The following is a 109,623-nucleotide window of genomic DNA, read 5'->3' on the forward strand; positions in this document are numbered from 1 at the left end:
GGGCGACGTCGTGTCGCTGGTCGAGCGCGCCGCCGCCAATATCGACGCCGAGAAGGCCGCGCGCACGGCCGAGCGCATGCGCAAGGGCCAGTTCGACCTCAACGACATGCGCGAGCAGCTGTTGCAGATGGCGAGCATGGGCGGCATCAGCGGTCTGATGGGCATGATGCCCGGCATCGCCAAGATGAAGAACCAGATCGCGGCCGCCGGCATCGACGACAAGATTCTGAAGCGCCAGGTCGCGGTGATCGATTCCATGACGCGCGACGAGCGCCGGCATCCCGATCTGCTCAAGGCCAGCCGCAAGAAGCGCATCGCGGCGGGAAGCGGCCAGAGCGTCGAGCAGGTCAACAAGCTGCTGAAGATGCACCGGAACATGGCCGATATGATGAAGGCCATGGGCTCTGGCAAGCGCGGTCCGCTCGCCGGCATCGCGCAAGCCATGGGCTTTGGCGGCGGCATGAAGCCGCCCTCGCCGGAAGAGATGAAGGCCTTGCAGGACAAGATGCAGGGTGGTGGCGGCCAGGGCCTGCCCAGCCTGCCGAAGGATCTGCCGCCTGGCCTGCGCCAGGGCCTCCCGAATGTGCCGGGGCTCACGGGCCTCAGCAACAAGCCGACCCTGCCCGGGCTCGGCGGCTTTCCCGGACTGGGGAAGAAGAAGTGAGGGCATTCTCGCCTCGTCATTCCGGGGCGCGCCGTCAGGCGCGAGCCCGGAATCCATTCCTTCGCGCGTATGCGGCGCGATGGATTCCGGGCTCGCGCTTCGCGCGCCCCGGAATGACGAACCAACCTTTGAATTAACAGCTACTCAGGAGAACCAGATGTCCGTCGTTATCCGCCTCGCCCGTGCAGGCACCAAGAAGCGCCCCGTCTATCACGTCGTCGTCGCCGATCTGCGCTTTCCGCGCGATGGCCGCTTCATCGAGCGTCTCGGCTATTTCAATCCGCTCCTGCCGAAGGACAACGAGACCCGGCTGAAGCTCGACATGGACAAGGTGAAAGCCTGGCTCGCCAAGGGCGCGCAGCCCTCGGACCGCGTGTCGCGCTTCCTCGATGCCGCCGGTGTCAAGAAGCGCGAAGCGCGCAACAACCCGGAAAAGGCCGTGCCGCGCAAGGAGCGCAAGGCGCAGGCCGAAGCCGCTGCGAAGGCCTGAGGCTAATCGATGCCGGCGCTGATCTGCGTCGCGCGGATCGGCGCCGCGCATGGCGTGCGCGGCGCGGTCAAATTGTGGACCTTCACCGAAGATCCCTTTGCCATCAGGCACTACGGTCCGCTTTCGACCAAGGACGGCAAGCGCCAGTTCGAGCTGGCGCAGGCCCGCGAAGCCAAGGATCATCTGGTCGCGACCTTCAAGGGCGTCACGACCCGCGATGAGGCCGAGCGCCTCAACGGCATCGAGCTCTACATCGCGCGTGAAAAACTGCCCGCGACCGACGAGGGCGAATATTATCACACCGATCTGATCGGGCTCACCGCTGTCACCACGGCGGGCGATGCGCTCGGCCGCGTGCTCGCGATCCACAATTTCGGCGCCGGCGACATCATCGAGATCGCGCCCCCCAAAGGCACGACGATGCTGCTGCCGTTCACCAATGCTGTGGTGCCGGAGGTTGATCTCGCCGGCGGCCGCGTCGTCATCGCGCTGCCGCAGGAGATCGAGGGTGACGAGCGGAACGACAATCCCTCCCCGGGTCGTCCCGGCGAAAGCCGGGACCCATAACCACAGGCCCTGGTTTTTGGCTAAACTGGTGGCTCCGATCATCGCAACACGAAGTGCGGTGTTTATGGGTCCCGGATCTGCGCTCCGCTTCGCTGCGCTTGTCCGGGACGACGAGACTAGGATGCTATGACCAACCCCCCACCCTGGCGCGCGACGGTGCTGACGCTGTTTCCGGAGATGTTTCCGGGGCCGCTTGGCGTCAGCCTGGCCGGACGGGCGCTGGCCTCCGGCCTCTGGGAGATCGAGGCGCGGGACATCCGGGCCTCCGCCACCGATCGCCACCGCAGCGTTGACGACACCCCGGCCGGCGGTGGCCCGGGCATGGTGCTGCGGGCCGACGTTCTGGCGGCGGCGATCGACGCAGCAGAGACCGGGTCCGACCGACCCCGCCTGCTGATGAGCCCGCGCGGTCGGCCATTGACCCAGGCACGCGTCACGGAGCTGGCCCAGGGCCCCGGCCCCCTGATCGTCTGCGGGCGGTTCGAGGGGATCGACCAGCGGGTGATCGATGCACGGCGCCTTGAGGAGGTCTCGATCGGCGATTACGTGCTGTCCGGCGGCGAAATCGCGGCGCTGGCGCTGATCGACGCCTGCGTCCGGCTGCTGCCGGGGGTGATGGGCAAGGAAGCCTCTGGAACCGAAGAGAGCTTCTCCGACGATCTCCTTGAATACCCCCAATATACCCGTCCGCAGCTGTTCGAGGGGGTTCCGATCCCGGAGATCCTGACCTCCGGCGACCATGCCAAGGTGGCAACCTGGCGGCGGGCGGAATCCGAGGCCCTGACGGCGGCCCGGCGGCCGGATTTGTGGGCGAAAGCCCCGAATCGGCCCGGACGTCAAAAAACGCCAAAAAACAAGACAGACGGGTGACAAACGGTCCAGCTTGCCTTATAGCAGCGCCAAATCCGCAAGAGCTGGATAAACGAATTTCGCGCAGCCCCCGTTTCCTAAGGCTGGGCGCGCCGATGGAGATTTACCCATGAACCTGATCCAACAGCTCGAAAAAGAGCAATTCGACAAGCTCTCCGCCGGCAAGGAGATCCCGGAGTTCGGTCCCGGCGATACCGTGATCGTCAACGTGAAGGTGGTCGAAGGCGACCGCACCCGCGTGCAGGCCTATGAAGGCGTCTGCATCGGCCGTTCCGGCGGTGGCCTCAACGAGAGCTTCACCGTGCGCAAGATTTCGTATGGCGAGGGCGTCGAGCGCGTGTTCCCGGTGATGTCACCGATGATCGACTCGATCAAGGTGGTGCGCCGCGGCAAGGTGCGTCGCGCCAAGCTCTATTATCTCCGCAACCTTCGCGGCAAGTCGGCCCGCATCGTCGAGAAGAAGCAGGACCGCCCCACCGCCGTCAACGAGTAAGCTCCGCTTACAGACGAGTTTCGAAAAGCGCGGGGCCAAAGCCCGCGCTTTTTTGTTTGGCCTCCACCGTCATTGCGAGCGCAGTGAAGCAATCCAGAATCGTTCGGCGGAGGGATTCTGGATTGCTTCCTCGCAAGAGCGCCTCGCGATGACGATCGTCGAAGCCTCTCGCGCTTTCACCGCTGCGTGCTATATAATCTCTAGAATGTTTCCAGATCTGACCAGCCTCTCCTCCGCCACGCGCATCGTCATCGACGATCGCTCGCGCTTGCCTGGCCGGTTCTTCGGACGCTTCGCGACTTCGGCAACGTCAGAGCTTAGTCCCGCAGCCTGAAGGCTGCGCTGAAGACAACCATGTTGCCCCGCGCCACCCGCGCTCATCGCTGACACACATTCCCGGAGCTGACGCTCATGTCCAAGCCCACCACACTTTATGACAAGATCTGGAACGACCATCTGGTCCACGAAGCCGAGGATGGCACCTGCCTGCTCTACATCGACCGCCACCTGGTCCACGAGGTGACCTCGCCGCAGGCCTTCGAAGGCCTGCGCGCCACCGGGCGCAAGGTCCACGCGCCGGAGAAGACGCTGGCCGTGGTCGATCACAACGTGCCGACTACCGACCGCAGCAAGCCGAACCCCGACCCTGAAAGCATCGAGCAGATCAAGACGCTGGCCGACAATGCCAAGGAGTTCGGCATCGAATATTACAACGAGTTCGACAAGCGCCAGGGCATCGTCCACGTCATCGGCCCCGAGCAGGGCTTCACGCTGCCGGGCACCACCATCGTCTGCGGTGACAGCCACACCTCGACGCATGGCGCGTTCGGCGCGCTCGCGCACGGCATCGGCACCTCCGAGGTCGAGCACGTGCTGGCGACGCAGACGCTGATCCAGAAAAAGGCCAAGAACATGCGGGTCACCGTCGACGGCAAATTGCCGGACGGCGTGACGGGCAAGGATATCATCCTCGCCATCATCGGCGAGATCGGCACCGCGGGCGGCACCGGCTACGTGCTGGAATACGCCGGTGACGCGATCCGTGCGCTGTCGATGGAAGGCCGCATGACCGTCTGCAACATGTCGATCGAAGGCGGCGCGCGCGCCGGCCTCGTCGCACCCGACCAGAAGGCGTACGACTTCCTGCGCGATCGTCCCAAGGCACCGAAGGGTGCGGACTGGGACGCGGCGATGCGCTACTGGGAAAAGCTGAGCTCGGACGAGGGCGCGCATTTCGACCACGAGCTGCGGCTCGACGCAGCCAAGCTGCCGCCGATCGTGACCTGGGGCACCAGCCCCGAGGACGTGATCTCGGTGACGGGCTTCGTGCCCGATCCCGACAAGATCGCGGACGAAGCCAAACGTCTCTCCAAGCATCGCGCCTTGAAGTACATGGGCCTGGCCGCGGGCACCAAGATCACCGACATCAAGCTCGACCGTATCTTCATCGGCTCCTGCACCAACGGCCGCATCGAAGATCTGCGCGCCGCCGCCAAGATCGCGGAGGGCAAGCAGGTCTCTGGCCATGTCAACGCCATGGTCGTGCCGGGCTCCGGCATAGTAAAGGAGCAGGCCGAGGCGGAAGGTCTGGACAAGATCTTCATCAAGGCCGGCTTCGAATGGCGCGAGCCGGGCTGCTCGATGTGCCTCGCCATGAACCCGGACAAGCTGAAGCCGGAAGAGCGCTGCGCCTCGACCTCGAACCGCAATTTCGAGGGACGCCAAGGCTTCAAGGGCCGCACCCATCTGGTCTCGCCGGCGATGGCGGCAGCGGCTGCGATCGCGGGCCACTTCGTCGACGTCAGGGAGTGGCGCTGAGCCACTCGCCTGCAATTTGAACGAAAGCGGCAAACCGCCGTTAAGGGGCGTCGCCCACATTGCATCCTCGCGACGGTTCGCGAGGATGCGCCATGGCCAACAAGCCTGAATATGTCGATCTGATCAGCGCGGCGACCCGCCAGCACCGGCGGCGTGCAGCGCCGTTGCGCGTCGTCGCCGAGCCTGAGATCGAAGAGACCTCGCGACTGAGCCGCTGGCCGCCGGCGATGTTCAAGCAGTGGAAGCTCGACAACCTGATGCGGTGGAAACCGGCGTCGTGGAAGCTGAGGGATTGGCTCTGAGCCGCGCGATGAACAAAGGGCGCCCAACGACGCCCTTTTCATTTCGCTTGCTATGCCTGCTCACCAATAGCGGTACGGATGATGCCAGCGGTGCCAATGGTGCCAGTGGCAAATGCGGCGCGGGCCGTAATAGGTCCAGATGATCCGGCAGCGGCGCGGATAGTGATAGTAGGGATAGTAGCCGCCGTAGAAGCGCCGATGGAAGTGGCGATGCCCGTAGAAGGAAGGGCGATAGCCGCCGTAACGGTGGAATCCGCCGTAGTGGCGGAATCCGCCATAGCGATAACCACCGCCGTGAAAGACCGGCGCGGCACGGAAGCCGCCGGCATGGAAGCTGCCGCCGTGGAAGCCGCCGAAATGTGCGCCACCACCGTGGAAGCCACCACCACCGTGGAAACCGCCCCCGCCATGGAAGCCTCCACCACCATGTCCGCCGCCGCCGCCGTAACGAACTTGCGTCGTCATGTCGTCGGGCGCGACCTTCGCGGCCGGCAGCGCCGACGGATTGATCGGCGTCATCGCTTCAGCGCGACGCGCAGTCCCGGCCGACAGCATCAGCGTGGCGATGGCCGCAAGGCCGAGCAAGCGCATCGGGCTTGTCACGGCACTCAAAGTCTTCAGCATGGAACTCTCCCTGAATCTGAACAGCGGAGTTGCGAGGCGCGTTTTATCTCGCGTCATCCCTGTTCATGCGCGGTCGCTCCCAAAGTGAAATAAAGACAGCGACGTGAATGCGTCATGAATGAACGACGCCCGCGCAGCGCGCGTCACGTCACCAAAACGGGCCGTAGCCGAACACGAACGGTGCGGGCACGCCGTAAGGATAGGGACGGTAATACACGGGCCGCGCGTAATAGTGCGGATCAGGACGCCGCGTGTATCGCGCGATGTCGTCGTATCGCGGATGTCGTCGTCCATCGAAAACCGCGCGCCCGGCGGAGGCGTCCGGCAGCTTCGTCACTCGCTGCACGGCGGACGCGTGCGGCAGGGCAGTCGCGAGCCCGGCAACGACGGCCAATGCGATCCATCTCGTCATCGCGACCTCCGCCCGCGCACTGATTCCGGATCAGCCCCGGCGCCAGTAGCAGCTCATACGCGGCACGATTACCGTGCCGCTCGGCCTGAATTCCTGCACATAGGTCGCGTTGCACTCGCGGACCGCATCGGGGCCGGGGTTGTAGCGGGGATAGACGCCGTCCGGGCTATAATAGGGGGTGACGCGCAGGCGGGTCCGGGACCGCGTGCGCGGGGTGTCCGGTGAGCCGGCCTGGGCCAACCGCATTTCAGGCGCGGCCGCCTGGGCTTCGGCGTAGCTTGGGGCGCCGACAAAAAAAGTCGAAAACAACCCCATGCACAGTAGCGTCAGCGCTGTTTTCGCTCGCATTTTACCGCCCACCTGAAACGTCCATCCGAGGCCCCACGCTCCCCGTTTTGGCGGCGCCCGTCAACCTCGCCGCGCTTATAATGGCGGATGCATCGCCGCGGAACCCGGGCTATGAGGAGCGCATGTGGACAGACCTGAAAGCGCCCCCGCTGGCCGAGATGGAAGCGACGGCGCACGACATCTTCGAGCGCCTGCCGGCGGAATTTCGCGGCCTCTGCGACGGCCTGATCATCCGCGTCGACGACTTCCCGACCGAGGAGGTCCTGGACGAGATGGACTGCGAGAGCGAGTTCGACCTGCTCGGCCTGTTCCAGGGCGTCGGCCTGCCCCAGCAGAGCCTTGGCGACGTGGCGCGGCTGCCCAACATGGTTTGGCTCTACCGGCGGCCGATTCTGGACTACTGGGCCGAGCACGACGAGAGCCTCGGCCATATCGTCCGGCACGTCCTGATCCACGAGATCGGCCACCATTTCGGCCTCTCGGATGACGATATGGCCGCGATCGAGGCGCAAGCGGAGTAGAGCGAAGGAGAGGGATTGTCGATCGAGCGGCGGGCTCGCTGCACCTCTCCCGCTTGCGGGAGAGGTCGGTGCGTCCGGGCGATGCGAAGCATCGTCCCGCGCGCCGGGTGAGGGCTTTCTCCTCTGGGGAGTCTCTCTGTGGAGGCAACCCTCTCCCCGACCCTCTCCCGCAAGCGGGAGAGGGGGCGCACCTCGTCCGCGACGTGTAGAGAAGCAGATGAGCCCTGCCGAATTCGGCCTAGGATTCGCTCCCCGTTCGCGATAAATACGCGGTCCCTAGACCACCCCGGGAAAGCGCAACCATGGACAAGTTCACCACGCTGGAAGGCGTCGCGGCGCCGCTGAAGATCATCAATGTCGACACCGACATGATCATTCCGAAGCAGTACCTCAAGACCATCAAGCGCACCGGCCTTGGCAAGGGGCTGTTCTCCGAGCAGCGCTACAAGGATGACGGCAGCGAGAACCCTGATTTCGTCCTCAACCAGCCCGCCTATCGCAATTCCAAGGTGCTGGTCGCCGGCGACAATTTCGGCTGCGGCTCGAGCCGTGAGCACGCGCCCTGGGCGCTGCTCGATTTCGGCATCCGCTGCGTGATCTCGACCTCGTTCGGCGACATCTTCTACAACAACTGCTTCAAAAACGGCATTCTGCCGATCCGCGTCTCGCAGGAAGACCTCGACAAGCTGTTCGACGACGCCGAACGCGGCGCCAACGCGACGTTGACGATCGACCTGCCGAACCAGGAAATCCGCGGTCCCGATGGCGGCACGGTCAAGTTCGAGATCGATCCGTTCCGCAAGCACTGCCTGATGAACGGCCTCGACGACATCGGCCTGACGATGGAGAAGAAGGCCTCGATCGACACCTATGAGGAGAAACTCAAGCGCGAGCGCGCCTGGGCCTGATCTCAAGTTTTTGTTTGAGCCCCGGTGCTGACAGCGCCGGGGCTTTTTCTTTGTCAGCGTTGTCCTCTATAGCTTGCGCCCATGCTGCCTGACATCGTCACCTTCTGGCACGGCCCGATGGACGCCCTGCGCCAGACCTGTCTGCGCTCGCAGCTGGCTGCCGGCCACAAGGTCACGGTCTACAGTTTCGACACCATTCCCGGCCTGCCCGCGGGCATCGGCAACGCGGACGCCGAGGCGATCCTGCCGCATGCGTTCTCCGAACGATTGCGACCGCCGCAGCCGGACGGCAGCTGGCGCGACTGGACCACGCTTCAGTTCAGCGACTTCTTCCGCATGAAGCTGATGGCGAAGGGCCTCGGTCTCTGGCTCGATGCCGACGTGCTGCTGCTCAAGCCCGTCGAGATCGATCCGGCAAAGCCCTATTTCGCGTGGGAGCGGCCGCGCCAGCTCGGCAATTCCGTGATCTACCTTCCGCCTGGGCATGGCATCGTTGCCGCCTTCGAAGAGCTGATGGAGCAGGAGGAGCTGACACCGAACTGGCTGTCGCTGCGCCATCGCGTCACGTTTGCGATGCGCCGCCTGCGCGGCGGCTCGAACCGCCTCTCCGACATCCGCGTCGCGATCTTCGGGCCGGCGGCACTCACCGCGCTCGCGCGCCGCACCGGCGAGCTGCACTGCGCATTGCCGAAGCAATCGTTCTACGCCGTGCATGCTGAGCCAAAACTGTTCTTCGATCCCTCGAGCTATCTCGGCCTCGTCACCGACCGCGACATCATCGGCCTGCACATCTCGCCCAAGGGCCGCGGCGGCGAGAAACCGATCCCGGGCAGCCTGTATGCGTGGGCGACGGAGCGGTTTGGGTAGCTCCGGCGCAAGGTGCGCCCCCTCGCCCGCTTGCGGGAGAGGGTTGGGGAGAGGGTGTCTCCACAACGGGACAATCCCGAGAGGCGAAAACCCTCACCCGGCGCGCGGGACGATGCTTCGCATCGCCCGGACGGCGCGACCTCTCCCGCAAGCGGGAGAGGTGCGGCGGAGGCCGCGGCGGCATTATCGCTATTTGATCCAGCGCAACGCGCTCCTGCATCATTGTGCCTAACCTTGCTCCAATACCGCGATCCGAATGGAGCTTCGCATGAGCACCGCAAGCAGGCCTTATCCTATCGTCCAAGGTCTCATCGAGTCCTTTGCCGGCTGGCTGAAGCATCGCCGCGAGCTCAACGAGATGCGGCAGCTCGACCGCACGGAATTCGACCGCATCGCGAATGACCTGCGGGTCTCGCCTGACGATCTCGAAGAGCTGGTCCGTCACGGCCACCACGCCGCCGACGAACTGCCGAAGATGCTGAAGCAGCTCGGCATCGGCGAAGAGCATCTCGGTCGTGTCCAGCCGCTGCTGCTGCGCGACATGGAGCGGGTCTGCGCGCTGTGCCAGCACAAGGCACAATGCGACCGCGACCTCGCCGACGGCACCGCCGCGGAGAACTACCACGGCTATTGCGGCAACGCCGCGACGCTGGAATCGCTCGATCAGACCGCGACGCACTGAAGGCGCAGCAAAATTCGATAGCCTCCCCAGCAGGGAGCGCTCAGTGTTGCAGGCGGCTGGCAAGCACGAACGCCGGCAATGATACGAGCTGCGCCGCCATCGCGAAGATGACGAGCGCCAGCACCGAGTGCTCATAGAGCAGGCCCGTTACGACGCTGCCGACCAGCCAGCCGACGCCGTAGCCCCCATAAAACAGGCCGAAGGCGAGACTGCGTTTGCCTTCCGGCATCACGGTCGCGACCAGCGCCTTGAGCAGCGTATCCTGCGTGGCATAGCCGATTCCCCACAATACGATGCCGAACAGCGCAGCGCTGAATCCGCCGAAAAACACGAATGGCGAGAACGCGGCGGACAGCAGGACAGCAACGAGCAGGATCGGCAAACCGAACCGGTCGAACAACTTCCCCATCGCGAGGCTGACGATGACACCACATCCGGTCGAGATCGCCAGGAACACCGGAATCCATTGCCCGGTCACGGTTCGCGCCTTGTCGAAATGATATGAAATCAGTTCGAAACTCATGAGCCCCGCAGCAAACAAAGCGCCCGCAACCATGTAACCCCAGAACGCCGGCGAGAAGTCACCGGCGAGCGCCGTCTCCCCCTGTTCGAGCTTCGATGGCACGGGAAATTCGATGCGGGCAGCGACGAGGGAGATGAGCGCTAACAGCGCCGGGACTGCGAGCAGCGCATAGCCGAACTGATAGCTGCCGCGCACCGCGAGCACCGCGGCGATCACGAGCGGCCCGATGGTCGCCCCGGTCTCGTCCAGCGCCGTATTGAGACCGTAGACCCATCCCCGGCCGAGTTCGCCCGTCGTGTACGATATCATCGCCTCGACCGTCGGCTTGCGAATCGCACGACCGACTCGCTCCGCAAGAATCAGCAGAGCTGCCATTTGCCAATTTCCCACCAGCGCCATTGCGGGCACCGCGATCAGATTGATCGCATAGCCGATGAAGGTGATGAACCAAAAGCGCCCGCTTTTGTCGGCGAGATATCCGGAAAATGGCCGCAGCGAGTAGCCGAGAAACTCGCCGCCGCCGGCGGTGATGCTGACCACCGCCGCGCTTGCACCAAGTGTCGCCATGAACGGACCATTGATGCTGCCGCCGCCTTCATACGTGACATCGCCGAACAGATTGACGATGCCCATCGTGAGCACGAACGCAAAGGCCGGAGAGCTTCCTTGCCGGATCTGCATGGGTTAAAGTCTCCGCAATCAGGCGCGCAGCGATCGTCCCAGCCGAACAAGAGCCGTCGTTCAACGGCCGATCGCGGCGATCGGTTCCTGGCGGCGGGCGCGGAGCGGCTCGGATGCGCGCAGCCGCTGCTGCCACGCGACATGGAGCGGGTCTGCTCGCTGTGCCATCACAAGGCACAATGCGACCGCGATCTCGCCGACGGCCGCGGAGAACTATCGCGGCTATTGCGGCAATGCCGCCACGCTGGAATCGCTCAATCACGCTGAGGCGTACGGCTCCCGAAACTCAGGCTTGCGTGTCTGGTGCCGCCATGGTGGACCTCGCCGGACCTGCGCATTCCCTAATGGGCGACAGCGCTGGATTTGCCTGCTATGAATGGCCCCAATCAGGGCACTCTGCGCATGGCCAAGAAGACGTCAGCCGCTCTACTCAGGTACGTCGTCAAATATGAGTTTGGCGACTCTCCGCATTACGGCGCAATTCAGATCAAGGATGGCGATCGGCTAAGTCTCGAAACCCCGCATGGATCGAAGACAGCCACTTTGAATCCAAGATCCGATCTCCACTCCCTCACGATGGTCCTGCTTTTAGAGCTAGGGGCAAAGCTCGTTTCGATCGATAGCCATTCGAGTTAGTCGTCGAGTCGTACGCCTCAGCCCTTCCCCATCGCAGCGATCGCGTCGGCGATCTCGATCGTGCGGCGCGCCATCTCGGCGTGCAGGCGCTCGACCATCGCGCCATCGAGCCGGATCGCGCCGCGCGAGACGTTCTCCGGCAATTCAAACGCCGCGATGATCTTTCGGGCGCGGGCGACGTCCTCTTCGGGCGGCGTGAAGATCGCGTTGCAGGCTTCGATCTGCGAGGGGTGGATCAATGTCTTGCCGTCGAAGCCGAGATCGCGCGCTTGCGCACATTCGGTGGCAAAGCCGTCGGCATTGTTGATGTCGCTGTAGGGCCCGTCGAGGATTTCGAGGCCGTGGGCGCGCGTCGCCAGGATGCAATGGGTGATCATCGGGATCATGGCCGAGCGGCCGGGCAGCATCTTGATCCGCGTCTCGCGCGAGATGTCGTTGGGGCCGAACACGAACCCTGACAGCCGCCGCGCCGGATCGCGGCCGGCGGCGGCCAGCTCCTCGGCGTGCAGCACCGCGCGCGCGGTCTCGATCATCGCCCAGACCTTGACGGTCGGCGCCGAGCCGAGCTCGGCGAGACGCCGGCCGATGCTGTCGAGATCCTCGACGCTGGAAACTTTTGGAACCAGGATGCCGTCCGGCGACGCCTTGGCGGCCATCGCGACGTCATCGCCCCACCATTGCGTGTCGAGGCCGTTGGTCCGGATCAGGACCTCGCGCCTGCCGAACCCCTTGGCGGCGATCGCGGCGGCGATCTGGTCGCGCGCCACCGCTTTGGCATCGGGCGCGACGGAATCCTCGAGGTCCAGGATCAGGCCGTCGGCGGCCAGATTACGCGCCTTTTCCAGCGCGCGGGGGTTGGAGCCGGGCATGAACAAATGGCTGCGGCGCGGGCGGGTCATGCGAGCACTCCTTCCGGTTTCGTCGTCGCACTTCTGACCGAAGCCGATAGCATCTGGCCTGCCTATTCGAAAGGCTTGTTCGCGCTACCGGTATATGATTAGGCATAGGCCATGATCACATTCCCAGAGCACTTGCTGGAAGGCTACAAGGCCTTCGCCACCCAGCGGCTGCCGACCGAGCAGAGCCGCTATCGCGAGCTGTCGGTGAAGGGGCAGTTCCCCGAAGTGATGGTGATCGGCTGCTGCGACAGCCGCGTCTCGCCCGAGGTGATCTTCGACGTCGGCCCGGGCGAGCTGTTCGTCGTCCGCAACATCGCCAATCTGGTGCCGGTGTATCAGCCCGACGCCAACGCGCACGGCGTCTCGGCGGCGCTGGAATATGCCGTGACGGTGCTCAAGGTGAAGCACATCGTGGTGCTCGGGCACGCGCAATGCGGCGGCATCCGCGCCTTCGTCGACAAGATCGAGCCGCTCACACCGGGCGACTTCATCGGCAAATGGATGCAGATGTTCATCAAGCCCGGCGAGGTGGTCGAGCAGCGCGAGCGCGAGACCATGGCGCAATTCATCGAGCGCATCGAAAAGGCCGCGGTGTTCCGCAGCCTGGAAAACCTCATGACCTTCCCGTTCGTGCGCAAGGCGGTCGATGCCGGCCAGATGCAGACGCACGGCGCCTATTTCGGCGTCGCGGAAGGATCGCTGTTCGTGCTGGACAAGGCCGCGAAGGAATTCAAGAGCGTGCGCGACGCGGCGTAAGCCTATCTCGGCTCGGCTGCGCCAAACGAGATCGTCGTCCCGGACAAGCGCAAGCGCAGATCCCGGACCCATCACCCCAGGCTTGTGTTGTCGCGCAAGCTGACAACCACGAATCTTCGCCAAACCACGTCCTGTGGTTATGGATCCCGGATCTACGCGCGCTTTTGGCGCGCTTGTCCGGGATGACGAGAGTGTTGGGATGGATTGCGTGCCCACCACTGCTATGGCGATCGTGGAGAGATGGTGGGCACGGCGCTTTGCGCCTTTGCCCACCCTACGGCAGCGGAGTTACGCCGCTTTCTTCTTCGCGGTGATCAGCTTGCGGTTGATCAGGACTTCCGCGATCTGGATCGCGTTCAGCGCGGCGCCCTTGCGCAGATTGTCGGACACGCACCACAGCACGAGGCCGTTCTCCACGGTCGCGTCCTCGCGGATGCGGCTGATGTAAGTTGCGTCCTCGCCGGCTGCTTCATAGGGCGTGGCGTAGCCGCCGGGCTCGTGCTTGTCGATGACGAGGCAGCCGGGCGCCTTGCGCAGGATGTCGCGCGCTTCGTCCGCGGTGATCGGATTTTCGAACTCGATGTTGACCGCCTCGGAATGTCCGACGAACACCGGCACGCGCACGCAGGTCGCGGAGAGCTTGATCCTGGGATCAAGAATCTTCTTGGTCTCCATCATCATCTTCCACTCTTCCTTCGTGTAGCCGTCCTCCATGAAGACATCGATATGGGGGATGACGTTGAAGGCGATGCGGGTGGGAAACTTCTTACTGACCAGCTCCTGGTTGGTGTAGACGGCCTTGGTCTGCGAGAACAATTCGTCCATCGCATCCTTGCCGGCGCCCGACACCGATTGATAGGTCGAGACCACGACACGCTTGATGGTGGCCTTGTCGTGCAGCGGCTTCAGCGCGACCACGAGCTGCGCGGTCGAGCAGTTCGGGTTGGCGATGATGTTCTTCTTCTTGAAGCCGACCGTGGCGTCCGCGTTCACTTCCGGCACGATCAACGGCACGTCCGGATCCATGCGCCAGGCCGAGGAATTGTCGATCACCACCGTGCCGGCAGCGCCGATCTTGGGCGACCATTCCTTCGACGCCTCGCCGCCCGCCGACATCAGGCAGATGTCGACATCGGAGAAATCATAGTGCTCGAGCGCTTTGACCTTCAGGGTACGGTCGCCATAGGAGACCTCGACGCCGACGCTGCGGCGTGACGCCAGGGCCACCACCTCGTCCGCGGGGAATTTGCGCTCATCGAGAATGTTGAGCATTTCCCGTCCGACATTGCCGGTCGCCCCGACGACTGCGACTTTGTAACCCATCGTTCACTCTCCGAGGAAAAAGCCCTTCCCTGAAGCTGACGCTTAAACAGGAAGAGCAGCGCTTCTATGCGAGAAACGGCCTCAAGACAACGTTGGACCCTGCCTGAAGGCCGTGGATACAGTCGCCTGAGGCCAGCACGGCCGCAACCCCCACCCAGATCCATCTTGCGCTCGCCAACTTCGCCGACGAGGTCGTCGGCACGCTGGCGCGCCTGTTTGCCTATGTGGGGGTCTTGGCGCTGTTTGCCATCCTCGGGCTCGCGGCGCTCGGTCAATTGCCGGACCTGCGTGTTCCGGCCCGGCGCCACGGCGAAGGGGACGCAAACGTGCCTGGGTTATCTCAAGCGCAACGAAGACCCGGCGCTCCAGATCTCCGGATTCTCCTGCCAGGGTGACACCCTGCCGGCGCAGCGCGCAGCGATCGCCTGCACGCTCAACCGGCTGACGCAGCTCGCCTCGGGCAACGAGCCGAAGCTGGCGGAATTGTTCGCTCATGCCGAGCTCAAGCGCCGGGCTTGTGACCCCGCAGCGTCGTCGGACTGGCTGCTGGGCGCCGCGAACGCACAATTGCGCGGGGCGCTCTGACCGGCATCAGGCCCAAATGGCGCCCCCTGCGAATGGCTCAAGTGACTGGTTCTCATGCAACTTTTGCCGGGGCGCGCGATTATTCCGCGCTGGTGTGACCCAATAGACCTAGTTGCAACGGCCTCGGCCGGGCTAGTATGGGGCGAAATCGATTGGCGGCTTGCCGCCTGAAGGGGACGTGATGAGCTCGAAATTCTCTGCCGCGAACAAATTGGCGATCTGGCTTGCGGCAGGCGCCGTCATTGCCATGTCCTCTGCCATGGGTTTCGCGACGCCGGCTTCGGCCGACGTCAAGACGAAGCGTTACGACGATCGCGGCCGACACTATTACGGGCCGAGCGGCCCCAACGCGGTGTATCAGCAGGGCCCGCGCACCCGCATCTACGTGAGCAAGCGCTCCTGGCTCGACGGCGGCACCGAGGTCAATCCGGGCGACCGCAAGTTCTCCGACTACGCGTTTCCGCCGGCCGTGGGTTATCCCTCGTTCGCGCGCGAAAACCTCAACCGCCCGATCGATCGTCAGCCGCTGCCGACGCCGGCCGATCTCGGCGGCTATCCGCAGAATTTCCCGCTGTACTGAAGCGGACGCAGGAGCTGAATCGAATGGCCGGGCTCACGCCCGGCCATTTTGTTTTGAAGGTGCTGTAGGGTGGGCAAAGGCGCGCTCTTCGCGCGCCGTGCCCACCATCCTTCGGCAATCGCGAGAGACGTGGTGGGCACGCTTTCGCTTTGCCCACCCTACGGCTGCGGTGTTTGCCGTTACGCGTGCAACTTCTGCAATTCCCTCAGAATCGCTTCGCCCATCTGCGTGGTCGAGGCGGCGATGGTGCCTTCCGACTTGATGTCGGCGGTGCGCAGGCCGCTGGCGAGCACCGCTGATATCGCGGCATCGATCTTGTCGGCGAGCGCGCCCATGTCGAAGGAATAGCGCAGCGCCATGCCGAAGGACGAGATCATCGCGATCGGATTGGCGAGACCTTGGCCTGCGATATCGGGCGCCGAACCGTGCACGGGCTCGTACAGCGCCTTGCGCTTCTTGCTCTTGACGTCGACCTCGCCGAGCGAGGCTGACGGCAGCATGCCGAGCGAGCCGGTCAGCATCGCCGCGATGTCGGACAGCATGTCGCCGAACAGATTGTCGGTGACGATGACGTCGAACTGCTTCGGCCACTTCACCAGCATCATGCCGCCGGAATCGGCGAGCTGGTGCTCGAGCGTGACGTCAGGATATTCGCGCTTGTGGACCTGGGTCACGACCTCGTTCCAGAGCACGCCCGACTTCATGACGTTGCGCTTCTCCATCGACGTCACCTTGTTCTTGCGTTTCTTGGCAAGCTCGAAGGCGACGCGGGCGATGCGCTCGATCTCATAGGTGTCGTAGACCTGGGTATCGATGGCGCGCTTCTGGCCATTGCCGAGATCGGTGATGGTCTTGGGCTCGCCGAAATAGACGCCGCCGGTGAGCTCGCGCACGATCATGATGTCGAGGCCTTCGACCGCCTCGCGCTTCAGGCTGGAAGCGTCCGCCAGCGCCGGGTAGCAGACCGCCGGGCGCAAATTGGCGAACAAAGCGAGATCCTTGCGCAGCCGGAGCAGGCCCGCTTCAGGCCGCACCTCGTAGGGGACGGCATCCCACTTCGGACCGCCGACTGCGCCGAAGATCACGGCGTCGGCATCCTTGGCCTTGGCCATATCGCCCTCGGAGATCGACACCTTGTGGGCGTCATAGGCGGAGCCGCCGACCAGACCCATATCGGTCTCGAATTTGGCGATGCCGGCTGAATTGAGCCAGTCGATCAGCCGCTTCACCTCGCCCATCACTTCCGGGCCGATACCGTCGCCGGGAAGCAGCAGCAGCTTGTGGGTCGCCATGACGTTCTTCCTCCGTTTCGTCATGCCCCGACACACGGCCGGGCATGACGGCGCTCTTGAATTTCGGCCGGAGTGCTAGAGCGGCGTTGCGTACTTGGCAAGACACCATTGCCGCTTCGGTTCTGTGCAAGGCGGGCAGGGCCTGCCACACTGCGCATGCCGGAGTACCCCTTTGCACGCACCTGACTGCCCCCCGCTCGCACACCCCGCGCGGCTGATCCTGACCCTATCGCTGGCTGCGACGGTCGGGCTCGGCATCGGCCGCTTTGCCTATGCCCTGGTGCTGCCGGACATGCGGGAAGACCTCGGCTGGTCCTATTCGGCGGCCGGTTTCATGAACACCATCAACGCCGTCGGCTACCTCGCAGGCGCGCTGGTGGCATCCCGCCTGATCCAGCGCGTCGGCTGGTCGGCCGCGATCCGCGGCGGAACCCTGGCCTGCGTCGCCGCGCTCGCGACTTGCGCGCTGACCGGGAATTTTGTCGCACTGAGCCTGGCGCGTCTCGTGCTGGGCGTTGGCGCCGCGGCCGGTTTCGTCGCCGGCGGCGCGCTGGCCGCTTCCATCGCGCAGTCGCGCCCGGAGCGGGCCAATTTCCTGCTCAGCCTGTTCTATGCCGGGCCCGGCATCGGCATTCTCGCCTCCGGGCTGATCGCCCCGTTCACGCTGCAATATTTCGGGCCGGGCTCGTGGTGGATAGTGTGGTGGGCGATGACCCTGCTGTCCGCCGTCATGACCGTGCCGCTGTTCCTGGTCCGCATCGAGAGCGGCGTGCGTTTCTCGCAAGGCGGCCACGGCGCCTTCGCGATTCTTCCCGTGCTGATCTATCTCGCCGGCTACTTCCTCTTTGGCGCGGGCTACATCGCCTACATGACCTTCATGATCGCCTATGTGCGCGACGGCGGCGGCGGGGCCGCGGCGCAGGCCGGGTTCTGGAGCCTGATTGGCTTGAGCGCGTTCGTCACGCCGTGGGCCTGGCGCGGCGTGCTCGCGCTCGATCGCGGCGGACTGGCCACCGCGATCATTCTCGGCACCAACGCGCTCGGCGCTGCCCTGCCGATGCTCGGGCATTCGCCGGCATGGCTCGCGGTCTCGGCGATTGTGTTCGGCGTCGCCTTCTTCGCCGTGGTCGGTTCGACCACCGCCTTCGTGCGCTTCAACTACCCACCCGAGGTGTGGCCGACCGCGATCGCGGCGATGACGATCTCGTTCGGCGTCGGACAGACGCTCGGCCCCATCGTGGTCGGCGCGATCACGGATGCGCTGGGGAGCTTGAGCTATGCGCTGAATGTGTCGGCCGCGCTGCTGGCGCTCGGGGCGGTGGCGGCGCTGTGTCAGCGCAAGGTGGGATCGGCCGCCTAGCATTGTCGTCCCGGCGAAGGCCGGGACCCATAACCACAGGGAGCAATTTGACGAAGACTGGTCGTTCGGGATTGGCATCTCGCGAAATCGATGGACCTCGCGGTATGGGTCCCGGCCTTCGCCGGGACGAAAACAATCAGCTCCCGCTGAACGAATTATAGCCCTGATCTTCCCAATAGCCGCCCTTGTAGTCGTTGGTGACTTCCATCGACACCACGTATTTCGGGTTCTTGAAGCCGAGCTTGGTCGGCACCCGGATCTTCATCGGGAAGCCGTAGGCGCGCGGCAGGGTCTCGCCGGCGTATTTGAACGTCATCTGGGTCTGCGGATGCAGCGCGGTGCGCATGTCGAGCGGCGAGTTGTAGCCGTCCTTGTCGGCGCACTGGAACCAGACATATTTGGCGCGGGTGTCGGCGCCGATCAGCTTGAGGAAATCGCGCAAGGGCGTGCCGGTCCAGCTGCCGATCGCGCTCCAGCCTTCGACGCAGATATGACGGGTAATCTGGGTGACTTGCGGGAGCTTGTACAACTCCGGAAGCGTCCACGATTTCTTGGTGTCGACGAGGCCGCGCACCTCGAGCTTCCAGGCGTCGCCATCGACCTCCGGCGCGTCATCGAGATCGTAATAGCCGTTGAACGGGAACGGCTTTGTGATCGCGCTTTCCGCGAAGGTCGGCGCCAGCGCGTCGGGATTGAAAATGAAATCCTGCACGGCGTCGTTGAATTTCGAGACCTTCGCCAGCAGCGCATCGGCCGACGACGAATCGACCACATCGCAGCCGGTGAGCAAGGTCAACGCGCCGAGGCTGGCGCCGCCCGCGATGAAGCGGCGGCGGGTGAGGTCCGGCATGGTCTTGATGGAATCCTTGATCAGCAGCCGCTTGTCGACGCCGGGGATCAGGAATGAACGTTTGGCCATTTCTCGGCTTCCTCTTTAGCGACCGACGATCATTGCGCGCAGGCTCTTCGGCACCAAGAGCGCGAGCGCGACATGAACCACCAGGAAGGCGCAGATCGCGGCCATGCAGAAGAAATGGACGTAGCGCGCGGTCGGGTAATCGCCGAACAGCATCACCAGCCAATGCAATTGCACCGGCTTCCAGATCGACAGGCCCGACAGCACGATCAGCACGCCGACCACGATGATGCCGGCATAAAGCGTGCGCTGCACGTAATTGTAGACGCTGAGATCATCATGGCCGAGCTTGAAGGTCAGCGCCGCCCTGACGTCATGGAGCACGCCGGAGGGCGTGATCGGCAGCAGCTTTTTCCGGAAGCGGCCGGTGGCCAGGCCGGTGACGAGATAGGCGAGGCCATTGACCATCAGCAGCCACATTGCCGCAAAGTGCCAGAGCAGGGCGCCGCCGAGCCAGCCGCCCAGCGTGATGTCATGCGAGAAACGGAAGTCGAACAACGGTGAGGCGTTGTAGATTTGCCAGCCCGACATGATCATCAGGATCATGGCCACCGCATTGGTCCAGTGCATCACGCGGACCCAGGCCGGCTGGATCACCTTGGTGGGCTTGGCGCTGACCTGCTCGTCGGTGACTGTGAGGCTCGACATGATGGTTCCGTCCTGGGATCGTGTGTCGCCGAATATACGCCGGTCGGTCCGCTTTCGTTACGCCCTACCCGCAATCAGAATCGATGCCGGCAGGCTATCATGGTCACAAAAAGCGAGCCGGGCACCCCGGCTCGCCGTGTCGCCGCATCCTGTCTCGGGGATGAAACGGGATCGCGCGGGGTTACGTCGCCGGCATCAGCACGGTATCGACCACATGGATCACGCCGTTCGACTGGTTGACGTTGGAGATCGTCACCATCGAGGTGCCGCCCTTGGCGTCGACGATCCAGACCTTGCCGTCCATCTTCTTGACCGTCAGTTCCTCGCCCTCGGCGGTCTTGAGCTTCTTGCCGTCGGTGAGGTCGGAGGCTTCGAGCTTGCCGGGCACGACGTGGTAGGTGAGGATCTTGGTCAGGGTCGCCTTGTTCTCGGGCTTGACCAGGGTGTCGACGGTGCCGGCCGGCAGCTTACCGAAGGCGGCATTGGTCGGCGCGAACACGGTGAACGGGCCCTTGCCTTCAAGCGTCGGCACCAGGCCGGCCGCCTTTACCGCCGCCACCAGCGTGGTGTGGTCCTTCGAATTGACGGCGTTCTGGACGATGTTCTTCGACGGGAACATCGCGGCGCCCCCGACCATGACAGTCTTTTCCTCGGCGCGAACCGGCGCGACGACGGTCGCGGCGATGGCCAGGGCGCTGAAGGCTGCGGCAGTGAGATAGGCAATGCGCTTCGACATGGAGAAACTCCCGATGATTGTGACCGGCGATTGCCGGAATTTGCGTTGGTCAACAACGGCGCCTGCGGCAGTTTGACGTGAAGCAGTCACGCGTCGTTGGTCCGAACTACGGGAGGTTCGGCGAAGCGGTTTCGAACAAAACTTCTTTGTGATGCGTGAAACTAAGCGCGGGGATGTTCGTGTGTGAGCGCCGCCGTCATTGCGAGGAGCGCTTGCGACGAAGCAATCCAGACTGCCGCCGCGGATACATTTGTGGATTGCTTCGCTTCGCTCGCAATGACGAATTCGTGGCTTCGACCGCCTCTCAATCCCTGTTGTGCGGCGTCTGGATGAATCCGCGATTATGCGTCGGGCTGATCAGGAGCTCGTTGATGCAGACGCGCGGCGGCATGCTTGCGATGAAGGCGATGGTGCGGCCGAGGTCTTCAGATTGCAGCATCCTCGCCTGCTCCTCGTCGCTCGGGACCACCGGGCGCTGCTTGAGGATGGGCGTGGCCACCTCGCCCGGCATCAGGCAGCAGGCGCGCAGGCCGTTGACGCATTCGTCCATGTTGAAGGAATGGGTCAATGCCAGCACCGCGTGCTTGGTGGTGGTGTAGGCCGGGCCCGGCATCTTCGAGACATGGCGGCCAGCCCACGACGAGACGTTGATGATCGAGCCGTCCTGCTGCTTGCGCATGGTCGGCAGCACCGCGCGCATGCAATAGAGCACGCCGTTGAGATTGACCTGGACCAGCCTGTCCCAGCCCTCCAGTTCCATGTCCTTCCAGCTCCGCTTCGGAACATTGATGCCGGCGTTGTTCACCAACAGGTCGATCCGGCCATGCTGGGCGACAATCTGGTCGGCCGCCTTCTGGGCCTCAGTGGCGACAGACACGTCCAGCGCGATGGCCTCGGCCGCTCCGCCCGCCTTGGCGATCTTCGCAACGACAGCATCCAGGGCGTCCTTGCGGCGGCCCGAGACCACCACCGTCCAGCCGTCGGCCGCGAGCGCCTCGGCGCCGGCTTCCCCGATCCCGCTCCCCCCGCCCGTCACCCAGGCCACGCGTTTCCCGTTTTTTGTCATGCCAACTGTCTCCGTTGCTTCATTGGGGCGGTTTTTGCTAATCCAGCCCTTGGTTTTGACCGGCCTTGCCAACAAGCCTTGTGGTCAAGCCTTGCGGTCGAGGAAATCTTGCATGAACCAAGCTGCCGACGCCAATTTGTTTTCCCGCCTGTTCGATGGTCTCGACGATCCAAAGCGCCTCGCGATCGAGACGCATGACGGGGCCCGCATCAGCTATGGCGACTTGATCGCGCGCGCGGGCCAGATGGCGAATGTGCTGGTCGCACGCGGCGTCAAGCCCGGCGACCGCGTCGCGGTGCAGGTGGAAAAATCCGTCGCCAACATCGTGCTGTATCTGGCGACGGTGCGGGCCGGCGCGGTCTACCTGCCGCTCAACACCGCCTATACGCTCAACGAGCTCGATTACTTCATCGGCGACGCCGAGCCGTCGCTGGTGGTCTGCGATCCCGCCAAGGCCGAAGGGCTCGCCCCGATCGCCGCCAAGGTGAAGGCCACGGTCGAGACGCTCGGGCCCGACGGCAAGGGCTCGCTGACCGACGCCGCCGCCAGGGCGAGCAGCGAATTCACCACCGTGCCGCGAGCGAAGGACGATCTCGCCGCGATCCTCTACACGTCCGGCACCACCGGGCGTTCCAAAGGCGCGATGCTGACCCACGACAATCTCGCGTCGAACTCGCTGAGCCTGGTCGGCTATTGGCGCTTCACCGACAAGGATGTGCTGATCCACGCGCTGCCGATCTACCACACGCATGGCCTGTTCGTGGCGACCAACGTGACGCTGTTTGCGCGGGCATCGATGATCTTCCTGCCGAAGCTCGATCCGGATCTGATCATCAAGCTGATGGCGCGCGCCACGGTGCTGATGGGCGTGCCGACCTTCTACACGCGGCTGCTGCAGAACCCGCGCTGTCGCGCGAGACCACGAAGCACATGCGGCTGTTCATCTCGGGCTCGGCGCCGCTGCTGGCCGAGACCCACCGCGAATGGGCGGCGCGCACCGGACACGCGGTGCTCGAGCGCTACGGCATGACCGAGACCAACATGAACACCTCGAATCCCTATGAGGGCGAGCGCGTGCCCGGCGCGGTCGGGTTTCCGCTGCCCGGTGTCTCCGTGCGCGTCACCGATCCCGAGACGGGCAAGGAATTGCCGCGCAACGAGATCGGCATGATCGAGGTCAAGGGCCCGAACGTGTTCAAGGGTTATTGGCGCATGCCGGAGAAGACCAAGGCCGAATTTCGTGACGACGGCTTCTTCATCACCGGGGATCTCGGCAAGATCGACGCCAAAGGCTACGTCCATATTTTGGGACGTGGCAAGGATCTCGTGATTTCCGGCGGCTTCAACGTCTACCCGAAGGAAATCGAGAGCGAGATCGACGCCATGCCGGGCGTGATCGAATCCGCCGTGATCGGCGTGCCGCATGCCGATTTCGGCGAAGGCGTCACCGCGGTCCTGGTCTGCAACAAGGGCGCCGAGATCAGCGAAGCCTCGGTGCTGAAGGCGCTCGACGGCCGCGTGGCAAAATTCAAGATGCCCAAGCGCGTCTTCGTCGTCGACGAACTGCCGCGTAACACCATGGGCAAGGTGCAGAAGAACGTGCTGCGGGATACGTACAAGGATATCTACGCGAAGAAGTAAGGGCCTGGCTCTCGCCTCGTCGTTGCGAGGAGCCCTTCGCGACGAAGCAATCCAGACTGCTCCGCGGAGAGATTCTGGATTGCTTCCGGCCTTCGCCAGAGGCTTCGGCGGACAAGTCGCTGCGCTCGCAATGACGGAGTCTGTGACGCCTACTGTCCGCCCAACAGGCTCAGCACGAACCTACTGCCGACGATAAACAGATAGCATCCGAACGCCATCTCCAGCGTCCGCTTCGACATCGCATGCGCGGCGCTGACGCCGAGCGGCGCTGTCACGAGGCTCATCGGCATCACCAGCACGGCGCCGATCAGCGAGACGTAGCCGAGCGCAAACGGGGCTTGCAGGGCGACAACGCCTGGATGGCTCGCAGCCGCCGGCCAGCCGGCATAGACGTAGCCGAGCGCGCCCGGAATCGAGATCAGCACCGCGAGCGCAGATGAGGTCGCCACCGCCTGATGGATCGGCCGGCTGTAGAAGGTCATCAGCAGATTCGAGAACAGCCCACCGCCGATGCCCATCAATGTCGAGAGGATGCCGACGCAGAAGCCGTAGACGCGCATCAACGCGCCCTTCGGCAAGTCATCTCCGAGCTTCCAGCTCTCGCGTGCGAAAATCAGCCGTATCGCGGCGGACCAGGCGACGCAGACGAAGACGATCTTGAACAGCCGCTCCGGCGCGTAGCGTGCGGCCACGCTGCCGGCGGCGACGCCGATCAGGATTGGCAGCCACCAGACGCGCAGGATCGCCATGTCGACGGCACCGCGCTTGTAGTGCGCCTGGAACGAGCGGATCGAGGTCGGGATGATCACCGCGAGCGAGGTGCCGACGCACAGCGGCATGCGCACCTCCAGCGGCACGCCGGCGATGCGGAAGCATTCGTAGAATACTGGCACGAGGATTGCGCCGCCGCCGATGCCGAACACGCCGGCTAAAAAGCCGGAGAGCGCGCCGGTTGCGATCAGCAGCAGCGCGAGCTCTGCGATGTCCTTGATATCAAGACCTGCGATCACCCCTGACCTGCCCGGCGACTGATCGCAACTTCGCCGTTACCGACCGCTCGGCGGGAAGCTGCGCTCGAAGCTGTAGGCGATCTGATTTGTGCAGTCGACGTGTCGCGCTGTCCGGCTGGGGTGGAATGCAGACGGCGCATATCCAGAACAGCGACAAAAGGATGGACCACGAGACGGCTCAGGCCGAGGTGGCCGAGCCCGCCAAAAGCGTTAGCGGCCGCTTTGGCCGGTTTGGACGAGACGGTCCGTTTAGAGGCGTTCCAACAGCGATTTCAACGCACCTGACAGGGCTTTAGTAAGAATGAATATATATTCGCTCTATGATCCGTCTCGGCGGCTCTGGTATACCAAGCCGCTGATTGGTCTAGCTTCATCAACGCTCTAGCGCTGAACTCCCGTTCGATTTATGGCGAATTGGTGATTGCGCAGGCGGAATCGACTCCGTAAATAGAGCCAACCTCTCGCGATCCCCCCGCGCGCCCGGTTGGGCCGCCCTAGAACATCAAAGCCCATGACCGCACGGATCGAACGACCGCTTTCCCCACACGTCCAAGTCTACCGCTGGACGCTGACGATGGCGCTCTCCATCGTCCATCGCGCCACCGGTATCGCCCTTTATGTCGGAACCCTGCTGCTGGTCTGGTGGCTGATCGCGGCGGCGTCCGGCCCTGCCGCCTATGGCCACGTCCAGGCCTTCACCGGCAGCCTCATCGGCCGGCTCATCGTGTTCGGCTACACCTGGGCGCTGATGCACCATATGCTGAGCGGCATCCGGCATTTCGTCTGGGACCTCGGCTACGGCTTCAAGGCCAATGAACGGGAAGCCCTGACCTGGGGCGCGCTGATCGGCGGCATCGTGCTGACGGTGCTGGTCTGGATCATCGCCTATGCGATCGGAGGCGGACGATGAGCTTTGACCGATCTCACGGCTCTCCCAAGGGCTCCTCGATGCGCACCCCTCTCGGCCGCGTCCGCAATCTCGGCGCGGCGCATTCCGGCACCGGTGATTTCTGGCGCCAGCGCATCACCGGCGTCGCCATGACGCTGCTGATGATCCCGGCGCTGGTGATCGTCATGATGCTGTTTGGCCGCAACCAGGTCTACGCTGCGCAGACTCTGAGCTCCATTCCCGTCGCAGTGATCCTGCTGCTCTTCATCATCGCCAGCACCTGGCACATGAAGATCGGCATGCAGGTCGTGATCGAGGACTACATCCATAACGAGAAGCTGAAGCTCGTCTCGATCATGCTCAACAACTTCTTCTCGGTCGCCGTGGCGCTCGCCTCGACCTACGCGATCCTGAAACTTTCGTCCGGAGTGTAACCATGGCCGCCACAACCAATGGCAAGGGCGACGGCGCTCCCGCCACCAACGGAAAAGCCTACCCGATCGAAGACCACACCTATGACGTGGTCGTGGTCGGCGCCGGCGGCGCGGGTCTGCGCGCCGTGGTCGGCTGCAGCGAGGCCGGCCTGCGCACCGCCTGCATCACCAAGGTGTTTCCAACCCGCTCGCATACGGTCGCAGCGCAAGGCGGCATCTCCGCCGCGCTCGGCAACATGCACAAGGACGACTGGCGCTGGCACATGTACGACACCGTCAAGGGGTCGGACTGGCTCGGCGACCAGGACGCGATCGAATACATGGTGCGCAACGCGCCCGAGGCGGTCTACGAGCTCGAACATTGGGGCGTGCCGTTCTCGCGCACCGAGGACGGCAAGATCTACCAGCGCCCATTCGGCGGCATGACCCTGGACTACGGCAAGGGCCAGGCGCAGCGCACCTGCGCCGCCGCCGACCGCACCGGTCACGCCATGCTGCACACGATGTACGGCCAGTCGCTGCGCCACGCGGCCGAGTTCTTCATCGAGTTCTTTGCGATCGACCTGATCATGGACGACCAGGGCACCTGCCGCGGCGTCATCGCGCTCAAGCTCGACGACGGCACGCTGCACCGCTTCCGGGCCCAGACGGTGATCCTGGCGACCGGCGGCTATGGCCGCGCCTATGCCTCCTGCACCTCGGCGCACACCTGCACCGGCGATGGCGGCGGCATGGTGCTGCGCGCCGGCCTGCCGATGCAGGACATGGAGTTCGTGCAGTTCCACCCGACCGGCATCTACGGCTCGGGCTGTCTCGTGACCGAAGGCGCACGCGGCGAAGGCGGCTACCTCGTCAACTCCGAGGGCGAGCGCTTCATGGAGCGCTACGCGCCCTCCGCCAAGGACCTCGCCTCGCGCGACGTCGTCTCGCGCGCGATGACCATCGAAATCCGCGAAGGCCGCGGCGTCGGCAAGAAGAAGGACCACATCTTCCTTCATCTCGACCATCTCGATCCCGCGGTGCTGGCCGAGCGGCTGCCGGGCATCTCGGAATCCGCAAAGATCTTCGCCAATGTCGACGTGACGCGCGAGCCGATCCCGATCGTGCCGACCGTGCACTACAACATGGGCGGCATCCCCACCAATTATCACGGCGAAGTCCTGACCAAGAGGGATGGCGACGACAACGCGATCATTCCGGGCCTGATGGCGCTGGGCGAAGCCGCCTGCGTCTCCGTGCACGGCGCCAACCGCCTCGGCTCCAACTCGCTGATCGATCTCGTGGTGTTCGGCCGCGCCGCGGCGCTGCGCCTCGCCGAGAAGCTCACGCCCAATGCCAAGCAGCCGGAGCTGCCGGCGAACTCGTCGGAGCTGGCGCTCGGCCGCCTCGACCATTATCGCTACGCCTCCGGCGGCACGCCCACCGCGAAACTGCGCGAGGGCATGCAGCATGTGATGCAGAACAATTGCGCGGTGTTCCGCACCGGCGACATCCTGAGCGAAGGCCAGAACCTGATCGCGAAGGTCCATAGCGGCATCAGCGACATCGCCGTGTCGGACCGTTCGCTGGTGTGGAACTCGGACCTGGTCGAGACGCTCGAGTTCGACAATCTGATCTCGCAGGCGGTGGTGACGATGAACTCGGCCGCCAACCGCACCGAGAGCCGCGGCGCCCATGCGCGCGAGGATTTTTCCGAGCGCGACGACAAGGACTGGATGAAGCACACGCTGGCCTGGCTCGACGATGCCGGCAAGGTCAAGATCGAGTACCGCCCGGTTCACAACTACACCATGACCAACGACGTGCAGTACATCCCGCCCAAAGCGCGCGTGTACTGAGGGGCAACGAGTGCTCGTCATTCCGGGATGGTCCGAACGACCAGACCCGGAATCTCGAGGTTCCGGGTTCGATGCTGCGCATCGCCCCGGAATGACGAAAGGTTAGAGCAATGGTTGAATTCGCACTTCCGAAGAACTCGAAGATATCAGGCGGCAAGACCTGGCCGAAGCCCGCGGGCGCGACTGAGGTTCGCGAATTCCGCGTCTATCGCTGGAATCCGGACGACGGCAAAAATCCGAGCGTCGACACCTATTACGTCGACACCCACGATTGCGGTCCGATGGTGCTGGACGGCCTGATCTGGATCAAGAACCACATCGACCCGTCGCTGACCTTCCGCCGCTCCTGCCGCGAAGGCGTCTGCGGCTCCTGCGCCATGAACATCGACGGGCAGAACACGCTGGCCTGCACCCGTTCGATGCACGACGTGAAGGACGGCGCGGTCAAGATCAATCCGCTGCCGCACCAGCCGGTGGTGAAGGATCTCGTCCCCGACCTCACCAATTTCTACGCGCAGTACGCCTCGATCGAGCCGTGGCTGAAGACGACCTCGCCGACGCCGCAGAAGGAATGGCGCCAGAGCCACGAGGACCGCGAGAAGCTCGACGGCTTGTATGAATGCATCCTGTGCGCCTGCTGCTCGACCTCGTGCCCGAGCTATTGGTGGAACAGCGAACGTTATCTCGGCCCTGCCGCGCTGCTCCAGGCCAACCGCTGGGTGTCCGATTCGCGGGATGAAGCGACCGGCGAGCGGCTCGACAATCTCGAGGATCCGTTCCGACTGTATCGCTGCCACACCATCATGAACTGCGCGAAGGCGTGCCCGAAGGGCCTCAACCCGGCCGAAGCCATTGCCGAGCTCAAGCTCAAGATGGTCGAACGCCAGATCTAGGCGACGTTTGTGCTGCAACCCCGGCCTGAGCGGCCGGGGCATTCCACGGCGGCCATCAATTTAAGTAGAATTTTCCCCTCACCTCCGTGGCGAGAGTGGGTCTGCTGAATTGCAACCAGAGGTCACAGCATAAGCAGCTTCCTTCTCAGCGGCATCTTCAGTTAAGCTCCCGTCAGGGACCGGAGCGACTGTGCAGGGCGCGCAACGCAATTCGCTGAGACTTTTGCAGTGGATGATGGCGGCATCCCTGGCGCTGCCGATTGCGCTGTTCGCGATCGCCTCCATGATCTCCTACACCTCGACCGCGGAGATCGCTGACCGCGAGATCGAGCGCACCCTCGATGTCGCGCATGAGCACGCGCTCAAGGTGTTCGAGACGATCGACCGCAGCCTCGCCGAGATCAACGAGGTCGTGCGTGGCGTTCCGGAAGACATCATCCGGGCGCGCGAACCCGCGCTGCATCGGCGCCTGAAGCAGCTCACCGATTCGCTGCCGCAGCTCAAATCGGCCTGGATCTTCGACGCGGATGGAAGGTCGCTGGTCAACAGCCTTGCCTCGCCGCCGCCGGAGCAGAGTTTTGCCGACCGCGACTATTTCTATGCCCATGTCGACCAGACCATCGGCACGTTCATTGGGATGCCCCTGACACCGCGGCAGCCCTACCAAGGTGCGCGCTTCTTCGGCGTCAGCCGCCGCCGCGATTCCGACGATGGCAGCTTCATCGGCGTGATCCAGGCTTCCGTCCTGCCGGAATATTTCGAGAGCTTTTACGCCAGGATCGGCTCCGATCCCGGCAGCTTCTTCGCGATGGGTCGCACCGACGGGGTGCTGCTGGCGCAGTATCCGCGGCCCGATCGCGACCTCCGGCTCGACCCGAGCGGGACGGTCGGCCAGAAGATCGCGGCTCACCCGGAGCACGGGCTCATGACTGTCGCTTGGCCCTCGGACGGGATCGAACGGCGCATCGGCTACCGGCGCATCGCCGAATATCCGATCTATGTCAGCGCGGGGCTGGAGACCTCGGCGATCCGCGCGCGCTGGCTCGCCACCATGAGCCAGCATCTGGTATTCGGGGTTCCCGCGACCGCGCTGCTGTTCATTCTGCTGGCCTTGGCATTCCGGCGCACGCAGCATCTGCAGACCGAGGCCGCAAAGCGGCGCGAGGCCGAGGACGCGCTCAAGCACAGCCAGCGGCTGGAAGCGCTGGGCCAGCTCACCGGCGGCGTCGCCCACGACTTCAACAACCTCCTCACCGTAATCCGCGCGTCGGTCGATCTGTTGAACCGGCCGCAACTGAGCGAGGAGCGCCGGCAGCGCTACATCACGGCGATCGCGGAGGCGGTCTCGCGCGCGGCCAAGCTGACCTCGCAGCTGCTGGCCTTTGCACGGCGCCAGACCCTGAAGCCCGAAGTGTTCGATGTCGGCGCGCGGATGCAATCGCTGCGCGACATGCTGGTCACGCTGCTCGGACCGGCGATCGAGATCATCATGCGGCTGCCGGGGGAGCCTTGCCTGGTCAATGCCGATGCCGGCCAGTTCGAGACGGCGCTGATCAACATGGCGACCAATGCGCGCGATGCCATGCAAGGCAAGGGCCGGATCGTCTTCACGGTGCAGGCGGCGACGAATGTTCCGGACACGCTGGCGCAATCGTCGGGCAGCCGGTTCGGGGGTCGCCATGGCTTTGTCCGCGTCGCAGTCGGCGACACCGGAATCGGCATTCCCGCAACTCGGCTGGGGCGCATCTTCGAGCCGTTCTTCACCACCAAAGAGGTCGGTCAAGGCACCGGGCTCGGCCTGTCGCAGGTGTTCGGCTTCGCCGGGCAATCCGGCGGCGAGGTGACGGTGACGAGCGAGCTCGGCCAGGGCAGCACCTTCTCGCTCTACCTGCCGCGCGTCCCGGCGGATCTCTTGCCCCGCAGTCAGGCGCCGACCACGGCGCCGGCGATCGCCGGCAGCGGCATGTCGGTGCTGGTGGTCGAGGACAATATCGAGCTCGGCAACTTCGCCGCCGACGGACTGACCGAGCTCGGCTACAGCATTACGCTGGTCGACAATGCCACCGACGCGCTCGCCGAGCTGGTGGTCGATGCCGATCGGTTCGACGTCGTGTTCTCGGACGTGGTGATGCCTGGAATGACCGGGCTGGATCTCGCGCAGGCGATCCGTGATCGCAGCATCGGCGTGCCGGTCGTGCTGACCACGGGATATAGCGAGGCGTTGTCGCAGCAGGGCAGCCTCGGCTTCGAGCTCGTGCAAAAGCCCTATTCGATCGACGAGCTGTCGCGCGTGCTGCATCAGGCGGCGCGCCCAAGGCGGGTGCGCGACGGCGCCGCCGAATGACGCGGCGGGCGCACGGCAGCGCCGAACGGGACCGCGTGAAGCCGTAGCCCGGATGGAGCGCAGCGCAATCCGGGACAGTCGAGCCAGACGCGAGAACCCTGGATTACGCTGCGCTCCATCCAGGCTACATTCTTTTCTCCACATTGAGTCCTTATCAAAACCCGCTATGCATGCGCCGCTTGCAACAAGGACTTTTGGCTTGACGTCCGAGACCAACCCGTCGTCCGCGCCGTTCGGCGCCTTTGCCCCGAACGCGGCGCAGGCTGCGATCATTCGCCTCGCGCAACAATCGGGGCTGAAGCGCGGCGCATTCCGTCCCTGGCTGTCGCGGCTGGTCAATCTGCTGCGCGGCGGCCCGGTCGACATGCGGTATCAGGGCGCCTCGTTCCGTTTCCATCATCAGGGCAGCGCGACCGAGCGCGGCGCGCTGTTCAATCCCGACTACAATCTCGATGAGCTCGATTTCCTGCGGCAGCACACCCAAGCCGGCGGCGCGTTCGTCGACGTCGGCGCCAATGTCGGCACCTTTGCGCTGGTGATGGCGCAGCAGGTCGGATCCGACGGCAAGGTGGTGGCGATCGAGCCGCATCCGACGACGTTTGGACGGCTTTGCTTCAATCAGGCCGCATCGAAAGCGACCCAGGTGCGGCTGGTGCAAGCCGCCGCGGGCGACAGCGACGGCGAGCTGATGATCGAGAGCGGCGGCGGCAATCTCGGTGCTACGCATGTCGTCACTGGCCCGGTCAGCGGCAAGGCAATCAGGGTCCCGTCGTTGCGGCTGACACGCATTCTCGACGAGGCCGGCGTCACGAAAGTCGATTCGCTGAAAATCGACGTCGAAGGTTTTGAGGACCGCGTGCTGATCGGCTTCTTCCGCGATGCGCCACAATCGCTATGGCCTCGCGCGGTGGTGATCGAGCATCTGTCACAAAACGAATGGCGGGACGATTGTATTGCCGACATGGTCGCGCGCGGCTTTGCGATTGCGCGCAAGACGCGGAGCAATACATTCCTGTCACGTTGACGATGACGACCAACGGAGGTTGCGATGATCGACCATATGGGTTTCTCCGTCTCCGACTATGAGCGCGCCAAAGCGTTCTACAGCAAGGCGCTGGCGCCGCTCGGCTACAGCCTGATCATGGAAGTCACGCAGGAGCAGACCGGCCACGATCCGGCTGCGGGCTTCGGCGCCGACGGCAAGCCGGATTTCTGGATCGGCGGCGAGGGTGGGCTGAACAAGCCGGTGCATGTCGCCATCCTCGCGGAAGACCGTGCCACGGTCGATGCCTTTTACAAGGCCGCGATGGCGGCCGGCGGCCGCGACAACGGGCCGCCCGGCATCCGTGCGCATTATCATCCGAGCTATTATGGCGCGTTCGTGCTCGATCCCGACGGCCACAACATCGAGGCCGTCTGCCACGCGCCCGAATAAGACGACGATTCGAGGCGGAACATCGGCGCCGCGTCGTCGTTGTCGTCCTCCGGACAACTGGTCGCGATGATGCCGATGCCGATCGAACCGCCTGAGATACCGCCGTCGACACCGGGCACGCCCACCGAGCCACCACCCGGAATCCCACCCGGCGGTCCGCCGCCTGAAATCACGCCGCCGGTGCGCGAGCCCGGCGAATCACCCTCGCCCGATGAATTGCCGGGCCGCATGCCCGAGGAGATCCATCGCGCGGACCGAGCGGGCCGCTCACGCCCAATCCCGCGACGGATGCGAAATCGTCGCAGGATCGCGCGTGAGGCGAACGATCACATGGCCGGCGATTGCAACCTGCCTCTGAATGCGCAATGAACGTCGCCAGCGTGACGTGATTTGCGTGCAGAAATAAATCGGGCCGCGACCTCTTCGCCCGCCACAATGCGGCCCTACGCGTAGCTGTTCATCCCAACACTTCGTCAAAGAACCTTCCGGGGAAGTTCACCATCATGACCAATCTTCGTTTCGTGCTGCTCGCCACGACCGCTCTGACCGCGATGCAATTCGCCGGCTCCGCATCGCATGCGCAAAGCGCAGCGCCGATCGTGGTTGCGCAGGCCCAGAGCCCAGAGACGGGCCCTGACGGAAAACCGAAGCAGCCTCCGAAGGGAGCGCCAGCGGCGCCCGCGCGCCCGGCCACACCTCCGCCGGTGGCAGCACCGCCCCACCCGCCAGCTCCGCCCCCGCCGGCTGCCGCGCCGGCGCGCCCAACTCCGCCGCCGCCACCGCCGGCGGCACGTCCAGCTCCTCCTCCGCCGCCGCCGCCCCCTGCCGCTCCGAAGCCGCCGCCGCCACCTCCAGCCCCGGCACCGCAGCAGCATGCTCCGCCCCCTCCGCCGCCGCCACCACCCGCGGCACGTCCGGCTCCGACCCCGCCGCCGGCCCCTCCCGCAGCGGCTCCGCAGCAGCACGCGCCGATAGCACCGGCTCCAACGGGACGGCCCACGCCTGCGCCGACGGCAACGCCCTCGGCAGCACCGACGGCGGGACGGCCCACGCCTGCCCCGAGCGCAACACCTGCACCTACGCCTGCGCCGACCGCGACGCCGGCTCCGGGCAGCACGCCCGGCGCACCACCGGCGGGACGCCCCGGTTCATCCCCGCCCGGTCGTTCAGGCCAGCCTCCGGCAGCAGGATCATCGCCCGCTCCAGGCGCTACGCCCGCGCCAGCGACCACGCCGACGCCCGGTGCCGGCACTCCGACCGCCCCGTCAGGGCGTCCGGGTGCGGCACCGACGCCTGCGCCCAGCGCAACCCCAGCACCGACCCCGGCCCCCGGCACTCCGACCGCGCCGTCGGGACGTCCGGGTCCGGCAGCGACGCCTGCGCCCGGCGCAACCCCTGCACCGAGCGCGACGCCGGCCCCCGGCGGCCTACCCGGACGTCAGGGCGGAACGCCTCCTGCCGGCGCGCCGGCTGCCGGAACTCCGACTGCGCCGCCGCAGGCGGGCCTGCCGCCGCGGCCGCCGACTCCCCCGCCGGCGCCGCAGCGCCATCTGCCGTGTCTGGCACGGCGGCCGCAGCGCCACCGCCCGGTAGGGCGCAATACCTCCGCCGACGGTCACGCCCGCTTTCCGCGCCGCGCCCACGACCACCACGCCCCTGCCGCCGCCGCCGCGTCCGCCGCAGCGCGACCTGACGCCGCTCGCGTTCGGCGCGGGCGTAGTGGCCGGCGCGGTGATCGGTGCGACCATCGCCGACTATCGCAACCAGCGGCACGAGGTCGTCGAAGGCGGCCGCACCGTCTACACCGAGCCGGACCGCATCATCATCCGCGACCCGGGCGGGCAGGAATACGTCCGCGGCAACGATCTCTATCGCTTCCGCTACGGTGCCCGCGACATCCGCACCGAGACTGTCGGCGGCGAAACCCGCACCGTCGTGATCCGTCCCGACGGCAGCGAGGTGATCACCGTCGTCGGTGCGGACGGCTCGCTGCTGCGCCGAATCCGCAGAGACCGCGGCGGGCGCGAGATCGTCATCATCGACAACAGCTACCGCGATCCGCGGTCGGTCGGCGGCTTCTATGTTGACGTGCCGCCGCCGGTCGTCAGCATTCCCTACGATCGCTACATCGTCGACGCGCAGGAGGCGTCGCCGGACGTGATCTACGAGACCATGGAGGCACCGCCGGTGCAGCGGATCGATCGGCGCTACTCGCTCGACGAGATCCGCTACAGCCCCAATGTTCGCATGCAGATGCCGAGCATCGACGTCAACACGATCAATTTCAGATCGGGATCGTGGACCATCCCGCAGGACCAGGCGGCGCGGCTGCAAGCGATCGCCGACGGCCTCAACCGGGCGATCCAGCGCAACCCGCGCGAAGTGTTCCTGATCGAGGGACACACCGATGCGACCGGTAACGACGTCGACAATCTGTCATTGTCGGATCGCCGTGCGCAGGCGGCGGCCGAATTGCTGACGCAGCAATTCGGTGTGCCGGCGGAGAACCTGACGTCGCAGGGCTACGGCAGGCAGTATCTGAAGGAGCAGACGGACGGGCCAAGCCGGATCAACCGGCGCGTCACCGTGCGCCGCATCACCCCGCTGCTCAACGGCGGGCAGGCCTCGCTGCCGCCGCCCCCGCCCGGCACCGTGCCGCCGCGCTGAGGCGACAGCCACAAAGGCAAAATGGCCGGGAGCGATCCCGGCCATTTTTGTTCGTGTCATGCTTGCTTTCGTAGCCCGGATGGAGCGCAGCGAAATCCGGGAGGGTCTCTCCGAGTCGCAAGGCCCCGGATTGCGCTGCGCTCCATCCGGGCTACGAAGGAATCAATCCTTGTCGCTCTCGAGCTTGAAAATCTGCGAGCCTTCGCTGCCCGAGAGCAGACCCGTGTCGGTGTAGAGCTTCAGCTTGGTGCGCGTGTCGGCGATGTCGAGATTGCGCATGGTGAGCTGGCCGATGCGATGCTCCGGCGTGAACGGTGCGTCCTCGACCTTCTCCATGCTGAGCCGCTCCGGGGCATAGGTCAGGTTGGGGCTTTCCGTGTTCAGCAGCGAATAGTCGTTGCCGCGGCGCAGTTCGAGCGTGACCTCGCCGGTGACGGCGCGTGCGACCCAGCGCTGCGCGGTCTCGCGCAGCATCAAGGCTTGCGGATCGAACCAGCGGCCCTGGTACAGCAGGCGGCCGAGGCGCATGCCGCTGATGCGGTATTGCTCGATGGTGTCCTCGTTGTGGATGCCGGTGACGAGGCGCTCATAGGCGATGTGCAGCAGCGCCATGCCGGGCGCCTCGTAGATGCCGCGACTCTTGGCCTCGATGATGCGGTTCTCGATCTGGTCGCTCATGCCGAGGCCATGACGGCCACCGATGGCATTGGCTTCGAGCAACAGCGCGACGGGATCGCTGAAGGTCTGGCCGTTCAGCGCCGTGGGCTGGCCCTCCTCGAAACGCACCACGACCTTTTCGGCCTTGACGCTGCAGTCGTCGCGCCAGAACGGCACGCCCATGATCGGGTTGACGATCTTGATGCCGCTGTCGAGGCTTTCGAGGTCCTTGGCTTCATGCGTGGCGCCGAGCAGATTGCTGTCGGTCGAATACGCCTTCTCGGCGCTCATCTTGTAGGCGAATCCCTGGGCCGTCATGAACGCCGACATCTCGGCGCGGCCGCCGAGCTCGTCGATGAACTGCTGGTCGAGCCAGGGCTTGTAGATGCGCAGGCCCGGATTGGTCAAAAGTCCGTAGCGATAGAAACGCTCGATGTCGTTGCCCTTGAAGGTCGAGCCGTCGCCCCAGATGTTGACGCCGTCTTCCTTCATCGCGGCGACCAGCATCGTGCCGGTGACGGCGCGCCCCAATGGGGTGGTGTTGAAATAGGTGAGGCCGCCGGTCGAGATGTGGAAGGCGCCGGACTGGATCGCGGCGATGCCTTCATGGACGAGCTGCGTGCGGCAATCGACCAGCAGAGCTTTCTCCGCACCGAACTCCATCGCCTTGCGCGGGATCTCGTTGTAGTCGGCTTCATCGGGCTGGCCGAGATGGGCGGTATAGGCGTAGCAGCGCGCGCCCTTCTGCTTCATCCAGAGCAGTGCGGCGCTGGTGTCGAGACCGCCCGAAAACGCGATGCCGACTTTCTCGCCCTTGGGCAGGCTTTTCAGGATCGTGGTCATGAGGCTTCCAATCGGGTCACGAAGGGGCGGATGGCGGGTGTGGTTTGACCGCGCGATTATCAAATTTCGCGGGGCTGAGCACGCATTTAATGGCTCAAATCGACGCTGTGGGACCTGGCTTGCGGCTGAACAGGCGCTGGCGGAAGCGGTAGGCGGGCATGTTCAGCCGGGTCAGGGCGGCATCGACCGCCTCGTCCGAAAACCGCGTTCGCGGCCAGCGATAGATTAGCGCATAGGCAAACCAGATCACGACAAAGGTGACGAGGCCGGCGATCGAAACATCGGTGAAGAAGTGACCGCCGAACGCCATCCGCAGGGCGCTGGTGACGAGGCCGAATACCACGGCACCGACGTAAGCCAAGGGCCGCCATGCCGGTGGCGCCAGCGCCGCCGGCGCCAGCGTCCAGAACGCGGTCGCGCCCTCGCCCGAGAAGAACGAGCAATTGCGCGCGCAGCCGCCGCGCGGATCCCACCACGGCACGAACTGCAGATCGCCGGCGAACTCCGTCACCACCACCGGACGCGGACGGCCCCAATAGGTCTTGAAGGTGAGATTGGTGAGGATGCCAGCCGACAGAATGATGGTGACCAGCAGGAAGATGATCGCGCGCCCCGACACCATCAGCGGGCGATCGGGCCGGGCCATCTTGGCCACGAGCGCGATCAGAGGCGGCAGCACGAATACCCAGGCAACCCACATCGCGACATTTCGCGCGAACCCGGCCCAATCGCTCAGCTTGAGCGGAAATGTCTTGGTCTGGGGATCGAAGAACAGCGCGGCGAGCTTGAGGTCGAGTTCGGGATAGAGCCCGAAGACGATGCCGATCACGAGCCACAGCGCCAGGGCAATGAAGAGTCCGGTCCGGTTCATAGCGCGCGGTTTAGCGGAGTGACGAGAGGATGAAAACCCTCGCAGCGGTCATTCCGGGATGGTCCGAAGGACCAGACCCGGAATCTCGAGATTCCGGGTTCGATGCTTCGCATCGCCCCGGAATGACGGTGCTGACTACCGCACATCCGGCCGGGACTGCGACGGCAGCGGCGGAGGCGGCTGGCACGGGGGCAGCGGCTGGCGCCAGGCACCGGCGTTGCGGCCGGCGATCAGCCAGTAAACCACGCCGGCGACGATGCCCGCGCCGGTCATGATCTCCAGGTGACGCCGCACGACGCCCTCGAATTGCAGTGTCTCGGAGTGAAAGGGAACGAGACCGAGATAACAGGCAAGCCCGACCAGGCCACCGCCGACGGCGTAGGCGAGCGCGCTGCGAATATAGAGCGCCTCGGTGACCGCAACGATCACCGCCGCCGGCACCAGCGCAAAACCGGAGACGAAGATGAAGCCGAACCCGAGCAGGATGTCGATCGTGCCCTGATCGACGGGACCCGCGCCAAGATCGGCGAATTCCGGAAACAGCAGCGCAAGCACGACGATCATGCCGCCGACGAAACAGGCGGCGAGAAAGCCGATGAAGATGACGATGAGGCGGCCGATCAGGGACATGACGGCACCCTCGCCGTCATTGCGAACCACCGGGTCCGCGCGAAGCGCGGCCGATGACAGGCTCCGCGAAGCAATCCAGTCTGCCTCTGCGGAAAGACTCTGGATTGCTTCGCTTCGCTCGCAATGACGGGGAGGCGAGAGCGTTGACATGATCGCTAATCCGTCATCGCCATGGCGCGGAGCGCCTGGCGTTCTCTTGCGGAGAGCTTCTCGGTCTCCGACTTGAGCTGACCGCAGGCGGCGAGGATGTCGCGGCCGCGCGGGGTGCGTACCGGCGAGGAATAGCCGGCGTTGAAGATGTATTCGGAGAATTTTTCGATCTGGTCCCAGTCCGAACATTCATAGGCCGTGCCGGGCCAGGGATTGAACGGGATCAAATTGATCTTGGCGTGGATGCCCTTGAGCAGCTTGACCAGCAGCTTCGCATCCTCGAGCGAATCGTTGACGCCCTTGAGCATCACATATTCGAAGGTGATGCGGCGCGCGTTCGACGCGCCGGGATAGTCGCGGCAAGCCTGCAACAATTCGGCGATCGGATATTTGCGGTTGAGCGGCACCAGTTCGTTGCGCAGCTCGTCACGCACCGCATGCAGCGAGATCGCGAGCATCACGCCGATCTCGTCGCCGGCGCGCACGATGTTCGGCACGACGCCGGAGGTCGACAGCGTAATGCGGCGGCGGGAAATGCCGATGCCTTCATTGTCGCCGACGATCAGCAGCGCATCGCGCACCGCCTCGAAATTGTAGAGCGGCTCGCCCATGCCCATCATCACGATATTGGTGACCCGACGCGTGCCGTCCTCGCGATCGGCCCAGTCGTTCAGGCGATCGCGCGCCACCATCACCTGTCCGACGATCTCGCCGGCGGTGAGATTGCGCACCAGGCGCTGGGTCCCGGTGTGGCAGAACGAGCAGTTCAAGGTGCAGCCGACCTGAGAGGAAACACACAATGTGCCGCGATCGTTCTCGGGAATGTAGACGCACTCGACTTCGTGCGCCTTTTCGACATTGTCGCCGCTCGGCAGCCGCAGCAGCCATTTGCGCGTGCCGTCATTGGATATCTGTTCGGCCACGACATCGGGCCGGTCGACGGTGAAATGCAAGGCGAGATCGGTGCGAATGCCCTTCGAGACCGAGGTCATCTTGTCAAAATTCTGGGCCCCCCGGAAATACATCCAGTGCCACAACTGCTGCACGCGCATCTTGCGCTGGGCCGGAGCCACGCCGATCTCGCCGAGACGATCGGCGAGCTCGTTGCGCGACAGTCCGATGAGCGACGGCTTTGCCGGCGGCACATAGACTTCGAGTGGAGTCTTCTCCACCAGTATTGCATTGCGCGGCTCGGTCGTCGGTTGCATTGAAAGGACCTGATTAGGTGGTCGTTCCGGGATGGTCCGAAGGACCAGACCCGGAACCTCGAGATTCTCAGGTGCGCAATTGCGCACCATAGTTCGCGCTTCGCGCGCCCCGGAATGACGGGAGAAAGTCTAGTACGCGCCCTATATAGCAACCAGACCTGTCGATTGCGACCTTATCGACCGCAGTCTTAACGGCGACAATCCTGCGCGATCCGGTCCAGCGCCTGGGCGAGCCCCTTCAGCGAGAAGGTGTCGGTCGTCTCCGTTCCCTTGGCCGAGACCCCTTTGACCACGAGATCGGCGGATTTGCGCATGGCTTCGACCATCCGCTCCTCCTCGGCCGCGTTCTTGATCCAGAGACCGTCGCCCTGCGTGTACATCGCGAACGAGGCGCCGCCGACCTCGACCGAGGATTCCGAGCCCGGCTTCAGCGCGTAGCCGATCATCACCGAGACCTCGTTGGTGACCTTCTCGGCCGGCCGGGTCGAGACGAAGGCATAGGCCGGGTCACGCGGCCTGTTCGGCGGATTGGTCTTGGACGACGAGGGCTTGGCCAGCGCGAAGCAGACCTTCTTGCCGTTGGGCGTCGCCGCATAGGCGCCCCAGGTGCCGAACTGGCCGATCAGCGTCGGCTCTGCGCCGCCGGCAACTGTCGCGGGCACAGCGGCCGGTTTGCTCTCAGGCTTGGCAGCGGTTTTGGCGGCCGGCTTCGGTGTCGCCTTTGGCGCCGGTTGCGGCGTCTGCGCCCGCGCGGGATTGGCGATCCCGCACGTCATCATGCCGATCATCAAAGTTAAAGATAGCACCCGCCACATGCTGGAGTGGTTCCCTCAATATTGTGACTGGAAGATGGCCCGGCCGCGCTTTGTCCGGAGGTCAGGGATAGCCGGGAAAGTCCAATTTGGGAAGGCAGTTAGCAGGAGCGCAGCGGCTAGCCTCGGGACCGCGCGGCGCGCTGCTCGGCCCATTGCGCCTCGGTCCAGTGCAACAGGTCCTCGGCGCCGGAACTGCGCAAATGCGCGCCGCCGTCGATCACCACCATCTCGCCATTGATGTAGCCGGCGCGGTCCGAAACCAGGAAACTGGCGAGATCGGCAAGCTCGCCGTGCTCGCCGGTGCGGCCAAGTGGATTGCGCGCGGTCCAACTTTCATCGCGGCCCTCGGGACGCAACTGCCCGGATGCGCGCGGTCGGGAACGGACCCGGCGCGATCGCCACGGTGCGGATGCCCTTCGGCCCCCATTCCACCGCGAGGCTTTTGGTCATGGCCAGCACCGCCGACTTCGCCATGGCGGACGGAACGGTGAAGGCGCGGCCGGTGATGGTCGAGGTCGAAAGGATCGAGAGCACGACGCCGCCATGCTTGCCCTCGATCCAGCGCCGGCCGGCGGCGAGCGTGCAATACATCGCGCCATGCAGCGTCGGCGCCAGAATCGCATCGGCGGCGCGGAACGATAGGTGCTCGCTCTGCGCCATGAAGGTGGCGGCAGCGTTGTTGACGAGGATATCGAGCGGCGCCCCGCGCCAGATCGCATCCATCATGCCGTCGACTGCGGCTCCGTCGCGGACATCGCAGGCGAATGTGGTGACCGTGCCGCCGGTCTGCGCGCGCATCTCCGTGGCCGTCGTCTCCAGCCGGTCGAGCTTGCGGCCGCAGATGATGAGCTCAGCACCCAGCGACAGGAAGCGGCGCCCCATCGCGGCGCCGAGACCGGAGCCGCCGCCGGTGACGAGAATGCGCTTGCTCTTGAGCAGACCTGTTTCAAACATCGTTTGAATCCTCCCTTTTTCTTCTTCCGTCATTGCGAGCGCAGCGAAGCAATCCAGAGTCCGTGCCGCGGAAATAGTCTGGATTTGCTTCGCTTCGCTCGCAATGACGAGGATAGGGCCGAATGCAATTTCGGACAAAGAAAGCGGATTGTCGCCCGTCGTTAAATCCGGCAGAAACAGCCAACTATAATTCTGCCTCGAAACGCTCAGGTGCCGCCATGAAAGCCATCCTCTGCTCGCAATATTGCCAGCCCGACGATCTCGTGCTCGCGGAGGTACCGGATCCGGTGGCGGGTCCCGGCGAAGCCGTGATCGCGATCAAGGCCGCGGCGCTGAACTTCTTCGACATCCTGATGATTCAGGGCAAGTACCAGGTCAAGCCGCCGTTCCCGTTCTCGCCGGCGGCCGAAGTTGCCGGCGTGATCGAGAGCGTCGGCGCGGGCGTCACTGATGTGAAGGTCGGCGATCGCGTGGTCGCCTCCTGCGGCCATAACGGCGCGCGCGAAAAGATCGCCTTGCCGGCGGCATCGATCGTCAAGATTCCCGACAATCTCGATTACGACCGCGCGGCGGGCATCATCATCATCTACGGCACCGCGCTGCATGCGCTGGAAGACCGCGCGAGCCCGAAGCCGGGCGAGACGCTCGCTGTCCTGGGCGCGGCCGGCGGCACAGGCCTGGCGGCCTGCGAACTCGGCAAGCTGATGGGCTTGAAGGTGATCGCCTGCGCCTCGTCGGACGAGAAGCTCGAATTCGCCAAAGCGCATGGTGCCGAGCTGACGCTGAACTACGCCAAGGAAGACCTGAAGGAAGGCTTGCGAAAACTCACCGGCGGCAAGGGCGTCGATATCATCTTCGATCCGGTCGGTGGTACGTATGCCGAGCAGGCGTTGCGTTCGATCGCCTGGGAAGGCCGCTTCCTCGTGATCGGCTTTGCCGCCGGCGACATTCCGAAGATGCCGCTGAACCTCGCCTTGCTGAAGGGCTGCGACATCCGCGGCGTGTTCTGGGGGGCCTGGACAAGGCTCAACCCGGCCAAGAACCGCGCCAATCTCGAGAAGCTCGTGAGGTGGACGGCGGAAGGAAAAATCTCCTCGCATGTCGACCGCACCTTCCCGTTGGCGCAGACTGCCGACGCCCTGAAGGTGCTCGCAGGACGTCAGGCCATGGGCAAGGTGATCCTGCATCCGTGAGCTGACGCGGCGTGGCGTGTGTCGCTACAGCCGCTCGCCACAAGCTCAAACTGTCATTGCCCGGCTTGACCGGGCGATCCAGTACTCCGTGACGTCAGTGATTGAATCGAGAAGCCGCGGCGTACTGGATTCCCCGCTTTCGCGCGGAATGACAGCAAGCGCGGGACAAGCATTGTCCACGCTGCCACCCGGTAGATCGCCATCAACCATTGCCGCCAAGATTGCGGTGGATTCCTCCACGTCGCCCCAATCAAACCCAAATATCTCCCGATTCGCGCAAGCCGCTGACGCTTTTTGGGCTGATTCAGACAGCGATTTACCCGTTCCAGTTTGCGGGGCATTTCTGGACAACAACAAAAAGACTGAAGCCGGGATGCCCCAGCGTTGCGTTACTAACGGGGAGCATCACCATGGAGACGGCGTACCGCCCGTCCAGGGAATCGAGGTCGTTCGATTCCGATCAAGCTGCATCACATCCGGCCGTCGCGTCCTATATCCGTGCGCGCGCCGCACGGGTCGAACTGTCACCGGACGATCCAATTCCACTGTTCCTGTCCGATCCGCTCGGTGCGCCGGACCCAAGCGAATATACGGCGCGGGCGTTGAGTCCCGGGTCGAGAATTGTCCCGCGTGTTCTCGCGGCCATACTGGTCGCATCCACGCTCGCAGTTCTGGCTGCGCTGTTTCAACCCAGTCTCGGGAGCCTGTTCGCCGCCGATGCCACCAGTCCGAGGCGTACTGAACTGGACCAGGCCATGGCGTCCGCCAACGGGCCGGACACGCCGCAGACGCGCCAGGACCCGGCGCGCGTGAGCAACACGACGCTGGCGAGCGCTGACGCGCAGGATCTCCCTGCACCAACGCCGAGCCGCGAAGCGATTGCGTCTGCCTATCAGACCGCGCTGCAAGCCCGGGCGCCCGCGCCAATCACTGCACAGCCTCCGCCTGCCAAGACGCTCGATGCCGACACGCTGGCCGGCCTGATGGCGCGCGCGAACGGTCTGTTGGCGGTCGGCGACATTGCCGCCGCCCGCCTGCTGCTCGAACGCGCCGCCAATGCACAGGATCCAACGGCAGCATTTCTGCTGGGGCAGACCTATGACCCGGCCGTATTGGGCACCAGCGACGCCAGGCGCATCGCTGCCGACGCGACCGCCGCGCGCGACTGGTACCAAAAGGCCGCAGGTCTCGGATCGGCGGAGGCGCGGCAACGCCTCGCCCAGATTCAGAACTAGAACTCATTAGGGGATATCATGCGTAACGCTTTGAGAATGGCGCTTGCCGCCATCATGACGATCTGTGCCTTCGCGGCACGCGCCGAGCAGACCGAATATGATCCGGCCAAGGTCTCGGACAGCCTGAAAGCCATCTTCCAGTTCGGCTCGACCTCGACCAAGCAGTCGCTGAACGCCAACACGGTGACCTTGATCACCGGCACGATCGGCGGCACCTATGTGCAATTCGGCGCCGACCTCGCTTCGGTGCTCGACGACGGCAACAGGCTTCGCATGCTGCCAATCGTCGGTCGAGGCTCGGTGCAGAGCGTTGCCGACATCCTGTTCCTGCAAGGCGTCGTTCTCGGAATCGTGCGCGCGGATACGCTCGACTATCTGGAACGCAAAGGCTTTGCCAAGGACATCAAGAAGCAGTTCACCTATGTGACCAAGCTCTACAACGAAGAGATGCAGGTGATCGCGCCAAAATCGGTCGCGACGCTCAAGGATCTGGAAGGCAAAACCGTAAGCGTCGACCTGCCGAACGGCGGCACTTTCGTCACCGCACTCACCGTGTTCGAGCGGCTCGGGATCAAGGCGAAATTCGTCTATGTCGAGCAACGCATTGCGCTGGAGAAACTCAAGGCCGGCGAGATCGACGCCGTCATCGTGGTCGGCGGCAAACCGTACAAGTCCGTTTCGAACTTCGGCAATGACGGCCGCTTCCACCTCGCAACCGTGGATTATGCGAAGCCGCTCCAGAGCGACTATCTGCCGGCAACGCTGACCGCCAAGGATTATCCGAACCTCATCAAGGAGGGCGAGAGCGTGGACACTATCGCGGTGCCGGCGGTGCTCGCTGCCTACAACTGGGCGCCTAAAACCGAGCGCTACCGCAAGCTTGAATTGTTCGTGGACGCGTTCTTCACGAAATTCCCGACGCTGCAGAACCCGCCTTTCCATCCCAAGTGGAAGGAGGTCTCGCTCGCGGCGCCTTTGGCAGGTTGGAACAGATTGCCGGTGGCACAGCAATGGCTCGAGCGGCACGATGTCGAACCGGTGACGCGGCAGCGCTTCGAGGCGTTCCTGAAGCAAAGCCCCGCAGCGGCGAAATTGTCCGACACGGACAAGGAAACGCTGTTCAAATAGTTCCAGGCCTGGGACGCGGAGAAGGTTCGGGCGCAGAAGAAATAGCTGCCGGTCACGCGCTCGATGTCATCGTCCGGCTTGACCGGGCGATCCAGTACGCCTGACGTCAGTGATTGAATCGAGAAGCCGCGGCGTACTGGATTCCCCGCCTTCGCGGGGAATGACGACGGAACGCGTAGCGAATGCTACTGCACTTCCACTTCCGCCTCATCCACCCCGCGCTTCAGCGCTGCACGCGCGGCGTCGCGATGCTCCGTCGTGATGTGGCTGGCGACCATGCGAAGGGCAGTGGCGAGCACCGCGGCGTCATCGGTGAAGCCGAGGATCGGCATCATGTCCGGGATGAAGTCGAACGGCAGGATGAAATAGGCGATCGCGCCCAGCAGCGAGGCCTGGACATGGCGCGGCGTCTGCCTGTCGAAGGCGCAGTAATAGGCGGCGAGCAGGTCTTCCGCGAACGGCAGATGCGCGGCGACACGCTTCAGCTTGCGCCAGAAGCGGCGGCGCAGGCCTCACGATCCTCGGCGAGCCGATCAGCCGGCTCGAAGCCGACACTGTGCTCGGCGGCCATCTCCAAAACTCCGTTCAGCCGGAGCGGCGGATCGCCGCACACCATGCTGAGCACAAGATGGGGATGCAGTCCGCCCCTGCAAGACGTCAGCCTGCTGTCAGCTTGGCCATGGCGTTCATCGCCTTGGCAAGCTCGATATCGAGCGAGGTGAGCCCGCCCGCATCATGGGTCGAGAGAACCACCTCCACCGTCTTGTAGACATTGCGCCATTCGGGGTGATGATCCATCTTTTCGGCCACCAGCGCCGCGCGGGTCATGAAGCCAAAGGCCTCGTTGAAATCCTTGAAGACGAAGGTCTTCCCGATCGCCTCCCGTCCCGGAAGCTCGGTCCAGCCCGGGATGCCGCCCAGCGCCTGCTTGCGTGCCTCTGCCGATAGCCGCTCTGCCATGATCGCCTCCGTCCTTCAGGGGAACTTTACCCTAACACCGTGCTGGCGCCCCGGTTCATACCGGATTTGGTCGATCCGCTAACCATGACGGAGATGTAACCCCGCCGGACAAGAAATTTGCTACACTTCCCGGCGTAAATCGCCGGCCAAGATGAAACTGAGTCTGAAGCGCCTGTTTGGGAGATCGATGACCGGGGGATTGGACCTGGCCGAAGCGCCCCCTCCGCCTTCGCCGCGATCCGCGGCGCGGAGGACGGCACTCGTGTCTCTGGCGCTGGTGCTTGCGATCATCGGCGCGCTGGTCGGCGGATACTATTTTGCGATGCGGCCGGTGACGCTGAAGATCGCGGTCGGCCCCGCCAACAGCGACGACGTCAAGGTGGTGCAGGCGTTGACGCAGGCTTTCGCGCAGAGCAAAGGCTATGTGCGGTTGCGTCCCGTCCAGACGGACGGTGCCGCCGCCAGCGCCGATGCGCTCGCGGAGAGCAAAGTCGATCTCGCCATCGTCCGCGGCGATCTCGACGTGCCCAAAAACGCGCAAGCGGTTGCCACCCTGCGCAAGAACGTCGCGGTGCTGTGGACCGTGCCCGGCAAGGGCAAGAAGAAGGGCGCCAAGATCACCAAGATCGCGCAGCTCGCCGGCCATCGCGTCGGCGTGGTCGGCCGCACGCAGGCCAATGTCGGCCTGCTCAAGGTGGTGCTCCAGCAATATGGCGTCGATCCGGCCAAGGTCGAGATCGTGCAATTCCCGGCGAGCGAGGTCGCCGAGGCGATCCGCACCCAGAAGGTCGACGCCTATCTCGCCGCAGGCCCCGTCAACAGCAAGATCACGGCGGACGCGATTGCGGCCTCGGCCAAGGACGGCGGCACGCCGACATTCCTCGCGATCGATTCCGCCGATGCGATCGCGCAGAACCATCCTGTCTACGAGGCGTCCGAGATTCCCGCGGGCACTTATGGCGGCTCGCCCGACCGTCCGGACGACGAGGTCAAGACGATCAGCTTCTCGCATCACATCGTGGCGCGCAAAGGGGTGTCGGAAACCACCATCGCGGCGTTCACGCGCCAGCTGTTCGCGGTGCGCCAGCAATTGGTGACGGAATTCCCGCTCGCCGCCAAGATCGAAACGCCCGACACCGACAAGGATGCCGTGATCCCCGTGCATCCGGGTGCGGCCGCCTTCGTTGACGGTGAGGAAAAGACCTTCCTCGACAAGTACAGCGATTACATCTGGTGGACCCTGATGGCACTCTCGGCTATGGGCTCGATCGGCGCATGGTTCGCGGGCTATCTGAAAAAGGACGAACGCAACACCAACAGCCATCTGCGCGAACGCCTGCTCGACATGATCGCCGGCGCACGCAAGAGCGAGACGACCGAGGAGCTCGACCAGATGCAGGCCGAGGCCGACGAGATCCTCCGCGACACGTTGCGCTGCTTCGATCACGGCGCGATCGAGGAGGGCGCGCTCACCGCCTTCAACATCGTGCTCGATCAGTTCCATGCCGCGGTTGCCGATCGCAAAACCGTGCTGTTCAGCCTGCCGCAGAACCTGCAACGCACCGGCGCGCAATTCCGGGCGGCCAGCAACGCTTAAGCGCTGGCACGCGTTATCGCTTCGTCACATTTCCTCAATATAGCGTCTGACGTCATCTCGGCGACCGCCCGGGCAGCCGTCCCTCGCGCTATTGAGAGCCATCCATGAAGATCAAATTCTCCCGCCGCCGTTTCCTGACCACCAGCGCCGGTGCGCTCGGCGCGATCGCGATGCCTCATCTATCGCGCGCGGCCGACCGGCCGGCCGTGACCCATGGGGTGCAGTCCGGCGACGTCACCGTCGACGGCGGCGTGATCTGGGCGCGTGCGGACCGCCCCTCGCAGATGCTGGTCGAGGTGGCGACGACGGACTCCTTCAAGGACGCCCGCGCGCTGCCGCCGATCGCGGCGCTGCCGGCGAGCGACTTCACGGCAAAAATGCTGGTGGAGAATCTTCCCAGCAGCCAGGACATCTTCTATCGCGTCCGCTTCCGCGATCTCTCCCACACCGCAATCGAAGGCGAGCCGGTGACCGGCCGCTTCCGCACTGCGCCCGCCGACCGCCGCGACGTCAGCTTCGTCTGGGGCGGCGATGTCGCCGGCCAGGGCTGGGGCATCAACCCCGACGACGGCGGCATGGTGTCGTTCTCCGCCATGCGCAAGCATCGGCCGGATTTCTTCCTGCATTCCGGCGACACCATCTACGCCGACGGCGTCATCCCCTCCGAGGTGAAGCTCGCCGACGGCAAGACCTGGAAGAACATCACCATCCCCGAGAAAGCCAAGGTCGCCGAGACGCTCGACGAGTATCGCGCCGCGCACAAGTACAATTTCACCGACGACAACGTTCGCGCCTTCAACGCCGAAGTGCCGATCTTCGTGCAGTGGGACGATCACGAGGTGACCAACAACTGGTCGCTGTCGAAGGAGCTGCCGGCGAGCTACAAGGTGCGCGACATCAGCCTGCTCGCGGCCCGCGCCGGCCGCGCCTTCCACGAGATGTATCCGATGCGGGAGAGCATCGTCGAGCCGGGCCGGGTCTATCGCCAGATCTCCTACGGGCCGCATCTGGACGTGTTCGTGCTCGACGAGCGCAGCTATCGCGGTCCGAACGGCGCCAACCTCGAGACCGAATACGGTCCGGCCAGCTACTTCCTCGGCCCCGACCAGATCGCATGGCTCAAGCGCGGCCTGCTCAATTCACGCGCGACCTGGAAGGTGATCGCTTCCGACATGCCGCTCAGCCTGGTCGTGCCCGACACGCCCAAGGGCGGCTCGGAAGCCTTTGCGCAAGGCGACGGTCCGGTGCGCGGCCGCGAATTCGAAATCGCCGACCTCCTGCGCTTCATCAAGATGGCGCCGATCCGCAACACGGTGTGGCTGACCGCCGACGTGCACTACGCCGCCGCGCATTATTACGATCCGAACAAGGCGCAATTCCAAGACTTCGAGCCGTTTTGGGAATTCGTCTCCGGGCCGTTGCATGCGGGCACGTTCGGGCCGAACGATCTCGACAACACTTTTGGTCCGGACGTGCGCTTCATCAAGGCCCCTGGAAAAGACAACCAGAACCTGCCGCCGTCGGCCGGCATGCAGTTCTTCGGTCACGTCAAGATCGACGGCGGCTCCGGCCAGATGATCGTGACGCTGCGCGATCGCGCCGACGTCGCGCTGTGGTCGACCACGCTCGATCCGAAATTCGCCTGAAGCCGACGCACCGTCAGGCGCGGCGCATCCGCAGCGCGGCCTCCAGCGCATCGCTGGAGCACGGCTTTTGCAGACGCGGGCGCGCTGCAAAGACCGAAGGAATGCTCGCATCCGCGCCGTAACCGGTCACGAACACGAACGGAATCTTCAGAGCGACGAGACGGTCGGCGATCGCAAAGCTTTTCTCGCGGATCAACTCGACGTCGAGCAGCGCGAAATCCGGCGGACGTCTCGCGATCGCCTCCAGCGCCTGCGCCACTGAGCCCACGGTGCGCACGCTCGTCACGCCAAACCCGAGCAGGCGATCCTCGAAATCGATGGCAATGATCGGATCGTCCTCGACGATCAGGACATCGGCAGGACACTCTGAGCCGTCGGAAAAAGCGGGTGCCATCATCGCATCTTGGAACACGGTGTTTCTCGGACCAGGACTGCCGCGTCGCGATGCTGCGCCCAGCGCATCGGAGGGTTCCCGGAACGAAACCCACCACATCGCCGTTCTCTGGTCTGTCCACTTGTGCACACAGGAAATGGCCGGAACTCGCTATTGTGGGAGGAGGATGGGAGTTCCCGATGGACGCGCGCACCGGCAAGACAACCGAGCTCGACAGCCGCCCCGCAAACAATCTGCTGCGGCGGCTGAGCCACGCGGACTACACGCTGCTCGCGCCGCATATCGCGGTTGACGCCGCTGCGGCAAACGAGCTGCTCTACAGCCCCGGCGACGACGTCCAGATTGCGCACTTCCCGTGCGGACCCTCGCTTGCGACCTTCGTCGTCCCCAATGAGGACGGCCGCGACGTCGAGACCATTCTGGTCGGCCGCGAAGGCGCGGTCGGCGGCATTGTCAGCGAGGGATTCCTGCCGGCCTACACCCGAATCTCCGTGAAGTTCGGCGGACCGTTTGCGCGTATCAATGTCGCCAAGCTGGAAGCGGCCAAGCGGCGTTCGCCGTCGCTGCACAACATCTTTGCCCGCTACGCCGACTGTATGCTGGCGCAGGTTTTCCAGTCGACCGCCTGCAACGCCATCCACTCGATCGAGCAGCGTACGGCCAAATGGATGCTGGCGGCGATGGAGCGGACCGGCGATGACAACAGCGTGCCGCTGACGCATGAGCAGCTTGCGACCTTGCTCGGCGTCGGCCGCAGCTATGCCAGCCGCGTGCTCCAGTCGTTCAAGGCGGAAGGCGTGCTTGAGACGCGGCGCGGCTCGATCCTGGTTCGCAACCGTGACGGCCTCCGCCTGCGCGCCTGCCTGTGCAACGACGCCGTCAAACTGCACTTCGAAGAGGTGCTGCGCGGGGTCTATCCGAGCGAGGAGACCGAGGCCGGCTAGCGCCTGCCGCGCTCTTCCGTCATGGAGAAGATGCCGCCGGACTATCCCGCCGAACCAGCGCAGCGGCTGCCTGACCGCGCTGATAGCGATCTTCGGGATCATCATGTTGCTGCCGCGCCTCTGCGCGCTCCTGTTCGGCGGAATTTCAAATATCCGACCGCGGCCAGATCGATTCCGACGTCTCGCCCCTGGTCTTCCTGGGCCTGGTGGTGGGGCTTGGGGGCGTCGCTCTGATCTGGGCCGCCATCAGGGGCCGGCACGTCTGAGCAAGGGTTTCGCCTAACCCCCGGGGATTCCCGGATAAAATTCAGTCAACCAATCGCGAAAGAACGCATTGTTTTTTGGGGTTTTTTGCATATATTGCGCCGCAACGCATAGGGTGCCCGGTCGAGCTGACCGGGCTTCCTTTTTGGGCGTAGCAGGCCCCCGTTTTTCACGTTTCCAGCGTTATCCGTGAACAGGTCCCGGTCTGACCGGCGAGATCGCGCTTAACCCATTGTCCGACCGCAAAGAAGCTCACTCATGAACCTTCGTAACGTCGCCATCATCGCCCACGTCGACCACGGCAAGACGACCCTGGTCGACAAGCTCCTCCAGCAATCCGGCACGTTCCGCGAGAACCAGAAGGTGACGGATCGCGCCATGGACTCCAACGATTTGGAGCGTGAGCGCGGCATCACCATTCTGGCCAAGGCGGCCTCGGTGCAGTGGAAGGACACCCGCGTCAATATCGTCGATACCCCCGGCCACGCCGATTTCGGCGGCGAGGTCGAGCGCATCCTCAACATGGTGGACGGCGCGCTTGTGCTGGTGGACGCGGCCGAAGGCCCGCTGCCGCAGACCAAATTCGTGGTTTCCAAGGCGCTCAAGGTCGGCCTCAAGCCGATCGTCGTCATCAACAAGGTCGACCGCCCCGACGCGCGCCCGACCGAAGTCATCAACGAGGTGTTCGACCTGTTCGCGGCGCTCGACGCCAGCGAGGAGCAGCTCGACTTCCCGATCCTGTACGGGTCGGCCAAGCAAGGCTGGATGGCCGAAACCCCCGAGGGTCCCAAGGACAAGGGCATGGAGCCGCTGTTCGACCTGATCCTGCGCCACGTCGCGCCGCCCACGGTCGAAGAGGGTCCGTTCCGGATGATCGGCACCATCCTCGAAGCCAATCCCTATCTCGGCCGCATCATCACCGGCCGCATCTCGTCCGGCGTGGTCAAGCCGAACCAGGCGGTCAAGGTGCTCAATGCCGACGGCAAGCTGGTCGAGACCGGCCGCATCACCAAGATCTTGGCGTTCCGCGGTCTGGAGCGTACGCCGCTCGAGGAAGCCGAAGCCGGCGACATCGTCGCCATCGCGGGCCTGACCAAGGGCACCGTCGCCGACACCTTCTGCGATCCGACCGTCGAGGTGCCGCTGCCGGCACAGCCGATCGACCCGCCGACCGTGTCGATGTCGTTCATCGTCAACAACTCCCCGCTCGCCGGCACCGAAGGCGACAAGGTGACGAGCCGCATGATCCGCGACCGTCTGCTGCGCGAGGCCGAAGGCAACGTCGCGCTGCGCGTGGTCGAAGCGTCCGACAAGGACGCCATGGAAGTCTCGGGCCGCGGCGAATTGCAGCTCGCGATCCTGATCGAGACCATGCGCCGCGAGGGTTTTGAGCTCTCGGTGTCGCGCCCGCGCGTCGTGCTTCAGAAGGACGAGGCCACCGGCGCCACCATGGAGCCGATCGAGGAAGTCGTCATCGACGTCGACGAGGAGCATTCCGGCGTCGTCGTGCAGAAGATGAGCGAGCGCAAGTCCGAGCTGATCGAGATGAAGCCGTCCGGCGGCAACCGCCTGCGGCTGGTGTTCTACGCGCCGACCCGCGGCCTGATCGGCTATCAGGGCGAACTGCTCACCGACACCCGCGGTACCGCGATCATGAACCGCCTGTTCCACGGCTACGCCCCGTACAAGGGCGAGATCCAGGGCCGTCGCAACGGGGTGCTGATCTCCAACGACCAGGGCGAGGCTGTCGCCTATGCCATGTTCAAGCTGGAAGACCGCGGCCCGATGATGATCGAGCCGGGCTGGAAGGTCTACAAGGGCATGATCGTCGGCGAGCACACCCGCGACAACGATCTCGAGATCAACGTGCTCAAGGGCAAGCAGCTCACCAACATCCGCACGACCTCGAAGGACGAAGCGGTGCGCCTGACCCCGCCGATCCGCATGACCCTGGAAAAGGCGCTGGCCTATATCGAGGACGACGAGCTCGTCGAGGTCACGCCGAAGTCGATCCGGCTGCGCAAGAAGCACCTCGACCCGAACGAGCGCAAGCGCGCGGAAAAGTCCAAGGAAGCGGTGGCGTAAGCTACCGGCCTCGACACTGTCATGCCCCGCGAAGGTGGGGCATCCGGTACGCCGCGGCTTCTCCGTACCTGACGACTGTCTCTGGAATACTGGATCACCCGCTCCAGTGCGCAATTGCGCACAAGGCGGGTGATGACGGCTATGCATGCGGCGGCTTCAGCACATCCAGCGAACGTGCTAGAGCCCGCTGATGAGCTCCCTACCGTCCTCCGTCGATGTCGCGATCATCGGCGCCGGCGCCGCCGGCCTCGGTGCGGCGCATGTGCTGCGCGACTCCGGCCTGTCCGTGATGGTGCTGGAGGCGCGTGACCGGCTCGGCGGCCGGGCCTGGACCGTGCAGGCCTCGCCGGAGGTCACCTTCGATGTCGGCTGCGGCTGGCTGCACTCGGCGGACAAGAACTCCTTCGTCGCAATCGCCAAACAACTCGATTTCGAGATCAACCAGGACCTGCCGCCCTGGCGCGAGCGCGCCTTCGGCAATGCCTTTCCGCAAACCGAGCGCGACGAATTCATGCGCGCGATGGACGCATTCTATGCGCGTCTCTGGCAGGCCGCGCAGACCGGCAAGGACGAACCCGCGAGCAGCAGCCTGGAGCCCGGCAATCGCTGGAATGCGATGATCGACGCGATCTCGACCTACATCAACGGCTGCGAACTGAAGCATATGTCGACGCTCGACTGGGACGCCTATGAGGACACCGGCCTCAACTGGCGCATCCGCCGCGGCTATGGCGCACTGATTGCGGCCTATGGCGAAAACTGTCCGGTGACGCTCAATTGCAACGTCACGCTGATCGATCATTCCGGCAAGCGCATCCGCCTCGAAAGCTCGCAGGGCACGCTGACCGCCGACAAGGTCATCGTCACCGTGTCGACCAATCTGATCGCCGACGAAGCGATCCGCTTTTCGCCTCCCCTGCCCGCGAAGATCGATGCCGCAGCCGGCCTGCCGCTCGGCGTCGACGACAAGGTGACGTTGGCGCTCGACGACGCCGAAGCCTTCCCGAAGGAAGGCAATCTGCGCGGCGCCACCATGCGCACCGAGATGGGGACCTATCACATCCGCCCGTTTGGGCAGCCCTGCATCGAAGGCTTTTTCGGCGGCAGTTTTGCACGCCAGCTGGAAGAGGCCGGCGACGGCGCCATCGCCGCGCACAGCATCGACGAGATCGCGATCCTTCTCGGCAACGACATCAGGGGAAAGCTGAAGCCGCTGTACGAGTCGCGCTGGGCGCATGATCCGTTTGCGCGAGGCTCCTATTCGCACGCGCTGCCTGGCCATGCGGGGGACCGCGCCGTGCTGGCCACAGCCGTGGATGGCCGCCTGTTCTTTGCGGGAGAGGCGACATCGCCAAGTTTTTTCACGACGGCGCATGGGGCGCGAGATAGCGGCGAGCGGGCGGCGAAGGAAGTGCTCGCGATTCTGGGCAGGCCGTAACCACACACTCCGTCATTGCGAGCGCAGCGAAGCAATCCAGGGTCTTTCCGCGGCGGCAGTCTGGATTGCTTCGCTGCGCTCGCAATGACGAGCTTCCCGCAATAACGGGCTACTCGGGTTACTCAATCACCCTCGCCCGCAGATCCGCATCCGGCACAAAGCACGCATCGTACTTGCCGAAGATGCGATAGCGGTTGCGCGCGATGAGGCCGTACACCGCGTTGCGCAACGGCTTCGGCACAGCAAGTAGCGCGCGTGTCCAACTCCATCCCGGCAGATGCGACAGCACCGTCAGCGCAGCGTCCGACTGCAAGAACGCCTCTCCGCGGTGAACCACTGCATTGGTATCGGGATCATTGGGATCGATGCCGAACGTGCGCGCCAACCGCGCTCCATAGTCCGACTGGATCGGCGTGAATCGAAATCGCTTCGCCGTGTCGCGCTTGGCAATGAACCGCACCCAACGCGAGCAGAAGATACAGACGCCGTCGAACAGGATCACATCGTCATCGGGCCATTTGGGCATCAGCGGTTATCCAGCATGAGCAATGCCACGAGCATCAGCACGATCGCCGGCCCTGTCTTCACCAGCGCGCCGAGCGGCTCGATCCAGAGGTCGGGGGCCAGGATCGCCGCGCCGGCCATATAGGCGAGCGATGCGACGATGCCCGCGACCAGGCCGATGGCTGCCGTACGACGAAAAGCGATCAGGACGCCAATGCCCATGTCCATCAGGCTGGTGCCAATGGTGATGGGATCGACCAGTGCCGGCGGAAAGCCGTGCGCGCTCAAAATGCCGGCGGCGGCGCGATAGGAGACGACCAGCGCGATAAAGCCTGAAACGAGCCAGAACGCCACCAGGCTCGCGATGATCAATGCCTTGATCAGGAACAGCCGTGCGAACCATTTGTCCTGGATGGAAGCGGGATGACGCCCAACTGCTTCAGCCAGCGTCTTTGGGGCAATGCCGGTGGCTGCGATCCACGTCGAGGGATCGCCCGTCACGCCGCGGCGCAGCTCGGCGATCGCGGTGGAGCGCATTGGCGGCATCCAGCCGAGAGAGCTGGCGACGTCGCCGATTTTCGCGCCGAGATCGAGCATGAAGGATGGCATCGCGACGCGCGGCCAGCCGGCGGTGCCGAACGCACACCGGAACTGCTTGACGACGCCGGCCATCGTCATTGGTTCGGACTGCATCAGGTCCCAGCTCACGGCTTTCACGGATAGATCGTCGATGTCGCGCGCGACGAGCCAGGCAATGGTGGCAGCGATGTCCTCGACCGCAACAGGCTGGAACGGCGTCGCCATTTCGGCAGTCGGCAGGTCGAGCGGAAAAGCGGCGATCGCGCGCAGCATGGCGCTGCCGCCATAGGCCGATGGCGCGATCACGAAGCCGGGGCGCAGGATGGCGTGGGGAATGCGGGAGGCGGCGATCAGCCGCTCGGCCTCGCGCTTGGTCGTCGCGAATGCGGTGCGATCGTCCTGTGCGGTTCCGGGAATCGAGATGTGCACCAGCCGGATTGCCCGTCCGCTATCGCTCAATGCCTTGAGCAGGCGTGCGACGAAATCGCGATGCACGGCGTTGGTGTCGCTGCCCGGCCCATCCTGAAGCACGCCGAGGCAGTTCACGACGATATCCACTGCGTGCTCCCGCAACAGGCGGGTCAGCGTGGCCGCATCGAGCGAGAGAATCGGCAGCTCGAGATCAAGCGCGGTCATCTTCTGCGCCGGCGACAAGCGGCGTGCGAGACCGACCACACGAAAGCCCCGCGTGCGCAAATCGTCCGTGATGAAGCGACCGATCAGGCCGGAGGCGCCGAGCACGAGAATGGTGCGCTGGTTCATCACGTCTCTCAGATCGGTTTCGCGATCATCAGCCAGAGGATCAGCATCGTCGCGCCGAATCCGGGGAAGCCGAACGCGAACCAGCGGCGGAACAGGACGAAGTAACGCTCCGGCAGCGCGACGTGCTGCTCGGCCGCGTTGCGCGCGAGATCGCGCATCTCGATCTGCATGAAGACGACGGGCACCCAGAACAGGCCTGCGATCACAAAGAGCGCGAGCGAGGCCAGCAGCCATCGCTCCGTGATCGGCGTGGCCGAGAGCATCATCAGCAAACCGCCCGTGATCGGCTGCACGAGCACAGCCGATACCGTGAAGATCGCATCGGCGATCACCACCACCGAAGCCGTGCGCGCGATGAACTCCGCATCGTGACTGCGATGCGCCATCAGCATGAAGAAGGCGATGCCGCTTCCGGTACCGAGGATGACGATGGCACCGAGCACATGCAGATATTTGACCAGGAAATACAGTGTCATGGCTTCTTCGCCAGCGGCGGCTTCAGCGCGCGGTCGAGCTCCAGGCTTGCGGCTTTGACGCCGGCCTCGGTCTCGATCATCCAGTGGCCCTCGCTGCCCACCGCGGGCAACGCGCGGAAATCGACCTTTCCACCGCCGCTACGAAATGCGTCCGCCAGACTTCGCGAGAACGCCGGCGCAAAATAGCTGTCATTGTCCGCGACCAGCCATGTGACGGGAACGCGCGCGGCTTTGCCGAATTCGGCCGCGGCCGCAAGCAGCGTATGCGGCGCACAGATCCGGTTCGCTTCATCGTTGGCGTGGCCGCCGCGCCCCGGTGCGAAGGCAATGATCGCGGAGATCGCCTTCGGATCGGCATTCGCGAGTGCCAGCGCACCCCAGCCGCCTGCGGAGTGTCCGAGCACGACCGCGGCGTCTCTGCGGACAAAATCCTGCTTCCGCAGATAGTCCAGCGCGAACGAAATTTCCGCGGCGGTGGCGCGGCCGGAGCGGGCGTAATCAGCCTCGTCACAGCCGCCCTGGTCCTCCACATAGCGCCCGCCGGTCGCGCCATGGCCGAGCCGCTCGGGCACCAGCACGGCGAAACCGCGCGCGACGAGAAACGCGACGAGCGCGCGGTATTCCGGCTGCGGCATTTGTGCACGACGCAACACGTTCTGTGTCGTTGCGTGCGCGATCACCGCGAGCCGAAACGGACCGGTGCCGGCGGGGCGAAACAGCAGCGCATGCGCGGCAATGTCGGTATCCGGGGATGGTACAAGCCATTGTTGTCGCCGGAACGGCTCGCCTTCCTCTCCCGATGGCCCGAACGTGACCTGGGCGCGCAGCGGCGGCGCCGCCAACAGGGATAGCAGAGGCAGGAGGGCGAGGATGTTGAGGAGCCGCATCAATTGCCGAAAGCGAACAGGGGGACGCAGTCAGACTGGTAGGAACGAATCATTCTGGACGGGCTTTCTGCGGTGCCGTGGCCGTTCATTCGTTGCCGCATCGCAGTTTTGCACCGGCGTACATCACACCATTGCCGTTCAAGGCAGCCGCTTGTCTTCTTTCGGTACAACATGGTTAAAATACTGATGCAGAAAGTCCACAGCTTAACCGATAATTAACGATAGGTCTTGCCGCCGGCGCGGCGACTTGGTTTGATCGCATCCATGAGCACAACCCTGATCGAGGTCCGGCCGGCCAAAGCTGCAGATGCAACTGCAGTGGCGTCCACCCATGACGAAGCATGGCGCTCGGCCTATCAGGGCATCATTCCCGGCGCCGAGCTGGAGAAGCTGATCAACCGCCGCGGTCCGCAGTGGTGGGACAGCGCGATCCGCAAGGGCAGCCGCGTCAGCGTGCTGGTGTTCGGCGACAAGATCGCGGGCTACGCCAATTACGGCCGCAACCGCGCCCGCAGCCTGCACTTCGACGGCGAGATCTACGAGCTTTACCTGCGTCCGGAATTCCAGGGCCTCGGCTTCGGCCGTCGCCTGTTTACCGCCGCCCGCCGCGACCTCATGCAGAGCAATCTCAAGAGCATGGTGGTATGGGCGCTCTCGGACAACGACCCGGCGACCGAGTTCTACCGGGCGCTGGGTGGCCGGATGGTGGCGCGCTCCTCGGAGCGATTCGGGCCGAAATCGCTCGACAAGGTTGCCTTCGCCTGGACCAATTGAGCTGCTGAAAGCTTAACCGGCAGCGCTTCCATTCCGTCGATACCGTTGCCTCTTGAGCCGGTGATCGCTGGATTCATTATTTCACAAAAACGCGATGGAGTGGCGGGCCAAGCCCGCGTATGACAATGCCAAAATCGCTGCCGGGCGCGATTTAACCTCGGCAACAACGGAGCCTCTTGAATGCGTATCGATGCGGTCTCGATCGGAAAAAACACGCCACACGAAGTGAACGTCATCATCGAGGTGCCGGTGGGCGGCGAGCCGATCAAATACGAGATGGACAAGGAGGCCGGCACGCTGGTGGTCGACCGCTTTCTCTACACGCCGATGCGTTACCCCGGTAATTACGGTTTCATCCCGCACACGCTGTCGGATGACGGCGACCCCTGCGACGTCCTGATCGTCAACACCCGCGCCATCATCCCGGGTGCCGTCATGAGCGTGCGTCCGGTCGGCGTGCTGTTCATGGAAGACGAAGCCGGCGGCGACGAGAAGATTCTGGCGGTGCCGTCGTCAAAGCTGACGCAGCGCTACGACAAGGTGAAGACCTATTCCGACCTGCCCGACATCACGCTGCAGCAGATCCAGCATTTCTTCGAGCACTACAAGGATCTCGAACCCGGCAAGTGGGTGAAGATATTGCGCTGGGGCGGCCCGGAAGATGCCCACAAGCTGATCCTCGAAGGCGTCGAGCGCGAGAAAAAGAAGGCATGAGTTTTCCGTAGCCCGGAGCCGATGACGGTACCTCTCCCTGCAAATCGCAGGGCCATCGCATATCGCCATTGGCCGACCTGAACGCGCGCCTCGTCCTTCGAGACGACCGCTCCGCGGTCTCCTCAGGATGAGGCTAAGCGGCAGTCGGAGCCCGTTGAAACTGCTGCCGCACACTCGGTCCTCATCCTGAGGGCCCGCCAAAGGCGGGCGTCTCGAAGGATGGCCACAGAGAAATCAGCCTCATATGCGATGGCTGCCGCAAGCGGGGCGAGGTGAACTACACCGCCGGCTTCGGCAGGCCTGCGATCGCGCAGGCCGCGCGCAGCGTGTTCACGAGCAGGCAGGCGACCGTCATCTGGCCGACCCCGCCCGGCACCGGCGTGATCGCGCCAGCGACCTCAAGCGCTTCCTGAAAGGCGACGTCGCCGACGAGTCGCGTCTTGCCGTCATCCCTTGGAATACGGCTGATGCCGACGTCGATCACGGTCGCGCCCGGCTTGAGCCAGTGGCCGCGCACCATCTCCGGCCTGCCAACCGCCGCATAAACGAGATCGGCCTGCTTGACGAGCCCGGGCAAATCGCGTGAGCGCGAATGCGCGATGGTCACCGTCGCGTTCTCGTTCAACAACAACTGGACCAGCGGGCGGCCGACCAGATTGGAGCGGCCGATGACGATCGCGTTCATGCCTTCGAGCGAGGCATGCACGCTCTTGGTCAGGATGATGCAGCCGAGTGGCGTGCAGGGCGACAGCGCCTCGAACCCGCCGGCGAGCCGCCCGGCATTATTGGGATGCAGGCCGTCGACATCCTTGGCCGGATTGATGGCATTGACCACGGCTTCGGTGTCGAGGCCCTTGGGCAGGGGCAGCTGCACCAGGATGCCGTGCACGGCGGGATCGCGGTTGAGTTTTGCCACCAGCGCCAGCAGATCTGCCTGCGAGACGTCGGCGGGCAGCTTGTGCTCGAACGAGGCCATGCCGGCGGCTTGGGTCTGCGTGTGCTTGGAGCGGACATAGACCTCAGAGGCGGGATCGCTGCCGACCAGGACCACGGCGAGCCCCGGGACCAGATTGTGGTTACGCTTGACGCGGGCGACGTCGTCGCCGACGCGGGCGCGAAGCTCAGCGGCGATGACTTTTCCATCGATGATCTTGGCCGTCATGTCAGTTCCCTATGCCTTCGATTTGGCTTCAGCGAGCTGGCGCAACGCTTCGGAAAGCCGCGCCGGATCGCCCTCGACCGCGATCTGCTTCAGCCGTGACGTCGCCCCGGACAGGAGACTGACGCTGGCCTTGGGCACGCCGAGCGATTTCGCCAACAGCGCCAGCACCGCGCGATTGGCCTCGCCGCCATCAGCGATCGCGCGCACGCGCACCTTCAGGACGCTGCGGCCGTCGGAGAGCTGCTCGATCCCGTCGATGCCGTCACGCCCGCCGCGCGGCGTCACCCGCAACGCAATGCTGAGGCCCGTGGTGGAGGTGCGCCAAGGATCAGTCAAGGATCGGTCACCGCTCCATCAACGCTCCGTCACGGTTCCGCGGGTCTAGGGCACGTTGGGATAAACGTACTCGGCGAGATAGAGCTGGATCAGCCAAAGCACGAAAAACGCGACGATCGGAGACATGTCGAGGCCGCCCATGCTGGGCAGCCGGCGCCTGATAGGGCCGAGCACCGGTTCGGTGATCCGATAGAGAAATTCCGCGATCGCTCCGACGAACTGGTTGCGGGTATTCACGACGTTGAACGCGATCAACCAGGACAGAATCGCCGATGCGATCAGCAGGTAAATGTACAGATTGATGATCTGGATCAGGATGAAGACGATCGGGCGCATCAGCGAAACACTCTCTGGGCCTGTGCCGTGGGATGGTCATGGCTAGATACCGGTTCCCCCCAGCCCAAACAAGGGAAGTCGGCGCCGGGATGGCTAAAACCCCCTTACGCCCGTCCTTGACTTGACCTTGGCGGGGACTTAAATGGCGCCCGGTTGTCGGCCGCATTACCAGAGCGGCCTACTACGGGGCCATAGCTCAGCTGGGAGAGCGCGTCGTTCGCAATGACGAGGTCGGCGGTTCGATCCCGCCTGGCTCCACCAGCCTTCGCTCGCTTCGCGAGCTTCGGCTAGGCAAGCCAGCCAAGCTCCCTCATAGCGAAGGGAGCGAAGGCTGCCCCGCCATAGCCCGCAGGGCGACGGCGGGCTCCATCCGAATTTCTCCCCCTACCTCCCCGTAAACCTCGGCGGCCGCTTTTCCAAGAAGCTTGCCACGCCCTCCCGGAAATCACTGCCGTTGAGCGCGACCAGCATCTCGCGATTGGCCTCGATGGTGGCCTCGCTGAGCGTCTGGAACGGCACCTCATAGAGCTGCCGCTTGATCACGGCCATCGCGCTCGGCGAGACGAAATCGGCGAGATCGCGCGCATAGGCATAGGTCTCCTCGCGAAGTTTCTCCGGCGCACAGAGCCGGTTCACGAGCCCGATCCGCAACGCCTCCTCGCTTCCCACGCGCCGGGCCGAGAGCAGCAAATCCATCGCATTGGCATGGCCGACGATATGCGGCAGCATCCAGGAGATTCCATGCTCGGCGATAAGTCCGCGCCGTGCGAAGGCGGTCGTGAACACGGTGTTATCAGCGGCAAAGCGCAAATCGCAATAGAGCGCATGCACGAGACCGATGCCGGCGGTCGCGCCGTTGAGCATCGCGATGACCGGCTTTCCGATCGACGGATAGAAGCCATAGCGCGTCTGCCAGTCCGGCCGCCTGTTCATGTCGAACGGCGGCAGGTTCGAGGCGCGCCTGATGTCGTTTGGATCGAGCCCCTTCAGCGCATCCATGTCGGCGCCGGCGCAGAAGGCGCGGCCCGCGCCGGTGAGCACGATGACGCGGACATCATCGTTCTTGCTTGACGCTTCCATCGCATGGCGTACGTCGCGCTCCATCACCGGCGTCCACGCATTCATGCGTTCGGGACGATTGAGCGTGATGGTCGCGATCTTGTCGCCGACGTCATAGAGAATGTGTTCATATTCCATGGCGCTCTCCCTGTTTGCCGGCGTGTTCGCGCGCGCTCGTTGGCGGCAAGCCTAGCATATTCAGGGACGAGGCAAGGGCTTACGCGAAGACGCGATCACTCGGCGGCTTGCGCCAGCACCGGCCGGCGCGACAGCCAGCCATCGACGAAATGATCGAGCCAGGCGCGTTCTGCTACGTCATAGACGGCGCGGTCCGCGAAATGATGATGCCGCTGCCGTGCGCCGGGCGCGCTGAAGCCGTCATAGCCGCGCGTGGTCCAGCAATGCATCATCGCGTAGGTCACGTCGGGATGAAACTGGACGCCAAAGGCATTGCCGGACCGAAACGCCTGCACCGGAAAATCATCGCCTTCCGCAAGCAGCTCCGCGCCGACCGGCAGCCCAAATCCCTCCCGATGCCAGTGATAGACCTGCGCCGGCCAGTTCGGGCAGAGCGTACGGCCCGCCGCGGTCGGGCGGATCGGGTAGTAGCCGATCTGGGTCAGCGCGGCCGGATGCGGCGCGACGCGGGCGCCAAGCTGCATCGCGAGCATTTGCGCGCCAAGGCAGATGCCGAGGAACGGCCGCTGCTCGCGGAGCGGAATGTCGATCCAGTCGATCTCGCGGCGGATGTAGTCGTCGGAATCGTTGGCGCTCATTGGGCCGCCGAAAACGACGGCGCCGGCGTGCCGCTCGAGCGTGTCGGGCAGGGGATCGCCGAAGCGCGGCCTGCGGATGTCGAGGCGATGGCCGAGCGCGCGCAACGCATTGCCGACGCGGCCGGGCGTCGAGGATTCCTGGTGCAGGACGATGAGGACCGGCAGCCGGGCTTCAGGACTCGCAGCCGATGCGCCGAGGGCCCTTCGCTGGGGAAAGGGCACCAATTCTGCGCCACCAAACCTGTCCGTCCGGAACGACATTGCCTTTCCAGTTGCTCTCGCCAAGCGCTCTCGCCAAAGCGCTATCGGTTCAGACCGCCAGCATAACTAAGCGAAGGTTAATTTCGTGTGAGTTCGCGCACACAAGCTTCCCGATACGGAAAGCAAGCTCCGGGCCAATGCCGGCGCGCGGGCTTTCTTTAGTGCCTTTGCCTCTGAAACCAACTTGTGGCTGACAGGATGAAGCCGCGCGGGAATAACCGCAACGCGAACGGCACAAGCTTGATGCCAAGACCAGGCAGCACTGCCCGTTTGTTTGCCATCAGCCCACGATAGGCCTCGCGCGCAACATCGGCGGCAGAAACATTGAGGACGGCGGTATCGTGTCCGGAGCCAACGCCAGCGCGCGCCTGGAATTCGGTCGGCACTGGACCCGGGCAAAGCACGGTGACGCGAACGCCGTGCGGCGCGAGCTCCGCCCGCAGCGCCTCGGTGAAGGAGATCACATAGGCCTTGGAGGCGTAGTAAACCGCCATGCCGGGTCCTGGCAGAAAGCCGGCGACCGATCCGACATTGAGCAGGCCGCCCTTGTTCCTGATGAGTTGATCGGCGAAACGCAGCGACAGATCCGTCAGGGCCCGGACGTTGACATCGACGATGCCGACCTGCTCGGCGCGGTCGCGCTCGATTGCATCGCCGAACACGCCGAAGCCTGCATTATTGACGAGATGGTCGAGCTCGACGCCTTCCGCGACGAGCGCTGCCGCGATCTTTTCGCAGGCGTCCGCGTCCTGAAGATCGCACGCGATCACGATCGGCTTCTTGCCGCCCTTGCCGGCGAGCTCGCTCGCAAGCGCCTCCAGCCGGTCCGCCCGTCGCGCCGTCAGCGCGAGACGGTGTCCATTCGCGGCGAACACACGCGCCAGCTCCGTACCTATGCCCGCCGACGCACCGGTGATCAACGTTACCCGCTCAGTCACGATCGAAGTCTCTTGAATTGAAGTTTTTTGGCCCCGTAATGGCTGGAACGAGAGCATAGGCCGCGCGGAACAGGCAAGCGGCGCTGGCAGCATGGCCGCCTGAGCGGGCAAAGGGGAGAGCGGGAAAAACTGCGGATTTACAGGGGAATCCGGAAAGCCAAGCGCGCGAGCGCTACATTAAAGTTTCGTCATGTGGTCAGCACAACCGGCAATGGGCCGTGTCGGGCGTGATCAGCCGCTGATGGCGCCGTCCTTGACCTGACCGCCGATGCGGTCCGCGACCGCGTGCTTGAGATCGATCCGGTCGCGCTGGGCGATTCCGAGCAGGTCGGAGGCGCGCCAGACGACGTTGTCCTCGAACTCCGTGACCTGGCCGTCGGCATAGACCAGCTCCCACATCATCTGGACGATGCGCTTGCGACCCTGTTCGTCGAGCGAGCGCATGATGACGCTGGTGAAGTGATAGAGGTCGACCGCTTCGCCCTCGACCTGGGTCGCGTCCGCGATCAGCCGGTCGGCGGTGCCGCGATCGAGCCCGAAATGGCTCTCGATCAGGCTGTGCAGCTTGCGTTGCTCGGCCGGCGTCGGCTGCCCGTCCAGCGAAATCACGTGAACCAGCAGCGCCGTGGCGGCCAGCCGATAATCGCTTTCACCGAAGCTGCGATCCCCGGCATGAGGGGCAACGATCTCGGCGATGAACTGGCGCAGGCCGTCGAGCATAGGATCCTACCGAAATCGATGAAGCCGCCTGAGGCGCGGCCGCTACAAGCCATTATATGAGCGGGAAACTCAGATAGCGCAACGTGCGTCAGTTCCGCGCGTGCATTACGTTTCGGCAATCTGGGCAGATTGGTTGCCGCGCTCGACGGCGGGATTTGGCGCGAACCTCCCACTGCCGTCATTGCGAGCGGAGCGAAGCAATCCAGAATCTCTCCGCAGTGACCGTCTGGATTGCTCCGTCGCAAGGGCTCCTTGCAAGGACGGAGAATGTTGCGGCATCGCCCCATCCCCTTACGGTATCTCGTACACCACCATCTTGTCGGCGATGCCACGCAGCGCCGCCTGTTTCTGGATCGGCGTGATCTCGCGCTGCTTGAGGATTTCCGCAACCGCGGGCTCATCCAGCACCGGGCTCGTGATGTGGATCTCCCGCGCCGTGGACAGGCTCTGCACGCGCGCCGCGATATTGACGGTCTGGCCGAAATAATCCTGCCGCTCGTTGAGCATCACCGCGAGGCACGGGCCTTCATGGATGCCGATCTTGACGATGAGATCGGCGGTACCACGCTTCTTGTTGAGCTCGTCCATCGCCGCGCGCATCCGCAGGCCGGCGACGATCGCATGCTCGGGACGGACAAAGGTCGCCATCACGGCATCGCCGATCGTCTTCACCACCGCGCCCTTCTCGGACGAGATGATCTCGAGCAGCGCATGGAAATGCGCGCGCACGAGATCGAAGGCGGCAAGATCGCCGACCCGCTCGTAGAGCGCGGTCGAGCCTTTGAGGTCCGTGAACAGGAAGGTCAGCGAGGTGATCTGGAGGCGCTGGTCGAGACTGAGATTGTCCGCCTTGAAGACATCGCGAAAGGTCTGGTTCGACAGCATGCGCTTGGCGGTAAGGAACGGCTTGCGCTTGCCGATCAGGTGATGAAGTGCCTCGGCCGCGATGAACACCGCCGGCAGCACGCGCACGCCGGCCTGGTTCTCCAGCGACAGCCGCAGCGGGCCCGGCCGCAAGGTCGTGGTCCCGGTCGGAGCCTGAACCCTGTTGTACATGATGGCGAGCTGCTGGCGGTCCTTGGTCGGTTCGCCCTGGACGTCGATGAAATGGGCCGCGTGCGTCACCGGCTCGAAGATGATGATGAAGTCGTTCGGCAGTTGCAGCGACATGGTCGCCTTCTCGCCGGCCGGCAGCTCGAACGTATCCAGCGTCACCTCGTTGGCGAGCGTCGCAAACGAGTCCTTGTTGAAGTCGACGCCGGAACTCCAGAACACCTGCTTGAAATAGTCCCACACCGGAAGCGAGTTGGGGTCGTGCGCCGCGATGCGCCGCACGCGCGGATTCACCGTGAAGGAGACCTCGACCTGGTCGTCGACGGATGCCTTGTAACCGCAGGCGCACAGCGCACAATGATAGTCATCGGGCTTGAGTGCCTTCAGGGTCGAATGCGCCCCAAGCACGCCGCCGCAGCCCGGACACAGCACGTTCCAGCCGAGATCGAACAGCCCGAGCCGGGCCGAATGCAGGAAAGCGGAGATCGCCCGCTCTTCGTCGAGATTGTGCTGCCTGGAGAAGTCGAGAACGTTGACGCGGTTGAGCTCGTGATCCTCACCGTCCTCGATGAGGCGATGGATCGCGTTGACCACCTCGGCGTCGGCGGTCTGCTTCAGAACGGAAAGCTGGGCCTGGATGTCGCTCATGGCGTAACTCTATCTAGGATGGATCACGCCGTTGGCCAGACGATCGCCTGTCACCGACGCGTGATGCGGAACATGGGTGAGTGGTCCGGCTGGGTCGTGACGACGCCACATGGAATGACCGGATTGGCATCGACCAGCTCGACGCGGAACGCGCCGATCAGCCGGGCCAGGGCCAGGACCGATTCGGCTTGCGCAAACGGCGCGCCGATGCAGACGCGCGGGCCCGCACCGAACGGCAGATAGGCGAAGCGGTCCGGCGCCTCCGTCGACATGAAGCGTTTTGGAATGAACGCGTTCGGCTGATCCCACAATTTCTCGTGCCGGTGCAGCAGCCACGGCGCGATCATGATGATGTCGCCCTTGCCGACGGCAATGCCGGCCACATTGTCCTTGTCGCGCGCGGCCCGGGCGATCAGGAACGCCGGCGGATAGAGCCGCATGGTCTCGTCGATCACGGCGCGGGTGAATTTTTGGCGATCGATGTCGGCCATGCTGTCGAGGTGTTCGCCGCGCGTCTCGGCGGCGACCTCCTCCTGCGTGTCCGGATCGAGCGCGAGCAGATACAGCGCCCAGAACAACGCGGTTGCCGTGGTCTCGTGACCGGCGAGAATCATGGTCGCGACCTCGTCGACGAGCTGCGCGTCGGAAAAACCCTTGCCGGTTTCAGGGTCGCGCGCCTGGTCCATGAGATCGAACAGATCCTGCGGCGGCGCGCCGTCCTTCTTGCCGGCCGCACGCCGCTCGGCGATCAGCATCGCGACAAAGTCGGTCCAGCGCTTGCGAAAGCGGGCACGGGCACGATCCATCGGGGTCGGCCAGGACACCGGCAGCAGCATGTCGAGGAAATAGGGCCGGCCCAGGCGCTCGCCATATTCCGTGACGAAGTTGCGCAGAGTCGGGCCGTGCCGGTCCATGCCGAAGGAGAACATCGTGCGTCCGGCGATCTCGAGCGTCATGCGCTGCATGATCTCGCGCAGATCGACGGCCTCGCCGGTTTGCGCGTCGAGTTTCGCAATGGTCTCGTCGAGCACCGCCGTCATGTGCGGGACCAGGTTTGCGGTGGCACGCGGCGTGAAGGCGGGCGCCAGCGTCCGCCGCTGAAACGTCCAGGCGTGGCCCTCCGCGATCAGGAGACCTTCGCCGAGCACGGGGCGCAGCATGCGGATGCCGGCGGGCGTGCGCGTGTAGTTCTCGTAATTGCTGAGCAGGACATGCCGGATCGCGTCCGGGCGGTTCAGAATGAAGCTCTTGTGCAGGAAGAAGCGGCCCTGGATGATCTCTTCCTCATAGGCGCGCTGGCCCCAGGTCGCGATCATGTTCTGCCTGATCACCGCCAGACGGCCGAAGAACGACATGTCGTCGGGTGCGCGCGGCGGGCTGGGAGGAACGATGGGCCGACGCACGCTGGCGATGTTCATGGCTCTCTCCCGCAGCTAGCTTCGCAGTCAAGGCTTGCAGCTCAACAGCTAATAAGTCAGCTCGGCAATCGCAATCCTGTTCTCGGAGGCAGGCCAGGCGCGTGCCACAATTCGTTCTTCGTTGAATTGGGCCACGACGCTACGCCCGACCTCGCTGGCCGGAAAGCGCAGGGTTGCTGTCGAATCCGTGGGCACGCCCGACTTGACGTCGGCGGGCTCATGGCCGTCGAACAGAACGGTGTCGCGCGGCAGGCCGAAATAGCCCCGCGGACGCGACATGATCATGACCGATCCGGCATCCTTGTCCGCCGGCCCGAACGGGCGCGCGGCACGTAAATGCACGACGTCAGAGGAGCGGGGGAACGGCGAGCGATAGAGGTGCGTCGTCGGCGCGTCCGGCGAGGTCAGGACGATTTCGAGCGGCGAGGTGGGCTCGACCTCGGCCGGCCCCCAGCGGCCATCGGCCGCGGTGGTCGAGCGGTAGACCGCATCGCCCTTGCGCTCGCCGGTTTCGCGATCAACCTGGAATACCTCGACCGTTGCGCCCGCGACCGGGCGATTGGTCGGCACGCCGCCCGGCGTGCCCGTGACCAATCCGCTGAGGCGGACGCTCCGTTCCGGCACGATCGCAATGCGCGATGGCTCGCGGCCGGCGATGAATTTGTAGATCTCGCGGAAGGCGCGCGGGTGATACGCCGTCTCGCGATGGTCGATCGCGCCGAGCACGAGATTGGTCGCGCCCTTCAGTTCGGGCCCCTCGGCGGTGATGCCGGTCGGCACGCCGGGCTTGCCCAAGAAGCGACCGTCGGACTGCGCGTATTTGTCCATGCCGTCGCTGCGTATGGTGAGGAAAGCCGTGCCCGGCGTCACCTCGCTGTCGCCCTCGTTCAGGCCGCGCAAGAAGGCGCCGCGTCCGTTGAACTCGCTGCCGAGCAGATCATCGAACGCGAAGACCCCGTGATTGGGCGTGCCGCACACGACCGCGTGGCTGACATCGCCTCCGCCGCCGTTCTTGACGACGTTGCGGATGGCGTAGCCGCCGCGCGAATTGCCGACCAGCGCCACACGCGCCACACCGGTGCGGCGCTTCAATTCGGCGATGGCGGCGGCCAGCTCACGGCGCTGGTCCTCGGTGGACGAACGGTCGGCCTGCTCGACCGTATCGTCGGTGCGTGCGTTCGGATTGGTGAAGTTGATCGCCATCATGCGATCATGCGCAATGCCGTTGGATTCCATCCGCCAAAGCGTCGTGATCCAGAGCGCGTCGTAGTCGCCGTTGCCGTGGACGAACAGGATGGGCGGCACCTCGGACCCTCCGGCCGCGGACGACGTTTGCGCCCGTGCATCCATCCGGAAGTTCGCAACCGCGAAAGCCAGGCCACCTGCACCTTGCAGGATCGTCCGTCGTGATAGCTTCATCTGTTCCTCACCGGTAAAACCACGTCTTTGCACCGCTTATAGCGGCCTAACCACTGGACAGAGAAGGACTTTCGCAGGCATCACTGCAGGCGCCGGAATCATTTAAGCCATTTCTGCCGGACGATTTGGAAGGGGATATGACCGAGCAGCCGAAACGCCAGAAAGTGACCGCCGAGGGCATCACCGCGCCTTTGCAGTACACGATATTCCGGCGCATCTGGCTCGCCAGCCTGCTGTCCAATCTGGGCCTGCTGATCCAGGGCGTGGGCGCGGCCTGGGCGATGACACAGATGGCGGCTTCCGCCGACAAGGTGGCGCTGGTGCAGACCGCATTGATGCTGCCGATCATGCTGATCTCGATGCCTGCGGGCGCCATCGCCGATATGTACGATCGCCGCATCGTCACGCTGATCGCGCTGTCGATCGCGCTGACCGGCGCGACCGCGCTGACGCTGCTCGCCTGGTTCCAGCTCATCAGCCCGGGAACGCTGCTGGCATTCTGCTTCATCGTCGGCAGCGGCAACGCGCTGTTTGGGCCTGCCTGGCAATCCTCGGTCAGCGAGCAGGTGCCGCCGGATGCGCTGCCCTCGGCGGTGGCCTTGAACGGCATCAGTTACAACATCGCCCGCAGTTTTGGTCCGGCGATCGGCGGCGTCATCGTCGCCTCTGCCGGCGCGGTCGCTGCGTTCGCCTGCAATGCGATCCTCTATCTGCCGCTGCTGGTGGTCTTGCTGTTGTGGCGGCGCAGCACCGAGCCCTCGCGTCTGCCGCGGGAAAAGCTCAACCGCGCCATGGTCTCGGGCTTCCGCTACATCACCAATTCGCCGCCGATCAAGATCGTGCTGTTGCGCACGCTGGTGATGGGCCTGTGCGGCGGCGCCGTCATGGCGCTGATGCCGCTGGTCGCGCGCGACCTGCTGCATGGCGGCGCGCAGACCTACGGCATCATGCTGGGCGCCTTCGGCATGGGCGCCGTCGTGGGCGCGCTCAACATCCACGAGCTGCGCAAGCGCATGAGCGGCGAATCCGCGATCCGCGCCTGCACGATCTCAATGGCGTTCGCGATGGGCGCGCTTGCCTTGAGCACCGAACCCGTGCTCACGGCGGCGGCGCTCGTGCTGGCCGGCGCGGTCTGGATGGCAGCCGTCGCGCTGTTCAATATCGGCGTGCAATTGTCGGCGCCGCGCTGGGTCGCGGGACGATCGCTCGCGGCGTTCCAGGCTTCGATCTCGGGCGGCATTGCGATCGGTGCCTGGGGCTGGGGCCATCTCACCGATTACGCCGGCGTCGAGGTCGCACTGCTGGTGGCGGCCGGACTGATGCTGATCTCTCCGCTGCTGGGCATCTGGCTGGCGATGCCGCGCGTCGGCGCGCGCAACGAGGACGCCGAGGTGCTGGCCGATCCGGAAGTCAAGCTATCGCTGACCGGACGCAGCGGGCCGCTGGTGGTCGAGATCGAATATCGCGTCAGCCAGGAGAACGCGCGCCCCTTCCACAACGTGATGCAGGACGTGCAGCTCTCCAGGCAGCGCAACGGCGCCTATGGCTGGTCGATCGCGCGCGACATCGCCGACCCCGAATTGTGGACCGAGCGCTATCACTGCCCGACCTGGTTCGATTATCTGCGCCAGCGCAACCGCTCGACCCAGTCGGAACGCGCCTTGCACCAGAGCGCGATCGATTTCCACATCGGCCCCGATCCCGTGCGTATCCGCCGCATGCTGGAGCGTCCGTTCGGCTCGGTGCGCTGGAAGGAAGAGACGCCGGATCGTGCGGGTGCCGAGGTGCTGCCGGTGGTCGCGACCGCGGCGGGGAGCAGTACGTAGCAGTCAAACACTCTGCCGTCGTCCCGGCGAAGGCCGGGACCCATAGCCACAAGCGGAAGTTTGGCGAAAACTCGAAGTTGCGATCGCGCCCGGTACAGCTCGCCGCGCCTTATCGATGCATCACGGGGTATGGGTCCCGGCCTTCGCCGGGACGACAATGACAATTACTGCCCGTGATCCGTCAGCACCTTGTCGCAGGCCTTGGTCAGGCGGGCGCGATGCTCTTTCAGGCAGGCGAGCACGGCGCCATCGCCATTGTTCATGACGGCGCGACAGAAGCGCGTGACATCGCGCGCGCAGGCGTCGTGACCGGGCTGCTGCGCGGAGGCGCTGGCTGTAAACAGTAGCAACGGAAAAAGAAAAGCTGATCTGGTCATCGCGTAATGCCTCTTGCCCGGAGCAATGTGCGGGCGAAGCTAGAGCGGCGATGCCGGAGCCGCAACGGCTTTATTGACAGGGCGCAGCGGCGCGCCGGATGGCCCCGGCATCACGCCGGGGCACATTGCTCGGGAGCTCAACGGGAAATTGGTTGCTCGCGTCTTAGTGACCGTCCTGGGCGTCAGCGACCTTGTGTGAGGCGCCCTTGGCGAGATCCTTGTCCATCACCGCGCGGCAGCCGGCGCTCAGGTCGGAGCGGTGCTGCACCATGCATGCAGTGATCTTCGGGATGTTGGGGATCTCCGACGAGCAAAGGCGGAAGGCATCGCTGGTGCACATCTGCTGTGCTTCGGCCGAGAAGGCGAAGCTCGAGCTGGTCGAGGCGATCGAGACGATCGCCGCAAAGCCGAGAGCCAGGCTGGTGTCGCGGATCTTGGCAGAGAAAGACTTGGTCGAGAAAGACTTGGTCGAGAAGAACTTTGTCATTTGAAGCTCCCATTAGCACCGCCGAAGCGGGCCCGTTGTTGATGGGAGCTACAATGCTCCAGCAAAGCAGTTTCCACTGTGATGACGGTCACGTGCCGCACCGCGACTGTGACATCGGTCACTTTGGCGCACCTCGCTGAAATTCCTGCGCAACCGCTGTCGTGTTGGTGTCACGTTAACTGTTCCTTCGCATTAATGGCTCGTCGCGCGGGAAATTCCGCTGGTTTGGTTGCGTATTTGGAAAGAGTAGCGATGCGTAATGCGTTGGGCCTGATGCTGGCCAGTGTCCTTGCGGCGGCCGTGATCGCCGGAGGTTGGTTGTTCTATTCCTCGCGCGCCGACCAGGGCGGCCCCAAGACAACAGCGGCCCATGCCGCCGATCCACTGCCGGCGAAGCTCGCCGCCAAGGATGACGTCGAGACCACCGCGGCGCTCGCGGGCAAGCCTGCCGCCGCAGCGCCGGCGCCGGCACCTGCGGCCGCAGCGATCGTCCCCGTCCAGCAGAAATCGACCTGCGCCAATCCGAACGCGCTCGGCGTGTCTCGCGTGGTCGAGATCGACACCACCGGTGGTCCCGGCTTCGGCTTCGAAACTTTCAAGCAGTTCGACTTCCTCACCGACAAGGAGGTCGTGCTGACCTTCGACGATGGTCCCTGGCCGGTCAACACGCCCGCGGTGCTGAAGGCGCTCGCGGAAGAATGCACCAAGGGTCTGTTCTTCTCGGTCGGCAAGCATGCGACCTACCACCCGGAAATCCTGCGCCAGGTGCTGGCCCAGGGCCACACGGTCGGCGCGCACACCTGGTCGCACCTCAATCTCAACAGCAAGAAGTTGACGGAGCAGCAGGCCAAGGACGAGATCGAGAAGGGGTTCAGCGCCGTGAAGCTCGCGCTCGGCACCGAGCCGTCGCCGTTCTTTCGCTTCCCGCAGCTTCAGCACAATCCGGCGATGGTGACCTATCTCGGCACCCGCAACGTCGCGATGTGGTCGACCGATCTGGATTCCTTCGACTTCAGGAAGGGCGCCACGCCGGAGAAGATCGTCGAGACCGTGATGACCAAGCTCGACAAGCTCGGCAAGGGCATCATCCTGATGCACGACTTCCAGAAGCACACCGGCGAAGCGCTGCCGACGCTGCTCGCGCGCCTGAAGGCCGGCGGCTACAAGGTCGTGCAGATCAAGGCCAAGACCACCTTCCAATCGCTGCCGGAATATGACGAAGCGCTGCTGAAAGAGATGAAGGTGCCGACCTCGAGCGCGCGTCCGATCGGAAGCGTGGTTCAGACGGTTTCGCAGTAGCGCGACCAATCGGATCGAACCGCTTCACCCATTTGCGTCATGGCCGGGCTTGTCCCGGCCATTGTCGTTTTTGAATCGAGACTGAAGACGCGGATGCCCGGGATGCTAGTAGCGGCGCCAAGCGCGACGCGCACGCGAGCTGGCTGCCGCGGTGAAGACGCTGGCCGCAATGATCGAGTGAAGCGAGCGCTGGTGCCGCAAGAGGGACTCGAACCCCCGACCCCGTCATTACGAATGATGGAGATCGGAATAACTCTCGCTAACCATGAGCAACTTTCGACGCGCAACAAGCCCCTGATTCAGTTGAATTTCTTCACCTTCTCGATCACTTTCAGTACCAGTCGATAACCCTCCGTAACGGGCCGATTTGTTTACCCCGTTACCCCGGCGAGAAAGCCAATGGCACTGATAGAGGAAGCCGACCGAAGGTCCAAGGCGATGACGGTCGAAGCCGTCCGCAAGCTCAAGGCTACTGATGTCAGGCAAGAGGTCCCGATTAGGGACGGCTTGTATCTCGTCATTCAACCCAGCGGCGTGAAGTCGTGGGTCTATCGTGGCCGCGTCAGGGGCGAAACCAAAAAGATCACTTTGGGTCGATTCCCCGAAGTCGACTTGGTCCGCGCAAAAGAACGCGCAAACGACGCCAGAAAGGACGCTCACGCGGGCGTCATCTACAGGCCGCCTATTCCTGCCCCGGTCACTGAGGCCGCTCCAGAGGCCCCGGAAGGCCGCTCCGTGAGCGAAGTTTGGAAGCAATATCGGACGTTGCGGCTGGAGGTTGATTGTCGCCCGACGACCATTGCCGAGCATGCGCGCATCTTCGCAGCTCATATTGAGCCCGCGCTCGGTTCCCGCGACATCGGCACCATCACCAAGGCCGATCTCTTGCCGATAACCGACGCCGCGCTTACCCGGGGACTTGAGGCGCGCAACAAAACAGTTGCCGTAATGACTGGCTTTTTCGGGTGGGCTCACGAGAAGCGTGACCTGATCGCAAAATCACCAGTGCTAGGCATCGAGCAAATCAATGCGAGCAAGCGCAAAGACCGCAAACCGAAGCGCGCCTTAACCGATGCTGAGATTGTGGAATTTTGGAGGTCCTGTGGCGCCATCGATGCCGATAAACTTTCGTCCGTCCCGTTCGGCAAAATGTTCCAGCTACTTTTGTTGACCGGTGCTCGGCGAAACGAAGTAGCCGGCCTGTCCCGTACCGAGATCGAAGGCAACGTGTGGACGCTGCCGGCAGTGCGCGCCAAGAATGGCATCGAACTGAAAATTCACCTCACCCGAACCGCACTCGATGTCCTGAAGACCATCCCGCGTATCAAGGACTGCCCTTACGTGTTCGGACCGAGCGGCGAGAATTGTGGGTTTGGCTTTTCGAAGGCGAAAAAGCGTCTCGATGCCGAGCTGACGAAGATCAAGGCACCGTGGAAGCTGCACGACCTCCGCCGTACCTTCCGGACGGGCCTAGGACGGCTCGGCATCTCCGAGGAGATTGCGGAGCGCTGCATCAACCATCCTCCCGGTGGGCTGGTCAGAACCTATGATCAGCACAAGTACGAAGCCGAGATGGCTGCGGCTTGGCGCAAGTGGGAAAAGCACGTTCTAACGCTCTCGCGTTAACTAAGCGGCCCCAAATGATCTCCTAAGGTGCTTGACGGTATCGAGCCCAAGACCTAGATGCCCGATCAAGATAAAGCACTCCGGCTTGCCCGAGCACGGGCGGGGGCTCAGGTTGGTCAGACGAAGACCATGGGGCAGACTCCGGAACAACGAAGCCGTCCAGTCGCGTTCGAAACCCCATCGGAACGTCTGGTGAAACAGGTCAAGGTTGCGTCGGCCGACGATCGATGATCGCGGGCGATTGAGTTGGGTTTCGAGAGAGACCCGAAGCAACACAGGTGGGTCAACCTCATTTCGAGGAAGACCCTGCTATGCCTGCCACGACTTCCGATCTGTACCTGAAAACCCGGCAAGTTCAGCACCGCTACGGCGGCTGCTCACACATGTTCATCGAGCGCCGGCTCAAGAACGATCCGACATTCCCGCGACCAGTGTTTATGGGACGCCTTCGCTTTTGGAAGCTCTCCGAATTGGAGCAGTGGGAGCAAGCGAGTGTTGAGCGCGCCGAGAAGGCGGTGCGCCAATGACCCGGCCTGTGCAATTCCGAGATGACAATCTGACGCCGCTGCGCGAAGTCGCACTTCACGAAGCGGCGCACACTGTCATCGGTTGCCGGTTCGGCCTTATCCCCGATTACGTCACCATCGTGCCCGATCATGAGTGCGTAGGCCATGTGCTTTGGTTGCCGCACATTCCGTGCACGCGTGAGGAATGGGGCGCTCGGCTGTACACAGCAGCTGCACCTGCGGGATTGATCTGCCTCGACGGCAGATCAGATTGGCTCAGCTACGGCGATAGTGAACACATCGAACGAATACTTCCGCTTTGCGCACCGCTCACCAGAGATGAGTTGTACTCTGACGTCGATCGGTTGGTTCATGTTGAGCTTCAAACCATCTTCGCTGTGGCTAGGGCTCTTATGCGTAAGAAGCAGATCACCGGTCAGCAAGTCGAGCGCGTCATTCGTCGGGTGGATCACAATGCTCCAGCGAAGCGCCGTGCCACCCGAAAGGGGGTGCACTGATGACTCGGTCCGTGCAATTTCGATACGACACTCTGACGCCGCTTCAGGATATCGCGCTCCATGAAGCCGCGCACGCGGTGATCGGCTGGCGGTGCGGCCTTCCAATCGACTACGTCACTATTGTCCCCGAGCCCGGGGAATATGACGGCATTGTTTGGTGGCAATGTCGGATGCGGGCGCCGGTTTCATTCCCGATTGGGCAAGACCTCAATCCGTTCGCTCCATGGACTCGCGAATATTGGGGTGCCCAGCTCTATATGGCGGCGGCGCCCCACGGCCTGCCTTTCCACGCCTTCGGTACCTCGACGTGCCTCAGTGACAGCGATTGGGAGGTTATCGAGAAAGCGCGGCAGCATGTGCCAATCGACGAAGATAAGCTCTTCTGTAACATGGATCGTTTGGTGCAAACCGAGCTGGAGACCATCTTCGTGGTTGCTCGGTCATTGATGCGCCACAAGCAACTTACCGGCCACCAAGTCGGACGCATCATTGGACGAGTGGACCGCGATTCGGTAGCGCCTCACCGGACCTACCACGCGCTGCGCGGCAACGATTCAGGTTAGCGCGATGCGATGCCTATGGCGAATGGTGGCGCCGCGGAAGGCCGATGCCCGCGGAGCTGTTCGAGCAGGCTCCGCAGGAAACTCAGCAAGAAGCCGCCTGATCCAACTAGAGCCGGCCCTGCTTCTTAAGTTGGGGCCGGCTCCCGCTTGACTCCCTACCTCGCCGTCATACTCTGATCCCTATGGACCGCGTGAAGGCTGCGCGCGAGCGCCGCATTGAGCAACTGGCAATCGAGATCGAGCGGTACGGCGGAGACGCTTTTGCCGCCGACTTCCTGCGCGACATGATCTCACAGTCGCCCCGTGAGGGTCAGCAAACCATCCGCAAGCTCGCGGCGGAGATCGAGGCTTGGCGCCGAGCCCGGCGTATCTATCGGCAGTTCTTTGTGAGCTGGGCATCCGCCAAACGGGCTGAGTAACACATGCGCCGCGTATATATCGTTTGTGCCGCGATGCTTCTCGCTTGCAGTTCAACATCTGGATATTGCGATGACTGGGCGACCGCCCAGGATGGTAGCGCCGCGGTAGTGGCAGACGGTGCTCGGCTCAACGTCGTCTGCGATACGGATCACGGCCGCGCGCTACACCCGGACAGCCTCGGCAAAATTCTAATCTTCCTCAAAGAGCCAGTTGCAGCTTGGCGTAAGCTCGAATCCGTTGAGGTGCGAACCCGATCGGACACCGGATCGCAATCGGCCAATCCGCCTTCTCACGGCACTGCTCTTTCCTCGACCTCCTTGGTTTTGGAGGATGATGCCACTTGGGAATTGAGCGTCATGGGGGCCGCCACAAAGTCGTTCACGCTGATCGCGGGTGGCCACGCTCGCACCTTTTCAGCGATCAATCTGCGCGCGACGGTCTCGCCTGTGCTGGGGCGATGCGGAGATCATTGGTAGCGGCCCGTCACGCCTGCGTAGGTTTGAGAGCACTATCCCAGTTTCTCAAATGCTACAGCCTTAGGAATGCTTCAAGAACGTGCCATTCCTGAAAGACCGCGCGGGATCGAAGCACCGTCCTACTAGACTGATGATCTCTTTGATGCGTTTACGTTTCGCTTTTTCATGTTGGCTGTTGCTCAGACCTTGAATCTTTTGGAGGCAAGGTCCGACTAGGTCGGCGTGATGGGGTTTCATCGGCAAAGCCGTGTCGTAGACACCGACTAGGCGTTCACCATTTTGATGGCGAACTGTCTGAGCAGAAAATATACACACGCCCAAGAATGAACGAGGTTTGTTTGCGGCAGCCGAGCGTGCTTTCAATTCGGTTATAGTATGATCAAACTCAACATCACCGGCGTTCTCGCGGAGGACACTAAGACCGCTCGTGTCGATTCGGATCAACGATGCCGGATTGAGAAGTCCGTTCGCATCTAGATCGGTTGGATCACTAACTATTAGATGCAGCGCTTCAACGTCGGCGACCGGCCCAGGGGACGTATCCGCCATTGGAAACAGCTCGCACCCGCAGAGGTCTGTGGTGGCGTCCTGTAATTGACTCGCAATTTGATGTGCCGGCTGATGAGCGAATACCGCGCGGCAGTCAGCAAGGCTCATGTGCGTTGAAACAGAACCGCGAGTTCATTAGGAAGTTTGCGCCCGGTGAAAGCAACATTTTCGTGAAAATGCTCAACGCCTGCGACTTCCGCAAACCATGTGACCTGATTGGCTCCGTCGACAGTGAGATGCAAATACAGCTCGTCTGAATTGAGTGAAAAAGTCGGCCGTCCTAAGGCGTCCACAGCGAAGGTCGGATGCTGGTCCATGTTATTGAAAAAGACGGCCAACATCTCTGCTGTGTCTAGCGAATCCCATTTGGGAGCTTCCGCATCGACCCCATCCCATCCATTTTTCACGGTTCTGAATTCGGCCGTGGCGTTGATCACAGAGGTTAACCAAGCACTCCGCTGATAGGCCAAGACGAGTCGCGGCTGCTCCGACACCGAACCAACGAGGTGGGCCTCATACCTGTTGCCCGCCCGACGATTTGGCCCCGCAATGTCGCCACCGGTACGATTAGCGGCGGCACGCGGCGGCGCGAGGTCCAGCGGCTGAGCTTGGTAAGTGATGTTTGCGTCGACGGCGATCATTTCTTTGGATTCCGAGAAAATAAGCCGATGCGATTCGCCATGTTATCGTCGATGATATGGCCAAGAATGTCTTTTAGCGCAAGGTGTTGGTTCTCTAGCCGATCAACAATGAACTGTCCATCTAAGGTTGATGTGTCGATCGGTCCATAACCTCCGACATTCGCTTGATCAGTTATCATCGTGTAAATGCCAATAGACGGTCTGGGAGGGATCGTCGGCTCGGTAACTATCTCTGAGACTTCAACATTTGCGTTTACTAAACGCCTGAAGGGCCCCTCTTGTTCAAACCAGCCGGTGTGTGAATGCCACTGCTTTCGCTTCGCGGCCGCTTCTTGCGTGACCAGCCGAGAGCCCGGCTTGATCAGGGTCTTCGCGTCAAAACTATCCCAATCGCCCGACCAAATAAAACGATCCCAATACTCTAACTTGACACCGGAAATGGAGACCAAATCCAAGTAGTCGGCGAGCAAAGGCAGCACAATTCTTTCGAATTCCCCAATGTATGGCTGCCATCGGACATAGTTAGTACTAGTCCAGACCACACCATCGGCGCCGATCTGTAGGGTAACCTGCTGGCTGTTCGAAAGAAATATGACCGGAGCGCCCTCTGGCGCCGCCGGAGTCATTGAGCCATCAGGTCCGACCGAAAACCCAATCTGAAGTGTCTTCTGGGAGGTGAATCCCATCAGCACCAACGCGTCTGTCATCTTCGCTTTGAGGCGCTCGTAAGCCTTTAGCGGCAACTGCGGCGCAAATCCGATGCTTGCGGCGCAACGCTCGATAGCGTGCCGCGAGAGGATAGGCGAAAACTCGGGCCGACTAGTCATGGTGCGCTACAGGACAGAGACAGCGCGCGCATATTGGGTTCAAAATAATCAATAGGTCGTTAACCATTGCAGAAGCGGGCCTAGTCAGAACAAGAGCGCTTTTCGGGGAGGTGCGCAAGCCTGCCAAAGGGAGCGTGCAACCCCAAAGCCCGAGGTGGCCCCCCTTTAAGCCATAGGTCGCTTCTGTCTCAGCCGGTGAACACGATCGGGCCAAGCACCGGGAACAGCCTCACCGGCTCCGCTTCGACCTCGGTGAGGGCCTGCCGCAGCGCCTGTGTGGTGAAGCTCTCTATCACGGGATCAGTCACCGGCAAGCGCTCGTGGGCCGGCGTGAGCGCTAGGTCAGCGTTCGCCAGTGCCGCTTGGTAGGCTCCTCGCCAAAGCCAACTGATTGCTTGTGCAAGGTGCAGGCGCTGCCATCCGTCCGGTCCGCTTGAAGTCGCGGCGAGGGCGGCTTCGATACCAGCGACGGCCTCAGCCTTCTCCGCTGTGCGCTGATCAAGTTGCTCCACGTCGTCGACGGGCATCGCTGCTCCCTCATTAAATCAAAACTCGCCGGGACTGTTTGGACTTTGCCCGGCTCTTCTATTTTTAAGAAACGGACTTCCCGACCTAATTGCGAGCACGCTCCCTGGGACACCACCTGCTGGCGCAATTTCGGATTAATGGAATCTACCCGGTAGCTCGATCCACCCACTTCCGCCTCCCTCCGCTCGCGCCGCGGCGGCCGGCCCCGAGCTATGCAGCATAGCACGCGAGCGCTTGCGTCATTCTGCGATTCAAGCAACGATTCGTTGACCATGACAGCGCGCAGTTGACCGCCTCAAGCAGCGAACGCGCGTTCGAAGATTCCATATCCCCCGTTACGCGCGGAGAGTTGGGTTCAATTCTTGTAAGTGGCCAACTGACGGCGCCTCGATAATGCAAGGTTGTGGCCGAAGCGGCCAGTTTTCAAGGTAAACAATCCATCGCCGGCCGACCGGACCGCCGGGAGCTATGCGCGGCCAAAGTAGAATTCTGTTCTCACGGGCTGGCGTTTCGCTACAACCGAAATTCGGGTGAAGCGAAATGCCGCGCGAGCGGAGAGCCGGGGCATTTGAATAAAATTGTTCGCACCGCAGTAAGGTTAATCGTTAACCCTAACGCCCCCTCTGGAAGGCGTTTCGAGCCGCTTTTGAAGCCATCTCCGGGCCACGCCGTCCAATTCCCGGCCCTAGTTGGGGTTAAATAGCCAAATCCTGGGGTGCACAGAGTGCACAGGTTGACCCTTTTATACGACAGCTTTTATGGGAATAACGTCTCTAATTCCTCGTATGGGGGGTTAGAACAGGGGGTACTTTGTGCACACTGTGCACCCAATAAATCAAAACTATTTCCCGTCCGCGCTTGCGTACTCGGCCGCCCCGGCTACCCTCACCGGCATGAAGCGACCCATGCCTCTCAGCGTTGACAGAACCCCCGCAGCGAAAAAGCTGCGTCGCACTGGAGACATGACGACCATCTATGCGGAATGAAGTGGAATGGACGACGACGATGTAACGGATGCGCCCGGCTGGCGGGTGATGGTGGCGGTCACTCGCGATGAAACCATTATCATCGAAATATGGGCAGCCGCGGTTTCCGATTCTGACGAAGCGATCCGGCGCGTGCTCGCGGCGTCCGGCTCTGATGCAGCGACGATCAGGCAGCTAGATCAGCACGAGCTTGACAACCTCCGGCTCCAGCCGGGCGAGGTCCGGATGGTCCTCGACGACGCATGGGCGGCCATCCTCAGGCCAGCGGGCAAGCGACACTAGCGGCTCTCATCACTGGGCGAATGGCTTTCGTAGGCGCGCGATGCGGAAACTGAGTAAGAGCGGACCTCCGCCTGAGCTTCGGGTCACGTCGGAATCTGACCCAAACCGGAAGCCGTGCTTCCCCAATCAAACGCCGCTATTGTTGGAGCTCGACGGCGTAGGTGTCATAGCATAGTGATCGAAACGCATCGTGAAAGATGCACGACCACGGCTAACAGAGCGCAGGCTATTCGCGTAGCCGAACATGTTCGTGAGCGGCACCATCGCGGTGACGACCGTGGCATCAAAGCGCATGTCCAGGCCCCGGATGATCTGCCCGCGCCGCAAGTTCAAATCCGAGGTGACGTAGGGGATGCAGTCCGCCGGACCGACCACCTCTACCCTCATGATTGGCTCTACGCTCAAAGATCACTCCGCTTGTGCAACGGCCAGCTTGTATCCAACCCAAGGCTAACATTGTTACCTCGAACGGTCTAGTTTGGCCCGCTTCTGGCCCAGCGGCCAACTGGCAGCACCTCTCCACGAGGTCCGCTCACGGAGGGATGGCGGACTAGATTTGTTCAGGTTGAGATCTTCGCATTTTGACCCAAAGCTGAATTTTAGCAGTTCGCTGCTGATCTTATCGACTTGCCGGCGGCCTCGCCTTTGGATGTAATCAGCGAGTTTATCGAGCGCTGAGGAAGCCATTTGGGAGATGTTTGATGGGCGCCGGACTATTTGGAGAGTGGACTGAAATTTTCGACATTTTCGTGAAGCTCGCGCCCGCTGCATCTATTGTTGGCGGACTTTTTGCGGCACGGGCGACGTTTCGAAATAATCGGCAAATCAGTGCCGAAGCAATTGCAAAGAACCATTACAGAGAAGCGCTTGAGCAAATGACCAACAACGCCGAGATATATATTATCGAGGCGTGACGAAGGCGGGTTTTGAAGAATTGAAAGGCGACTTGCCCGCATATCGAAAATACAGAATGCTCGCGACCATTATTGGTTTTGCACTCCAAGAAATCTATCTCGCAATTGATCTTCAAAAGGATAAGCATTGGGAACAGACGGTTCGCGTCTTTCTGTCCATGTTCAAACACTACTTTTCGTCGGAAGCAGATTTTCCTGCCGCTCTACAACAGTGTCTCGACCCCCGTTTTTGGGCATTTATGAGAGATACGGTCCACGTGCATGAGCATCCGTCTGCTAAAATGGTCGTCGCGGAGCGCGAGCTCGTCGGACTTCAGCGCAAATAAGTAGGACAAGAGGTCCGCTTGTGGCCCGAAGGCGAAGATCGCCATCGCGTCCGGCACGTCGGCAGTGGAGGCCAGACCGGACGTCGGCAAGACGCGAGCGAATCGACGCGAATGACCCATACCGGAAGTCGCACCCGCTTTATTCAAAATTGAGCATTCGGCGCGTTTGAGGTTGACGTAACCGACTCTTGCAACCTATCGGTCTGACAATCGTAATCGCTAGGTTTGCATGTTGAAAAAAGGTTGTCTTATCGCGCTTGGAATACCCGTGGGTCTAGTGATCCTAGTGGTCGCTCTATTCTGGCTCAATTTTTATACTGTTCACGTCCGCTACCGGCTTACAGTCGAGGTACAGGATGGCGATCAGATTAAGACCGGGTCGAGCGTCATCGACGTTTCCTATAACATAGAGCCGGCTAACACCCCGAGCCATTGGAACGCTTTTCCTACAGCTGTCGGATATGCACCGACCGTCAACCTCGGCGAAAAGGGCATGCTCTTTTTGACGTTCGAGGAAGCGACGCGCACCCCTGAGCAGCGTATAGAGAGAAATAAACAGATTAGGTGTCTATATTGGGATATCGGATGTTTGCCCTTTGCGGCATACCAAAAAGCCAGCGGGTCCGACTATGGTAATAAGAAAGCCGCGCTTGACGAGTTGCTTCGTCAAAGTGGGCCGCGCGAGGTTCCTTTTGCCGTTTTGCCGACGCTTCTACGTGTCCGGGACATCAATGATCTACCTATGCACGCTTCGCGCTTTGGTAACCCGCCCCGTAAGCTTGTGGGCGTCTCGCCTTACGATCTTGCTGCGAGCTTTGGACCGGGCGTCGAACTCAAACGGGTCGTCCTTCAATTGACTGACGATCCGGTAACCCCGCCGCCGGAAATCTGGCCGCAGTGGCTGAAAGAATTGCCGAAGGAAAAGCGCGAGTTGTTGGCCGTAAACATAGGATATTACAACTGACTGATGCAATTTTTGCTGCTCAATGCTGGTATTTGGCACCTTTGACACGTGCCGACCAACGCAGCGGATGACTTCCGTATCGTCCATCAGCGAAGGAGAGACTCCGTCAGCTTAATAAGTGGGAGCGTCGCGGGCACGCTCGCAGATGGAGACGGGTGATGGTTTTTTGGGAACTCGTCATTCTTATTGGCGCGGCTTATCTAGGGACCGGATTCGTATATGCCCGGCTGCGGTCATTAGAGACACCTGATTTGCCCGGGCCGCCGTCATTCTGAAAGGGCCAGTAGAGACCATTTCTAATTCGGAATTTTCTTACTGGCTAATGTTCGCGCTGCTCGTGTTAGGCGTCATTTATAAATACTTGTAGGGCTGATCCCTTGTGGCGCAGTCGATTTATCAACGTCGCCTCTTGGCCCTTAGCGGAAGTGGCCGGGCCGTTTCCCGCGTCCGCCTTGATCCGAAGCGGACGCGAGACTGACGGACACCCAATCAGAACGCGGCCCATCAGATACTTCCGTTGCTGGTGGTACGTCGAGGCTGCTCCGAATTTGCAAGAGACCACGTTCGGAAGACACCGAAACGTCTCGCGAAAATTCGAGCGTTACAATGGGCCGACGGTGACGCGAGTCGCTCACTGCGCAAAATACCCTACAACTGCCGATACATTCGCGCATTTTGGGCGTCAAAACTTTTGACGACAATCGCTAGTTGTTCTCCCGGCCCGTCTGGGCGTACCCTAACGGGACACAACGTGAGCAGTCCGAAGTCATGACGCAACATGCAAAGAACGTTCTCGCCGTTTCGCAGGTTGAAGCCGCAAGTATGCTGCGGATCAATCGTCGGAAGATCACTGCCGCCGTTCGCAGTGGTGAGTTGCCGCTGCATCAACTGCCGGGCTCTCACGCCAGCCGAATTCTCGTCTCGGCTCTGGAGGACTGGGTGAAGTCGTGGCCACGGAAGCCGCGCACTCGGTCAGGAAAGGGAGAGGTCAAATGAAGTCACCGCTTGAAGTGATCCGGGCAAAGCTCGCCCCGTTGTTGAAGCCATCGGCTATACCCGACGCTGAGGCATGTGCGGCCGACTTTGTCGGCGGCACGTATGCCGGCGAGGCCTTCGCGCTCGGCACCACGACCGAGGAATTCTGCACGCGCGAGTTCATCGCGAAGCATCGCCAGCACTGGCTTAACGACTCGGTGTCCCTCGCCGACCTCATTGCGGCCGCCTGCGCTGGTCCAATCAACCTGAAAGCCCGCGGCGAGCTTCTGGCCAAGGTCGGCCAGGAGCGCTTCGCGGCCATTCTTCGAGAGCACGGCTGCACCGCGATGAAAAATGGCGTGAAGCTCGACAACTCGCCGGAAGCGATCTCAAAGAATCCGTGGCACCCGGCATACAAAGGCGACCGCATTGCCGCGCAAAGCTCCGTCATAAAAAGTATGGGCACGCGTGTGGCCGCGGGTCTTGCTAAGAGCGCAGGGGTTACGCTCGCGGGCACCCCGCTGAGGAGTTGATCCATGTCGGTTCGCAAAACGACCCTGCTCCACGGCGCACCGAAACGCCCCACGGCACCCGCACCGCATCCAGGCATGAAGCACGCTGCGGTTATCGGCGGGGAGAAGGTGATGATCGGCGGCGTGACACCGACGCAGGTCGGCCACATGCTCCGCGGCGATGAGGTCCATCGGCCATCACGCGGCAAGCACCTGCCGCCTGTGGAGACCAACCCCGGCACTCGCTCGCGCCGTAGCGATGCCCCCGCTGGTATGGTCGCGCCGGCTGCGATCGTCGACCGCGCTGCGCCCGGCGCCGTCAAGTCGCGACGCGTTTAGGTTTGGCTTCGCTCGCCGCGACGGACGGTCGCCCAAGAGCGAAGCCAACTGGCCGGATCGGCGTCTCTTGAGAGCACCGCCGACCCGCGCATCTGGTGAACTGTGAGTATGAGTCATGGCGACAGGCCGCGTAATCGTGTGGAAAGAAGAGCGCGAGAAGACCGACCGGTACTTCGGCTTTATCGTTGACGCGGCATTTGGTGATGATTGCCCCAAAGAGGCGAGCGTTCATTTCGACGAACGCTGCCTTGCTTGTGACCCGTCTGAGATGGCTCCGCGGACGCTCGTGAGTTTCGATTACGATTCCAGGCCGCCTGCGCCTGGTCGCAATCCGCGCGCTCGAAACGTCCGGCCGCTGCCGATGCCGGTGAAGATCGGCGAGGTCGTGAAGATCAGGCCGAACGACTTCGGCTTCTATGGCTTCCTGCATGCCGATGGCGACGCGCAGGATTATTACTTCACTGACAGGACGCTCACCGCCGGACGTCGCGATCCACGTCGGGACGCGCGTTCGGTTCTGGCACGATAGCGACGGTAAAAAGCCTCGCGCACGTCGTGTCGAGTTGATCGAGGAGGATTGACGTGTCTCACAAACAGATTCCACCGCGGCAAGATCGTCGCAGCGTCGGCCGCGCGCCAGTTCGCAAGCATGACGTGCCATGCGTCGGCACAGAGAAGGCCGCGCCCGGCTTCTTTAACCCCGACATGCCGCGCGGCAAACGCCAACGCGCCGCACTAGAAGCCACCATGGCGAATGCGCGCGCGAAGCAGAGGAGCCAGAACAATGGATAAAATCACCGGCTACGGCCAGAACCAATCCGCGGTGCCATCTTCACTGACGCCCGGCGAAGATGTCGAGCGCAATCCGTACGCTCCACCGCCGCTGAGAGATGCGCGCGAAAGCGCCATAGCCAACGGCGTGAAATCGAACCCACAGGTTCGCAAGATCGATGCGCGGCCGAAAGTCGCCGCTGCCTACGGCATGCGTGACCGCAGCGCAGACGCGGTGGTGAAGGTCCCGACGAAGACCTCGCATCGATAATTCAGTTTCAGCGATCTTAGCCACCTTTGATCGCTGATCGGCGCCCGCGGCGAGACCTCCGGGAAGATGTCACCGCCGCGGGCGCACTCCCTCCCAGAAAGGAACGACACAATGTTCTCAATCATGAGCGCATGCGGATCACGAGTCCGCCGCGACATCACCGCCGACGAATTGGCGTCGCTTCCAGAGGCTGAGAAGGAAATCGCTCCGCGCTACATATCGGCCGCACTCGACGCCGAGGAAGCGGCTGACGCGCTGCGCGAAGCCGAGAAAGAGCTTCGTCGCCTTCAAGCCATAGAAGACGCCGCAATCATCGCTTCTCAATCCGATCCTGTGCAGGACCATATCGACGCCCTGAAGGCTGTGATCGCCGCAAATCAATAATCGGAAGTTCCTCATTGCTCCGGTCCTCCAACAGCCGGTGCAAAACTTGCGCGGTCGGGTGAGTTCAGGACAGTCCGCACCCGGCCGCCTCATTTACTCTCGGAGCAATTCTCATGTCCGATCTCGATCTCTCCAAGCTAAACGATAAAAATCCGTCGCACTGGACAGAATCCGGCGAACCCTCGCTCGCAGCGGTGAAAGCCATTGTGGGCCGCGCCGTCACGCGCGAGGAAGTGCGGGCGACCGGCCGCATGCGGAATAAGCCTCCAGCCACAAAGCCGGCCGTGGACCGGGCGCGCCTTATTGCCGAGACTGCCCTCGCGGTGCAGGAGCAAATTCAAAAGATCGCCAAGCTAAAGGCCCAAGTGAAGGAAAAGAACGCCGCGTTCGCGGCTGTGCATGCCGAGCTGATGCGTGTGACGCCTCCGCCCTCGGTTGAGGAGGGCATCCGCGAGCACCTTCGCCGCACTGCTGAACACGCTGCCGCCGGCAACGTGGCCGTGCCGGTTGAGTTTAAGCCTGCCAGCAAGCTCGACGCCATCATGCAGGGTGCCCCGCGGCGCGGTGCTCACGATGTCACCGGCAACACGCGTCGGGTGCGGGGTCTACTGCGGTGAAGCGTGATCCTGAGTTGTTGCAAAAGCTTGTCGACTCCATCGCCGAGTACGGGACGATTGCAAACGCGTGCCGCGCGTGTGGCGTGAGCAAAGCTTCATTCTTCAATTGGTGCAAGCAGTCCGCGTCGGCCGGTGGCGATGAATTTATGGTTTCGATCGGCGAGGAGCGGATGCCCTTTTTCGAGGCCGTTCGTGCCTCGACTCGTTCTGTAGCATTCGAGGTGCAAGAAAATTTCCGTTACCGATTGCTCCGCGGGACCGACGAGATCGCACGATTTCAAGGCAAGACCGTTTACAAGCGCGATCCCGCGCTCGATCATTTGTCGGATCAGGACTTGGAAGATTTGGGCATCACGACGCGCTATCTCCGCGACGCGAACGGCGAATTTATTCCGGAGATGATTCATCACGAGCCGAGCGTGCACGGCGTGCTCGCCTTTTTGGCCGCGGAGTTTCCCAAGCAATGGGGCAATAAGAGCACTGTCGAGATCAATCAGCGGTCGACCGGAGTGCAAGTCGTCAAGCATCAGTTTGCGCCAAAGCCATCTCTCCCGCCTGTGCAAGAGGTTGCCCCGGTTGCCGCGATCGAGCCGCCCATCATTGACGTCGAGTCCGATGACCTTGCCGACCTACTCGGCGAGGAGCCCATTGCGAACCACGCAGAGACTGTGCCCGTCGCACAGCCTGCGCCGCCAGTCGTTGAGCCTGTATCGGCTCCGCCGTCACAGCCAGAGAAAGTCTCCGAGTTGACCCGTGACCTACTAGACAGGCTCGCGCGTCGCCCAGGTGCCGAGCGCGCCGCGCCCATAATCTCATCTCCGATTTTCCGCCCTGAGGCCGACGATCTCGATCAGCGACGAATAGGCGCCGGGTCAGGTCCGCCGCCGGGTGCTGTTAAAGTGGTGTGATCAATGGCCGTCGACATATTTGAAGAGCTAATTGGAGGCGGTGGGGGCGAAAATCCCCTCGGTCATGCGACGTCCGCGGCACCCGCGTCGGTCGGCGTGCTCGTGGTTCCTGAAAAGGCACCTTGGGGCCAAGCGTTGCACGTGGAGGAAATGGTTTATCTTCGCACCGCCGACATTCCTCAGGTCGTCTTCGAAAGCGAAGACTCTGACAGCTTTGAAACCGTTTTCGCGAACGAGATGGAGTTCCGGCTCGCAATGGCTTCACTCACGCGCGTGACCGTTGAGGCCGCGCTCGCGTGGACCGGTGAACGTGTCGGAGCCGTCTATGCAGCGCACCGCGAGGAAATCGACGCGGCGGCTATAGGCGCCATCGTACAGCCGCCGGGCGCCGACACCGTTCCGCGACGCGCGAAGATGCCGCATTCAACCGGCCGCGACCGAGGGCAGAAACGATGACCAGCCCGCCGGCCAGTCGGAGCGTAGCCGTGCCTACTCTATCTCACATCCACACTTCGATGTCTATCGAATCGTGCTTGCGGTTTCTTCGCAGCGCGATGCGTTCGCATGTCCGCCGTGATCCCCCTCTGCGGCTCTCGATTTCAACAGAGGAGGAACTCATGACACCCGAGCAAGCTGCACATTTCCGCGCCGTTAAATTTGTCTACCACGTTCACCTCGACAAGGTCGCGGCTGCGCTCCGCAGTCGGCGAAAAGCCGAGACCGCACTGCGCGGGGTTTGGAAAGACATCCACTTCCGCAACAAAGACCCATACGGGCTCGTGCGCGGAGCAAGCCAGCCGACGCCCACGAAGTTGATCGACCCCGCAGAGCTTCCGAGGTACGTCCAGTGACAGAAACGCTCCCCATCGCGCTCGACTACGTCGCTATCAATCCGGGCCGCTACCTATTCCCGATCAAAGCCGGCTCCAAATTTCCGCCGCTGATCAAGAACAATCTCGCAGACGCGTCCAATGATCCGGAGCAGCTCACCGCGTGGGCTAAGAAATGGCCCGGCGCAAATTGGGGCGTCGCACACGCGAAGAGCAGCTTGCTCGTGGTCGACGTCGACCAGAAGACGGGCAAGGAAGGCGAGCGCACCTTCGACGCGCTCGACATCGAATACGGCTTCCCGGAGACCGAAGAGAACCGCACACCGAGCGGCGGGCGCCATCTCGTGTACGAGGGCGCGCACGTCTTCGCGCTCGGTGAGAATGGCTTCGGCAAGGACATCGATTCCCCTAATTACTCGCTGATCCCCGGCAGCGTCCTCGGCGACAACGGCGGCGAATATGTCTCGGTCAAAGCCATCCCAGCGGCACCCGCACCCGCATGGTTTTATGACGTGCTGCGGGCGGCGAACAGCCGGCTTGCTGATGCGGGTGTGGCAGCCGTCGAGCTTGACAAGCCGGAGAACGTTGCGTGGGCAGTTGACTTCCTGAAGTTTGACGCGGAGCCCGCTATCGAGAGCAATGGAGGCGACTTCCAGACAGTCAAGATCGCGATGGGTCTCCGCGACCGCGGCATCAGCGAGGGGTTGGCTTTCGAGCTGATGGCCGATCACTACAACTCGCGCTGTGAGCCGCGATGGGAGGCCGACGATCTCCGGAAGAAAGTGGAGAACGGCTTCACCTATGCAAACCAATCTCAGGCGGGCGGCAAGACGGCGGAGGCTGACTTCGCCCAGGAGGCGATTGACGTCTCGATCATCCCAACGCAAGGCGATCCCGACGTGATCGCGGAGGAGGTTGAGCAGCGCGCCAAGCCGAAGCGTCCGACCGTCAAGGTTTTGCCGGGCCTGCTTCACGACGCGATGGACGCAACGCAAGCCATCCTTCTCAAACAGGCAGAGCGCCAGACGAACAAGAATGGTGGCAGCACGATCTCCGATCAAATATTCCAGCGCAGCGGCCACCTCGTGCGGCTCAATCGGAACCTGCATGTCAAGCGCAAGGGCGGCCGGCTTGTCCCGGCTGATACCCGTGTCGTCGATGGCGTCCTCGTGGACGCACAGTACCAGGAAGCCAAGGCCCTCACCATTAGGGAGATCAACGCGCCGTGGCTTGCGACCCGGCTCGGTCGCGCTATCGAGTACCTCGGGCCATCAGCCGGCAAGCCGGGTAAGAAGCCAATCCTCAAGCCGAAGGATGTGCCGCCCAATCTCGTCAAGCAGTTGATCGGCGACGAAACGCAGTGGCAATTCCCGCAGCTCTTCGCGATCATCGAAGCGCCCACGTTGCGCGCTGATGGTTCGGTGCTGAGTGAGCCGGGCTATGATCCGCAGTCGGGCATGTTCTTCGACCCGGGCTCAACCGCCTTCCCGAAGATCAACCCGAACCCATCCGCCGCGGAGGGGCGAGCGGCCGTTCGTTATATCGATGATGAAGTCCTCAGCTCATTCCCGTTTCAGGATGCAGAGGGTTATGAGGGCGTGTCGCGCTCCGTTGCGCTCGCCATGTTGCTCACCGCACCCGTTCGGCGCATCCTTCCGACCGCGCCTGCGTTTGCTGCGGATTCAAACGAGCCTGAAAGCGGCAAGTCCGAGCTTTTGAAAGCAGCCGTTGCGCTGATGACCGGTCGTGAGATCGCCGGCCATCCGTTCAGCGAGAATGAGGAAGAGCGCCGCAAGGCGATCGGCACGGCCTTCAGCGAGGGACGCCCAGCGCTGCTCTTCGACAACGTGACGTCGGTGATCGAGGGGCCATCGCTGGAGATGGCTTTGACAATGCCGATCTTCGAGGATCGCAAGCTCGGCAGCCATGAGGGCCTGTCGGCGCCGACAAATACCCTGATGCTCTTCTCAGCAAACCATCTGAGCGTCGGGGGCAACGGCATGTCGACCCGCATTCTCGCCTCGCGCATCGTCCCGACTAAGTCGCTCCCGGAGCGGTTCGCCGATGGTGACTTCAAACACGACAGCCTGATCGGCTGGATTATCGAGAACCGTCCGCGGCTGATCGCTGCCGTGCTCACCGCGCTCCGCGCCTTCATCCTCCACGGCCCGAAGGGCGCGAAGCCAACCTCCCGCTTTCCAGAGTGGAGCAGGCTGATTGCAAATGCGCTCGTGTGGTACGGCTATCCGGACCCGGTGCGCGGCGGCGATGCCGTGCGCCGCGACGACCCCGTGAAGGAAGCTCAGCGCGACGTTTTGCGCGAGTGGCGGGCGCTCTTCGGGTACAGAAGCGTGACCGCAGCAATGGTCCGGGGGTCGGCTGAGATGCGCGACGCCGTGGCGGCCTGTGACAAACGCGTTCGTGGTGATGTCTCAAGTCAGCAAATCGCGGCGCAATTGAAGAACCTCGAAGGGGTCCGCCTCGACCTGCCTTACATCGTGCAGCGGGTCCCTGACGGTCGAAAGCGTCGCCATGAGGCGCGCTGGGAACTCGTGCCCTCGGGGATGCCAGACGAATTCGAGGGCGATGATCCTGAGTTGGATGCGCTGCTGTACGGGACCGGGAGATAAGATGCGCACGCCGTTTGCTCAGAACTTTGCGCGTGCCAACGGCTGGACTTTGGCCCGCCATGTCGGAAGCGGATCTGCACTCGACGCATTGGCGAGAGCCAGGATCGAGCGCCACCCTCCGCTCGCGCAGCTGTCCTATTACCGGCTGAAGGTCGCCCGACGACCCGCCGCCATCGCCGTGCACAATACCATTGAGGACCGCGACCGCTTGCGCGAGATCGCCCGCGGCTGGGACCATCTGCGGCTGCACGAGCCTTCAGCCGGCTCGGATGCGAGCTGGTACGCCCCAGGTGAGACATGGCTTCAAGTCATCACGCGGCCCCAGACTGAAACCATCGTTTGGCCGGCGGCTGATGAAATGGCTGCCATGGCGAGCGGGCCAAACCGACGAGGCGAGGAGATCGAGCGGGTGCGGCTTTGTTTACCCTAGCGTTACCCTGAGCCGGCTCGAAACTTGTGCGTTTTGGGCTAAGTGTTGGTGCCGCAAGAGGGATTCGAACCCCCGACCCCGTCATTACGAATGACGTGCTCTACCAGCTGAGCTATTGCGGCGGACCCTGGCGGGACCGGCGAAGCCGGGCCCCGATACGCGCGCTCCTGATATCGGGCATGGCCCGAATTGGCAAGGACAAGCCGGGTCCGAAATGCGGCTCAGGCGCCCCAGCGGGACCAGAATCCGCGCCAGCCGCCGGCCTGGACCTTTCCGTGGACCCGGGACGCGCCGATTTGCTCCGCAAATTCATCGCTCGGACCCTCGTCATCGATCCCGGGGTCGTCCGGCGCGCGGACGACCGGGATGACCGCAGGGATCGGCGCCGGCGCGGGCTTGCCGAGATCGGCGCGGGTCCGGAACACCGGTGTTGCTGCCGGTGGCGATGATTCGGCGGGCTCCGGGGCCGGGTTGACGGGCTCAGCGTGCGCCGCCTCGAGCACTTCCGCGACCGGGGGTGAATTGTCCTGAGCGGCCGGGACCGGTTCGGCGGCGGCCGGCTCCGCCGGGCTCTCGGACGCCGTCACCCGCTTCGGCGGCGGGGCGGCGAGCATGGCTTCCTCGAACGCCGAGGATCTGATCATGGGGCCCTTATCGGATGGCAGGCTCGCGACCGGCGTCTGCCACTGGAAGGCATCGAGGCGGCCGGTGACCGGAGACACCGGACGCCAGCGGTCGCTGACGTAGCCGTCCGCGGTCCAGGCCGGATCGTGGCGGGCGCGCACCGCGCGCAACGTCCAGGCGCGGGCACGGCCGCCGTCGCCATGCTCGGTGCGCTCGATCTCGGCCATCAACAGCGCCACGCGCTGGGTCGGATCATTGACGTAAGGCGCGAGCACCTCGCGTGCACGGGCGAATTCCGAGGCATCGATCGCGGCGCGCGCGATCGCGAGCTGGCCTTCGACGCGGCCGGGCCTGTCGGCAGGCGTTTTCGCCGCGAGCGTCTCGACCCGCTGCAAGCGCTGTCGTGCGGCATCGCCGAGCTTCACATGCGCATAGGCGTCCGCAAGATCCGGATGCGGATTGGCGAGCCAGGCCGCCTCCACCAGCTTCATAGCGCGGCGCACCTGATGCGCCTCGCTCTCGAATTTCGCGGCGAGCACGGCCGCCGGCACCAGCGTCGGGGCGAGCTTGATCGCCTCCATCACGCTCTCGCGCGCGAGGTCGCGGTCCATGGTTTCCAATTCCAGCGCGCGCGCCGTGAGCAGCACGCCGCGCTGGCGGCGATAGGCCTGCTTGTCGATCAAGCCGGCGGACAGATTCGAATCGAGGATCGCGAGCGCGCCGCTCCAGTCGCCGCGCGCGCAACGGAAGCCGAGCACCGCGTGCGAGGCCCAGGTCGACGACGGTGACAGCTTGATCGCTTCCTCCGCGATCATCACGGCGCCGACCGCGTCATCGGCGCGCTGCGCCTCGATGAACAGGCCGCGCAGGCCGAGCAGCCTTGTGTCCTCGCGCTCGGCCATGGCGCGGAAGGCGCGCTGCGCCTCTTCGCGATTGCCGTCGAGCTGGGCTGATTGCGCATGCAACAGCAGCGCGAGCGGGTCGTCGGGCGCATGGCGTCGCGCCGCATCCGCGTGACGGCGGGCGAGGGCGGTATCGCCATGGCCAATCGCAAGCAGGCCGTGGGTGATGGCGTGACGTCCACGCGCGTGGCGCTTCTCGTGACGGCGGCGGCGCAACCGCCTTGGCGTGCGCCAGATCGTGGTCAGGATGCTCCAGACGAAGATGATCGCGACGGCGAATATGCCGAGGCCGAGCGCGAACACTGGGATACTCGGTGACGCCCGAAAGCCGCCCCAGGTCATCACGACGTCGCCGGGCTGGTCTGCAACCCAGGCCGCGCCGGCGCCTGCAAGCGCAATCAGAACGAGGAAGAGGACGATGCGAAGCATGGCGATCCTAATACGCGCGACTGGTTGCGCGAATCTTATTGAGCAGACTTGACGAGATCGGGCTTGGCGAGATCGGCTTTGGCGAGACCGGCCATGGCATCGTCGGCGAATTTGCGGGAGGCCGCGAGCGCGGCATCGCGGGCATCGGCCTTGTCGAGCCAGGCCTGCGCCGGCGCACGCTCGGCCTCCGGCAGCGTCTTCAGCTCGCGCCGCGCCTCGACAAAATCGTTGCGCAGCGCCGCCGACGTGACCCGCGCCACGATGGCGCCGCGATCGTTGCCGACGCCATCCGTGCGCTCGATGCGGACGAGTTTTGACGCTCCCGCCTGAAGGCGCTCGACGATGCCGGCGTTGCTGCTTGGGGCTTCCGCCGGCGGCGACAGCTTCGGCACGATGTTGAGGAGCTCGCGGCTCAACGCGACCGGCGTCGGGATGCCGGTCGACGCGAACACGTCGAGCGGCTTCAGCAGTTCGGGCTTGGCTGCTAGCGAGCGCGCCGCGGAGAGTTGCGCCTCGTAAGGATCGTTGTGGCGCACGGCGACGTCGAGCAGGGTGGCGGCGACCACATAGCGCAACGGCTTGTCGTCCATCACCTTTGCGTCGGCGATCTTCTCACCCTGCTGGGCGAGCTCGGCGCGTGCGTTGGTGCTGGCGCGCTCGAGCTGGGAAATGCGATCGTTGAGCGCGGCGAGCTCGGATGAACCAGCCGCATCGCGCGGCGCGGATTTCGCATCGTTCAATGCACTCGTGACCTTGTCGGACTGCGCGCGCAGATTGGCGATGTCGCTGCGCAGGGTGCCGACGGATTTCTCCAGGGCCTCGAGCCGCGCCGTCACTGCCGGATCGGCGGTCGGCTTGCCGGCCTTGGCTTCGACTGCGGCAACGCGACCGTTCAGTGCGTCGACCGTCGCGCTTGTCACTTGCGGCGCGGCCGGTGGCGCCTGGACCGCGGGCCAGCCCAGCATCCAGCCGACCGCGATCACAACCGCCGCTGCGACGGCACCGGAAAATGGCGCAATGATCCATGGAGAGATGGCTGCGGGCGCAACCGCGGCCTGCGCCTCGACGCGCTCCGGCTCAGGCTTGATTTCCTCAGGCTTGGTTTCCTCAACCTTGGTTTCCTCGACACTGGCCTGCTCGGACATTGCCTGCTCGGCCGATCGTTGCACCTCCGGCTCGCCGGCCGCGTCCTGCGGCTGGGTGGAGACTTCGGTCGCCTCGAGGTCGATGGTCGGGGGCGCGCGCTTGGCACGGCCAGACTCGGGGGCCAATCCTGCGTCTTCAGGCTTGTCGTCGGCCATCGTGACGGTTCCTCACACTTACGTACCGGGGCGAGCCCGCTTGCGCCGGATTCGGCCCGTCCTCTTACGCCAAACGGGCCCGCAAAGCACGCTCCAAGGTCTCAAACAAGGCATTTTCGTCCGGCGTCGCCGCAACCGCGACCTGCGCGGCGCCGGCCTCGCGCAGCACAGCGGCAACCGTCTCGGACAGGCAGCATTGCGGGATCGCCAGCGCCGAAATCTCGACGCCTTCGTCCCGCGCCGCCTCCAGGAACGCCCGCGCGCTGCGCCGGGAATAGTGCAGCACCGCTCTTATACCGTGGGAAGCAAAACCCTCGCAGACCTCGCGCGGCAAGTGCTTGACGGGCGCCATGCGATAGGTCGTCTGCGTCACCACGTTAAATCCTTCGGCGCCGAGTTCGCCGCCGAGATCGCGCGACAGATCCGCACCCGCCAGATAAAGCAGCGTGCTCTTCTTCTTCACGCGCTTGTCGCGCGCGCCCTGCATCACCTTGTCGCGCAAGGCCGCGGCATCACCTTCGGCGACAATCACCTCGGCAAAGCCGGCGTCGCGCGCCGCAGCGGCGGTGTGCTCGCCGACGGCGAACAGCGGCAGCTTCAACAGATCGAGATCCGGCAACAGCGGCGCGATGGCGCGGATCGCATTCGCCGACGTGACGACGATGGCGCCGTACGCGGCCTCGCTCTCGTGATGGAAGGCGACCGGCTCGAATTTGAGCAGCGGCGCAAGCAGCACCGCATGCCCCCGTGCCCGCAAAGCGTCCGCAGATGCCACATTGTCCGGATGCGGCCGTGTGACAAGAATGGACATCGCTTGTGTTCCCAGGGCCGAGGAGTGGGGACGTTTCACGGCAATTGCGCAAGACGACCCCGGAATGCTACCGGACCTACCAGAACTCTGGTTTACATATGAGCGCAAGGGCGCAAATTGGATAACGATCTGCCAATGCTGGTACTCGGCATCGAAACCACCTGCGACGAGACCGCGGCGGCCGTGATCGAGCGCGCACCCGATGGCCGTGGCAAGATCCTGTCCAATATCGTGCGATCTCAGGTCGAGGAGCACGCCCGTTTCGGCGGGGTCGTGCCGGAGATCGCCGCGCGCGCCCATGTCGACGTGCTCGACGGCATCATCGACCGCGCCATGCACGAGGCCGGCATCGACTACGCGCAGCTCAATGGCGTGGCGGCAGCCGCCGGCCCGGGGCTGATCGGCGGCGTCATCGTCGGGCTCACCACCGCGAAGGCGATCGCGATGGTGCATGACACACCGCTGATCGCGGTGAACCATCTCGAAGCGCATGCGCTGACGCCGCGGCTGACGGACGGAGTCGCATTTCCCTATTGCCTGTTCCTCGCCTCCGGCGGCCACACCCAGATCGTCGCAGTCACCGGTGTCGGCCAATATGTGCGGCTCGGCACCACCGTTGACGATGCCATCGGCGAGGCCTTCGACAAGGTCGCGAAGATGCTGGGCCTGCCCTATCCCGGCGGCCCTCAGGTCGAGCGCGCGGCGGCAAACGGCGACGCCACGCGCTTTGCCTTTCCGCGGCCGATGCAGGGACGCCCCGACGCCAATTTCTCGCTGTCGGGATTGAAGACGGCGGTGCGCAACGAAGCGAGCCGGATTACCGAGATCATGCCGCAGGACATCGACGACCTCTGCGCCAGCTTCCAGGCCGCCGTGCTGGACTCGACGGCGGACCGCCTGAGCGTGGGGCTCAGGCTTTTCCGCGAGCAGTTCGGCGCGCCACATGCGCTGGTCGCCGCGGGCGGCGTCGCCGCCAATCAGGCAATCCGCGGCGCGCTATACGACGTTGCCACGAAAGCGCAGACGCAACTGATCATGCCGCCGCCGTCGCTCTGCACCGACAATGGCGCGATGATCGCCTGGGCCGGCGCCGAACGCCTCGCGCTCGGCATGACCGACACGCTGGAAGCCCAGCCCCGCGCGCGCTGGCTGCTCGACGCCAACGCCACGGCACCGGCAGGCTACGGCAACACGCGGGCGGGATTTTAGCGATGGCGGAATTCCACTCCGTCGCGGTGATCGGAGCGGGCGCCTGGGGCACGGCGCTGGCGACGGTGGCCGCGCGAGCGGGACGCGCCGTGACGCTGTGGGCGCGCGATGCGGAGCATGCGACGCGAATTGCGACAACCCGTGACAATCCGCGGCTGGCTGGCGTGCGCTTGGCGCCGGAGATCGCCGTGACGCACGATCTCGCCCTGGCCGCACGCGCGGACATGCTGCTGATCGCGACGCCCGCGCAGCATCTGCGCGGTGCGGTCAACCTGCTGGCCTCGCACATCGCAAAGCCGGTGCCGGTCGTGGCCTGCGCCAAGGGCATCGAGCATGGCACGCACAGGTTCATGACCGACGTGATCGCCGAAGCCGCGCCTCACGCGCAGCCGGCGATCCTGTCAGGCCCGAGCTTCGCCGACGACGTCGCACGCGGCCTGCCGACGGCGGTGACGCTGGCGGCGAACGACGATGCGCTCGCCAGCAGTCTGGTGCAGGCGCTGGGCTCGGCGACCTTCCGGCCCTATCACTCTACAGATACCCGCGGTGTCGAGATCGGCGGCGCGGCCAAGAACGTGCTGGCGATCGCGGTTGGCATCGCGGTCGGACGCAAGCTCGGCGCCTCGGCACAAGCGGCGTTGACCACGCGCGGCTTCGCCGAGCTGACACGCCTCGGCCGCGCGCTCGGCGCGCGCAGCGAGACACTCACCGGACTGTCCGGCCTTGGCGATCTGATCCTGACCTGCTCGAGCCCGCAATCGCGCAATTTTGCGCTCGGCCTTGCGCTCGGCCGCGGCGAGCAGCCGCCTGCCGGCAAGCTTGCGGAAGGCGAGTTCACCGCGCCGGTGTTGATCGAGCTCGCCGCTTCGCACAATATCGAGATGCCGGTATCGGACGCCGTTGCGGCGATCCTGAGCGGCAGGAGCACCATCGACGCTGCGATCGAAGGGCTATTGACGCGTCCCTTCAAGGCCGAGGAATGACGTCTTCCGTCAAGCCTGCGCTTGTCGCGGGCATCCACGTCTTGATATTGAACAACTGAGACGTGGATGGCCGGACGAACCCCGGCCGCGACGAATGGACAAGGACGCGCAATGAACTACTGGCTGGTGAAATCCGAACCGTCGGTGTGGTCCTGGGACCAGCAGGTGGCAAAGGGCGCCAAGGGCGAAGCCTGGACCGGCGTGCGCAATTTCACCGCGCGCCAGAATCTGGTCGCCATGAAGAAGGGCGACAAGGCGTTCTTCTATCATTCCAACGAGGGCAAGGAGATCGTCGGCATCGCGGAGATCGTCAAGGAGGCCTATCCCGACCCGACCGACAAGACCGGCAAGTTCGTATGCGTCGACATCAAGGCTGACAAGCCATTGAAGACGCCGGTGACGATGGCCGCGATCAAGGCCGACAAGAAGCTCGCGGACATGGCGCTGGTGAAGTATTCGCGCCTGTCGGTGCAGCCGGTGACGGCCGAGGAGTGGAAGCTGGTCTGCAAGATGGGTGGCATGTAGTTGCTGGAGTAGCCCGGATGGAGCGCAGCGCAATCCGGGAAAATCTTCATGTGGCAGGGTCCCGGACTACGCTGCGCTCCATCCGGGCTACGACATCGGAGCTTGTTTCTCCGGCAGCGCAAAGACCTCGCATGGCGCGGCGATGCCCCGCAGCGGATGTTGTCCGAGCGCGACCAGGGGCGTGTCCGTCTCGGCGGCCAACGCGCCGGAGACCAGCACGGTCTGGCCAAGCGGTTTGCACAATCCCTCGAGCCGGCTGGCGAGATTCACCGCGGGGCCGATCGCGGTGAAGTCCAGCCGGTTGGCGGCGCCGATATTACCCCACAGCATCTCGCCGAGATGAAGCGCGGCGCCGAACGACAGCGGCGGCAGGCCGCGGCTTCGGCGCTCCTCATTGAGATGAGCCATTCCGGCCCTGGCAGCCGAGGCCGCACGCAAAGCGGCTTCACAGGCCTGCCGCGGCGACGCCTCCACCACCGGGAAGATCGCCAGCACACCATCGCCGATGAATTTCAGCACCTCGCCGCCGAAGGCGGGAACCGCGCCGGCAATACGATCGAACCAGGCGTCGAGCGCCGCGATGACATCGGCCGGCGGATTGGTATCCGACAAGCGCGTGAAGTTGCGCAAATCCGCATAGAGCAGTGCGGCCTGGATGGTTTCGCCGAGGTCGCGCCGCAAGGGTGCCGCCAGCACCCGCTCCGCGCTGCGCTTGCCCAGATAGGCATCGAGCGTCGCCCGCAACGTGGCGCGCGCGGCGAGCACGGCAAGCGGCGTCGCGGCAAAGCGCGCGGCCTGGCGCAATTGCTCGATCTCGCCTGCCGTAAACGGACGCGGCCCGATCCAGCCGAGCGACGGCCCATCGGGCCGTCCGACGACGTCTTCATGCACCTCGCCGCGCGCGATATCGCGCAGCCAGCGGCGCCCGGCGTCGCTCGGGGGGTCGGGCGCCAATCCACCCGGTGCGAAGCCGAGCGCTTCGATGACCCGGCCGTTCTCCGCGCGCCACAGCCAGGTCCGCTTTGCGATCAGCGGGTGCGGCACCTCCAGCGTCAGGCTGCCTGCCGCAAGCGGCACGCCGTCGGCGACCAGATGCGCGCCGAGTTCCGCAAGCAGACGGTCGGCCCCGAGGCAATCCGCGGCGGCATCGACAAGCCAGGCAAGGGTCGGGGAGAGTTGCATGTGTCTGATGATGGCGAAGATGGGCCGGCTTTGTCACGGCCAATCCTTCACGGGCCGTCTTGACGGCCCGCTTAGGCGCCGCCATGTGCCAGTGTCAGCCCAGGGATGATCGCCGATGACCGACCCGTTCATAGTGCGACGCGAGACCCAGATTTCCGCCCCGCGTGCCACCGTCTTCGCCTATCTCACCGACCCGGAAAAGATCCTGAGCTGGATGGGCTCGGACGCGACCACTGAGCCGCATCCCGGCGGGCTCTATTTGCTCAAGGGCATCGGCCCGCGCGGCATCGCCGCGCGCGGCGCCTTCCGCGAGGTCGTGCCGGTACATCGCCTGGCCTACACGTTCGGCTGGGAGGGCGGTCAGGAAGTGCCGCCCGGCTCGAGCCTGATCGAGATCGACCTGATCGAGCGCGACGGCGGCACGCTGCTGCGCATGACCCATAGCGGGTTGCCGACCGAAGAGCAGGCCGCCGCACACGCAAAGGGTTGGGCGCATTATCTGGGACGGCTCACGAGCGCCGCCGCCGGCAGCGATCCTGGTCCCGACAAGGGTGTTTCCGACAAGGCATAGCGAGGCGCGGCTCAAACTGCTGCGGTCGCCACCACTTGCTGCAAAAGCTGCTCGCGCCGCGCCTGCGAGCGCTGGCCCTTCATGGTCGCGGCGAAGCGTTCGAGGATACCGTCCTCGAAGGCAGTGACGATGGTGTCGTGCACGTAGCTCTTGCGGCAGATCGCCGGCGTGTTGGAGAGCTTGTCGGCGGCGGCGCGGATCGCGTCCAGCACCTGCTTCTTGCGGCCGCGCTGGCTGGTCGCCGGCGTGATCCGCGACAGGGATTCCACGACAACGGCGGAAGCCATCAGCGTGCGAAAGTCCTTCAGCGAAATCTTGATGCCGGCGATCTCGCGCAGGAACGCGTTCACCTGCGTGGTGTTCACGGCCCGCACGATGCCCGAGGCATCGCGATACTGGAACATGCGCTTGCCGGGCACGCCGTTGAGGATGCCGATGGCGCGCACCAGCTTGGCCGCGTCGCATTCCTTGCGCACCGCCTTGCCACCTTTCGCCTTGAAGGTCAGGACAAGGCAGTCGTCTTCCAGCAAGACGTTGGACTTCAGCAGCGTGGTGGCGCCGCGGGTGCCGTTGAGGCGGGCATAGGATTCGTTGCCCGGGCGGATCGCGGTGCGCGCGATCAACTCGATCACGGCCGAGAGCGCGAACTCGCGCGTCGGCTCGTCACCGGACAGGAACGCCGAGACCTTGCGCCGGATCTTTGGCAGCGCGCCGACGAGCTTTTCCAGGCGATGCGCCTTGCGGTGCTCGCGGACCTTTTCCCAATCCGCATGATAACGATATTGCAGCCGGCCTGCGGCATCGCGCCCCACTGCCTGGAGATGCGAACTCGGATCGGCCGAATAGCGCACCTCGCGATAGGCCGGCGGAACCGCCATGGAATGCAGACGGCGGATGGTGCGGCGGTCGCGGATATGAGCGCCGTTGGGCCGGACGAAAGAGTAGCCCTTGCCGCGCTTGATGCGCCGGATTTTGAGCTCGTTCTGGTCGCCGAGGCGCAGGCCCAGCTCCTTGGCGATTGCCTCAACGGAAGTCGCGGGCGCCGTGTCGAAAGTCTTTTTGGGGCTGAGACGGCCCGAAGCGGCCGGTTTAGGCCATTGTCCGAGGGCTTTGGCCAGCGCAATAGCGGTGGGATCGGCTGAAGCGGGCTGTATCGTCCCGAGATTCTGCTGATCCATCATAGTCTTATGCCTTAGCCCTGCCTGTTATCGGTCAATGCCGCTGTTCTGATCTTTGTTCCAAGGGGTCTCTTGCGACCCGGGTTAGCCACTTAGGGTGTTCCGAACGGCATTGCGAGTCCCGAGTCAGTGAGAGACGGTTTCCAAGTACCTCCGGGCGGCGCATAGGGGCCCTGCGCCGACTGTTCTGGAGATTTGGGTAAAGAGCCAAAGGGCTGGGCGTGGCCTGTTTCAGATCTGCGACAGCCGGGCCGGGCGGCTTGATCCTGCGCATGGCCGGCTGCTCACCGAAGGTCCAGCTTGTGGTCCTTGTCGGGCCCGGTTAGCCCGACGCATAATCGGTTCAACGATCAAGTCGGCTTGCTCGTCGCTAGCGTTCGGCTCGCCGTATGTGGAGGGAAACATGTCCGAGAAGATCTACGACGTTCCGGCGGAGTGGGCGAAGCGCGCCTGGGTCGACCAGTCCAAGTACAAGCAAATGTACGCCCGCTCGATCTCGGACCCGAACGGCTTCTGGGCCGAACAGGCCAAGCGCCTCGACTGGATGAAGGCCCCGACCAAGATCGAAAACGTCTCCTTCGCGCCCGGCAACATCTCGATCAAATGGTTCGAGGACGGCGTCCTCAACGTCGCCCATAACTGCATCGACCGGCATCTGCACAACCGCGCCCACCAGACCGCGATCATCTGGGAAGGCGACGATCCCTCGCAGTCGAAGCACATCACCTACAAGGAGCTGCACGACGAAGTCTGCCGGATGGCCAACATCCTGCGCACTCGCAACGTCAAGAAGGGCGACCGCGTCACCATCTACCTGCCGATGATCCGGAAGCGGCCTATGCGATGCTCGCCTGCGCACGGATCGGCGCGATCCATTCCGTGGTGTTCGCGGGCTTCTCGCCCGACAGCCTCGCCCAGCGCATCAACGACTGCCAATCCAAGGTCATCATCACCGCGGACGAAGGCCTGCGCGGCGGCAAGAAGGTGCCGCTGAAGGCCAATGTCGACGCGGCGCTCGCCAAGGCCGACGGCGTCGACTGGGTCGTCGTGGTCAAGCGCACCGGCGGCAAGGTCGACATGAACCCGACGCGCGATCTCTGGTATCACGACGCAGCCGCGATGGTGACAACGGAGTGCCCGGCCGAGCACATGCACGCCGAGGATCCGCTGTTCATCCTCTATACGTCCGGCTCGACCGGCCAGCCCAAAGGCGTGCTGCACACGTCGGCCGGATACCTCGTGTTCGCTGCGATGACGCATCAATACGTGTTCGACTATCACGACGGCGACATCTACTGGTGCACCGCCGACGTCGGCTGGGTCACCGGCCACAGCTACATTCTCTATGGGCCGCTGGCGAACGGCGCGACCACGCTGATGTTCGAGGGCGTGCCGAACTATCCGGACAATTCCAGATTCTGGAACGTCATCGACAAGCACAAGGTCAATATCTTCTACACCGCGCCGACCGCGATCCGCGCGTTGATGCAATCGGGTGACGAGCCCGTGAAGAAAACCTCGCGCGCTTCGCTCCGCCTGCTCGGCTCGGTCGGCGAGCCGATCAATCCGGAAGCCTGGGAGTGGTATCGCCGAGTCGTCGGTGACGAGCGCTGCCCGATCGTCGACACCTGGTGGCAGACCGAGACCGGCGGCATTCTAATCACGCCGCTGCCGGGCGCGACCAAGCTCAAGCCGGGCTCGGCGACGCAGCCGTTCTTCGGCGTGGTGCCGGAGATCGTCGATGCCGACGGCAAGGTGCTGGATGGCGAGACCACCGGCAACCTCTGCATCGCCAAATCCTGGCCGGGCCAGATGCGCACGGTCTATGGCGATCACGCCCGCTTTGAGCAGACCTACTTCTCGACCTACAAGGGCAAGTATTTCACGGGCGACGGCTGCCGGCGCGATGCCGACGGCTATTACTGGATCACCGGCCGCGTCGACGACGTCATCAACGTCTCCGGCCATCGCATGGGCACCGCCGAGGTCGAGAGCGCGCTGGTCGCGCACGAGAAGGTGTCGGAGGCCGCCGTGGTCGGTTTCCCGCACGACATCAAAGGCCAGGGCATCTATGCCTATGTGACCCTGATGGCCGGCGTCGAGCCGACCGAGGATCTGCGCAAGGAACTCGTCACCTGGGTCCGCAAGGAGATCGGCCCGATCGCCTCGCCCGACCAGATCCAGTTCGCGCCCGGCCTGCCCAAAACCCGTTCCGGCAAGATCATGCGCCGCATCCTACGCAAGATCGCCGAGGATGAGCCGGGCAGCCTGGGCGACACCTCGACCCTGGCCGATCCCGCCGTAGTCGATGATCTCGTCAAGAACCGGCAGAATCGCAAGTCGGCGTAGACCCACATCGGTCATTCCGGGCGCGCGATGGCGCGGCCCGGAATGACCGTCGCTGACATCCTCACGCACTTGTCAGGACGCGCTCCCTCGCGCCCGCATGTTTCCCGCCGAGTGTTGTTTTCAAGTCATTTACTTTGTTTCGAACATTTCCTTTGTTCTCGCTGCTGGCCGGCCCTCGGCGGCCGCGCGTGGAAACCATCCGGTTAACAGGTGCGGTTAAGAATCTCTGGGCGAGCCGGCGATTGCCGGGTTCTGCGTCATTTTGAACGATCCGCTTGGGGCAAGGGGAAGTAGCGATGTCGATGAAGGTTGCTGTGGCGCTGGCCGCCACCATCGGGGCAGGGCTCGTGATGTCGACGGCGGCGCAGGCGCGGCCGGAAATGGTGGGGACGCACGTGGCCGACTATTCGCCAGGCACCATCGTGGTCAAGACCAACGAGCGGCGGCTCTACCTCATCCTCGATAGCGGCCACGCCGTGCGCTATCCGGTCGGCGTCGGCAAGTCCGGCAAGCAATGGGCCGGCACCACCCGCATCGACGGCAAGTACCGTAACCCGGCCTGGTCGCCTCCGGCCGAAGTGAAGCGCGACAAGCCGAACATTCCCGACGTGATCCCGGGCGGCTCGCCGCGCAATCCGATGGGCGTCGCCGCGATGACGCTGGCCGGCGGCGAATATGCGATCCACGGCACCAATGTGCCGGGCTCGGTCGGCGGCTTCGTCTCGTACGGCTGCATCCGCATGCTCAACGACGACATCACCGATCTCTACAGCCGCGTCTCGGTCGGCACGACGGTGGTCGTGGCGCGCTGATCGCCGGGACCAAAATCGAATTGAAAAGCCGCGTCGTTCACGCGGCTTTTTTGTTACCAGAAGCGCCAGCCGCGTGCGCACCAGCCGTCGCGATGACCGCCATTGTAGCTGCGCGCATAACCGCCCGCGAGCAGCACGGCCGAAACATTGGCGGTGTGTCTGGTCGCGACATCGGCGAGGACGCGCCCATATTTCTCGGAGCCGAGATTGTAGATCGTGACGCCGCCCTGGCCGAGCAGATTGCGCAGCGCGTCGGCGGCCGCTTCAGCTTTGTCGAGTTCCTGCTGGCAGGATGCTTTCATCTCGGGCGCATCGATGCCGCGCAGGCGAACCCGCGCGACGAGCTCGTGTCCGTCGCGTTGATGCACGCGTGCAAGAAAAGTGTCGCCATCGATGGTGCGGACGACGTCGACCGGCAGGCGGATGTCGGGATTGCCGGTTTGCTCAAGGATGGTCGCAGTATCCCGCGCGTGCCCGCCGGGAACATGCGGAACAGGCCAGTTCGCGCCATGCCGGAAGGTGACCACGACCGCCACCACGACGCCGACCACGAACATCCACGGCAATAGTCCGGAGAAGCGACGGCCGAACGGGGAGCGGTTGTACGAAGGTCGATACGGATTGCTGGGCTCGAAACGCGACATCTGCGCACGCTAGGGCTGAGTCGGCCGAACCGGCAAGAGAACTTGAAAACAAGAACTTCAAAACAAAAGAACTTCAAAACCCGAAGCTTCAGAAATCCGAGGCGATGCCTTTGCGCTCCCAATCACCATAACGGGTGGGCTCTGGCCCCTTCGGCCCTTGCAACTCCTTCGGCGCCGCCTCGGCATGCGCCGCAGCGGCCTGCCGCCGCGCCTCGGCTTCGGCCAGCGCGCGCTGGGCCGCCGGCGACAGCGGCTTGCGATCGGGAACGGTGGGATGGTCGGTCATCGCCTGGTCTCCTAGCGCAGGATCAATGGTCGCGCGACGTCCAATAACGCATTGCTGAAATGGCCGCGAAGGACTGAAAACGCCAGAGGCCATTCTTACATTTGGCATATTCACATGCCACATGTGCAGTTGTTAAGGCATGCGCCATTGCGGCGGAACTGCCGCTTCGCTCAGAACCTTGTTTCCGCATGCCATCTCAACGTTTCGCCCCTCCATCCGAAGTGCCCGGTCTCGCGGCGCGGCGGATCGCTGCCGACATCGTCGACGGCGTTCTGCACAAGCACCGCACGCTTGACGACCAGCTCGACGGCACCGGCGCCCACCCCGGATTAAAGACGCTCGCCGACCGCGACCGTGCGCTGATGCGGCGCCTGGTTGCGACCATCCTGCGCCGGCTCGGCACACTCGGCCATGTGCTGTCGCGCCTGCTCGAAAAGGGCATCCCGTCCGATGCGCCGCGCGCCCAGAGCGCGCTGCTGATCGGCGCCGCCCAGATCCTGTGGATGGACGTGCCCGATCACGCCGCCGTCGATCTCGCGGTGCGCCTAGTGCAGTCCGACCGGCGTGCCGCGCGCTATGCCGGCCTCGTCAACGCAGTGCTGCGCCGCTGCGCGCGCGAGGGCAAGGCGCTGGTCGAGGAAGTCGCCGCGCAATCGCTGGACCTGCCGCCTTGGCTGCTCGCGCGCTGGAGCGCGCATTACGGCGAGACTGTCGCAAGGGACATGGCGCTCGCGCTCGGCCACGAGCCGTCGCTCGATCTCACCGTCAAGTCCGACGCCGCGCAATGGGCGAGCCGGCTGCACGGCGAAATGCTGCCGACCGGATCGGTGCGTACGGTGCTGCACGGCGCCGTGACCATGCTGCCCGGCTTCACTGAGGGACAATGGTGGGTGCAGGATGCCGCCGCAGCGCTGCCAGCCCGGTTGTTCGGCGACATCAAGGGCAAGTCCATTGCCGATCTCTGCGCCGCGCCCGGCGGCAAGACCGCGCAACTGGCCCACGCCGGCGCGCATGTCACGGCGATCGACCGTTCGCCGGCCCGGGTGGCGCGCCTGCGCGAAAATCTGGCGCGATTGTCGCTCCAGGCCGAGACTGTCGTCGCCGACGCCGTGGAATGGGCCGGTCCCGCGGATGGATTTGACGGTATCCTGATCGACGCGCCCTGCACCTCGACCGGGACGATCCGCCGTCACCCCGACGTGTGCTGGCTCCGGCAGGAATCCGACATCGCCGCGATGACCACGCTGCAGCAGCGGCTGCTGCGCAAATCCATCTCGCTGCTCAAGCCCGGCGGCACGCTGGTCTACTGCACCTGCTCGCTGGAACCCGAAGAGGGCGAGTACGCCATCGCCGCGCTGCTGGCGGCAGAGCCTGGACTGCGCCGCGTGCCGATCGAAGCCTCCGAGGTCTCCGGGTTCAGCGAGATCATCACCGCCGACGGTGATCTTCGGACCCTGCCGAGCCATTTGCCGCACGCCGACCCGAAGCTCGGCGGGCTCGACGGATTTTTGCGGCCCGGCTCGTTAAATCCTGATTCTGCACCGGTTTTTCCTGCTGCGACACTGATTCGGGGCGTTTCAAGGTGGTGTCAGCCGACCGATTTTGGGATTAATAAGGATTCGTCGGAATCCTCTCCCCTTCAAGGCAAGGCGTGTCGGTCGCTCAACGCAGACGTATCTCGACGCTGGTGATGAACCGCTTCGCGCGGAACATGCTCGCGCGCGCGAGCGGCGGCTCCGTTGCGCTGTCGCGGGTGTGGCCCGGCCGGACCGACCGGCTGATCATCGCGCCGCACGATCTGCGCACCGCGGACGCGACGCGTGCCGCAGAGATCTACGCCGGGCGCTTCGTCTTCGCCGGCAAGATCGTCAACTGCCATGGCCGCTCGATCTTCGATCTCGATCCGCCGTCGGAGGATTGGGAGGTCGCGCTGCTCGGCTTCGGCTGGCTGCGCCATCTGCGCGCCGCCGACACCGCGCTGACGCGCGCCAATGCGCGCGCACTGGTCGAGGACTGGATTTCCAATCCCGCCAACAAGCGCCGTCCCATTGGACGCCGCGCCGACGTGCTGGCGCGCCGCGTGATCTCGCTGTTGTCGCAGGCACCGCTGGTGCTCAACGACACCGACAACAAGTTCTACCGCCGCTATCTGCGTGCGCTGGCGCGCGAGATCCGCCTGATGCGCTACACCATGGTCAACATTCCGGATGGAGTGCCGAAGCTCCAGGTGCTGATCGCGCTGTGCTACACGGCACTCTGCCTCGCCAACCAAGCCAGCCACATCCGCAGCGCGTCGAAGAAGCTCTCGGACGAATTGCAGCGCCAGATCCTGCCCGACGGCGGGCATATCTCGCGTAACCCCGGCGCGCTGATCGAGCTGCTGATCGACCTGCTGCCGCTGCGGCAGACTTTTGCCGCGCGCAACATCGCGCCGCCGCCGGCGCTGCTCAACGCGATCGACCGCATGATGCCGATGCTGCGCTTCTTCCGGCATGGCGACGGCAATTTCGCGCTGTTCAACGGCATGAGCGCGACGCCTTCCGACCTGCTCGCCACGCTCCTCGCCTATGACGACACCCACGGCACTCCGATGGCGAACATGCCGCATACCGGATTCCAGCGCCTCGATGCCGGCCAGACCACGCTGATCATCGATACCGGCCCGCCGCCGCCGGCCGGCGTCAGCCACGATGCCCATGCCGGTTGCCTGTCGTTCGAATTGTCGTCGGGCATCAGCCGCATCGTCACCAATTGCGGGATGCCGACCACGGGACGCGACAACTGGCGCCCGTTCGCCCGCGGCACCGCGGCACATTCGACACTGACCTATCACGACACCTCGTCCTGCCAGTTCGTCGAGATGTCGGCCATGAAGCGGCTGCTACATGGCGCGCCCGTGACCAGCGGCCCCGTCGAGGTCGAGAGCTATCGCGAGGTCGTGCAGGACGGCACGCTGCTCACGACTTCGCATGACGGCTACCTCGCCAAATTCGGCGTGATCTATCGCCGTGTGCTGATGATCGCCAATGACGGCGCGCGCATCGATGGCGAGGACATGCTGTCGCCGCCGCAAGGCGCGCGCCTCAGGGGCGCCGACGCCGATTTCGCGGTGCGCTTCCATCTGCATCCGGCCGTCAAGGCGAGCCGGCTGTCGGACGCCCGCGGCGTCATGCTGGTGCTGCCCAATCGCGACGTCTGGACCTTCGAGGCCCTCGACGACAAGGTCGATCTCGAGGACAGCGTGTTCCTGGCCGGCAATGACGGGCCGCGCCGCACCGCGCAGATCGTGATCCGCCAGGATGCCCGTCAGGCGCCCTCGATCCGCTGGAGCTTTGTCCGCTCGACCGCTTCGCCCACGGTCACCAACGCCCGCCGCAACGCCCGCCGCGAGCCGGAACTTCCGCTGTAGAGCGCGCGTTTCGGCCCCATCTGATCGTTGTGAAAATGGCCGAAAGCTGCTATCGAGCGCTCGTTCGCGCGACTGGCGACCTTGGATGGAGCACCATCGGGAAGCGCGACACATATCTGCCGCGCGCCTGGGCATAGACACTCCTTAAGACAGAGGATCTTGCTCATGACTGACCATCCCCGCCGCGTCACCCGCGCTCTTCTCTCCGTTTCCGACAAGACCGGCCTGATCGAATTCGCCCGGGCGCTTGCCGCGCATGGCGTCGAACTCGTGTCCACCGGCGGCACGGCCAAAGCGATTGCTGCGGCCGGCCTTAAGGTGAAAGACGTCTCCGAGTTGACCGGCTTTCCCGAGATGATGGACGGCCGCGTCAAGACGCTGCATCCGAAGGTGCATGGCGGCCTGCTCGCGATTCGCGACAACAAGGAGCATGCGGAGGCGATGAAGGCGCATGGCATCGCGCCGATCGATCTTCTCGTCGTCAACCTCTATCCGTTCGAGGCCACCGTCGACAAAGGCGCCGGCTTCGAGGAGTGCATCGAGAACATCGACATTGGCGGCCCCGCGATGATCCGCGCCGCCGCGAAGAATCATGATGACGTCGCTGTCGTGGTCGAGGCCCAGGACTACCAGGCCGTGCTCGACGAACTCGCCGCCAACAACGGCGCGACCACGCTGAAGCTGCGGCGGCGGCTTGCGGCAAAGGCCTATGCGCGCACCGGCGCTTACGATGCCGCGATCTCGAACTGGTTCGCACGTCAGCTCGAGATCGACGCACCCGATTTCCGTGCCTTCGGCGGCAGGCTGATCCAGTCGCTGCGCTATGGCGAGAACCCGCACCAGACTGCCGCGTTCTATGCGACGCCGGACAAGCGGCCTGGTGTCTCGACCGCGCGGCAGTTGCAGGGCAAGGAGCTCTCCTACAACAACATCAACGACACCGATGCGGCCTATGAGTGCATCGGCGAGTTCGACGCCAAGCGCACCGCGGCCTGCGTCATCGTCAAGCACGCCAATCCCTGCGGCGTCGCGGAAGGCTCCGATCTCGTCAGCGCCTACCGCAAGGCGCTCGCC

The 109,623-nt window shown here is 63.9% G+C and carries 109 protein-coding genes, 2 tRNA genes, 10 pseudogenes and 1 riboswitch (2 of these 122 running past the window's edge); of the genes and pseudogenes, 71 read left to right on the top strand and 50 right to left on the bottom strand.

Translation table 11 applies throughout. The annotated features are described in order from the left end of the window. The 7 genes from ffh to AB8Z38_RS22500 form a co-directional block, all read left to right on the top strand. On the top strand, positions 1 to 664 hold the end of the coding sequence (gene ffh, locus AB8Z38_RS22470; RefSeq protein ID WP_369719984.1) for a signal recognition particle protein. It extends 890 nt beyond the left edge of the window; only the last 664 of its 1,554 coding nucleotides appear in the window; its start codon lies beyond the left edge, outside the window; it ends in the stop codon at positions 662 to 664. Between the two features lie 157 nt (positions 665 to 821). Continuing rightward, positions 822 to 1,154 carry a 30S ribosomal protein S16 gene (gene rpsP, locus AB8Z38_RS22475; protein WP_369719985.1) on the top strand — a complete coding sequence of 111 codons (333 nt, stop codon included), beginning with the start codon at positions 822 to 824 and terminating at the stop codon, positions 1,152 to 1,154. 9 nt (positions 1,155 to 1,163) lie between these two features. Beyond that, the gene (gene rimM / locus AB8Z38_RS22480; RefSeq protein WP_369719986.1) at positions 1,164 to 1,721 is read left to right on the top strand and encodes a ribosome maturation factor RimM; all 558 of its coding nucleotides are present in this window, start codon (positions 1,164 to 1,166) and stop codon (positions 1,719 to 1,721) included. A gap of 126 nt (positions 1,722 to 1,847) precedes the next feature. Continuing rightward, positions 1,848 to 2,591: a tRNA (guanosine(37)-N1)-methyltransferase TrmD gene (trmD, locus tag AB8Z38_RS22485; protein WP_369719987.1), complete on the top strand. Its 744-nt coding sequence runs from the start codon at positions 1,848 to 1,850 to the stop codon at positions 2,589 to 2,591. A gap of 109 nt (positions 2,592 to 2,700) precedes the next feature. Then, entirely contained in the window at positions 2,701 to 3,084 is a 384-nt protein-coding gene (gene rplS / locus AB8Z38_RS22490; RefSeq protein ID WP_369719988.1) for a 50S ribosomal protein L19, read from the top strand. Between the two features lie 411 nt (positions 3,085 to 3,495). Then, a complete protein-coding gene (gene leuC, locus AB8Z38_RS22495) occupies positions 3,496 to 4,902 on the top strand; it encodes a 3-isopropylmalate dehydratase large subunit (RefSeq protein WP_369719989.1) in 1,407 nt (468 codons plus the stop codon). A 92-nt stretch (positions 4,903 to 4,994) separates the two neighbouring features. Further along, positions 4,995 to 5,204 carry a hypothetical protein gene (locus AB8Z38_RS22500; protein ID WP_369719990.1) on the top strand — a complete coding sequence of 70 codons (210 nt, stop codon included), beginning with the start codon at positions 4,995 to 4,997 and terminating at the stop codon, positions 5,202 to 5,204. Between the two features lie 60 nt (positions 5,205 to 5,264). Here AB8Z38_RS22500 and AB8Z38_RS22505 read toward each other — a convergent pair whose 3' ends face one another. From AB8Z38_RS22505 to AB8Z38_RS22515, 3 genes are all read right to left on the bottom strand, one after another. Then, positions 5,265 to 5,828, bottom strand: coding sequence for a hypothetical protein (locus AB8Z38_RS22505; protein ID WP_369719991.1), 564 nt, complete (start codon positions 5,826 to 5,828; stop codon positions 5,265 to 5,267). 148 nt (positions 5,829 to 5,976) lie between these two features. Continuing rightward, positions 5,977 to 6,240, bottom strand: coding sequence for a hypothetical protein (locus AB8Z38_RS22510; RefSeq protein WP_369719992.1), 264 nt, complete (start codon positions 6,238 to 6,240; stop codon positions 5,977 to 5,979). A 30-nt stretch (positions 6,241 to 6,270) separates the two neighbouring features. Then, the gene (locus AB8Z38_RS22515) at positions 6,271 to 6,555 is read right to left on the bottom strand and encodes a hypothetical protein (protein ID WP_369726575.1); all 285 of its coding nucleotides are present in this window, start codon (positions 6,553 to 6,555) and stop codon (positions 6,271 to 6,273) included. A gap of 155 nt (positions 6,556 to 6,710) precedes the next feature. On the opposite strand from AB8Z38_RS22515, the gene AB8Z38_RS22520 reads away from it, so the two are divergent. The 4 genes from AB8Z38_RS22520 (at position 6,711) to AB8Z38_RS22535 (ending at position 9,566) form a co-directional block, all read left to right on the top strand. Continuing rightward, positions 6,711 to 7,109 (top strand): metallopeptidase family protein, encoded by a 399-nt coding sequence (locus AB8Z38_RS22520; protein ID WP_369719993.1) that lies wholly within the window; start codon positions 6,711 to 6,713, stop codon positions 7,107 to 7,109. A 302-nt stretch (positions 7,110 to 7,411) separates the two neighbouring features. Next, the gene (gene leuD / locus AB8Z38_RS22525) at positions 7,412 to 8,017 is read left to right on the top strand and encodes a 3-isopropylmalate dehydratase small subunit (protein WP_369719994.1); all 606 of its coding nucleotides are present in this window, start codon (positions 7,412 to 7,414) and stop codon (positions 8,015 to 8,017) included. Positions 8,018 to 8,098: 81 nt separating this feature from the next. Further along, positions 8,099 to 8,884 (top strand): hypothetical protein, encoded by a 786-nt coding sequence (locus tag AB8Z38_RS22530; protein ID WP_369719995.1) that lies wholly within the window; start codon positions 8,099 to 8,101, stop codon positions 8,882 to 8,884. 268 nt (positions 8,885 to 9,152) lie between these two features. Next, on the top strand, positions 9,153 to 9,566 hold the full coding sequence (locus tag AB8Z38_RS22535) for a hypothetical protein (protein ID WP_369719996.1): 414 nt from the start codon (positions 9,153 to 9,155) through the stop codon (positions 9,564 to 9,566). A 40-nt stretch (positions 9,567 to 9,606) separates the two neighbouring features. On the opposite strand, the gene AB8Z38_RS22540 is transcribed toward AB8Z38_RS22535, so the two are convergent. Next, complete coding sequence (locus AB8Z38_RS22540; RefSeq protein WP_369719997.1) at positions 9,607 to 10,770, bottom strand: MFS transporter; 1,164 nt, start codon at positions 10,768 to 10,770, stop codon at positions 9,607 to 9,609. 87 nt (positions 10,771 to 10,857) lie between these two features. Between AB8Z38_RS22540 and AB8Z38_RS22545 the strand changes: the two are divergent. Then, positions 10,858 to 11,038: pseudogene (locus AB8Z38_RS22545) on the top strand (hypothetical protein); the annotation flags it as partial. A gap of 385 nt (positions 11,039 to 11,423) precedes the next feature. On the opposite strand, the gene AB8Z38_RS22550 reads toward AB8Z38_RS22545, so the two are convergent. After that, positions 11,424 to 12,305 (bottom strand): CoA ester lyase, encoded by an 882-nt coding sequence (locus tag AB8Z38_RS22550; protein ID WP_369719998.1) that lies wholly within the window; start codon positions 12,303 to 12,305, stop codon positions 11,424 to 11,426. A 111-nt stretch (positions 12,306 to 12,416) separates the two neighbouring features. Here AB8Z38_RS22550 and AB8Z38_RS22555 point away from each other — a divergent pair, with 111 nt between their 5' ends. Continuing rightward, positions 12,417 to 13,061, top strand: coding sequence for a carbonic anhydrase (locus AB8Z38_RS22555; RefSeq protein WP_369719999.1), 645 nt, complete (start codon positions 12,417 to 12,419; stop codon positions 13,059 to 13,061). 288 nt (positions 13,062 to 13,349) lie between these two features. Here AB8Z38_RS22555 and AB8Z38_RS22560 read toward each other — a convergent pair whose 3' ends face one another. Beyond that, positions 13,350 to 14,384: an aspartate-semialdehyde dehydrogenase gene (locus AB8Z38_RS22560; protein WP_369720000.1), complete on the bottom strand. Its 1,035-nt coding sequence runs from the start codon at positions 14,382 to 14,384 to the stop codon at positions 13,350 to 13,352. A 116-nt stretch (positions 14,385 to 14,500) separates the two neighbouring features. Between AB8Z38_RS22560 and AB8Z38_RS22565 the strand changes: the two are divergent. Together AB8Z38_RS22565 and AB8Z38_RS22570 are read left to right on the top strand one after the other, a co-directional pair. Continuing rightward, a pseudogene (locus AB8Z38_RS22565) lies at positions 14,501 to 14,969 on the top strand (hypothetical protein). Between the two features lie 181 nt (positions 14,970 to 15,150). Further along, positions 15,151 to 15,549, top strand: a complete 399-nt coding sequence (locus AB8Z38_RS22570) for a hypothetical protein (RefSeq protein WP_369720001.1) — start codon at positions 15,151 to 15,153, stop codon at positions 15,547 to 15,549. 179 nt (positions 15,550 to 15,728) lie between these two features. On the opposite strand, the gene leuB is transcribed toward AB8Z38_RS22570, so the two are convergent. Further along, positions 15,729 to 16,841, bottom strand: a complete 1,113-nt coding sequence (gene leuB, locus AB8Z38_RS22575; RefSeq protein ID WP_369720002.1) for a 3-isopropylmalate dehydrogenase — start codon at positions 16,839 to 16,841, stop codon at positions 15,729 to 15,731. Between the two features lie 172 nt (positions 16,842 to 17,013). Here leuB and AB8Z38_RS22580 point away from each other — a divergent pair, with 172 nt between their 5' ends. Then, positions 17,014 to 18,201 (top strand): YbfB/YjiJ family MFS transporter, encoded by a 1,188-nt coding sequence (locus tag AB8Z38_RS22580; RefSeq protein ID WP_369720003.1) that lies wholly within the window; start codon positions 17,014 to 17,016, stop codon positions 18,199 to 18,201. 136 nt (positions 18,202 to 18,337) lie between these two features. Here the strand turns inward: AB8Z38_RS22580 and AB8Z38_RS22585 are convergent, their stop codons facing one another. From AB8Z38_RS22585 to AB8Z38_RS22600, 4 genes are all read right to left on the bottom strand, one after another. Further along, positions 18,338 to 19,120, bottom strand: coding sequence for a molybdopterin-binding protein (locus AB8Z38_RS22585; protein ID WP_369720004.1), 783 nt, complete (start codon positions 19,118 to 19,120; stop codon positions 18,338 to 18,340). A gap of 15 nt (positions 19,121 to 19,135) precedes the next feature. Beyond that, positions 19,136 to 19,765, bottom strand: coding sequence for a cytochrome b/b6 domain-containing protein (locus AB8Z38_RS22590; protein WP_369720005.1), 630 nt, complete (start codon positions 19,763 to 19,765; stop codon positions 19,136 to 19,138). 181 nt (positions 19,766 to 19,946) lie between these two features. Next, positions 19,947 to 20,501, bottom strand: a complete 555-nt coding sequence (locus AB8Z38_RS22595; protein ID WP_369720006.1) for a fasciclin domain-containing protein — start codon at positions 20,499 to 20,501, stop codon at positions 19,947 to 19,949. Positions 20,502 to 20,805: 304 nt separating this feature from the next. After that, positions 20,806 to 21,567, bottom strand: a complete 762-nt coding sequence (locus AB8Z38_RS22600) for an SDR family oxidoreductase (RefSeq protein ID WP_369720007.1) — start codon at positions 21,565 to 21,567, stop codon at positions 20,806 to 20,808. A 112-nt stretch (positions 21,568 to 21,679) separates the two neighbouring features. On the opposite strand from AB8Z38_RS22600, the pseudogene AB8Z38_RS22605 reads away from it, so the two are divergent. Beyond that, positions 21,680 to 23,208 (top strand): annotated as a pseudogene (locus AB8Z38_RS22605) (malonyl-CoA synthase). 149 nt (positions 23,209 to 23,357) lie between these two features. Here the strand turns inward: AB8Z38_RS22605 and AB8Z38_RS22610 are convergent. Next, positions 23,358 to 24,218 (bottom strand): sulfite exporter TauE/SafE family protein, encoded by an 861-nt coding sequence (locus AB8Z38_RS22610; protein ID WP_369720008.1) that lies wholly within the window; start codon positions 24,216 to 24,218, stop codon positions 23,358 to 23,360. 511 nt (positions 24,219 to 24,729) lie between these two features. Between AB8Z38_RS22610 and sdhC the strand changes: the two genes are divergently transcribed. The 9 genes and pseudogenes from sdhC to AB8Z38_RS22655 all read left to right on the top strand — a co-directional run bounded on the left by sdhC (position 24,730) and on the right by AB8Z38_RS22655 (position 34,718). Further along, entirely contained in the window at positions 24,730 to 25,128 is a 399-nt protein-coding gene (gene sdhC / locus AB8Z38_RS22615; protein WP_369720009.1) for a succinate dehydrogenase, cytochrome b556 subunit, read from the top strand. After that, positions 25,125 to 25,541, top strand: a complete 417-nt coding sequence (gene sdhD, locus AB8Z38_RS22620) for a succinate dehydrogenase, hydrophobic membrane anchor protein (protein WP_369720010.1) — start codon at positions 25,125 to 25,127, stop codon at positions 25,539 to 25,541. Before sdhC ends, sdhD begins: the two co-directional genes overlap by 4 nt. Before the next feature lie 2 nt (positions 25,542 to 25,543). Beyond that, positions 25,544 to 27,379, top strand: coding sequence for a succinate dehydrogenase flavoprotein subunit (gene sdhA, locus AB8Z38_RS22625; RefSeq protein ID WP_369720011.1), 1,836 nt, complete (start codon positions 25,544 to 25,546; stop codon positions 27,377 to 27,379). Positions 27,380 to 27,489: 110 nt separating this feature from the next. After that, a complete protein-coding gene (locus AB8Z38_RS22630) occupies positions 27,490 to 28,272 on the top strand; it encodes a succinate dehydrogenase iron-sulfur subunit (protein ID WP_369720012.1) in 783 nt (260 codons plus the stop codon). Between the two features lie 190 nt (positions 28,273 to 28,462). Then, on the top strand, positions 28,463 to 30,616 hold the full coding sequence (locus tag AB8Z38_RS22635) for an ATP-binding protein (RefSeq protein WP_369720013.1): 2,154 nt from the start codon (positions 28,463 to 28,465) through the stop codon (positions 30,614 to 30,616). 166 nt (positions 30,617 to 30,782) lie between these two features. Further along, the gene (locus tag AB8Z38_RS22640) at positions 30,783 to 31,640 is read left to right on the top strand and encodes an FkbM family methyltransferase (RefSeq protein WP_369720014.1); all 858 of its coding nucleotides are present in this window, start codon (positions 30,783 to 30,785) and stop codon (positions 31,638 to 31,640) included. Between the two features lie 24 nt (positions 31,641 to 31,664). Next, positions 31,665 to 32,051 (top strand): VOC family protein, encoded by a 387-nt coding sequence (locus AB8Z38_RS22645; protein WP_369720015.1) that lies wholly within the window; start codon positions 31,665 to 31,667, stop codon positions 32,049 to 32,051. 75 nt (positions 32,052 to 32,126) lie between these two features. Further along, positions 32,127 to 32,368: pseudogene (locus AB8Z38_RS22650) on the top strand (hypothetical protein). Positions 32,369 to 33,770: 1,402 nt separating this feature from the next. After that, a complete protein-coding gene (locus tag AB8Z38_RS22655; RefSeq protein WP_369720016.1) occupies positions 33,771 to 34,718 on the top strand; it encodes an OmpA family protein in 948 nt (315 codons plus the stop codon). A gap of 162 nt (positions 34,719 to 34,880) precedes the next feature. On the opposite strand, the gene argG is transcribed toward AB8Z38_RS22655, so the two are convergent. The 6 genes and pseudogenes from argG to AB8Z38_RS22685 all read right to left on the bottom strand — a co-directional run bounded on the left by argG (position 34,881) and on the right by AB8Z38_RS22685 (position 40,846). After that, entirely contained in the window at positions 34,881 to 36,218 is a 1,338-nt protein-coding gene (gene argG, locus AB8Z38_RS22660; RefSeq protein ID WP_369720017.1) for an argininosuccinate synthase, read from the bottom strand. Between the two features lie 94 nt (positions 36,219 to 36,312). Beyond that, positions 36,313 to 37,089 carry a phosphatase PAP2 family protein gene (locus tag AB8Z38_RS22665; RefSeq protein WP_369720018.1) on the bottom strand — a complete coding sequence of 259 codons (777 nt, stop codon included), beginning with the start codon at positions 37,087 to 37,089 and terminating at the stop codon, positions 36,313 to 36,315. Positions 37,090 to 37,224: 135 nt separating this feature from the next. Next, positions 37,225 to 37,719, bottom strand: a complete 495-nt coding sequence (locus AB8Z38_RS22670) for a hypothetical protein (RefSeq protein WP_369720019.1) — start codon at positions 37,717 to 37,719, stop codon at positions 37,225 to 37,227. 155 nt (positions 37,720 to 37,874) lie between these two features. Continuing rightward, positions 37,875 to 39,077, bottom strand: a complete 1,203-nt coding sequence (gene rlmN / locus AB8Z38_RS22675; RefSeq protein ID WP_369720020.1) for a 23S rRNA (adenine(2503)-C(2))-methyltransferase RlmN — start codon at positions 39,075 to 39,077, stop codon at positions 37,875 to 37,877. Between the two features lie 188 nt (positions 39,078 to 39,265). Continuing rightward, positions 39,266 to 39,892, bottom strand: coding sequence for an invasion associated locus B family protein (locus AB8Z38_RS22680; RefSeq protein WP_369720021.1), 627 nt, complete (start codon positions 39,890 to 39,892; stop codon positions 39,266 to 39,268). Between the two features lie 116 nt (positions 39,893 to 40,008). Continuing rightward, positions 40,009 to 40,846 (bottom strand): annotated as a pseudogene (locus AB8Z38_RS22685) (SDR family oxidoreductase). A gap of 218 nt (positions 40,847 to 41,064) precedes the next feature. Between AB8Z38_RS22685 and AB8Z38_RS22690 the strand changes: the two are divergent. The 3 genes from AB8Z38_RS22690 to AB8Z38_RS22700 all read left to right on the top strand — a co-directional run bounded on the left by AB8Z38_RS22690 (position 41,065) and on the right by AB8Z38_RS22700 (position 44,402). Continuing rightward, positions 41,065 to 42,039: an NADPH:quinone oxidoreductase family protein gene (locus AB8Z38_RS22690; protein WP_369720022.1), complete on the top strand. Its 975-nt coding sequence runs from the start codon at positions 41,065 to 41,067 to the stop codon at positions 42,037 to 42,039. 221 nt (positions 42,040 to 42,260) lie between these two features. Further along, positions 42,261 to 43,274 (top strand): hypothetical protein, encoded by a 1,014-nt coding sequence (locus AB8Z38_RS22695; protein WP_369720023.1) that lies wholly within the window; start codon positions 42,261 to 42,263, stop codon positions 43,272 to 43,274. 18 nt (positions 43,275 to 43,292) lie between these two features. After that, positions 43,293 to 44,402 carry a TAXI family TRAP transporter solute-binding subunit gene (locus AB8Z38_RS22700; RefSeq protein ID WP_369720024.1) on the top strand — a complete coding sequence of 370 codons (1,110 nt, stop codon included), beginning with the start codon at positions 43,293 to 43,295 and terminating at the stop codon, positions 44,400 to 44,402. A 185-nt stretch (positions 44,403 to 44,587) separates the two neighbouring features. Here the strand turns inward: AB8Z38_RS22700 and AB8Z38_RS22705 are convergent. Further along, positions 44,588 to 44,973, bottom strand: a pseudogene (locus AB8Z38_RS22705) (YkvA family protein). Positions 44,974 to 45,059: 86 nt separating this feature from the next. Beyond that, positions 45,060 to 45,362, bottom strand: a complete 303-nt coding sequence (locus AB8Z38_RS22710) for a 4a-hydroxytetrahydrobiopterin dehydratase (RefSeq protein WP_369720025.1) — start codon at positions 45,360 to 45,362, stop codon at positions 45,060 to 45,062. A gap of 151 nt (positions 45,363 to 45,513) precedes the next feature. Here AB8Z38_RS22710 and AB8Z38_RS22715 point away from each other — a divergent pair, with 151 nt between their 5' ends. Both AB8Z38_RS22715 and AB8Z38_RS22720 read left to right on the top strand, forming a co-directional pair. Next, positions 45,514 to 46,959: a TAXI family TRAP transporter solute-binding subunit gene (locus AB8Z38_RS22715; RefSeq protein WP_369720026.1), complete on the top strand. Its 1,446-nt coding sequence runs from the start codon at positions 45,514 to 45,516 to the stop codon at positions 46,957 to 46,959. A 104-nt stretch (positions 46,960 to 47,063) separates the two neighbouring features. Then, positions 47,064 to 48,605: an alkaline phosphatase gene (locus tag AB8Z38_RS22720; RefSeq protein WP_369720027.1), complete on the top strand. Its 1,542-nt coding sequence runs from the start codon at positions 47,064 to 47,066 to the stop codon at positions 48,603 to 48,605. A gap of 13 nt (positions 48,606 to 48,618) precedes the next feature. On the opposite strand, the gene AB8Z38_RS22725 is transcribed toward AB8Z38_RS22720, so the two are convergent. Further along, on the bottom strand, positions 48,619 to 48,999 hold the full coding sequence (locus AB8Z38_RS22725; RefSeq protein WP_369720028.1) for a response regulator: 381 nt from the start codon (positions 48,997 to 48,999) through the stop codon (positions 48,619 to 48,621). 179 nt (positions 49,000 to 49,178) lie between these two features. On the opposite strand from AB8Z38_RS22725, the gene AB8Z38_RS22730 reads away from it, so the two are divergent. The 4 genes and pseudogenes from AB8Z38_RS22730 (at position 49,179) to AB8Z38_RS22745 (ending at position 53,730) form a co-directional block, all read left to right on the top strand. Further along, positions 49,179 to 49,943: a Crp/Fnr family transcriptional regulator gene (locus AB8Z38_RS22730; protein ID WP_369720029.1), complete on the top strand. Its 765-nt coding sequence runs from the start codon at positions 49,179 to 49,181 to the stop codon at positions 49,941 to 49,943. Between the two features lie 43 nt (positions 49,944 to 49,986). Next, a pseudogene (locus AB8Z38_RS22735) lies at positions 49,987 to 50,209 on the top strand (hypothetical protein). A 256-nt stretch (positions 50,210 to 50,465) separates the two neighbouring features. Further along, entirely contained in the window at positions 50,466 to 52,292 is a 1,827-nt protein-coding gene (gene typA / locus AB8Z38_RS22740; RefSeq protein ID WP_369720030.1) for a translational GTPase TypA, read from the top strand. Positions 52,293 to 52,482: 190 nt separating this feature from the next. After that, a complete protein-coding gene (locus AB8Z38_RS22745; RefSeq protein WP_369720031.1) occupies positions 52,483 to 53,730 on the top strand; it encodes a flavin monoamine oxidase family protein in 1,248 nt (415 codons plus the stop codon). Between the two features lie 118 nt (positions 53,731 to 53,848). Here the strand turns inward: AB8Z38_RS22745 and AB8Z38_RS22750 are convergent, their stop codons facing one another. The 4 genes from AB8Z38_RS22750 to AB8Z38_RS22765 are packed head-to-tail and all read right to left on the bottom strand — an operon-like array spanning position 53,849 to position 56,938. Next, on the bottom strand, positions 53,849 to 54,256 hold the full coding sequence (locus AB8Z38_RS22750) for a thiol-disulfide oxidoreductase DCC family protein (protein ID WP_369720032.1): 408 nt from the start codon (positions 54,254 to 54,256) through the stop codon (positions 53,849 to 53,851). Further along, on the bottom strand, positions 54,256 to 55,575 hold the full coding sequence (locus AB8Z38_RS22755; RefSeq protein WP_369720033.1) for an SDR family oxidoreductase: 1,320 nt from the start codon (positions 55,573 to 55,575) through the stop codon (positions 54,256 to 54,258). Before AB8Z38_RS22755 ends, AB8Z38_RS22750 begins: the two co-directional genes overlap by 1 nt. Positions 55,576 to 55,583: 8 nt before the next feature. Continuing rightward, on the bottom strand, positions 55,584 to 56,051 hold the full coding sequence (locus tag AB8Z38_RS22760) for a DUF2269 family protein (RefSeq protein ID WP_369720034.1): 468 nt from the start codon (positions 56,049 to 56,051) through the stop codon (positions 55,584 to 55,586). After that, on the bottom strand, positions 56,048 to 56,938 hold the full coding sequence (locus AB8Z38_RS22765) for an alpha/beta hydrolase family protein (RefSeq protein ID WP_369720035.1): 891 nt from the start codon (positions 56,936 to 56,938) through the stop codon (positions 56,048 to 56,050). The genes AB8Z38_RS22760 and AB8Z38_RS22765 overlap by 4 nt, the downstream gene beginning before the upstream one ends. Positions 56,939 to 57,202: 264 nt before the next feature. Here AB8Z38_RS22765 and AB8Z38_RS22770 point away from each other — a divergent pair, with 264 nt between their 5' ends. Both AB8Z38_RS22770 and ppa read left to right on the top strand, forming a co-directional pair. Further along, positions 57,203 to 57,712: a GNAT family N-acetyltransferase gene (locus AB8Z38_RS22770; protein ID WP_027533231.1), complete on the top strand. Its 510-nt coding sequence runs from the start codon at positions 57,203 to 57,205 to the stop codon at positions 57,710 to 57,712. 180 nt (positions 57,713 to 57,892) lie between these two features. Beyond that, positions 57,893 to 58,426, top strand: coding sequence for an inorganic diphosphatase (gene ppa / locus AB8Z38_RS22775; RefSeq protein WP_369720036.1), 534 nt, complete (start codon positions 57,893 to 57,895; stop codon positions 58,424 to 58,426). A gap of 277 nt (positions 58,427 to 58,703) precedes the next feature. Here ppa and folD read toward each other — a convergent pair whose 3' ends face one another. From folD to AB8Z38_RS22790, 3 genes are read right to left on the bottom strand one after another with little or no spacing between them, the layout of a single operon-like run. Then, positions 58,704 to 59,588 carry a bifunctional methylenetetrahydrofolate dehydrogenase/methenyltetrahydrofolate cyclohydrolase FolD gene (gene folD / locus AB8Z38_RS22780; RefSeq protein WP_369720037.1) on the bottom strand — a complete coding sequence of 295 codons (885 nt, stop codon included), beginning with the start codon at positions 59,586 to 59,588 and terminating at the stop codon, positions 58,704 to 58,706. A gap of 9 nt (positions 59,589 to 59,597) precedes the next feature. After that, positions 59,598 to 59,924 (bottom strand): DUF167 domain-containing protein, encoded by a 327-nt coding sequence (locus AB8Z38_RS22785; RefSeq protein ID WP_369720038.1) that lies wholly within the window; start codon positions 59,922 to 59,924, stop codon positions 59,598 to 59,600. 45 nt (positions 59,925 to 59,969) lie between these two features. Next, positions 59,970 to 60,260: a YggT family protein gene (locus AB8Z38_RS22790; protein WP_092232626.1), complete on the bottom strand. Its 291-nt coding sequence runs from the start codon at positions 60,258 to 60,260 to the stop codon at positions 59,970 to 59,972. Between the two features lie 185 nt (positions 60,261 to 60,445). Here AB8Z38_RS22790 and AB8Z38_RS22795 point away from each other — a divergent pair. Next, positions 60,446 to 60,521: transfer RNA gene (locus AB8Z38_RS22795), tRNA-Ala, on the top strand. 123 nt (positions 60,522 to 60,644) lie between these two features. Here AB8Z38_RS22795 and AB8Z38_RS22800 read toward each other — a convergent pair. The 7 genes from AB8Z38_RS22800 to AB8Z38_RS22830 form a co-directional block, all read right to left on the bottom strand. Continuing rightward, the gene (locus AB8Z38_RS22800) at positions 60,645 to 61,457 is read right to left on the bottom strand and encodes an enoyl-CoA hydratase (RefSeq protein WP_369720039.1); all 813 of its coding nucleotides are present in this window, start codon (positions 61,455 to 61,457) and stop codon (positions 60,645 to 60,647) included. A 95-nt stretch (positions 61,458 to 61,552) separates the two neighbouring features. Continuing rightward, positions 61,553 to 62,356, bottom strand: coding sequence for a glutamine amidotransferase (locus AB8Z38_RS22805; protein ID WP_369720040.1), 804 nt, complete (start codon positions 62,354 to 62,356; stop codon positions 61,553 to 61,555). Between the two features lie 158 nt (positions 62,357 to 62,514). Further along, positions 62,515 to 63,294, bottom strand: coding sequence for an SDR family NAD(P)-dependent oxidoreductase (locus tag AB8Z38_RS22810; protein WP_369720041.1), 780 nt, complete (start codon positions 63,292 to 63,294; stop codon positions 62,515 to 62,517). A gap of 231 nt (positions 63,295 to 63,525) precedes the next feature. Then, positions 63,526 to 64,014 (bottom strand): TerB family tellurite resistance protein, encoded by a 489-nt coding sequence (locus AB8Z38_RS22815; protein WP_369720042.1) that lies wholly within the window; start codon positions 64,012 to 64,014, stop codon positions 63,526 to 63,528. 291 nt (positions 64,015 to 64,305) lie between these two features. Further along, positions 64,306 to 65,715 carry an adenylate/guanylate cyclase domain-containing protein gene (locus AB8Z38_RS22820; RefSeq protein ID WP_369720043.1) on the bottom strand — a complete coding sequence of 470 codons (1,410 nt, stop codon included), beginning with the start codon at positions 65,713 to 65,715 and terminating at the stop codon, positions 64,306 to 64,308. A gap of 50 nt (positions 65,716 to 65,765) precedes the next feature. After that, complete coding sequence (locus tag AB8Z38_RS22825; protein ID WP_369720044.1) at positions 65,766 to 67,133, bottom strand: cytochrome P450; 1,368 nt, start codon at positions 67,131 to 67,133, stop codon at positions 65,766 to 65,768. 48 nt (positions 67,134 to 67,181) lie between these two features. After that, positions 67,182 to 68,552: a hydrolase gene (locus tag AB8Z38_RS22830; RefSeq protein ID WP_369720045.1), complete on the bottom strand. Its 1,371-nt coding sequence runs from the start codon at positions 68,550 to 68,552 to the stop codon at positions 67,182 to 67,184. A gap of 137 nt (positions 68,553 to 68,689) precedes the next feature. Between AB8Z38_RS22830 and AB8Z38_RS22835 the strand changes: the two genes are divergently transcribed. Continuing rightward, positions 68,690 to 70,378, top strand: coding sequence for an MFS transporter (locus tag AB8Z38_RS22835; RefSeq protein WP_369720046.1), 1,689 nt, complete (start codon positions 68,690 to 68,692; stop codon positions 70,376 to 70,378). Between the two features lie 164 nt (positions 70,379 to 70,542). Here the strand turns inward: AB8Z38_RS22835 and AB8Z38_RS22840 are convergent, their stop codons facing one another. Then, on the bottom strand, positions 70,543 to 70,755 hold the full coding sequence (locus AB8Z38_RS22840) for a cysteine rich repeat-containing protein (RefSeq protein ID WP_369720047.1): 213 nt from the start codon (positions 70,753 to 70,755) through the stop codon (positions 70,543 to 70,545). A gap of 163 nt (positions 70,756 to 70,918) precedes the next feature. Further along, on the bottom strand, positions 70,919 to 71,242 hold the full coding sequence (locus AB8Z38_RS22845; protein WP_369720048.1) for a hypothetical protein: 324 nt from the start codon (positions 71,240 to 71,242) through the stop codon (positions 70,919 to 70,921). 252 nt (positions 71,243 to 71,494) lie between these two features. Between AB8Z38_RS22845 and AB8Z38_RS22850 the strand changes: the two genes are divergently transcribed. The 7 genes from AB8Z38_RS22850 to AB8Z38_RS22880 all read left to right on the top strand — a co-directional run bounded on the left by AB8Z38_RS22850 (position 71,495) and on the right by AB8Z38_RS22880 (position 76,650). Further along, on the top strand, positions 71,495 to 72,541 hold the full coding sequence (locus AB8Z38_RS22850) for a polysaccharide deacetylase family protein (RefSeq protein WP_369720050.1): 1,047 nt from the start codon (positions 71,495 to 71,497) through the stop codon (positions 72,539 to 72,541). Positions 72,542 to 72,940: 399 nt separating this feature from the next. Further along, on the top strand, positions 72,941 to 74,167 hold the full coding sequence (locus AB8Z38_RS22855) for a tyrosine-type recombinase/integrase (protein ID WP_369720051.1): 1,227 nt from the start codon (positions 72,941 to 72,943) through the stop codon (positions 74,165 to 74,167). A 311-nt stretch (positions 74,168 to 74,478) separates the two neighbouring features. Next, positions 74,479 to 74,694: a helix-turn-helix transcriptional regulator gene (locus tag AB8Z38_RS22860; RefSeq protein ID WP_369720052.1), complete on the top strand. Its 216-nt coding sequence runs from the start codon at positions 74,479 to 74,481 to the stop codon at positions 74,692 to 74,694. Continuing rightward, entirely contained in the window at positions 74,691 to 75,191 is a 501-nt protein-coding gene (locus AB8Z38_RS22865; RefSeq protein ID WP_369720053.1) for a hypothetical protein, read from the top strand. Before AB8Z38_RS22860 ends, AB8Z38_RS22865 begins: the two co-directional genes overlap by 4 nt. After that, on the top strand, positions 75,191 to 75,754 hold the full coding sequence (locus tag AB8Z38_RS22870) for a hypothetical protein (RefSeq protein ID WP_369720054.1): 564 nt from the start codon (positions 75,191 to 75,193) through the stop codon (positions 75,752 to 75,754). Before AB8Z38_RS22865 ends, AB8Z38_RS22870 begins: the two co-directional genes overlap by 1 nt. Before the next feature lie 182 nt (positions 75,755 to 75,936). Further along, positions 75,937 to 76,173 (top strand): hypothetical protein, encoded by a 237-nt coding sequence (locus tag AB8Z38_RS22875; RefSeq protein WP_369720055.1) that lies wholly within the window; start codon positions 75,937 to 75,939, stop codon positions 76,171 to 76,173. Between the two features lie 3 nt (positions 76,174 to 76,176). Then, the gene (locus AB8Z38_RS22880; protein ID WP_369720056.1) at positions 76,177 to 76,650 is read left to right on the top strand and encodes a hypothetical protein; all 474 of its coding nucleotides are present in this window, start codon (positions 76,177 to 76,179) and stop codon (positions 76,648 to 76,650) included. 60 nt (positions 76,651 to 76,710) lie between these two features. Here the strand turns inward: AB8Z38_RS22880 and AB8Z38_RS22885 are convergent, their stop codons facing one another. The 4 genes from AB8Z38_RS22885 to AB8Z38_RS22900 all read right to left on the bottom strand — a co-directional run bounded on the left by AB8Z38_RS22885 (position 76,711) and on the right by AB8Z38_RS22900 (position 79,194). After that, the gene (locus AB8Z38_RS22885) at positions 76,711 to 77,307 is read right to left on the bottom strand and encodes a hypothetical protein (protein ID WP_369720057.1); all 597 of its coding nucleotides are present in this window, start codon (positions 77,305 to 77,307) and stop codon (positions 76,711 to 76,713) included. Then, positions 77,304 to 77,840 (bottom strand): hypothetical protein, encoded by a 537-nt coding sequence (locus AB8Z38_RS22890; protein ID WP_369720058.1) that lies wholly within the window; start codon positions 77,838 to 77,840, stop codon positions 77,304 to 77,306. The genes AB8Z38_RS22885 and AB8Z38_RS22890 overlap by 4 nt, the downstream gene beginning before the upstream one ends. After that, positions 77,837 to 78,667: a TIGR04255 family protein gene (locus tag AB8Z38_RS22895; protein ID WP_369720059.1), complete on the bottom strand. Its 831-nt coding sequence runs from the start codon at positions 78,665 to 78,667 to the stop codon at positions 77,837 to 77,839. The genes AB8Z38_RS22890 and AB8Z38_RS22895 overlap by 4 nt, the downstream gene beginning before the upstream one ends. A gap of 188 nt (positions 78,668 to 78,855) precedes the next feature. Next, on the bottom strand, positions 78,856 to 79,194 hold the full coding sequence (locus AB8Z38_RS22900) for a hypothetical protein (protein ID WP_369720060.1): 339 nt from the start codon (positions 79,192 to 79,194) through the stop codon (positions 78,856 to 78,858). A 993-nt stretch (positions 79,195 to 80,187) separates the two neighbouring features. Here AB8Z38_RS22900 and AB8Z38_RS22905 point away from each other — a divergent pair. Further along, positions 80,188 to 80,463: a hypothetical protein gene (locus AB8Z38_RS22905; RefSeq protein ID WP_369720061.1), complete on the top strand. Its 276-nt coding sequence runs from the start codon at positions 80,188 to 80,190 to the stop codon at positions 80,461 to 80,463. A gap of 126 nt (positions 80,464 to 80,589) precedes the next feature. Here AB8Z38_RS22905 and fusA read toward each other — a convergent pair. Further along, positions 80,590 to 80,871: pseudogene (gene fusA / locus AB8Z38_RS22910) on the bottom strand (elongation factor G); the annotation flags it as partial. 293 nt (positions 80,872 to 81,164) lie between these two features. On the opposite strand from fusA, the gene AB8Z38_RS22915 reads away from it, so the two are divergent. The 15 genes from AB8Z38_RS22915 to AB8Z38_RS22985 all read left to right on the top strand — a co-directional run bounded on the left by AB8Z38_RS22915 (position 81,165) and on the right by AB8Z38_RS22985 (position 91,334). Next, positions 81,165 to 81,377 carry a hypothetical protein gene (locus AB8Z38_RS22915; protein ID WP_369720062.1) on the top strand — a complete coding sequence of 71 codons (213 nt, stop codon included), beginning with the start codon at positions 81,165 to 81,167 and terminating at the stop codon, positions 81,375 to 81,377. Continuing rightward, on the top strand, positions 81,374 to 81,703 hold the full coding sequence (locus AB8Z38_RS22920; RefSeq protein ID WP_369720063.1) for a hypothetical protein: 330 nt from the start codon (positions 81,374 to 81,376) through the stop codon (positions 81,701 to 81,703). Before AB8Z38_RS22915 ends, AB8Z38_RS22920 begins: the two co-directional genes overlap by 4 nt. Positions 81,704 to 81,971: 268 nt before the next feature. Continuing rightward, the gene (locus AB8Z38_RS22925) at positions 81,972 to 82,667 is read left to right on the top strand and encodes a hypothetical protein (protein WP_369720064.1); all 696 of its coding nucleotides are present in this window, start codon (positions 81,972 to 81,974) and stop codon (positions 82,665 to 82,667) included. 822 nt (positions 82,668 to 83,489) lie between these two features. Next, positions 83,490 to 83,663 carry a hypothetical protein gene (locus tag AB8Z38_RS22930; protein WP_369726576.1) on the top strand — a complete coding sequence of 58 codons (174 nt, stop codon included), beginning with the start codon at positions 83,490 to 83,492 and terminating at the stop codon, positions 83,661 to 83,663. Continuing rightward, entirely contained in the window at positions 83,660 to 84,175 is a 516-nt protein-coding gene (locus AB8Z38_RS22935; protein ID WP_369720065.1) for a hypothetical protein, read from the top strand. The genes AB8Z38_RS22930 and AB8Z38_RS22935 overlap by 4 nt, the downstream gene beginning before the upstream one ends. 3 nt (positions 84,176 to 84,178) lie before the next feature. Beyond that, positions 84,179 to 84,493, top strand: a complete 315-nt coding sequence (locus AB8Z38_RS22940; protein ID WP_369720066.1) for a hypothetical protein — start codon at positions 84,179 to 84,181, stop codon at positions 84,491 to 84,493. 115 nt (positions 84,494 to 84,608) lie between these two features. Further along, a complete protein-coding gene (locus tag AB8Z38_RS22945; RefSeq protein ID WP_369720067.1) occupies positions 84,609 to 85,022 on the top strand; it encodes a hypothetical protein in 414 nt (137 codons plus the stop codon). 255 nt (positions 85,023 to 85,277) lie between these two features. Next, positions 85,278 to 85,535 carry a hypothetical protein gene (locus AB8Z38_RS22950; protein ID WP_369720068.1) on the top strand — a complete coding sequence of 86 codons (258 nt, stop codon included), beginning with the start codon at positions 85,278 to 85,280 and terminating at the stop codon, positions 85,533 to 85,535. A gap of 111 nt (positions 85,536 to 85,646) precedes the next feature. After that, complete coding sequence (locus AB8Z38_RS22955; RefSeq protein WP_369720069.1) at positions 85,647 to 85,919, top strand: hypothetical protein; 273 nt, start codon at positions 85,647 to 85,649, stop codon at positions 85,917 to 85,919. 113 nt (positions 85,920 to 86,032) lie between these two features. Beyond that, a complete protein-coding gene (locus AB8Z38_RS22960) occupies positions 86,033 to 86,536 on the top strand; it encodes a hypothetical protein (protein ID WP_369720070.1) in 504 nt (167 codons plus the stop codon). Next, positions 86,533 to 87,444: a hypothetical protein gene (locus tag AB8Z38_RS22965; protein ID WP_369720071.1), complete on the top strand. Its 912-nt coding sequence runs from the start codon at positions 86,533 to 86,535 to the stop codon at positions 87,442 to 87,444. Before AB8Z38_RS22960 ends, AB8Z38_RS22965 begins: the two co-directional genes overlap by 4 nt. A 3-nt stretch (positions 87,445 to 87,447) precedes the next feature. Next, positions 87,448 to 87,900, top strand: coding sequence for a hypothetical protein (locus tag AB8Z38_RS22970; RefSeq protein WP_369720072.1), 453 nt, complete (start codon positions 87,448 to 87,450; stop codon positions 87,898 to 87,900). A gap of 161 nt (positions 87,901 to 88,061) precedes the next feature. Next, positions 88,062 to 88,295, top strand: coding sequence for a hypothetical protein (locus tag AB8Z38_RS22975; protein WP_369720073.1), 234 nt, complete (start codon positions 88,062 to 88,064; stop codon positions 88,293 to 88,295). Beyond that, entirely contained in the window at positions 88,292 to 90,904 is a 2,613-nt protein-coding gene (locus AB8Z38_RS22980) for a bifunctional DNA primase/polymerase (protein ID WP_369720074.1), read from the top strand. Before AB8Z38_RS22975 ends, AB8Z38_RS22980 begins: the two co-directional genes overlap by 4 nt. Before the next feature lies 1 nt (position 90,905). Continuing rightward, positions 90,906 to 91,334: a hypothetical protein gene (locus AB8Z38_RS22985; protein ID WP_369720075.1), complete on the top strand. Its 429-nt coding sequence runs from the start codon at positions 90,906 to 90,908 to the stop codon at positions 91,332 to 91,334. Between the two features lie 46 nt (positions 91,335 to 91,380). Here the strand turns inward: AB8Z38_RS22985 and AB8Z38_RS22990 are convergent. The 4 genes from AB8Z38_RS22990 to AB8Z38_RS23005 form a co-directional block, all read right to left on the bottom strand. Continuing rightward, positions 91,381 to 91,456: transfer RNA gene (locus AB8Z38_RS22990), tRNA-Thr, on the bottom strand. Between the two features lie 99 nt (positions 91,457 to 91,555). Then, positions 91,556 to 93,289, bottom strand: a complete 1,734-nt coding sequence (locus AB8Z38_RS22995) for a heme biosynthesis HemY N-terminal domain-containing protein (protein ID WP_369720076.1) — start codon at positions 93,287 to 93,289, stop codon at positions 91,556 to 91,558. A gap of 35 nt (positions 93,290 to 93,324) precedes the next feature. Beyond that, the gene (locus tag AB8Z38_RS23000; RefSeq protein WP_369720077.1) at positions 93,325 to 94,590 is read right to left on the bottom strand and encodes a COG4223 family protein; all 1,266 of its coding nucleotides are present in this window, start codon (positions 94,588 to 94,590) and stop codon (positions 93,325 to 93,327) included. A 64-nt stretch (positions 94,591 to 94,654) separates the two neighbouring features. Beyond that, positions 94,655 to 95,401, bottom strand: a complete 747-nt coding sequence (locus AB8Z38_RS23005; RefSeq protein ID WP_369720078.1) for a uroporphyrinogen-III synthase — start codon at positions 95,399 to 95,401, stop codon at positions 94,655 to 94,657. 135 nt (positions 95,402 to 95,536) lie between these two features. Here AB8Z38_RS23005 and tsaD point away from each other — a divergent pair, with 135 nt between their 5' ends. The 3 genes from tsaD to AB8Z38_RS23020 all read left to right on the top strand — a co-directional run bounded on the left by tsaD (position 95,537) and on the right by AB8Z38_RS23020 (position 98,118). Continuing rightward, positions 95,537 to 96,610 (top strand): tRNA (adenosine(37)-N6)-threonylcarbamoyltransferase complex transferase subunit TsaD, encoded by a 1,074-nt coding sequence (gene tsaD, locus AB8Z38_RS23010; protein WP_369720079.1) that lies wholly within the window; start codon positions 95,537 to 95,539, stop codon positions 96,608 to 96,610. Positions 96,611 to 96,612: 2 nt separating this feature from the next. After that, positions 96,613 to 97,593 carry an NAD(P)H-dependent glycerol-3-phosphate dehydrogenase gene (locus AB8Z38_RS23015; RefSeq protein WP_369720080.1) on the top strand — a complete coding sequence of 327 codons (981 nt, stop codon included), beginning with the start codon at positions 96,613 to 96,615 and terminating at the stop codon, positions 97,591 to 97,593. A gap of 111 nt (positions 97,594 to 97,704) precedes the next feature. After that, a complete protein-coding gene (locus AB8Z38_RS23020; RefSeq protein ID WP_369726577.1) occupies positions 97,705 to 98,118 on the top strand; it encodes an EVE domain-containing protein in 414 nt (137 codons plus the stop codon). 87 nt (positions 98,119 to 98,205) lie between these two features. On the opposite strand, the gene AB8Z38_RS23025 is transcribed toward AB8Z38_RS23020, so the two are convergent. After that, positions 98,206 to 99,300, bottom strand: coding sequence for an adenylate/guanylate cyclase domain-containing protein (locus AB8Z38_RS23025; protein ID WP_369720081.1), 1,095 nt, complete (start codon positions 99,298 to 99,300; stop codon positions 98,206 to 98,208). 115 nt (positions 99,301 to 99,415) lie between these two features. On the opposite strand from AB8Z38_RS23025, the gene AB8Z38_RS23030 reads away from it, so the two are divergent. Then, positions 99,416 to 99,871 (top strand): SRPBCC domain-containing protein, encoded by a 456-nt coding sequence (locus AB8Z38_RS23030; RefSeq protein ID WP_369720082.1) that lies wholly within the window; start codon positions 99,416 to 99,418, stop codon positions 99,869 to 99,871. Positions 99,872 to 99,882: 11 nt separating this feature from the next. On the opposite strand, the gene AB8Z38_RS23035 is transcribed toward AB8Z38_RS23030, so the two are convergent. Next, a complete protein-coding gene (locus AB8Z38_RS23035) occupies positions 99,883 to 101,052 on the bottom strand; it encodes a DNA topoisomerase IB (RefSeq protein WP_369720083.1) in 1,170 nt (389 codons plus the stop codon). Between the two features lie 400 nt (positions 101,053 to 101,452). Here AB8Z38_RS23035 and acs point away from each other — a divergent pair. Both acs and AB8Z38_RS23045 read left to right on the top strand, forming a co-directional pair. Further along, positions 101,453 to 103,398: pseudogene (gene acs, locus AB8Z38_RS23040) on the top strand (acetate--CoA ligase). Between the two features lie 296 nt (positions 103,399 to 103,694). Further along, positions 103,695 to 104,210 (top strand): L,D-transpeptidase, encoded by a 516-nt coding sequence (locus tag AB8Z38_RS23045; RefSeq protein WP_369720084.1) that lies wholly within the window; start codon positions 103,695 to 103,697, stop codon positions 104,208 to 104,210. A gap of 53 nt (positions 104,211 to 104,263) precedes the next feature. Here AB8Z38_RS23045 and AB8Z38_RS23050 read toward each other — a convergent pair whose 3' ends face one another. After that, positions 104,264 to 104,854, bottom strand: a complete 591-nt coding sequence (locus AB8Z38_RS23050; RefSeq protein WP_369720085.1) for a thermonuclease family protein — start codon at positions 104,852 to 104,854, stop codon at positions 104,264 to 104,266. 88 nt (positions 104,855 to 104,942) lie between these two features. Then, on the bottom strand, positions 104,943 to 105,140 hold the full coding sequence (locus tag AB8Z38_RS23055; protein WP_369720086.1) for a DUF1674 domain-containing protein: 198 nt from the start codon (positions 105,138 to 105,140) through the stop codon (positions 104,943 to 104,945). 188 nt (positions 105,141 to 105,328) lie between these two features. On the opposite strand from AB8Z38_RS23055, the pseudogene AB8Z38_RS23060 reads away from it, so the two are divergent. The 3 genes and pseudogenes from AB8Z38_RS23060 to purH all read left to right on the top strand — a co-directional run. Continuing rightward, positions 105,329 to 106,674, top strand: a pseudogene (locus AB8Z38_RS23060) (RsmB/NOP family class I SAM-dependent RNA methyltransferase). A gap of 156 nt (positions 106,675 to 106,830) precedes the next feature. Continuing rightward, on the top strand, positions 106,831 to 108,549 hold the full coding sequence (locus tag AB8Z38_RS23065) for a heparinase II/III family protein (protein ID WP_369726578.1): 1,719 nt from the start codon (positions 106,831 to 106,833) through the stop codon (positions 108,547 to 108,549). Positions 108,550 to 108,607: 58 nt separating this feature from the next. Beyond that, positions 108,608 to 108,689: riboswitch (ZMP/ZTP riboswitch) on the top strand. 25 nt (positions 108,690 to 108,714) lie between these two features. Beyond that, positions 108,715 to 109,623, top strand: partial view of a bifunctional phosphoribosylaminoimidazolecarboxamide formyltransferase/IMP cyclohydrolase gene (gene purH, locus AB8Z38_RS23070; protein WP_369720087.1) — the 5' portion only. It continues 684 nt past the right edge of the window; the window shows 909 of its 1,593 coding nt (coding positions 1-909); the start codon lies at positions 108,715 to 108,717; its stop codon lies beyond the right edge, outside the window.

Origin of the sequence: Bradyrhizobium sp. LLZ17, from assembly GCF_041200145.1 — a bacterium.
Lineage (GTDB): Bacteria > Pseudomonadota > Alphaproteobacteria > Rhizobiales > Xanthobacteraceae > Bradyrhizobium.

What these genes read in the sequence shown, in the direction of transcription:
- rpsP (WP_369719985.1), top strand. Translation starts at nt 822, where the DNA reads ATGTCCGTCGTTATCCGCCTCGCCCGTGCAGGCACCAAGAAGCGCCCC.
- rimM (WP_369719986.1), top strand. Translation starts at nt 1,164, where the DNA reads ATGCCGGCGCTGATCTGCGTCGCGCGGATCGGCGCCGCGCATGGCGTG.
- trmD (WP_369719987.1), top strand. Translation starts at nt 1,848, where the DNA reads ATGACCAACCCCCCACCCTGGCGCGCGACGGTGCTGACGCTGTTTCCG.
- rplS (WP_369719988.1), top strand. Translation starts at nt 2,701, where the DNA reads ATGAACCTGATCCAACAGCTCGAAAAAGAGCAATTCGACAAGCTCTCC.
- leuC (WP_369719989.1), top strand. Translation starts at nt 3,496, where the DNA reads ATGTCCAAGCCCACCACACTTTATGACAAGATCTGGAACGACCATCTG.
- AB8Z38_RS22500 (WP_369719990.1), top strand. Translation starts at nt 4,995, where the DNA reads ATGGCCAACAAGCCTGAATATGTCGATCTGATCAGCGCGGCGACCCGC.
- AB8Z38_RS22505 (WP_369719991.1), bottom strand. Translation starts at nt 5,828, where the DNA reads ATGCTGAAGACTTTGAGTGCCGTGACAAGCCCGATGCGCTTGCTCGGC.
- AB8Z38_RS22510 (WP_369719992.1), bottom strand. Translation starts at nt 6,240, where the DNA reads ATGACGAGATGGATCGCATTGGCCGTCGTTGCCGGGCTCGCGACTGCC.
- AB8Z38_RS22515 (WP_369726575.1), bottom strand. Translation starts at nt 6,555, where the DNA reads ATGGGGTTGTTTTCGACTTTTTTTGTCGGCGCCCCAAGCTACGCCGAA.
- AB8Z38_RS22520 (WP_369719993.1), top strand. Translation starts at nt 6,711, where the DNA reads ATGTGGACAGACCTGAAAGCGCCCCCGCTGGCCGAGATGGAAGCGACG.
- leuD (WP_369719994.1), top strand. Translation starts at nt 7,412, where the DNA reads ATGGACAAGTTCACCACGCTGGAAGGCGTCGCGGCGCCGCTGAAGATC.
- AB8Z38_RS22530 (WP_369719995.1), top strand. Translation starts at nt 8,099, where the DNA reads ATGCTGCCTGACATCGTCACCTTCTGGCACGGCCCGATGGACGCCCTG.
- AB8Z38_RS22535 (WP_369719996.1), top strand. Translation starts at nt 9,153, where the DNA reads ATGAGCACCGCAAGCAGGCCTTATCCTATCGTCCAAGGTCTCATCGAG.
- AB8Z38_RS22540 (WP_369719997.1), bottom strand. Translation starts at nt 10,770, where the DNA reads ATGCAGATCCGGCAAGGAAGCTCTCCGGCCTTTGCGTTCGTGCTCACG.
- AB8Z38_RS22550 (WP_369719998.1), bottom strand. Translation starts at nt 12,305, where the DNA reads ATGACCCGCCCGCGCCGCAGCCATTTGTTCATGCCCGGCTCCAACCCC.
- AB8Z38_RS22555 (WP_369719999.1), top strand. Translation starts at nt 12,417, where the DNA reads ATGATCACATTCCCAGAGCACTTGCTGGAAGGCTACAAGGCCTTCGCC.
- AB8Z38_RS22560 (WP_369720000.1), bottom strand. Translation starts at nt 14,384, where the DNA reads ATGGGTTACAAAGTCGCAGTCGTCGGGGCGACCGGCAATGTCGGACGG.
- AB8Z38_RS22570 (WP_369720001.1), top strand. Translation starts at nt 15,151, where the DNA reads ATGAGCTCGAAATTCTCTGCCGCGAACAAATTGGCGATCTGGCTTGCG.
- leuB (WP_369720002.1), bottom strand. Translation starts at nt 16,841, where the DNA reads ATGGCGACCCACAAGCTGCTGCTGCTTCCCGGCGACGGTATCGGCCCG.
- AB8Z38_RS22585 (WP_369720004.1), bottom strand. Translation starts at nt 19,120, where the DNA reads ATGGCCAAACGTTCATTCCTGATCCCCGGCGTCGACAAGCGGCTGCTG.
- AB8Z38_RS22590 (WP_369720005.1), bottom strand. Translation starts at nt 19,765, where the DNA reads ATGTCGAGCCTCACAGTCACCGACGAGCAGGTCAGCGCCAAGCCCACC.
- AB8Z38_RS22595 (WP_369720006.1), bottom strand. Translation starts at nt 20,501, where the DNA reads ATGTCGAAGCGCATTGCCTATCTCACTGCCGCAGCCTTCAGCGCCCTG.
- AB8Z38_RS22600 (WP_369720007.1), bottom strand. Translation starts at nt 21,567, where the DNA reads ATGACAAAAAACGGGAAACGCGTGGCCTGGGTGACGGGCGGGGGGAGC.
- sdhC (WP_369720009.1), top strand. Translation starts at nt 24,730, where the DNA reads ATGACCGCACGGATCGAACGACCGCTTTCCCCACACGTCCAAGTCTAC.
- sdhD (WP_369720010.1), top strand. Translation starts at nt 25,125, where the DNA reads ATGAGCTTTGACCGATCTCACGGCTCTCCCAAGGGCTCCTCGATGCGC.
- sdhA (WP_369720011.1), top strand. Translation starts at nt 25,544, where the DNA reads ATGGCCGCCACAACCAATGGCAAGGGCGACGGCGCTCCCGCCACCAAC.
- AB8Z38_RS22630 (WP_369720012.1), top strand. Translation starts at nt 27,490, where the DNA reads ATGGTTGAATTCGCACTTCCGAAGAACTCGAAGATATCAGGCGGCAAG.
- AB8Z38_RS22640 (WP_369720014.1), top strand. Translation starts at nt 30,783, where the DNA reads ATGCATGCGCCGCTTGCAACAAGGACTTTTGGCTTGACGTCCGAGACC.
- AB8Z38_RS22645 (WP_369720015.1), top strand. Translation starts at nt 31,665, where the DNA reads ATGATCGACCATATGGGTTTCTCCGTCTCCGACTATGAGCGCGCCAAA.
- argG (WP_369720017.1), bottom strand. Translation starts at nt 36,218, where the DNA reads ATGACCACGATCCTGAAAAGCCTGCCCAAGGGCGAGAAAGTCGGCATC.
- AB8Z38_RS22665 (WP_369720018.1), bottom strand. Translation starts at nt 37,089, where the DNA reads ATGAACCGGACCGGACTCTTCATTGCCCTGGCGCTGTGGCTCGTGATC.
- AB8Z38_RS22670 (WP_369720019.1), bottom strand. Translation starts at nt 37,719, where the DNA reads ATGTCCCTGATCGGCCGCCTCATCGTCATCTTCATCGGCTTTCTCGCC.
- rlmN (WP_369720020.1), bottom strand. Translation starts at nt 39,077, where the DNA reads ATGCAACCGACGACCGAGCCGCGCAATGCAATACTGGTGGAGAAGACT.
- AB8Z38_RS22680 (WP_369720021.1), bottom strand. Translation starts at nt 39,892, where the DNA reads ATGTGGCGGGTGCTATCTTTAACTTTGATGATCGGCATGATGACGTGC.
- AB8Z38_RS22690 (WP_369720022.1), top strand. Translation starts at nt 41,065, where the DNA reads ATGAAAGCCATCCTCTGCTCGCAATATTGCCAGCCCGACGATCTCGTG.
- AB8Z38_RS22700 (WP_369720024.1), top strand. Translation starts at nt 43,293, where the DNA reads ATGCGTAACGCTTTGAGAATGGCGCTTGCCGCCATCATGACGATCTGT.
- AB8Z38_RS22710 (WP_369720025.1), bottom strand. Translation starts at nt 45,362, where the DNA reads ATGGCAGAGCGGCTATCGGCAGAGGCACGCAAGCAGGCGCTGGGCGGC.
- AB8Z38_RS22715 (WP_369720026.1), top strand. Translation starts at nt 45,514, where the DNA reads ATGAAACTGAGTCTGAAGCGCCTGTTTGGGAGATCGATGACCGGGGGA.
- AB8Z38_RS22720 (WP_369720027.1), top strand. Translation starts at nt 47,064, where the DNA reads ATGAAGATCAAATTCTCCCGCCGCCGTTTCCTGACCACCAGCGCCGGT.
- AB8Z38_RS22725 (WP_369720028.1), bottom strand. Translation starts at nt 48,999, where the DNA reads ATGGCACCCGCTTTTTCCGACGGCTCAGAGTGTCCTGCCGATGTCCTG.
- AB8Z38_RS22730 (WP_369720029.1), top strand. Translation starts at nt 49,179, where the DNA reads ATGGACGCGCGCACCGGCAAGACAACCGAGCTCGACAGCCGCCCCGCA.
- typA (WP_369720030.1), top strand. Translation starts at nt 50,466, where the DNA reads ATGAACCTTCGTAACGTCGCCATCATCGCCCACGTCGACCACGGCAAG.
- AB8Z38_RS22745 (WP_369720031.1), top strand. Translation starts at nt 52,483, where the DNA reads ATGAGCTCCCTACCGTCCTCCGTCGATGTCGCGATCATCGGCGCCGGC.
- AB8Z38_RS22750 (WP_369720032.1), bottom strand. Translation starts at nt 54,256, where the DNA reads ATGCCCAAATGGCCCGATGACGATGTGATCCTGTTCGACGGCGTCTGT.
- AB8Z38_RS22755 (WP_369720033.1), bottom strand. Translation starts at nt 55,575, where the DNA reads ATGAACCAGCGCACCATTCTCGTGCTCGGCGCCTCCGGCCTGATCGGT.
- AB8Z38_RS22760 (WP_369720034.1), bottom strand. Translation starts at nt 56,051, where the DNA reads ATGACACTGTATTTCCTGGTCAAATATCTGCATGTGCTCGGTGCCATC.
- AB8Z38_RS22765 (WP_369720035.1), bottom strand. Translation starts at nt 56,938, where the DNA reads ATGCGGCTCCTCAACATCCTCGCCCTCCTGCCTCTGCTATCCCTGTTG.
- AB8Z38_RS22770 (WP_027533231.1), top strand. Translation starts at nt 57,203, where the DNA reads ATGAGCACAACCCTGATCGAGGTCCGGCCGGCCAAAGCTGCAGATGCA.
- ppa (WP_369720036.1), top strand. Translation starts at nt 57,893, where the DNA reads ATGCGTATCGATGCGGTCTCGATCGGAAAAAACACGCCACACGAAGTG.
- folD (WP_369720037.1), bottom strand. Translation starts at nt 59,588, where the DNA reads ATGACGGCCAAGATCATCGATGGAAAAGTCATCGCCGCTGAGCTTCGC.
- AB8Z38_RS22790 (WP_092232626.1), bottom strand. Translation starts at nt 60,260, where the DNA reads ATGCGCCCGATCGTCTTCATCCTGATCCAGATCATCAATCTGTACATT.
- AB8Z38_RS22800 (WP_369720039.1), bottom strand. Translation starts at nt 61,457, where the DNA reads ATGGAATATGAACACATTCTCTATGACGTCGGCGACAAGATCGCGACC.
- AB8Z38_RS22805 (WP_369720040.1), bottom strand. Translation starts at nt 62,356, where the DNA reads ATGTCGTTCCGGACGGACAGGTTTGGTGGCGCAGAATTGGTGCCCTTT.
- AB8Z38_RS22815 (WP_369720042.1), bottom strand. Translation starts at nt 64,014, where the DNA reads ATGCTCGACGGCCTGCGCCAGTTCATCGCCGAGATCGTTGCCCCTCAT.
- AB8Z38_RS22820 (WP_369720043.1), bottom strand. Translation starts at nt 65,715, where the DNA reads ATGAGCGACATCCAGGCCCAGCTTTCCGTTCTGAAGCAGACCGCCGAC.
- AB8Z38_RS22825 (WP_369720044.1), bottom strand. Translation starts at nt 67,133, where the DNA reads ATGAACATCGCCAGCGTGCGTCGGCCCATCGTTCCTCCCAGCCCGCCG.
- AB8Z38_RS22830 (WP_369720045.1), bottom strand. Translation starts at nt 68,552, where the DNA reads ATGAAGCTATCACGACGGACGATCCTGCAAGGTGCAGGTGGCCTGGCT.
- AB8Z38_RS22835 (WP_369720046.1), top strand. Translation starts at nt 68,690, where the DNA reads ATGACCGAGCAGCCGAAACGCCAGAAAGTGACCGCCGAGGGCATCACC.
- AB8Z38_RS22840 (WP_369720047.1), bottom strand. Translation starts at nt 70,755, where the DNA reads ATGACCAGATCAGCTTTTCTTTTTCCGTTGCTACTGTTTACAGCCAGC.
- AB8Z38_RS22845 (WP_369720048.1), bottom strand. Translation starts at nt 71,242, where the DNA reads ATGACAAAGTTCTTCTCGACCAAGTCTTTCTCGACCAAGTCTTTCTCT.
- AB8Z38_RS22850 (WP_369720050.1), top strand. Translation starts at nt 71,495, where the DNA reads ATGCGTAATGCGTTGGGCCTGATGCTGGCCAGTGTCCTTGCGGCGGCC.
- AB8Z38_RS22855 (WP_369720051.1), top strand. Translation starts at nt 72,941, where the DNA reads ATGGCACTGATAGAGGAAGCCGACCGAAGGTCCAAGGCGATGACGGTC.
- AB8Z38_RS22860 (WP_369720052.1), top strand. Translation starts at nt 74,479, where the DNA reads ATGCCTGCCACGACTTCCGATCTGTACCTGAAAACCCGGCAAGTTCAG.
- AB8Z38_RS22865 (WP_369720053.1), top strand. Translation starts at nt 74,691, where the DNA reads ATGACCCGGCCTGTGCAATTCCGAGATGACAATCTGACGCCGCTGCGC.
- AB8Z38_RS22870 (WP_369720054.1), top strand. Translation starts at nt 75,191, where the DNA reads ATGACTCGGTCCGTGCAATTTCGATACGACACTCTGACGCCGCTTCAG.
- AB8Z38_RS22875 (WP_369720055.1), top strand. Translation starts at nt 75,937, where the DNA reads ATGGACCGCGTGAAGGCTGCGCGCGAGCGCCGCATTGAGCAACTGGCA.
- AB8Z38_RS22880 (WP_369720056.1), top strand. Translation starts at nt 76,177, where the DNA reads ATGCGCCGCGTATATATCGTTTGTGCCGCGATGCTTCTCGCTTGCAGT.
- AB8Z38_RS22885 (WP_369720057.1), bottom strand. Translation starts at nt 77,307, where the DNA reads ATGAGCCTTGCTGACTGCCGCGCGGTATTCGCTCATCAGCCGGCACAT.
- AB8Z38_RS22890 (WP_369720058.1), bottom strand. Translation starts at nt 77,840, where the DNA reads ATGATCGCCGTCGACGCAAACATCACTTACCAAGCTCAGCCGCTGGAC.
- AB8Z38_RS22895 (WP_369720059.1), bottom strand. Translation starts at nt 78,667, where the DNA reads ATGACTAGTCGGCCCGAGTTTTCGCCTATCCTCTCGCGGCACGCTATC.
- AB8Z38_RS22900 (WP_369720060.1), bottom strand. Translation starts at nt 79,194, where the DNA reads ATGCCCGTCGACGACGTGGAGCAACTTGATCAGCGCACAGCGGAGAAG.
- AB8Z38_RS22905 (WP_369720061.1), top strand. Translation starts at nt 80,188, where the DNA reads ATGGACGACGACGATGTAACGGATGCGCCCGGCTGGCGGGTGATGGTG.
- AB8Z38_RS22915 (WP_369720062.1), top strand. Translation starts at nt 81,165, where the DNA reads ATGGGCGCCGGACTATTTGGAGAGTGGACTGAAATTTTCGACATTTTC.
- AB8Z38_RS22930 (WP_369726576.1), top strand. Translation starts at nt 83,490, where the DNA reads ATGCTGCGGATCAATCGTCGGAAGATCACTGCCGCCGTTCGCAGTGGT.
- AB8Z38_RS22935 (WP_369720065.1), top strand. Translation starts at nt 83,660, where the DNA reads ATGAAGTCACCGCTTGAAGTGATCCGGGCAAAGCTCGCCCCGTTGTTG.
- AB8Z38_RS22940 (WP_369720066.1), top strand. Translation starts at nt 84,179, where the DNA reads ATGTCGGTTCGCAAAACGACCCTGCTCCACGGCGCACCGAAACGCCCC.
- AB8Z38_RS22945 (WP_369720067.1), top strand. Translation starts at nt 84,609, where the DNA reads ATGGCGACAGGCCGCGTAATCGTGTGGAAAGAAGAGCGCGAGAAGACC.
- AB8Z38_RS22950 (WP_369720068.1), top strand. Translation starts at nt 85,278, where the DNA reads ATGGATAAAATCACCGGCTACGGCCAGAACCAATCCGCGGTGCCATCT.
- AB8Z38_RS22955 (WP_369720069.1), top strand. Translation starts at nt 85,647, where the DNA reads ATGTTCTCAATCATGAGCGCATGCGGATCACGAGTCCGCCGCGACATC.
- AB8Z38_RS22960 (WP_369720070.1), top strand. Translation starts at nt 86,033, where the DNA reads ATGTCCGATCTCGATCTCTCCAAGCTAAACGATAAAAATCCGTCGCAC.
- AB8Z38_RS22970 (WP_369720072.1), top strand. Translation starts at nt 87,448, where the DNA reads ATGGCCGTCGACATATTTGAAGAGCTAATTGGAGGCGGTGGGGGCGAA.
- AB8Z38_RS22975 (WP_369720073.1), top strand. Translation starts at nt 88,062, where the DNA reads ATGACACCCGAGCAAGCTGCACATTTCCGCGCCGTTAAATTTGTCTAC.
- AB8Z38_RS22985 (WP_369720075.1), top strand. Translation starts at nt 90,906, where the DNA reads ATGCGCACGCCGTTTGCTCAGAACTTTGCGCGTGCCAACGGCTGGACT.
- AB8Z38_RS22995 (WP_369720076.1), bottom strand. Translation starts at nt 93,289, where the DNA reads ATGCTTCGCATCGTCCTCTTCCTCGTTCTGATTGCGCTTGCAGGCGCC.
- AB8Z38_RS23000 (WP_369720077.1), bottom strand. Translation starts at nt 94,590, where the DNA reads ATGGCCGACGACAAGCCTGAAGACGCAGGATTGGCCCCCGAGTCTGGC.
- AB8Z38_RS23005 (WP_369720078.1), bottom strand. Translation starts at nt 95,401, where the DNA reads ATGTCCATTCTTGTCACACGGCCGCATCCGGACAATGTGGCATCTGCG.
- tsaD (WP_369720079.1), top strand. Translation starts at nt 95,537, where the DNA reads ATGCTGGTACTCGGCATCGAAACCACCTGCGACGAGACCGCGGCGGCC.
- AB8Z38_RS23015 (WP_369720080.1), top strand. Translation starts at nt 96,613, where the DNA reads ATGGCGGAATTCCACTCCGTCGCGGTGATCGGAGCGGGCGCCTGGGGC.
- AB8Z38_RS23020 (WP_369726577.1), top strand. Translation starts at nt 97,705, where the DNA reads ATGAACTACTGGCTGGTGAAATCCGAACCGTCGGTGTGGTCCTGGGAC.
- AB8Z38_RS23025 (WP_369720081.1), bottom strand. Translation starts at nt 99,300, where the DNA reads ATGCAACTCTCCCCGACCCTTGCCTGGCTTGTCGATGCCGCCGCGGAT.
- AB8Z38_RS23030 (WP_369720082.1), top strand. Translation starts at nt 99,416, where the DNA reads ATGACCGACCCGTTCATAGTGCGACGCGAGACCCAGATTTCCGCCCCG.
- AB8Z38_RS23035 (WP_369720083.1), bottom strand. Translation starts at nt 101,052, where the DNA reads ATGATGGATCAGCAGAATCTCGGGACGATACAGCCCGCTTCAGCCGAT.
- AB8Z38_RS23045 (WP_369720084.1), top strand. Translation starts at nt 103,695, where the DNA reads ATGTCGATGAAGGTTGCTGTGGCGCTGGCCGCCACCATCGGGGCAGGG.
- AB8Z38_RS23050 (WP_369720085.1), bottom strand. Translation starts at nt 104,854, where the DNA reads ATGTCGCGTTTCGAGCCCAGCAATCCGTATCGACCTTCGTACAACCGC.
- AB8Z38_RS23055 (WP_369720086.1), bottom strand. Translation starts at nt 105,140, where the DNA reads ATGACCGACCATCCCACCGTTCCCGATCGCAAGCCGCTGTCGCCGGCG.
- AB8Z38_RS23065 (WP_369726578.1), top strand. Translation starts at nt 106,831, where the DNA reads ATGAACCGCTTCGCGCGGAACATGCTCGCGCGCGCGAGCGGCGGCTCC.